Below are 114,164 nucleotides of genomic sequence, written 5' to 3' on the forward strand. Positions count from 1 at the left end.
CCGCTGCCGCCTCGGCTCCCTGGGACTGGTTCTGCGCGGCGGTGGTCATCGGGCTTCACCTCGCCCCGCACGTCCACCCGGTTCCGCCGAGAGTCCTTCGTGTACCGCCCGCGCCAACTCCTGCCCGAGCCGTCGCGAGGTCAGGTTCGCGGGCAGTGGCGGCAGCCCGGACAGCGCGTCCAGCGCACGGTCCGTGGCGGCCAGCGGCACCCCCCGCTCCCGTACGAGACGGGTCAACTCGGTCTGGAAAGCGGCCGATACACGGTCGCCGTCCACCCCGTGACCGAAGCCGTCGAGGACCAGTTCGCCGATGTCGATACGGACGGTGTCGGCAGGGACGGTGGTGGCAGGGGCGGGGTTCCTGTGCTCGGTCAGACCCATCCGCGGACCTCCGACGGCGTCAGGGAGCGTTCCAGCTTCAGGTACTCGGTCTTGGCGGCGGCGAGCATGTGCCGCATCTGGAGGCGGTCGCCCTCCTCGGCGGCGAGGAAGGCGCCGGAGAGGGCGATATTGCGGATCGAGCCGCCCGCGACGGTGAGTTGGGCAAGGAGCGCGGTGTCGATGTCCTTCACGGGGGCCTGTGGCGGGAGCACCCGGCGCCAGATCTCGGCGCGTTCGGGCTCGGCCGGGAAGGGGAAGTCGACGACGAAACGGATCCGGCGCATGAAGGCGGTGTCGAGGGCCTTCTTCATGTTGGTGGTCAGGATGGCCAGACCCCGGTACGCCTCCATGCGCATCAGGAGGTAGCTGACCTCCAGGTTGGCGTACCGGTCGTGGCTGTCCTTGACCTCGCTGCGCTTGCCGAACAGGGCGTCCGCCTCGTCGAACAGGAGCAGCGCGCCGCCCCGTTCGGCCGCGTCGAAGACCTTGCGCAGGTTCTTCTCGGTCTCGCCGATGTACTTCGAGACCACCTGGGAGAGGTCGATGATGAAGAGGTCGAGGCCGAGTTCCTTCGCCATGACCTCTGCGGCCAGAGTCTTTCCGGTACCCGAGCCGCCCGCGAACAGCGCGGTGACACCGAGGCCCCGGCGCAGCGTCCCGGCAAATCCCCACTCCTGGTGGACGGTTGCCCGCTGCCGTACGTGTGCGGTGATCTCCCGGAGTACGCGGACCTGCCGGTCGGCGAGCACCAAGTCGCCCCAGCCCGCGCTCGGTTCGATACGGCGCCCCAGGTCGTCCATGCCGAGCCGGGCCTCCGTCAGGCCCGCGTGCCAGGCGAGTTGGGCGGGGCTTTGGTCCTCGGCCTGCGGCAGATCGCGGCGTACGGAGGCGGCGGCCGAGCGGATCACGTGCGGGGCGAGCTGGAACTGGGCGACCAGGCCCCGGAGTTGGTGCTCGTCCAGGTCCGGTATGCCGCTGAACGCGCCTGCCCACAGATCGAGTTGTTCCTCGTCGTCCAGACGCGGGACGCTCACGCGCTCGCCGCGCGGGCGGTCCGTCTGGCGCGGGTCGTCGCCCGCCACCACCAGCGGCACCCCCGCCCCCGACGCGAAGGACTCCGTCGCCGCCCGCTGGTCGCGGTCGAGTTCGCCGATCTCCAGGAGGAGGGCGGACGGCAGCAGTACCGCCTCGCGCTGCCAGAGACGGGCGAGACGGTCGCGGTCCGCCGGGTCGGTGGGTACGTCGTCCGCCGTCATCGAGTACAGGCCGAGCCCGGAACGGGCCGCCGCCGCGGCCGCGATGTCCGCCCGGGTGCGCAGGTCGCCGCCGACCAACTCCACCATCAGCGGCGCGTCCGGCCGCGAGCCCGCCGCCCAGCCCGAGGCCACCCGGGTCGCCGCCAGGTCGTAGGAGGCGGGGAGTTGGTCCGGTACGGGGCAGCGGCGCAGCATGCCGTGCAGGCGGGCGTCCAGGTACGGCGAGCCGAGCAGGAAGTGCAGGATGCGCTCGTCCAGGCGGAGGCGGGAGGCGGTCAGACGGCTCTCGTCGTCCAACTCGACCAGGCGCCAACGGCGTAGCGGAGCCACCGGTGTCAGCGCGCTCCAGTGCGGCTCGGCGAGAGCGGCCAGGGCGAGCGAGAACGTCGGATACGCACGCTCCGGATCACCACTCGCCGCCGCGCACCGCGCACCCGTCGTCGGGTCCAACTCCGCCGCCGCCGTGAGGAGTACGACCTGCTGCTCGAACTCGCTGAGGCCGAAGCAGGCTGTGAGTGTCGCGAGGGTGGAGAGGGGCGGGAGGGAGGCGAGAGGGGAGGACGAGGACCCGGGGTCGGGAACGACGGCCGGGGCGACGGGAGTTGAGGCCTTCTGCCGGTGCTTCGGGTTGTTCTTCGGGGTGGCCGAGACATCTTGCTCGTGTCCCTGCTCTCCCTGCTGCTTCTGCTGTTCCTCGTGTCCTACGTGCGCCGCTGACGTGCCGGACGCGCCGGAGGTGCCGGACGTCCCGCGCCCCGCCCGCGACGCATGGCCGTCGACGAGCGCGAGGACCTGCTGTATCGCGGCGGTGAGGGCGAGAGTGTCGTCGGGCGCCGTGCCGGAACCCGCACCGGGCCCGGTCCCCGTACCGTTGCCGAATCCCCGCGCCGCCATGTCCTCACCCGCCCCCTCTCGCCGCATCGACTCAGCTCTCCCGGCTCTGGCTGTCGCTCGGGCTGTCGCTCGGGCTGTCGCTCGGGCCGACACTCCGGCTCCGGCCGGTGCCCCGGTCCGTGCCCTCGTCCCCGGTCTTGCCGCCCTGGCCCGTCCCCTGGGACTTGCGTGCCGCCGCCTGCCGGGCGCGCTTGGCCGCCGCCGTCTTCGTCGCGGCCTTCACGGCGGAACGCGAAGTCGCCCTGGAAGCAGCGGACTTGGAGCTCGTCGACTTGGCGGCCGCGGACTTGGAAGCAGCAGATTTCGAGGAAGCCGAGGTGGAAGACGTCGCCTTGGAAGGCGTCGACTTGGAAGACGCAGCCTTGGCCCCGGCCGACTTCCTCGTCGCCGCCGCCGCCGTCGCCTTGGACGCGGACTTGGCGCCCGCCTCAGCCGCCTCCGCCCTCGGAGCGGCGGCACCCGAACCAGCGCCCGCACCCTGCTCCCCAGCCTGCGGACCCTCCCCAGCCTGCGGACCTTCCTCCGCCCCCGCCTCCTCCTCCCCGGGCAACGGATACTCCCCGATGACCGGCGGCACCGGAGCCCCCGGCGCCCCGAACGGCAGCACCCTGACCGTCCTGGTCTCCACGGGCTTCGCCGGGACCGGCTTCTCGCGGCCGTCGATGAGGACGAGGGTGCCGGTGTAGGTGACGGAGAGGGTGTACGGGGTCTGGTGGAGCATGCCCCAGAGCTTGGAGGTCTCGTCGACGTCCATGACCTCGGGCGTGAAGCGCACCCGCTGCGCGGCCTCGGCGAGGTCGCTGCCCTCCAGGTACGGGCGTTCGGCGGCGGCCTCGATGACGTCCTGCGGGAGTACGGGTATCTCGTGCAGGGTGCGGATGACGGAGCCGATCAGGCGCTGGCCGACCAGTTCCGTCTCCTCGCCGTACGCGCTGATCACGTAGTGCAGGTCGAGCGCGGCGGCCGGGCGCTTGAGGAGCGTGCCGTCGGAGGCGCGGGTGGCCAGGTCGTCGTTGCGCCGGGCGGTGTTGGGGGTGACGCGGTAGAGGAAGACGTTGATGGTCGGATCGGTCGGCGGCTCGGCGGGGGGTTTGCGGGTCTCCACCGAGACGGCCATGTCGATCTCGGGCCGCAGATTGTTCTCGATCAGCAGGGCCAGGGCCTGGGTGACATGTGCGATGGCGAGTGCGTTGCTCATGAGGTTGCTCCCTCGGTCCCCGTCGTCGTCCGTGCGGTCGCACCGGCAGGCGCGGTGCTGCTTGCCGCGGTCGCCGTTGTCACCGCGGTGGTGCTGATGCGGGCCGCCGTCCGCGTACCCCAACTGCCGTTCGTCCTAGGCGTGTTCACCCGCGTCCCTCCGTGTCCCGCCGCAGGAACTCGTCCAGGGCGAGCGAGGCCGGGCGGCGCCCCGCCCCCTCGCGTGCTTCCTCGCGCCGCCGGTCCGCGGCACCCGCGGCGCTCACCTCCAGCCGCCCGATCTGTACGTGCACCGTGCGCTCCCCGCCCCGTGGCGCCCGGCGCCCGGACGCCGCGCGCGCTGCCCCGCGTGCCACCGTGGCCGCGTCGCCGGTACTTGGCCGCACCGCGGGCGGGGTGAGCGCGGGAGCGGTGATGCGTTCCCCGACACCCGTGCTGGAAGCGGGAGTTGGGGCCGTCGGCTCTCCGTCCCGTGCGTCCGGGCCCCGCCGCCCCGCCGCCGTGGACCCCGGCACCACACCCGGCCGCACCGACGCGGACGGCCGCAGCAGGGGTTCGCCGGAGGACTCCCGTACGACCTCGCGTACGAGACCCGGGCCGGGCTCGCCGCTCTGTTCCGTCCGTACGACCGTGCGTTCGTGTTCGGTGTGGAGCTGGGCCGCTGAAGGACCCAACCGGCCGCTGGGGTCCGGTACTTGGGGGGTGGTCGGCCACGGCGAACCGGCCCCCGGCTCGCTCGGCGAGGGCTCCTCGAAGCCGTCGCCGCGTACCGCCTCCACGCGCTCGAAGGGGCCCGCCAGACGCGGCCGTACGCGCGCCACGTCCCGTGGCGCGGGCGTCGCCGCGGGGGCGTGCCGGGCGAGCAGACGGTCGAAGAAGTCGGGTGCCGTGCCGCCCTGTCCCGCGGACACCGGGGCGCCCTCGCTCGGCTCAGGCATCAGCACACAGCTCCAGGTAGTAGCGGCGGCGCAGGGGGCTCAGCGCCAGGATCTCGGGCTCGGACCAGCCGTAGGCCCGGGCGAGCAGATGGACGTCCAGGAGCACGTCGCGTGCCCAGGCATCCAGTTCGGTCCACAGATAGGAGGCGATGTCGAGTTCGGCGCGGGTGGCGGCGCCGCACTCGGGGCAGTTGACCGCGAGCGTGATGTCCGCGCCGGGATCGGCCTGTTCGGCGGCCTCGGCGATGGCGCGCTGCACGGTCGGCGGCAGCGCGTCCGGCCGGGCCGGGCGGCCCTCCCGCAGGGCGGAGCGCACACAGCGTTCGAGGAGCACCCGGCGGGCGTCGGGCCCCGCCTGGGCCGCCGCCGTGAGATCGGCGACGGTGGGTGGCCGGAAGGCGACCTCCCAGCCGTCCACCGTCACCCGCAGCGGCTCATCGGCGTCCGCGCCCTCGCCCGGCCTCGCGAACGCCCCGGCGTCGAGGTCGAATTCCATCGCCTCGGCGCAGGACGCGCACTCCAGGCGTACCTGCATACGCTCGCCGAACAGGGCTCGGCGCAGCGCGAGCAGATCCGCCTCGCGGGCGCCCACCGGCAGTGCGGCGAGCGTCTGGTCGTCGGCGTGGGGACGGGCCACCCGGTGGAGCAGGCGGGCGCGGGCGTGCGGCAGCACGGCCACGCCCGCCTCCCAGGCGGCCAGCAGCTCGGCGGGACCCGTAGGCGTCATCGCCACGGCCTCCCTGCTCCTCGGGTCATCCCCTCGGTTCCCCCTCCTCGTCGAGAATGTGCCTGAATCCGCTCAACTGCTTCGCGGTCAGGCCGGGTTGAGGAAGGAGGGCTCCTCGGGCTCGGGCACTTCGTAGTCGCGCTCCCAGCCCTCGCACTCCAGCTTGAGCGACTGGATGGCCACCGCGTTGGCGTTGGCGTCCAGTTCGCCGAGCACCTGGTACTCGCTCGGCCACACCCGGTACAGCTTGTGCGAGACGGCGACCTGCCCGGCCTCGTTGAGCACCTGGATCACGATGTCCTTGCGGAAGTCCGCGAGCGACACCTCGGAGCCGAGCCCCGCGCCGACCTGCCAGACCTTGTTGGCCCAGCGGTCGAACTCGGGGTCGTGGGTGACCCCGCGCTCCAGGGTTATCCCCTCGAACTCCGAGCGCCCCGGCGATTTGCGCGGCGAACTCGGGTCGCCGCCGTGCCGGTGCTTGACGACCTCGGTGGTCCGCTTCAGCGGGGAGATCTTGCTGATGCCCGCCACCGTGCGCCCGTCCCACAGAACCAGGAACTTGAAGTTCTTGTACGGATCAAAACGATGGGCGTTGACGATGAATTCAGCCATCGGTATCCCTTGCGTCTAGAGCTCGAACTGCCCGGCGAGCTGCTGGATCTTCACGATCACGAACTCGGCGGGCCGGACGGGGGCGATGCCGACCAGGACATTGACGACGCCGTTCTCGATGTCCTCGTCGGTGGTGGTGTCGTGGTCGCACTTCACGAAGTACGCCTCGCGCGGCGTGCCGCCCGCGAACGCGCCCTGCCGGAACAGGTTGTGCAGATACGAGGAGGCGTTCAGCCGGATCTGCTGCCACAGCTGTTCGTTGTTCGGCTCGAACACGACCCACTGCAGCCCGCGGTACAGGCTCTCCTCCACATGCAGCGCGAGCCGCCGCACCGGCACGTACTTCCACTCGCTCTCCCGCGCGTCCGCGCCCTCCAGCGTCCGGGCGCCCCAGACCAGCGGGCCGACCATCGGGAAGGTCCGCAGGCAGTTCACGCCGAGCGGGTTGAGCAGGCCGTTCTCCCGGTCGGTGAGCGGCACGGTCAGCGAGTGCACACCCGCGAGCCGCGCCTCGGTCCCGGCCGGCGCCTTCCACACACCGCGCTCGCTGTCCGTGCGCGCGAACACGCCCGCGATCGCGCCGGACGGCGGGAACGCGCGCAGCCGCCCGGTCAGCGGGTCGGTGAGCTGGAGGTGCGGGAAGTACAGGCCCGCGTGGTTGCCGCGCACCGGCTCGAACGCGGCGAGGCCGGAGCGGGCCGTGTCCACGCTGACCCAGGTGGCCGGAGCGTCGGCGATCAGGAAGATCCGCCGCTGCTCGCACAGTCGCTGCGCCGCCGAGAGGACGGTGACGATGTCCTCGCTCGACTCGTACGCGGCGAGCTCCGGCAGTACCAGCAGGTTGACGTCGTCCACCCCGCGCAGGGCCTGGATGCCGGTCTTGCGTGCCTCGCTGCCGATGAGGTCGCGAGGACCGGGCAGTTCGCCGTCCTCGCCGCCGCACAGCGGGAACACCGGCGGATTGACCGAGGCCTCGAGACCCAGGTCGTTGGCGCACTCGCCGAGGAAACGGACCGTGTCCTCGGGGTCGGTGGAGCCCGCGACCGTCTGCAGACGGTTGCCGAAGGCGGTCACCTGTACGCCCGCGAAGGCGTGCTTGCCCGGGGCGTCGGGCTGGGCCCGCAGTTTGCGTTCGAGCAGATGTGCCAGCTCGGTCACGTTCGACGGGGCCTCGCCGTCGGCGTCCGGCTCGTAGAGCGTGAACTCACGCTCGACCTCGCCGATCTTGACGGTGAGCTCGACCTCCAGGTCCGGCAGTTCGTCGCCGAAGGGCTTGGACACGGTGCCCGAGGGGTCGGGCCGGTCCTCGCTGTCGAGCGCCTTCACCCGCACCAGGCCGGAACCCGCGTTGACCACGGTCTCCACGAAACGCCCGTCGGACGGGTCCATCGACACGTTCGTGAACGCCTCGCGCGCGGTGCCCGCCGCGGCAGCGGCGGAGACTCGTAGATCGAAGGTCTCGTCGCAGTTGGGCGTGTCATAGCTGACGGCGACCCGCAGGCCGTTCCCCCAGACACCGGGCTCCTTGGCGTGCACCTCCAGGACCGGGCACTCGCTGCGGCCCTGGGTGGACTCCAGGACCACCTGCGCCGCCTTGCCGCTGCCCGCCTTGGCCACCCGCACGATGACGGCGACGGTGCCGCCGTTGGCGAAGAACTGATGCACCGCGTAGCTGACCGCACTGCGCGAGGCGAGTCCGCCGAAGCGCCGCTCGAAGTCCGTGAAGCTGGTGACCCGGACGGGCTGGTTCAGCGGACCGCGCCGGGTGTGCCCCACGAACGCGGTCACCGAGGTGGTGACGGCCTGGATGGTGCGAACGGTGCTGGGAAGTTCTTCGACGTAGACGCCGGGGTACGACGGATTCGTCGGCATTCCCCCTCCTATCCCGATAGGTACCGGTCAGAGGCACCAAGAGGCGTCAAAGGGGGTGGGCGAAGGCGCCTACAGAGGGAACGGCGTGACACGACCGCCCCCCATGCAGCGCAATCAGTCGGTTCCCCCGTCAGCGCCCCGGCACAGAGCTCGCCGAGGCCAAGCGTTCGCGCTTGTGACTCCTGATGCGTGGCTGCGAACTCAGTCTGTTTGCAGGGCAGTTGAGGGGCAAGGCGGCTTACCGGCCACCTGTTGTGAAGGTGTTGTGGCAGCGTGTGTACGACATGCCCACTAGCGGATTCTGTGACAGGTATCACCGCTCGGGTGTGACCTGTGATTTAGGGAGCCCGCCTTTGCGGCGATAACCTGCCGGACGGACATGCCGCGCACCGGACTCCGCGTGCGCCTCCCTTGTGACATGCGAACAGCTGAGGTCACGTTGCCCGCCGCGGCACGCCCACGCAGACAGCAGCAGAGGCTCAAGACGAGAAGACGCCGACACGCTGAATTGCTGAACGGCACAGCGGCGAGATCACGATAGGGACGGACGCGCGTGGACCTGTTCGAGTACCAGGCGAGGGACCTCTTCGCCAAGCACGGTGTACCGGTGCTGGCCGGTGAAGTCATCGACACGCCTGAGGCGGCGCGCGGAGCGACCGAGCGACTGGGCGGCAAGTCGGTCGTCAAGGCGCAGGTCAAGGTAGGTGGCCGCGGCAAGGCCGGTGGCGTGAAGCTCGCCGCCACCCCGGACGAGGCCGTCGCGCGTGCGACGGACATCCTCGGTATGGACATCAAGGGCCACACGGTCCACAAGGTGATGATCGCGGAGACCGCTCCGGAGATCGTCGAGGAGTACTACGTCTCCTACCTGCTCGACCGCACCAACCGCACCTTCCTCGCCATGGCCTCCGTCGCGGGCGGCATGGACATCGAGGAGGTCGCGGCCACCACCCCCGAGAAGCTGGCCAAGATCCCGGTCGACTCCAACGAGGGTGTCAGCAAGGAGAAGGCCCAGCAGATCGTCGCCGCGGCGAAGTTCCCGGCCGAGGTCGCCGACAAGGTCGCCGACGTCCTGGTGACGCTGTGGAAGACCTTCGTCGCCGAGGACGCGCTCCTGGTCGAGGTCAACCCGCTGGCCAAGGTCGCCTCCGGCGACATCCTGGCCCTGGACGGCAAGGTCTCCCTGGACGCCAACGCCGACTTCCGCCAGCCGGAGCACGAGGCGCTCGAGGACAAGGACGCCGCCAACCCGCTCGAGGCCGCCGCCAAGGCGAAGAACCTCAACTACGTGAAGCTGGACGGCGAGGTCGGCATCATCGGCAACGGCGCCGGTCTGGTCATGTCGACCCTGGACGTCGTCGCGTACGCCGGTGAGAACCACGGTGGCGTGAAGCCCGCCAACTTCCTGGACATCGGTGGCGGCGCCTCCGCCCAGGTCATGGCCAACGGCCTGGAGATCATCCTCGGCGACCCGGACGTCAAGTCCGTCTTCGTCAACGTCTTCGGTGGCATCACCGCCTGCGACGAGGTCGCCAACGGCATCGTCCAGGCCCTCGCCCTGCTCAAGGACAAGGGCGAAGAGGTCACCAAGCCGCTGGTCGTGCGCCTCGACGGCAACAACGCGGAGCTGGGTCGCAAGATCCTCTCGGACGCGAACCACCCGCTGGTGCAGCGCGTGGACACCATGGACGGCGCGGCCGACAAGGCCGCCGAGCTCGCGGCTGCGAAGTAAGGGACGAAGGACCAACCACCATGGCTATCTTCCTCAACAAGGACAGCAAGGTCATCGTCCAGGGCATGACCGGCTCCACCGGCATGAAGCACACCAAGCTCATGCTCGGCGACGGCACCAACATCGTCGGCGGTGTGAACCCGAAGAAGGCCGGTACCGAGGTCGACTTCGACGGCACCAAGGTCCCGGTCTTCGGCTCGGTCGCCGAGGCGATGGAGAAGACCGGCGCCAACGTCTCGGTCCTCTTCGTGCCCCCGGCCTTCTCCAAGGCCGCCGTGGTCGAGGCCATCGACGCCGAGATCCCGCTCGCCGTGGTCATCACCGAGGGCATCGCCGTCCACGACTCCGCCGCCTTCTGGGCCTACGCGAAGTCCAAGGGCAACAAGACTCGCATCATCGGCCCGAACTGCCCCGGCCTGATCACCCCCGGTCAGTCCAACGCCGGCATCATCCCGGGCGACATCACCAAGCCCGGCCGCATCGGCCTGGTCTCGAAGTCCGGCACGCTGACGTACCAGATGATGTACGAGCTGCGTGACATCGGCTTCTCCTCCGCCGTCGGCATCGGCGGTGACCCGGTCATCGGCACCACGCACATCGACGCTCTGGCCGCCTTCCAGGAGGACCCGGAGACCGAGCTGATCGTCATGATCGGCGAGATCGGCGGCGACGCCGAGGAGCGTGCGGCCGACTTCATCAAGGCCAACGTCACCAAGCCGGTCGTCGGTTACGTCGCGGGCTTCACCGCCCCCGAGGGCAAGACCATGGGCCACGCCGGCGCCATCGTCTCCGGCTCCTCCGGCACCGCCGCCGCGAAGAAGGAGGCCCTCGAGGCCGCGGGCGTCAAGGTCGGCAAGACTCCGACCGAGACGGCCAAGCTGGCGCGGGAGATCCTGGAGGGCTGAGGCCCTTTCGGAGGAACGAGGCTCTCTCGGAGGGCCGAGATCCTTCTCGGTGCGAGGCCCTGCTGCCTGCCTGCCTGGTTGGCTGGCGCTTTTGCTCCGGTAGTTGTGAACGGCGAGTCCGCGTCCCCCTCTCGGGGGCGCGGGCTCGCCGCTTTCGTGTACGGGATAGGGGCAGGGCGGGGGCGTGGCTCAGGGGAGCTGTGGGAGGAGGCGTTCGGGGCCGCTGTCCGGGCCGGTCGTGAGCTGGTCGCGCAGTTCGGCGTCCTGGTGCTCCTCCGCCTGCGGGCCCATCTGCGGCGGGGCGCCGCCGACCGGGCGGCCGTCCGGGACCGGCGGCTCGTAGCGGGTGGGCGCGGTGTTCAGGGTGACGACGGTGGCGATCACGACCGCCGCGGTGAGCCCGATCGCGGCGCGCGTCCACTGCCGGGTACGGCGTTCGCTGAGCTGCCGTGTCCGCTCCGGCCCCGGCCCCTCCGCGGAACTCGCCTCGGACAACTGTGCCAGCCGCTCCCGCAGGTTCTCCACGGGCCGCAGTTCCGGCAGACGGTCACCGACGAAGAGCCGCGCCTGGCCGAGTCGTCCCGCCGTGGCGGCCGTACTGGACTCCGTCTCGGCCGCGGTCTGCGGCAGCGCCAGGCCCAGGCAGTCGTGCAGGACGAGGGTCCTGCGGTAGCTGACCGGCAGTTCGGTCAGGACGCCGAGCAGCTCCCTGTCCTGCCGGTGCGGCAGCGGCGCCCCTCTGCGGTTGCGGCTCGGCCGGAACCGGTGCCACGGCGAGGTCGCGTACTCGTGCGCCACCGCCCGCACCCAGGCCGCCGGGTCGGGGTCGGCGGCCACCTCGGGCCAGTGCCGCCACGCGTGCTGAAACGCCTGGGCCACGGCCTCGCAGGCCAGTCGACGGTGCCCGGTCAGCAGGTAGGTCTGGCGTACGAGGCCGGTGGCGGTCAGCTCGTAGAGGGTGTCGAAGTCCGCTGTGGGGTCCGGGAGTTCGGGGGGTGGGGTGGCGTCGGCGGGGTCTTTGGCCTCAGCCGGGCCCGTGGGTGAGGTGGGTGCGGCGGGTCCGTCACTCGTGGGGGGCTCGCCGGGTGCAGGGGTGTCGCGTGAGGGCGGGTCCTCCGGCTGAGTGTCCTTGCTGGGTACGGGAGTTGACGATGTATCACTGTCCGCCGTCTCCGACTCTGTCTGCGGGGTGCGTTCGGCGGGCGTTCGCTCGGCCCGGTGCGGCGGCGCGGAGGTGTCCGGCTCCGTGGTCTCTGTGGCCCGGTCCTCGCCGGGCTCCCCGTCCCGTCCGCTTCCGCCGCCGTCCGTCACGTCCAACGCCCTTACGTACGCGTCGACTTGCTCGCCCTCCGGATCTTCCCGCCCGGACTCCCAACGTCGCAGGCAGGAGCCGGAGACGCCGAGCCGGGCGGCCAGCGCGGCGCGGCTGAGTCCGCTCGACCGGCGCAGCCGACGACGTTCGGCGGGGGAGGGGAGAGGGGCGTGCTCGGGGGTCTGGGTCATGACTCGCTCTCCGTGCCGGGGGCTGTGGCCGCGGGTTCCGTACGCAGGGGGACGGTGCCTCTGAGCCGTCTCCAATTTGTACGAAAATTGCATAAGAGTATTTCTAGCGACACATCCGGCAATCTGCTGTTACGACGCGAAAGCGCGTGTCGTTGGCAGCATGGCCGCGTGAACCCGATGACCGACCGCAGCCCGACCTTGCCGACCCTGCTCGCCAAGCCGTCCCTGGCCTCTCGGCTCCGGCCGTCCCGGCTGCGTGAGAGCACGCCGGGCCTGGGCTCCGCCGTGTTCTCCGGTGTGGTCGCCGCGGGGCTCGGCATCGGCACGCTCGCCGTCGTCGTCCTCGCCCTGTGGATCAGTTCGCCGTACCCGGACAGCGGTCCCGGCGGCGCCCTGCACACGGCCTCCTCGCTCTGGCTGCTCGCCAACGGCGTCGAACTCGTCCGTACGGACACCCTCACCGGCGCCGCCGCCCCGGTCGGCCTGACCCCGCTGCTCCTGACGCTGCTGCCCTGCCTCGCCGTGCACCGCGCCGCCCGCGATGCCGCGGGGGCGGGCGGGCCGGTGCCGCGGATGCCCGCGAACACCGCCTGGTTCGGGGTGACCCTCGGCTATCTGGCCGTCGCCTTCGCCGTGCTCTGCTACGCCTCGGGCGGTGACCTCGAACCGTCCTGGAACAGCGCGTACGTACGGCTGCCGCTGCTCGCCGTGCTGGCCAGCGTGACGGGGGCGTGGACCGCGTCCGGGCGCTGGCAGGTGCCGCTGCCGAGGTTCGTGCGCCGTCGGATGGGGCGCATGCCCGCTCCGATGCGCGGGGCGCTCGCGTGGGTGGCGGGCGGCTGGGCCCCCGCGCCGGGCGTACGCCGTCGCACCGTGCCCGCCGTCATGGGGCGCGCCGGAACCGCGGGAGCCCTCGTCCTGGTGGGCGGCGGCGGACTGCTGGTCGCCCTCTCGCTCGGACTCCACTTCCAGGCCGCCGAGCACTCCTTCCTGGAACTGACCGACGACTGGTCGGGCCGCTTCGCCGTGCTGCTGCTCGCCCTCGCCCTGGTCCCCAACGCCTCGGTGTGGAGCGCCTCGTACACCCTCGGCCCCGGCTTCCTCCTCGGTACGGGACAGTCCGTCGCCCCCTTGACGTCGACGGGCGAACCCCTGGTCCTGCCCTCGTTCCCGCTGCTCGCCGCCGTACCCCGGCACCCCCTGCCGGAGCCCTGGCTGTGGGCGCCGGCCGCGGTGCCGATGGTCGCGGGACTGGTCGTCGGCTGGTTCGTGCTCACCGCGGCCGCGCCGGCCGGCTGCTCGCGGGAGGAGGCGTGGGGGAGAGGGCGCACGGCCCTCGGCGCGCTGCTCGCAGCCCTCTTCTGCGCCGGTCTGATGGCGGCCCTCGCCGCCCTGTCCGGCGGACCGCTCGGCGTCGACGTACTGGCCGGGCTCGGCCCCGTCTGGTGGCGCACCGGCCTCGCCGCCTTCGCCTGGACGGCCGCCGTAGCCCTGCCGTTCGCCGTGCTCGTGCACGCCTGGCGGATCCGCAGGCGCTGGTTCCGCGCCTGGCGCCGGGACCGGGTGGAAGCCCTGCGCGTACGGCGGGTGGAACGCGCCGAACAGCGGGCGGCGGAGCGGGTGCGCGCACAGCAGGAGCGCGTGGAGGCGCGGACCCAGCGCGCCGCGGCCCGCCAGGCCGAACGGGAAGCCGCGGAGGCGGCCCGCCTGGAGGCCACGGCGGCCAGGCTCGCCGAACGCACCTCGGAACGCGAGGCGAGAACAGCGGAGCGCGAGGCCGCCCGGGCCGCGAAGCGCGCCGAACGCCAGGCGGCCAGAGACGCCAAGGCCGCCCGCCGCGAGGCCGACCGGTCGACGAAGACCGCCGCACGCGAGGAGACCGAAGCGGCGCGTACTGCCCACCGCGATGAGCGGGACGCGGCCCGAACTGCCAAGCGGGGGGAGGCTGTTGCGGCGAAGGAGGCCAAGGGGGCCAAGGAGGCGAAGCGTGCGGAGGGGGCGCAGAAGGCCACGGAGGGGAAGGGCGCGGAGGGGAAGCGCGCGGAGGGGGAGGGTGCCGAGGGGAAGAGTGCCGAGGGAAAGCGCAGCGAGAAGGCGCCTGCGGAGAAGGGACGTGCTGAGCGGAAGAACCGGCGTCGGGGGAAGCGGGGCGCGGGGGCGGAGGGGCAGACGCCGGGGGCGGGGTTGCCGAAGGGCGGGGTGAAGGGCGGCTCGGAGAGCCAGGTGGAGAGCCGCGTGACGGTCGCGGGCGGAGGTGCCCCCGTCCTCGCCGGGACGGCGGCGGCAGCAGCTACGGACGGCGGCAAGGGGAAGCGGACGGGGCAGGGCGTGGCGGACGGGCGGAGTGCGGGGAGCGGGAAAGGCGAGGCAGCAGACGGGGAGGGCACGAGGAGCGACGAGGGCGGAGGGAACGGCGAGGGCGGACGGAACGGAGAGGGTGGGCGCCACCGGAAGGGGCGACGGAACGGGCGGGGCGCGGAGGCGGCTGCCGAGAGTGCGAAGGGCAAGTCGATCCCCGAGGACGCGAAGAGCGGCGGCGTCGCTCGCGGTTCCGGCAGCGCCGTCGGCCCGGCGGGAAGCGGGCACGCGGCGCGCGTTGACGGCAAGGACGCGGACGCCGACGAGGCGGGAACCAAGGACGCGGGCACCAAGGGCACAGCTGCCAAGGACGCGGGCACCAAGGCCGAGGGCACAAAGGACCCGGGCACCAAGAACGAGGGCGCCAAGGACCAGGGCACCAAGAACGCGGCCATCAAGAGCGCGAGCCCCAAGACCCCGGACGCGGACTCGCCCCGCGAGGAGAAGCCGGGCCGGAAGGCCGCGCGGCAGGAGGCCCGGCGGGCCAAGCAGGTGGCCAAGGGCGAGGAACGGGCGCGCAAGGCGGACACGACGGCGGCGCGACGGGCCCTGCGGAAGTCGGCGCGCAAGGGCGATCAGTCACGGGTCGCCGAGTTCCCCGCCACCGCGTACGTGCCGGGCACCGCACCGTCGCCCACGTCTCCGCAGACGGCCGGTTCGGCTCCGGCGACCGACTCGACGTCGGCGAGCGACTCCACCCTGGCGACCGACTCCACCCCGGCGACGGGCGGGACCTCGGCGCCCGGCGAGCACTCGTCGCCCCACGCGAACTCGTCCGCCAAGTCGGCGTCCACGACCGACAAGGCACCGCCCTCGGTGCCGACGGCATCCAACCCTCAGCAACCCGGCGGATCCGCCTCCAAGCCGGGAGCCGCTCAGGACGGGCGGTGACGGACTTCGGGACGGGGACGGGTGCTGACCGACTTCGGGCTGGGCGGTGACGGACTTCCGTGGTTCAGGCGACTACGCCCCGCCTCGGCCTCGCCCAGCAGCTATCAACCGCAGTCCTCAACCGCGGTCCTCAACCCGCAGCGCTCAGTCCTCGTTCCCCAACACCGGCCGCAGGTCCTTCGGCAGGTGCCTGTCGCAGTTCTGTTCGGCGGTGAGGGTCAGGGCGTCCGAGGTGCAGGTGTAGAACTCGTCGTAGGCGAGGCGGGCGGCGAAGGCGGAGGCGAGCAGGGTCATCGCCAGTGAGGCGGTGACCAGGCCCGTGATCGCGGCCGTCCGCTGCTGCTTGCGGCCTCCGGGCGCGGAGCCGGGCGGGGTGCCGGGAGCGTTGCCGGGCGGGGGCGTCGGCGCGGACGGGTCCGGCGTACGCGGGCGGGCGCGCAGGGAGCTGATGCCCCAGTACAGGGCGAGCGAGCCGAGCAGCAGGGCCGTACCGCCGAAGAACCAGGACCGGAACGGCCAGTCGAAGAGGGCGAAGAAGAAGCCCCACATACCGGAGAGCAGCGCGTAGCGGGCGCGGCGCTGTGCCGGGTCGGTGGGGTCCCAGCGGTTCTGCGTGCCCTGGCCCTCGGGTCCGCCCTGGCGCCCCGGCCGGTCGCCGAATCCGCCCTGCGAACGCCCGGGCTGCCGGTCGCTCCACTGCCCCCACGGGTTGCGGCCGCCCTGGCCCTGGCCGCCGTCCTGCCCGTCCCGGTCCACCGGCTGACGCGGCTGCCACGGCCGGTCCGGCGTGCCCTCCGGCGGCGGAGCGAACGGATTGTCCTCGACCGGCGCACCGCCACGACCCTCGGAACCGCCACGACCCTGGGAATCATCGCGTCCCTCGGACCCGTTGCCGCTCCCGGATCCGTGGCCGCCTCCCGAGCCCTCGTGCCCGGCCGGGGAACCCTCCGGTGCCCCGGAGCCGCCCGCGCCCGGCGAGCCGTCGGGGGCGCTGCCGCCGCCCTGCTGCTCGCGCTGCGGTGAGGGGCGGTGCTCGCGGAGCAGGACGGCCGGGCCGCGCTCCGCCGCCGCCGTGATGCGCGGCAGGGCAGCCGGGCCCTGCGTCCCCGCGGTGACGGGGACGGGGGTGAGCGAGGCAAGCGTGGGGCGGCTCGGGCTGCGGTCCGGCATCAGGTGTGCGTCTTCCCTGGGGTCGAGTGGGTCGATTCGGTCGAGTGGCGGTCTGGGCGGTCGGTCGGGCTGCGGTCGGCCGAGGGCGACCGGGCGCGCGCCCCGTCGGCCGACGACCGTCCGGGCCGCTGTGACCGGCCCGGACGGGCCGCCGCACGGCGCGAACACGCCCGTCCGAGGGAGAACGAGCCGAGAGCCCACGGCGTTCCCGTGACGAATACCCGGCAGACGCTACCTGGCTCGCGGGCCCCCGTCCCGTGGGGGCCGCCCGGACTGCCGGTATCGTTGCTGGCGGCCGGTCGCTTCGTAGGGTTCCCCGTATGAAGGGGCGCGAAGCCTTTGTGCGACCGCACAAAGACCTCGGGTTCCTGCGTAGACCGTCCGTCCGTCTGTCCGTACACCGTCGTCCGGGCGGATCCCCGCCGCGGTCGAAGGCTCACGTACGTCGAAGCTCGCGTACGTGGGAACGATCGGGCGGGACGGACCGTCCGGGCCGGACCGCCGTGAGCGGGCGGCCCGACCGAGCGGGCACCGGCCGACCGCACAAGAGCAGTTCCCGTGAGAAAGGGCCCCGCTGTGGCCGTCAAGCGCCTCGTCGTGCTGGTCTCCGGATCAGGTACGAACCTGCAGGCACTCCTCGACGCGATCGAGGCGGACGGGGCCGCGGCCTACGGCGCCGAGATCGTCGCGGTGGGCGCCGACCGCGAGGGCATCGCCGGTCTCGACCGCGCCCGTGCCGCCGGTCTGCCCACCTTCGTGTGCCGCGTCAAGGACTTCGAGAGCCGCGAGGCCTGGGACACGGCGCTCGCCGAGGCCACCGCCGCGCACCGGCCGGACCTCGTGGTGTCCGCCGGGTTCATGAAGATCGTGGGGAAGGAGTTCCTCGCGCGCTTCGGGGGACGCTTCGTCAACACCCACCCCGCCCTGCTGCCGAGCTTTCCCGGCGCCCACGGAGTGCGTGACGCGCTCGCCTACGGCGCCAAGGTCACCGGCTGCACCGTCCACTTCGTCGACGACGGTGTCGACACCGGCCCGATCATCGCCCAGGGCGTGGTCGAGGTGGTGGAGGAGGACACCGAGGAGGGTGCGGCGGCCCTCCACGAGCGCATCAAGAGCGTCGAGCGCGCACTGCTCGTCGAGGTCGTGGGGCGCCTGGCCCGCAACGGCTATCGCATTGAGGGACGAAAGGTAAGACTGCACCCATGAGTTCGACTGGCGTGACCGCCGAAGCCACCGAGGACACCCAGCGGCCCATCCGCCGCGCGCTGGTCAGCGTCTACGACAAGACCGGTCTCGAAGAGCTCGCGCGCGGGCTGCACGAGGCGGGCGTCGAACTGGTCTCCACCGGATCCACCGCCGGGCGCATCGCCGCCGCCGGTGTCCCGGTCACCAAGGTCGAGGAGCTGACCGGCTTCCCCGAGTGCCTCGACGGCCGCGTCAAGACCCTGCACCCGCGCGTGCACGCGGGCATCCTCGCCGACCTGCGCCTGGACTCGCACCGCGCGCAGCTCGACGAACTGGGCGTGGCGCCCTTCCAGTTGGTGATCGTCAACCTGTACCCGTTCCGGGAGACGGTGGCCTCCGGCGCCACCCCCGACGAGTGCGTGGAGCAGATCGACATCGGCGGCCCCTCGATGGTCCGCGCCGCCGCCAAGAACCACCCCTCGGTCGCGGTCGTGACCAGCCCCGGCCAGTACGGCGACGTGCTCGCCGCGGTCCGTGACGGCGGCTTCGACCTCACCGCCCGCAAGCGCCTGGCCGCGGCCGCCTTCCGGCACACCGCCTCCTACGACGTCGCCGTCGCCTCCTGGTTCGCCGACGACTACGCCGCCGCCGACGACAGCGGCTTCCCCGAGTTCCTCGGCTCCACCTTCGAGCGCGCCAATGTCCTGCGCTACGGCGAGAACCCGCACCAGGGCGCCGCCCTCTACGTGGACGGCACCGGCACGGGACTCGCCCAGGCCGAGCAGTTGCACGGCAAGGAGATGTCGTACAACAACTACACGGACACCGACGCCGCGCGCCGGGCCGCGTACGACCACGACGAGCCCTGCGTCGCGATCATCAAGCACGCCAACCCCTGCGGGATCGCGGTCGGCGCCGATGTCGCCGAGGCGCACCGCAAGGCGCACGCCTGTGACCCGCTGTCCGCGTTCGGCGGCGTCATCGCCGTGAACCGCCCGGTCAGCCGGGAGATGGCCGAGCAGGTCGCGGAGATCTTCACCGAGGTCATCGTCGCCCCCGACTACGAGGACGGCGCGCTGGAGGCCCTCGCCAAGAAGAAGAACATCCGTGTCCTGCGCGCCCCCGAGGGCCCGTCCAACACGGTCGAGGTGAAGCCCGTCGACGGCGGCGCCCTGCTCCAGGTCGCCGACCGGCTCCAGGCCGAGGGCGACGACCCGGCGTCCTGGACCCTGGCCACCGGCGAGGCCCTGTCCGCCGAGGAGCTCACCGAACTCGCCTTCGCCTGGAAGGCCTGCCGCGCGGTGAAGTCCAACGCGATCCTGCTCGCCAAGGACGGCGCCTCGGTCGGCGTCGGCATGGGCCAGGTCAACCGTGTCGACTCCGCCAAGCTCGCCGTCGAACGCGCCGGTGAGGAGCGCGCCCGCGGTGCCTACGCCGCCTCGGACGCCTTCTTCCCGTTCCCCGACGGCCTGGAGATCCTCACCGCCGCGGGCGTCAAGGCCGTGGTCCAGCCCGGCGGTTCGGTCCGCGACGAGCTGGTGATCGAGGCCGCGAGCAAGGCGGGCGTGACGATGTACTTCACCGGTACGCGGCACTTCTTCCACTGAGTCGTGGGGCGCGCCGACGGCTGAGCCGCCGAGCGTGCCGCCGGTCTGCCAGGTGCACAGACAAGCCGAGAGGGCGCCATCCCGTGAGGCGGGGTGGCGCCCTCTCGGCTCTGTCTCCGTACCGGTTTGCATCCGTACCGGAGCCCGGGCTTCGGTCAGGATTTGCGCAGCACCAGTGTGGTCGCCGCCTTGTCGTGCCAGCCCTGCTTGCGGCCCGAACTGTCGAATGCCGGGGAGATGTACGTGAGCAGCGCTCCGAGGCCGCAGCAGAACGAGCCGATACCGGGCACGAGCACGCGCACAAAGGCACTGCTCGCGCTCGGCCTCAGACCGGTCTGCGCGTTCACCACGAGCAGGCCCAGTGCCTGCTTGCCGAGGGTGCCTCCGGCGTTGCTGACCATCAGCCACTCGTAGAGGAACGCGATCAGTCCGTACGAACCCATGACCCGCCCGAGCGCCTCGGCCTCGTCGCCGCTCGAACCGTCGAAGAAACCGGCCCCGAGCATCACGAGGCAGACGGCGGTCATCAGCGCGCCGTCGATGAGGCGGGCACCGAGCCGCTGTCCCATGCTCGCGACCGGGAGTTGGGGCCCGCCGGGGCCGTATCCGTAGCCATAGCCGCCGTGCGGATGGGGGTACGGGGCGTACGGGGTGGCCGGGTGCGGAGAGGCCCCTGGATGCGGCTGCGGATACGCCTGGGGCTGGGCCTGCGGGTAGGCCTGCGGGGGCGGGTACGCGCCGGGTGCTGCCTGCGGTGGCCCCTGCGGCGCGCCCTGCGGGGGCTGTCCCTGCACTGGCCGGCCGTAGCCGGGCTGCCCCTGCGACGGCTGGCCGTATCCGGGCTGCCCCTGGGACAGTTGGCCGTATCCGGGCTGCCCGTATCCGGACTGGCCGTACCCCGGCTGTCCTTGCTGTCCCTGCTGCCCGTAATCCGGTTGTCCCTGCTGCGGGTTGCCGGGCGCGCCGAAACTCATGGCGGAAGGGTCCTCCGTGACGAGCGCTCCGCGGTGGGAGCGGAGCGCTGTGGGATGAGTGGTGTGGTGGGGCCGTGGTAGTGCGCGCCGTGCGGGGGCCGAGCGCAACAGCGGCGGGCCGCAACCCGGTTGGGGTGGCGGCCCGCCGCTGTGAACGTGCGGTTCTCCGCGGATTACTGCGAGCGGATGACCAGGGTGGAGCACACCTTGTCGGCGAAGGTCTGCTTCTTGTCGTCCCACAGCGGCCACAGCCAGCCCAGGTAGCAGGCGAGGCTGTCCAGGAAGTGGGCGATGCGGCGGACGAAGGCCATGCCGACGCCGACCGGCTGGCCGTCGCTCTCGCGCAGCAAACGGATGCCGACGGCCTTCTTGCCGATGGTCTGGCCGGTGCGACCCTCCTGGACCAGGATCCAGACGATGACGCCGATCATGACGACGATGCCCAGGATGGTGAGCGCGGGGATCTTGGCCGCGATACCGATCCCGGCCACTCCGTAGGCCACGCCGACGACGAGACCGTCGATCAGCGAAGCGCCCACGCGCAGCAGCCAGCCCGCGAGCTCCGGCTGCGCGCCGTAGCCGTAACCGGCCTGCTGCTGGTACGCGTCGTACGGCTGCTGCTGCGGGTAGCCGTAACCGGCCTGCTGCGGGACGCCCGGCTGCTGCTGGGGGTAGCCCTGCTGCTGCGGGTAGCCGTAGCCGGGCTGGCCGCCCTGCTGCGGGTAACCCGGCTGTCCGCCTTGCTGCGGGTAACCGGGCTGGCCGCCCTGAGGGGCGCCATAGGGGTTGTTCGGGTCGCCGAAGCTCATGGCGAAAAATCCTCCGTAGGAAGCGCGGGGACGCGCGGATCGCTGGGGAGGAGCTGCAATTCAGGTGCGGTGCGTCCCCCCGGCACTGCCCGCGGCACTGTGCCGCTCATCGTTCTAAAGGCTTGGCGCATTTGTCCAGTCGCTGCCTACCGACGTTGTGCAAGTGCAACTCACCTGTCACGCCCCTGGCGACCCGCTTCGCCCCAACTGCCCACAAAAGCCGGTGGCCTGGGCGTTCTCGGGAGTTGCACAGCAACCTCTCGGCCGCCGTTCGCGGCCGTCTGTTACCGACCCGGTGATGACCGGAAGCTTGCGGTCCACCTGGAGCTGTATGTGAGCCGTGTCCCGCACCCCGGATTGGAACCTCGGGCCCGTCATCCTGGAGGATGTCTCCATGAGCTCCCAGATTCTCGACGGCAAGGCCACCGCAGCCGCGATCAAGGCGGACCTGAGCGCACGCGTGGCGGCGCTGAAGGAGAAGGGCATCACGCCCGGACTCGGCACCGTCCTGGTCGGCGACGACCCCGGCAGCCAGAAGTACGTGGCGGGCAAGCACCGCGACTGCGCCCAGGTAGGCATCGCCTCGATCCAGCGCGAGCTGCCCGCGACCGCCAGCCAGGAGGATGTGGAGGCCGTCGTCCGGGAACTGAACGAGGACCCGGACTGCACCGGCTACATCGTCCAGCTGCCGCTGCCCCGCGGCCTCGACGAGAACCGGATCCTGGAACTCATGGACCCGGCCAAGGACGCCGACGGCCTGCACCCCACCAACCTCGGCCGCCTCGTCCTCAACGAGCCCGCGCCGCTGCCCTGCACCCCGTACGGCATCATCCGGCTGCTGCGCGAGCACGGTGTGGAGATCAACGGTGCGGAGGTCGTGGTCGTCGGCCGCGGTGTCACCATCGGGCGCCCGATGCCCCTGCTGCTGACCCGGCGGTCCGAGAACGCCACCGTGACCCAGTGCCACACCGGCACCCGTGACCTGGCCGCGCACCTCAAGCGCGCCGACATCGTGGTGGCCGCGGCCGGAGTGCCGCACCTGATCAAGCCGGAGCACATCAAGCCGGGCGCGGCCGTGCTCGACGTCGGTGTCTCCCGGGACGAGAGCGGCAAGATCGTCGGCGACGTCCACCCCGGCGTGGCCGAGGTGGCGGGCTGGCTCTCGCCCAACCCGGGCGGCGTCGGCCCGATGACGCGCGCCCAGCTCCTGGTCAATGTCGTCGAGGCCGCCGAGCGCGCGGCCGAGGGCTGAGCGGTACACAGGGCGCCCGGGGGCCGCTTGCCCGCCGCGACCGTACGCACCGCAGAGCCCGAGGATCGAGTACCCATGAGCACGCACGAGGGTGCGCACGACCACGCACCCCGCGAACGGCAGGACGGCGGGACCCCCGAGGCGCCGGGCCCGGCGGCGGACGAGCCGCCCGGCACCGCCGCCGGACGACGCGGTGAGGGGCCCGGGACGGACGCCGCCCCCGGGCGGGAGGAGACCGAAGTGAGCGGTGGGCCGGTGACGGACAACCGGGAGACCGGGACCGAAACCCTGGCCGAGGGCGGCGAGCCGAGCACGGATACCCGGGCCGAGGGCGCGGGCACTGTGGCCAAGGACGCGGACAGCCCGGCCAAGGGCGCGGACGCCCCGGCCAAGGACACGGACACTCCGGCCGAGAGCACGGACGCCACGGCCGATGACTCCGCGAAGGCACCGGCCGGTGCCACCGTGGTCGTCGACCGGGAGCATCCTTCGGGTGCGACCGTGGCCGCTCCCTCGCGGCGGTTCCCGCGTTTCACCCGGGGAGTGGCCCGGCCGGAGGGCGGTGGCCGGGCGGCCTCCGGGGACGCGCCCGCGCCCGCTCGTCAGTGGCCGATGCTCGCGGTGCTCTGCACGGCCGGTCTCGGGCTCCTCATCACGGCCTTCGACGCCTTCCGGGTGGGCACGATCCTGGTCGGGCTCGCCCTGGTGGGCGGTGCGGTACTGCGCTGGGCGCTGCCCTCGGTCGGCATGCTCGCGGTGCGATCCCGCTTCACGGACATGGTCACGTACGGCGTACTGGGCACCGTGATCGTCCTGCTCGCGATGATGGCGCAGCCCGATCCCTGGCTGGAGATCCCGTTCCTCGGCGACACCTTGCACTTCACCATCAAATGATTCGCTGGACGGGCCACTTGCCGCGACAACCTACCGACGCACTCTGACCTGGCCTCTACGTAGGGGTTAGTTGTCGTTGTCGGTGGTTGTCGCCCCCTCGGACGGCCCACGGACGGCCCGGAAGGGTCGCCGGCGTTACTGACTCGGCCGGTCAGGGTGATTCTCCTCGAAGTCCTCAATGGGGTTGGGGTGATGGGGTTGGGGTGTTGGTTGCGTTCCGGGCACTCAGGCCACCGTTTCACCGGGATCGAGGACGGCCTCGATGTCGACCGTGACATCGACCATGGGGCTGACGACCACTCCGCCGCCGTGGACCACGTCGTTCCAACTCACTCCGAAGTCATGTCGGTTGATACGCGTCGTGGCGATGAAACCCGCGCGTCGCCTGGGCCCGAGGTCCCGCCCCTCCTCCCACCAAGGGGTATCCCACTGGCCCAAGGAAGTGACGTCGAAGGTTACGGGGCGGGTCACGCCACGTACCGTGAGATCTCCGGTGACCTCGAATTCGGTTCCGCTCACCTGATGAATGCGAGACCCGACGAACGTCCACGTCGGGTGGTGCTCGACGTCGAAGAAATCGGCGCTGCGGAGGTGGGCGTCGCGCTGCGGCTGACCGGTGTACACCTGGGTCGCGTCGACCGTCGCCTCGACCCGGGCCTCTTCCGGCCTGTCGGGATCGACCTCCAGCAAGCCGTGCACGTTCTTGAGCTGCCCACGCACGTAGGTGACCATCATGTGCCTGGCGCGGAACTCCGCCGCGGTATGACCGGACTCGAAGAACCATGTGGTCGTGGCCATGTGTGCCCCTGACGAAATTGCCTCTTCAACCAGGGTGGGTCCGATGCCGGGTCACGAAGCCCGTACGGCAGTGGTGGGAGCCGACGTGCTCATGGTGCGTTACCGGCGTTCCACGCCCTTGGCGATGAGAGAGGCGCCGATGCCCAGCAACCAGACGTCCTTGGCCAGCGCGGTTCCCTGCTCGGTCGGGCGCAGGCTGCCCTCCTGCCGCATCCCCGGCGTACGCAGGTAGAGCCCGAGGGTGCCGATGGAGAAGGCGGTCAGTGCAACACCCGCGACAGCGGTAGGGACGACCGGCAACAGCAGCGTGGCGGCAATGGCGAGCTCCCCGGCGGAGAGCAGCCGCACGAATCCCTGGGCATCGCGCTTGCCGAGGAACGGGTAGGTCGCGGCGGCGAACTGCTGCAGCCCCTCGGCGGTGGCTTCGTCCGCACCGCGTTTCTCGAGCCCGGAGTTCAGGAAGAACGCGCCCACCGTGAGCCTCAGCGGAAGTTGCGGCGCTGCGGAACGCCATGCCGAACGGGATGCCATGCCGAACCTCCCTACATTGGCCTTACCTACCACCGTGCCATCCGAGCGATGCATGTCAAATGGCCGTCATCAGCCCACTGGTCACGGAGCCGCGGACCAGGTCAGTGCAGCTGAAGCTGCCAGTCCGCGGGGACCTTGCCCTGTGGCCCGGGGGTCGGCTGCGAGGTCGGGTGTGAGGCGGGCGGTGGCAGTGCCGGACCGTCGTAGTACTCATCGGTCTCGATGTTCCAGAACCAGGACTCGCCTGGCTCGAAGCTCGTCAGGAAGGGGTGCTCAGCCGCCTGAGCATGCTTCGTGCCGTGCTGCGAGGGTGAGGAGTCACAGCATCCGATGTGCCCGCACGCCGCACAGCGCCGCAGGTGGAACCACCACCCGGGTCCATCGCCTGCCAGGCACTCCGCGCACCCGTCCCCACTCGGCCGCGCGGCGGGATCGATACCGGGGATCTCTTCGTGAGCCATACGCTGCGCCTCCCTGGTGAGGCTTCGCTCGGATTCCGTTTCGGACGGTGTTTCGGCTCTTGGAGCCGAAGTCGTAAGGGTCGAACGTCTACCTTCAGCGTAATCAGCGCGGATCTGGCTCGCAGGCCGTGGAAGCAGCTGGGGGCCGGGCTCGGTAACAGCCCTCCGGTGCGGGTGGGCCAAGTGCCCTGCTGCTCACGGATGTTGCTCGCGCGGTGCGGGTGCATGGCACCTCACGCCGGTGGCTCCTCTCTGCGGGCCCGCAGGTCGCCCACCGCGTAGGGCACGCCGGGCAGGATCAGCGCCGCGGCTGCCCAGAGCGGGAGGGTGAACAGCACCGCGTCGCCGAGGAACAGGAAGACGCCTATGGTCGCCAGGCTGAGTACCGAGCCCAGTGTCCAGGTGCGCAGGAATCCCAGGCTGCCCCGTCGAAGCTCCCACAGCGCGATCGCCGTGCTGATGAGGAGGTAGTAGGTCAATCCCTGTGCGGAGATGTCGAGTTGCGTCGTCCGGTGCACAAGGAAGGCGAGCAGGGCCACGCACCCGCACACGAAGCTGGCGAGCGCCGAGGTGCGCAGGGCCCGCAGGTGCAGTGGGGCACGCGCCCGGGCCCAGGAGGCGGCGAAGGCCCTGACGTCCTTGCCGACGATGTCCTGTGCGGTGCGGCCCGCCGCCTCCGCGTCCTCCAGATGCTCGGACAGTTCGGCCATCATCTCCCGCACCGAGGCGTCGTCGAGGCCCCGGTACTCCCAGTTGGCGCGGCAGATCCTCAACACCCGCGCATGTTCCTCCTCTACGGCCTCGGCGTGTTCCGTCTCCGCGGCTTCGGCGGCTTCGGTGGCCTCCGCTCTCTCGGTCATTCCGGCCGTCCCCGTTGTTCCTGCTGTCTCCGTCGGTGTCTTCGCTGTCTTCGGTGTCTTCTCTGTGCTCGTCACGTCCGTGGTTGTCATGCTCCTTGATCCCCCTGTTCTTCGTTCTGTTCTTCGCTCCGTGCGGTGAGGACTTCGCTCACCTGTCCGCTGAATGCCCGCCAGACCGTGCGGCCGCTGGTCAGTTCGGCTCGTCCCGCGTCGGTCAGGCGGTAGTACTTCCGCGGGGCGCCGCCGCTCTGGGACGGGGCGCGGAACGAGGAGATGAGTTCCGCGCGCTCCATCCGCGAGAGCAGTGGATAGATGCTGCCCTCGCTCACGAGGTCGAGTCCGCTCTCGGCGAGAGCCTCCACGAACTCGAAGCCGTACCGCGGGCGTTCGTCGATGAGCGACAGCAGACACAGATCCAGCACGCCTCGCAGGAGCTGACTACGCCGCTGGTCGCCCGGTGCGGGCAGCTCCTTTGTCATGCGGTACAAGATAGTCGGAGATTGTCGTGCGGCGCAAGATACTTGTGGTGCAAGATTTTTCGGCGAGGTCGTGGCGGTCGCGCCCGAGTTCGCTAGAGGGGCGCCTCGACCGGAAACGCCGATCGGAAGCGGCGACCGGAAGCGGCGGCTGAAGCTGCGGCCGGAAGCGACGGCCCGAAACGCGAGAACGGCGGCCCCCGTCCCCTCCCCCGAGTGGGACGGGCGCCGCCCGCGGTGGCGTCCGTTGTCCGGAACCCGGGGAGGGGTGTTCGGAGAACGGTATGTGACCTGGCCGCGAATCCAGGGTCACGGACCGATCAAGGCTGTTCAAGAAAGTGCCCCGCCCTGTGGCACGGAAGTGACCGTTCCGCTACGGTGTGGCCGCCTCGCAACGATCCGCGCGGCCGTGGTGACCAGCTGCTCGCGACCTGCCTTCGCACTGTCGCGACCGGCCCGACGACCCCGCTCTCCTGGGGGTTTGTGGTGGTACGGCCGCGGGAGTGTGAGACTGGACCGCACAAGCGGGCGCGTGCGAACGTGCCCGCCGTACAACGAAGGCATCTCGCACCGGGGTTCGGGGGAACCGGCTCCGGTGCCGAACGCATCCCACGGGATGAGCGCGAACGGGGCCGCAACGGGGCTGCATCCGGGACGCCGGGCCGTCGGAAGTACGCGACCGCAGTGACGCACAGGGGGAAGTGGGGAAAGCAATGCCTCGGTGGAGGGAGCTCTCGGAGGAGCTCGATCCGGAGATCCGGGAGTTCGCGGGCCAGTTGCGCCGCCTCGTCGACCGCAGCGGGCTCAGCCTCGCCTCGCTCTCGGACCGTACCGGCTACAGCAAGACCTCGTGGGAGCGCTATCTCAACGGCCGACTGCTCGCGCCCAAGGGCGCGGTCATCGCGCTCGCCGAGGTCACGCGCACCAATCCAGTCCATCTGACCACCCTGTGGGAGCTGGCCGAACGTGCCTGGAGCCGTTCGGAGATGCGCCACGACATGACGATGCAGGCGATCCGCATATCCCAGGCGCGGGCCGCGCTCGGGGGAGAAGTCGCGGAGGAGGGCGGCAAGTCCGGACGCAAGCAGTCCGGTGCCTCCGAAGGGCGTCGCAAGCCGGGAGGTGCCGCCGCCACGTCGGACCGTCCCGCGCCCACCGTCCCGGAGCAGCGCCGGGCGAAGAAGTCGCGGGGAGCGGCGGATCCGGCCGGTGCCGCGGACGAACAGCCGCCCGCACGGGACGAGTTCCCGCCCCTGGACGGGACCATGGCGCTCGGCCCCCAGGCGCTGCGCGGCAGGCCCGCCGATCCGTATCCGGCCGCGAGCCGGGCGTCCGGCCCCGCCGCCGGCGGACCCGGCGGCCCGCCCGGACCCGGCGCGGACCGCCCCGTCGAGGCCCCGCGGCCGCGACGGCGCCGTCGGCCGGTGCTGATGACGCTCGCGGCGGTGCTGGTCGTGGCCATCGCGGCGGTTCTGACGATGCGGCTCGCGGGCGGCAACGCCGAGGCGGGCAACGACCCGGCGCCGAGCCCGACGGTCCAGCCCACCAAGGTGAAGCTGCCGGAAGGCGTGGAGTGCGCGGGCGCGGACTGCACCGGCCGGGACCCGGAGGAGATGGGCTGCGCGGGCGAGTACGTCGAGACCAGCGACCAGGTCGTGGTGGGCACGGCGGTCGTCGAGATCCGCTGGAGCAAGACCTGCCAGGCGGCGTGGGCGCGCATCAAGTCCGCGGCGGCCGGTGACGGCGTGCGCATCACCAACGCCGACGGCGCCAAGCAGAACTCCACCGTCGGGACCACCACCGACGCGTACACCGCGATGGTCGCGGCCAAGGAACCGGCCGATGTCACCGCCTGCGGCATCCTCGCGACCGGCACCGAAGGGTGCACCGGGGAGTAGTCAGGAGTTCCGGGAAGCAGGGCTTTCGCGCGTCCGGTAGGGGAATCCGGTCCTCCGGCCGGGTGAGAGCGGAGTGCGAATCCGGGCGCGCGCCCTGCCGCTGACCAGGTACGCGGACGGCGGCGGGCCTCGCGCCGAGCCGTCAACGAACCGATCGGTTCAGAGATTTCGAACTCGTACGCATGCTCCGCGCATTGTGGGGCAGGTGCACAGTCCCCCCACGGGAGTGGTCAACCACCCCACCCGGCGACCGTTCCTGCCGCCCCTACGGGCAGGAACGGTCGCCGGTCCGCTTTTGTGTGGCCGGTCCGCGACGCGTGTGGCCCGGGCCACACGGACCCGGCAGTGCGGGAAGCCCGGGGCGCGGTAGCCTGACCGCTGGATCTCTCTTGACGCCAAGAGATCGATCATCGAGGCCGATGGCAGGGATCCCCGCACCCGGGGCAGGGACCCCCACCGCATAGTTGGCATCGGAGAACTCCATGACCCGCACTCCCGTGAACGTCACCGTCACCGGCGCGGCCGGACAGATCGGTTACGCACTGCTCTTCCGCATCGCCTCCGGCCAGTTGCTCGGCGCGGACGTGCCGGTCAAGCTGCGCCTGCTCGAGATCACTCCGGCGCTCAAGGCCGCCGAGGGCACCGCGATGGAGCTCAACGACGGCGCCTTCCCGCTGCTTCAGGGCATCGACATCAGCGACGACCCGAACGTCGCCTTCGACGGTGCCAACGTCGCCCTGCTCGTCGGCGCCCGCCCCCGTGGCAAGGGCATGGAGCGCGGTGACCTCCTGGAGGCCAACGGCGGCATCTTCAAGCCCCAGGGCCAGGCCATCAACGCCCACGCCGCGGACGACATCAAGGTCCTCGTCGTCGGCAACCCGGCCAACACCAACGCCCTGATCGCCCAGGCCGCCGCCCCGGACGTACCGGCCGAGCGCTTCACCGCCATGACGCGCCTGGACCACAACCGCGCCCTGAGCCAGCTCGCCGCGAAGACCGGCGTCGGCGTCGCGGACATCAAGCGCATGACCATCTGGGGCAACCACTCGGCCACCCAGTACCCGGACATCTTCCACGCCGAGGTCGCGGGCAAGAACGCCGCCGAGGTCGTGAACGACGAGGCGTGGCTGGCCGACACCTTCATCCCGACCGTCGCCAAGCGCGGCGCGGCCATCATCGAGGCCCGTGGCGCCTCGTCGGCCGCCTCCGCCGCCTCGGCCGCGATCGACCACGTGCACACCTGGGTCAACGGCACCGCCGCGGGCGACTGGACCTCGATGGGTATCCCCTCGGACGGTTCCTACGGCGTGCCCGAGGGCCTCATCTCCTCCTTCCCGGTCACCACGAAGGACGGCAAGTACGAGATCGTCCAGGGCCTGGAGATCAACGAGTTCTCGCGCGCCCGTATCGACGCCTCCGTCAAGGAGCTGTCGGAGGAGCGCGACGCGGTGCGCGGTCTCGGACTGATCTGAGCCCCCTCGTGACGCCGCCACCCCCGGCCTGACGGGGAGTGATCGGCGTACGCCCCCTGCGCCTCCATGCGCCCCCGGCACACCACCACTCGGTGCCGGGGGCGCCGCGCTGTCCGGCCCCCGCTGCGAGGTGCAGCCGTATGCTGTGACCTTCACCACGCCGACAGCGCTCAACTTCCTTGCCGTACAAGGAAGTGGGGGTTACGGGGGATTCGTGACGGACCAGATGCGACTGCCCCGGCAGCCGGAACCGGCCGGGAACGGCGCGGCGGAGGTGCCGCCGCAGGGAGTCGTTCCGCCCGGTGCGAGCGAGGCCACCAGGCTGCTGTGCGGGGGCTGTTATCTCGACAGCGAGTTCCGTGACGCCGTCATCGACGAGTTGTACGTGCACGAGGAACGGCTGGCCGCGCCCGCGCACGGTTACGACGCGGCCAGGGTGCTGGCCCACGCGCTGCGCTCCCGGCGGCTCGAACTGGGCTGGGCGGCAGGAATCCTCGGACTCTGGGTGGTCGGCGCCGTCCTGACGCAGTATCTGCTGCTCGCCGTACTGCTGCCCTGTCTGTTGCTTGCGCTCGCCGCGCGGCTGCGCGAAGGGCCGGGCGGCGCGGCGGACCGCAACCCGCGCCCGCTGTGGGGCGGGCGCGCGAACGGCACCGGCAAGGACGGCGCGCGGGAGCGGGCGTCCGGCGCGGCCCCGGCCCGTGGCGCGGGTGCGTCCCTGCTTCAGCTCTGGGGCCAGTTGTCCGTGGTCTTCGTGGTGGTGGTCGCGGTCCTGATCGGTGTCGGCAAGGCCGACGGCGAGGTCGCGATGGCACAAGTCATGGTGGTGGCCGCGCTGTTGCCCGGTGGTGCCGACTGGGTCCGCGAGGCCTCCAGCGGGATCGACGCCTTCGAGGCCTGGGCCTCCCTGGTGATGCTGCTCCTGGTGGCCGTCTGCGTCGCCGGGCACCGCGCCCACTTCGCCCGCACCCTGACCCACATACTGCATCCCCGGCGCTTCGCCGACATCACGGGCGACCCGGCCGAGAGCGCGCAGAACGCGCGGTACCAGCGGCTGCGGGTGCGCATCAGGACCGAGCAGTCGGCGCGGCTGGTCATGTACCACTCCGGGCATCCGTTCTGCGGTGCGGGAGTTCCGGTGGACTCCTGGACGCTCGCCGTCGAACTCCGCCCGGACCCGGAGCGCGAGGAGCCGCCCGAGCCGCTGAGCAACCGCAAGATTCTGGACAACGTGCGCGAACTGCTCGCCCGGCTGCGGCTGCCCGCTCCGGCCGCCGCCGCCGTGGTGCGCGACCGGCTGCGCGGCCTGGAGATCGACGAGTGCGTCTTCCTGCCGGTGACCGGTCTGCCGCGCCGCGAGCTCGCCCCCTACGGCGCGGCGGACTTCGCGCGGCACCGGGCCGAGGCCGTGGAGGAGGGCGGCGAGACCCGGCGGCACTTCCTGCGGGTACGGGTCGGCGGCTGGGAGGAGGAGGTCGTCACCACGGTCTTCGTCCGTGTGCACACCCAGGGCGGCATGCTGATGCTGGAGATCGCCCCGCACGTCCTCGCGCCCGTACGCCGGGAGTTCGAGGAGGCCGACCGGATCGCCCACGACTACCGCAACCTCGGGCCGGTGGCCAAGCTCACCTGGGCGCTGGCGCGCGTACCGCAGTCGCTGGCCTTCGCGCTGCGGACCCTGAACCGCGGTGGCGCGACGGGCTCCCGCACCGTCCGGGCGGGCCAGGAGCACGTACTGCCGGACGGGCCCGCCGTCTCGGTGCGCGAACTGGGCAGCGGCACCGAGCTGTCCCTGTTCCAGGAGATGGACGTACAGCGCTACCTCAAGGCCATCCAGGACCGGGTGGCGCACGGCGTACGGCAGGTGCTGCGCGACGCCGGATACCGCACGGACGAGTTCGCGCAGAAGATCGTCAACATCAGCGACGGCGGCGTGCACATCGAGCACGCCCAGGGGGCGTTCGCGATCGGCGACCACAACACGGTCAGCAACCAGGAACAGCCCGCGGCGTCCGCGGAGTCGCCACCGGAGCAGCCGCGGCAGGACGGGACGCCATGACCGCACGGACCGGCCCCGGGAGGCACGGATGAGCACGGCCGACGAGCAGAACCCCACCACGGGAGCGGACGACGGACGGCGCCCGGCCGGCCCGGGACAGACACCGCCGGTGAGCCGGGACGAGGGCCGAACCGAGCGCGGCGGCAGGGCGGTTGGCGGCGGTGGCATCCACATCAGCAATGTGCGGGGTGCGTTCGCGATCGGCGACCACAACGACGTACGCAACCAGACCGGTGGTACGGCGGCCCCGCGCGATCCGGCCCAGGAGGAACTCCTGCGTGCAGTGAAGGAGTTGCGCGAGGACCTGGCCCGACTCGTACCCTCCGGCCTGCGCGACACTCTGGACGCCGAACTCGCCGGTGCCGAGACCGAGATCGAGGAATCGGGGCAGGCGGGGCCCACCCGCCGCGAGCGGCTGGGCCGTGCGCTCGCGGGCGCGGGCGCGGTGACCGGCTTCCTGGCCTCGGCGGCCACCGTGACCCAGGCGCTCGGCGCCTTCTCGGGGGGCTGAGCCGATGGCAGGACGACGCGACCAGGAATCGGGCGAGGCCCGCTGGAACCCCGAGACCCAGAGCTGGGACGACGGCGCCCCGCGCGCCGCGTTCACGCCGCCGCCCCCGCCCCGGCCCGAGTTCGCCCCTCAGGTCCCTCAGGTCCCTCAGGCCCCGGAGACCCAGGAAGCCTGGTGGCAGACGGAGGGGCGAGCGACCGGCGCGCCCGCGGCCGGTGCCCAACCGGTACCGGAACACGGGCACACCACGCCCGAGACGTACGCCCCCGTCCCCCTCGGACCGGTGGCCCTCCCCGAGGCGCCGCCGCCCGCGCCGACGCCCATGCACCGGCGCAGGTCCACCGCCATCGCTCTGGTGCTCGCCGTGGCCCTGGCGGGCGGCGGGTTCACGGGATGGTTCCTCGCCTCGGGCGACGGCGACTCGGAGTCCGAGACCCGGACGGAGCCGACCCGGGAGGTTCGGACGCCCGACGCCAAGGGGTCGGACGGCCCCTCACCCACGACCTCCGCGTCCGCCACCCCCAGCCCCTCGCCGACCCTGCCGCCCTCCGGCTACGACTCCATCACCGAACCGGAGTTCACCCTGTTCGTGCCGGAGGACTGGCAGCGCCGCACCGAGAAGGGCGAGCAAGGCGTCACGCTCTACTACTACGAGGAGCCCGGCGGCGGCCCGCGCCGTGTCCAGGTGTTCAAGGTGACCGAGGAGAACCCGACTCCGCGCGGCACCCTGGAACTCGCCGAGACCTTCCTCGACGGCGCCGGATACGAGCGCAACAGCCTCGCCGACGTCTCCGACCCGCGCGGCCCGGCGGCCGAGCTGGACTACTCGACCGACAGCAAGGAATGGGACACCCGGATGCGCACGGTCGACCGCGTCGTGCACGGCGAGGGCGAGGACCTGTACGTCGTCCTCAGCACCGGCCCCGAGGACGACTGGCCCGCACAGCAGGAGGTGCACCAAGTCGCCCTGGACGGGCTGTGCTTCGGGACCGAGTGCTGAGGCGAGCCTGCGGGGCGCGAGCGGGTCAGGAGAGCGCGAGCGGGTCAGGAGAGCGCGATCTCGCACCAGACCGTCTTGCCGATGTTGTAAGTACGGCGCTCCACACCCCAGTTGGCGGCCAGCATCTCGACCAGGGCGAGGCCGCGCCCGGACTCCGCGTACGGATCGGCGTCGGCGGCGGGCGCCGAGGGCAGGGTGTTGTTCGCGTCCGAGACCTCGATCCGCAGTGCGCCCGGAGTGAGTTCGCAGCGCGCGTGGATCTGCCGCCCGGCGGGCACACGGGCATGCCGGTACGCGTTGGTCACCAGCTCACTGAGGAGCAGTACGGCGGTCTGCGCCGCCTCGTCGGGCACTTGCCACGCCGCCGCCTGCGCCCGCAACAGCCTTCGCGCCCGTCCGACGCTGCTGGGGTGACGTGTCAACTGCCACTCGATGTCCTGTGGTTGGGGGTCGGGGAGGTGCGTGGGGTTCGAGGTGGGGAGTGCCATGTGCGGGTTGTCCTTGGTCTCGGCCTTTGTCATTTGCCGGGCCAACACTGGCTGTTACGAAGTAACCTCAGGAAGTAGCGAGTTGGGTACGCAGAGTTGTGGTACCCGAGCGATACGGCGCGAAGGGGTGCGTGTGGCAGAGAAGCCGGTCAAAGAGCAGCCTGCCGCTTGGCGGTACTGCGGGAGCCAGATCAAGTTGTGGAGGGAGGAGGCGGGGGTCAGCCGACAGGCGCTGGCCGATGAGGCGGCGTACAACGTCGAGTACGTGAAGTCGATGGAGATGGGGCGCCGGAAGGCGACCATGACGTTGCTTCAGGTGGCGGACCAGATGTGCGGCGCGCGCGGGAAGCTGGTCGCTGGGCACGAGTACTTGAAGCCGGAGCCGTTTCCGGCGCGGTCTCAGGAGTACATGGAGATCGAGAAGAAGGCGATCGTCGTACACGACTACGCGTTTGGCCTGATTCCAGGCCTTCTTCAGATCGAAGAGTATGCCTACTCGCAGATCAGTACCAGGTGCCCGCCACTGGACGACGACACGGTAGCGGAGCGAGTGCGTCACCGACTTTCTCGGCAGGAGGCGTTGCGGAAGCGGCCAACAACGATGTTTGGCTTCGTTATTCACGAAGTGGCGCTGCGCAGCAATATTGGAGGGCGCAAGGTGATGAAGCGGCAGCTTGAGCACCTGATCGAGGTGAGTGAGCTGCGCAACGTCACCGTCCAGATTCTGCCCTTCGGCCGGTGCGACAGCTTGGCTCTCAACGGGCCGTTCGTGCTGCTGGAGACGGCGGAGCATGAGCGCTTTGCCTATGTAGAAAGCCCTGAGACCAGCGCCCTGCATGCCGATCCAGACAAGGTGAGCAATCTGGCGCAGGCCCATGGCATGATCCGCATGCAAGCCCTCAGTGTTGAGGAGTCGGCTGCATTCATCAGGAAGGTGGCAGCGGAGCTATGACTGACCGGCTGAACTGGTTCAAGTCCAGCTATAGCGACAATGAGGGCGGCGCATGCCTCGAAGTCGCCCTGGACTGGCGCAAGTCCAGCTACAGCGACTCCCAAGGTGGCGACTGCATAGAGATAGCCCCTTGCCCCCACTCAGTCCACCTCCGCGACTCCAAACTCGGCGAAACCAGCCCGCAGTTCACCGTCCCGGCCGCCGCCTGGACCGCCTTCCTCGCCTACGCCACGTACGCCACCCGGGACTGAACCACCCAACTCCCCACGGGGAGCGGGCAGGCCGCCAAGGGTTCTCAGGCACTCTTCATGCTGCCGTCATGGATCACCGCCGCCCGCTCCCCTAATCTCTTGCGCATGGCAGCAGGCAGATCACTCGCCGCGCGCCGCCACGTCGATCACGGACGGGTGGCCAGCGCACTGTGTCCGGGTGCAAGCGCCCTCTGAGCGCCCCCGGGTCTCCCTAGGATTCCCGCTCCGCTTCTCTTCTCTTCTCTTCTTCCGTTCTTCCCTCGCGCACGACCGGTGTCCACAGCCGTGCGGTGATCGGGTGTGCCCCGCCCTGGCCGTCCCCCTGCGCCCCAGGGTGCCCAGGCGCACCCGTGGCACGGTCCGTACGCACCGGTGAATCCCCTCGCGTAGCCGAGTCCGGCATGAAACCGGACAGCAGGAGGAAATACCCCGATGACTGAGCATGGACAGCGTCCGCACCTCAACAGGCGCGGTTTTCTGGCGGGTTCGGCGGCCGTCGCCGCTACCGCCGCCATCCCGGCGGTGGCCGCCGAGGCGCACGGCGCCGCGACCGGTGGCCAGGGTGTCGCCGCCGCCCGGCCGAACATCCTGCTGATCGTCACCGACGACCAGCCCAAGCACACCGAGTGGGCGCTGCCGAAGACCACCGCCTGGCTGGCCGACCAGGGCGTGAAGTTCACCAACGGCCATGTCACCACCCCGCTGTGCTCCCCGTCCCGCTCCTCGGTCTTCACCGGGAAGTTCGCGCACAACCACGGTGTCCGCAACAACGGCGCCTCGCTGCAGCTCGACCAGTCGACCACGGTGCAGCGGTACCTCAAGCAGGCCGGGTACCGTACCGGCCTGTTCGGCAAGTACCTCAACTCCTGGACGCTGGCGGACAATCCGCCGCACTTCGAGGACTTCGCCCTGCTCCAGCCGGGCTTCGTCGACCGGCAGTGGAACGTCAACGGCACCGTCCAGACGATCAACGGCTACACGACCACCATCATCAAGAACCGCACGCTGAACTTCATCGAGAAGTCGGCGCAGGACAACAGGCCCTGGTTCGCGTACGTGACCCCGTACGCCTCGCACGGGCCGCGCACGCCCGAGGAGAAGTACGCGGGCACGGCGGTGCCGGACTGGAACGGGCGCCCCTCGGTGCCCGAGCCCGACCGCAGCGACAAGCCCGCGTACATCAAGAACGCGACCGGCACCTTGGCCGACGGTAAGCAGATCAGGGCCGAGCAGCTCAGGACCCTGCGCTCGGTGGACGACGCGGTGGGCGCCTTCCGCGACAAGCTGCGCGAGCTCGGGCAGCTCGACAACACCCTGGTCATCTACATCGCCGACAACGGCTTCGGCTGGGCCGACCACGGCTGGACCGCGAAGTCGGTGCCCTACCGGCCCGCGCACGAGGTGCCGTTCTATCTGTCCTGGCCCGCCGGCGGACTGGGCGCGGGCGTCAACGACAACCGCATCGTCGCCAACATCGACATCGCGCCGACGCTCCTCGACGCGGCGGGCATCACGGGCGCGGGGGAGCGGGACGGACGGTCGCTGCTGTCCTCGTACAGCCGTGACCACCTGCTCGTGGAGTGGTGGAAGCAGGGCACCGGTGCCGGTGGCCCGCAGACCTGGTCCTCGTACGTGGCCAAGGACAAGCAGTACACGGAGTACTACGACCTCACCACCGACGCGAACGGAAAGGTCACGGGTACGGGGCAGGTGAAGTTCCGTGAGTACTACGACCTGGCCGGTGACCCGCATCAGCTGACCAACTCGCTGTACCAGGCCACCCCGGCGGACGAGCAGCGGCTCGGCATCCCGGCGCTGGCCCAGCAGTTGGCGGCGGACCGGGTGAGCTAGCGCACCATCGGTCCCTGGTTGAGTCCGGCGGCGGGTGCCCGGCAGATCGGGCCTGGCACCCGCCCGCCCCTCGCCTTCGCGTGCGCCCGAGGGCGATGCTCCAACGCCTCGTATCAGCAAGGGAGTTCACGATGTCCGCCGAGTGCTGCACCCCCGGACAGGGGCATGGCCACGGGCCGGAGCTGCTCACTCTCGCGGCGCCCGGGCCGAAGCAGCCGTCCTCCCACTCGCCGTCGTCCGCGCGCGGCGCGGCCTCGGCGGCCCGGGTCGCCAGGCAGTTGCTCGACCTGCCCGGCGGGCGCTTCCTCATGGGCACCGAGGACCCGGACGGTTTCCCGGCCGACCGTGAGGGACCCGTCCGCGAGGCCGAGGTGGCCGCCTTCCGGATCGCGCCCACCACGGTGACCAACGCCCAGTACGCCACCTTCGTGAAGGCCACCGGGTACGTGACCGAGGCCGAACGCTTCGGTTTCTCCTTCGTCTTCGGCGGCTTCCTCGCCCCCGAGGTCGCCGCCGTGGCCGCGCCGGTGGACCAGGTGCCCTGGTGGCGGGCGGTGGGGGAGGCGAGCTGGCGCAGCCCCGAGGGGCCGGGCTCGGCCGTCGCGGCCCGCCAGAACCACCCGGTGGTGCACGTGTCCCACAACGACGCGCTGGCCTACTGCGCCTGGTCGGGCACCCGGCTGCCCACCGAGACCGAATGGGAGTACGCGGCCCGGGGCGGCCTGGAACAGCGGCGCTACCCCTGGGGCGACGAACTCACCCCGCGCGGACGGCACATGTGCAACATCTGGCAGGGCGAGTTCCCGCACCACAACACCGAGGAGGACGGCTACGCGGGCACCGCCCCGGTGAAGTCCTTCCGCCCCAACGGCTTCGGTCTCTACAACGCGGTGGGCAACGTCTGGGAGTGGTGCGCCGACTGGTTCACCCCCGACAACTCACGCGTGATGCGCGGCGGTTCCTATCTGTGCCACGACTCCTACTGCAACCGCTACCGCGTCGCGGCCCGCAGCTCCAACACGCCCGACAGCTCCACGGGCAACATCGGCTTCCGGGTGGCCGCGGACCGCAGGGCCTGAGGCGCGCGCGGCTCAAGCCTCCAACGCGGCTGCTTCCTTGGCGAGTTGTACGGCCGATCGCAGGCTGAGGCCGGGCTCGGCTCCCCGTAGCGCCTTGATGGCGGCTACGGAGTCGACCGGTCCCGCATACCCCACTTCGCTGAGCGTGCGACGTACCCAGTGGCCGCGCAGTTCCGTCTCGCTGCGGGCGTCCGCCTCTTCGACGAGGCGGAGGGCGAGTTCCAGGCCGGGCCGGTCCTCGGGGTGGGCGTTGGCCAGCGCCTCGCGGAGGGACCGCGCGGCCTCGTCCGCGCCGCGCAGTACCAGGAATATCGTCTCGGTCTTGCCGAACATGCGCTGTTCCCCTGTGAGTTCGTTACGGTCATCGACATGGGCATCGATGTTGTGATCCTGCTCTGGACTGTAGTACTTCTTATACATGAGCGAGCAAGTGCACAACAGGTTGGCGGTGGTGCGCGCCGAACGGAAGGTGTCGCGCCAGAGCCTTGCCGAGGCAGTGGGCGCCCACTACCAGACCATCGGCTACATCGAGCGCGGGCAGTACAACCCGAGCCTCGATCTGGCGCTGCGCCTCGCGAAGTTCTTCGAGCTGCCGGTCGAGGCGCTGTTCGCCCTCGAACCCTTCCGGCCGCTCACCGACGAGGTCTACGGGAGGAGCCGTGATGAGCGGACGGACCGGTGAAGCGACGCGCTACGACCGGCGCATGTACGCACTGATGAACCGGAGGGAGGCCGCCTCCTGGTACGCCACGGCCGCGCGGCGACGGCTGTTCGTGCTCGGTCACATCGCGCTGAGCGCCGCCTCGGTGGCGTGCTGGCTGTACGCGGTGGTGGGCGACCGGGACTGGGCGCTGCTCGTCCTGCTCGCCGCCCTGCTGCCGTGGTGCGTGGCGACCGGAGTCATCAACACCGCCACCAAGGGCCTGCTCGAACTGCGCCGCCACGTCCTCGACGAGCGGCAGCGCGCGGAGAAGGACCAAGTCGTCTCGCGCGCCCACCGGTTGACCACCTGGCTCCTGGCCGCGGCCACCGCTGGTGCGGGCGCACTCGCCTGGTCCGGCACGGCGGAACTGCGCACGCTCGCCTTCCCGGTGCTCTTCACCGTGCTTGTGGCGCACTGGCTGATGCCGCTGTGGGTCGCAGGACTGTCCGCCCGGGACGAGCCCGCCGAGGATCCGGCGGAGGAGTTCGCGGTGGGGTACTGAGGAACGCGCGGGGCGGCCGCACCGGCAGAATCCCGGTGCGGCCGCCCTCGGTTCGGCCGCGGACTACTGCAACTCGCCGTCGTAGTCCGGGAGCTTGAAGGTGCGCTCGGCGTGGCCACCGATCAGGTCGGTGTCACGGTTGCCGATGTTGGCGACGATCGTCAGGCCCTCGTCCTCGATCCCGATGCGGCAGTTGGTCTTCATCTCGTCCTTGGACGAGTCGTCGCCGCTCTGGCGCATGCACAGGCCGTCCACCGGGAAGCCCGCGTTCCTCAGGTCGCGCAGCGTCGACTCGCGGCCCGACTCCTTGCGGTTGGTGACGAACCGGATGCTGGCGCCCTTGTCCTTGGCGAACCGCGCGAGCTCCAGGGTCGCCTCGATGGGCGCGCCCTCGTCGTAGTCCGTGGCCAGCGAGGTGTTGTCGATGTCCAGGACGATGGCGGCGCCGTCGGCGGGCAGCCGCTCCTCGAGGTAGCTGTGGGCGGGGGCCACGGCCTCGGCCACGTCCTGCTTCCACTCGTCCTCGCTGGGGAGGGCGAAGGCGCTGTTCGCCGCGAACAGCGTCGCGGCACCGGCCAGGGCGGTGACGCCGATGCCACGACGGACGTACTTGCTGAACTGCTTGTGCACGGCGGGTTTCCTCTTCTTCGGTGGGGGGTGAACCACCGCCGAGCAGAACCCGCCGAGCTTGCCCGGCCGGAAAGCGCATGTGTCGGGATCGTGAATACTGTTGCGGTAAACAACAGTTGCCACGATACGAGGCCAATGCCCCGCCGCGTGCGGAGAGTTGTGATGCCGCACGACTGCGCCCGCTCACATGCGCTTTCTCCCCCCTCGGGCCCGGCTACTTCAGTCCGGCCGCGATCTCCTGAGCCGCCTTCATCGTCCTGAGTAGCAGACCGGGGCCGAACGTGATCCGTGTGGCGCCGAGTTCGCCCAGCTCCCGCAGGTTGTCCCGGCCCGGCATGGCCGAGGCGTTGATCGGCCCGGGTACCGCCTTGCGCAGCGCCGGGATCTGGGCGGGCGTCGCCAGGATGAAGTAGAGACAGTCGGCACCCGCGGCGGAGTAGCGGCGGCCGCGGTCGATGGACTCCTCGGGGTCCGTGACGCCGCGCAGGAAGGTGTCCACGCGCGCGTTGAGGAACACCCGGCCCGCGGCCGCCTCGGCGAACTCGCCCAGCCAGGTGGCCTGTTCGGCCGGATCGCGCAGCACCTTGTCGGCGCCGCCCGCCGGGTCGGGGACCGAGTCCTCCAGGTTGCAGCCCACCACGCCCGCGTCGAGCAGCCGCTCGGCCAGCTCGGCGGGCGGCAGTCCGTAGCCCGCCTCGATGTCCGCCGACACCGGCACGTCCACGGCCGCCGCGATCCGGGCGACGGCCGCGAACATCTCGTCCGCCGGAGTGTGTCCGTCCTCGTGGCCGAGGGCCGCGGCGACGCCCGCGCTCGGTGTCGCCAGGGCCGGATACCCGGCCTTGACGAAGGCGCGGGCGCTTGGCGGGTCCCAGGGGCCGGGCAGGATCAGCGGATCGCCGGGTGCCCGCTCCTTGTGCAGGGCGTGGAACAGCCCGTACTTGGCGGTCATGACCGCCTGCTCCCGGCTCACTTGTGGTCGCCGGGACGGTAGTTGCCCGGCACCATACGGGCGGTGACACCGAACCGGTTCCAGGCGTTGATCACGACGATCGCCGAGATCAGACCGGTCAGCTCGGCCTCCTCGAAGTGCTTGGCCGCCTGCTCCCAGACCTCGTCGGGCACGAAACCGTCGGTGAGGACGGTGACCGCCTCGGTCAGCTCCAGGGCCGCGATCTCGCGCTCGGTGTAGAAGTGCCGCGACTCCTCCCAGGCGCTGAGCATCACGATCCGCTGCACGCTCTCACCGGCCGCGAGGGCGTCCTTGGTGTGCATGTCCAGGCAGAACGCGCAGTGGTTGAGCTGCGAGGCCCGGATCTTCACGAGCTCCAGCAGGTCGGGTTCGAGTCCCTTGGTCGCGGCGCGGTCCAGGGCGACCATGGCCTTGTAGACGTCCGGGCGGAGCCCGGTCCAGGCGATGCGGGCCGGGTGCTCGGCGGAGAAGCGGGTGTCGGTGGCCTTCGGTCCCCGGTCGTCGCCGGACGTGCTTGTCGTGACGGTGCCGGTAGCAGTGGTGTCGTGCGTCATGCCTCGAATCTAGGACGTCACTGACCCAGGAGTATGGTCCATTTCCATGGCGGAATCCTGGGCCAATCTTGGCATCGATCTGCATCTGGAACCCTCCGGTCCGGGGCTGCGCGCGGGGCTGACCGCCGCCCTCAGGGACGCGGTGCGCGGCGGGCGGCTCGCCCCCGGCACCCGGCTGCCCTCCTCCCGCACGCTCGCCGTCGACCTCGGCGTCGCCCGCAACACGGTCGCCGAGGCCTACGCCGACCTGGTCGCGGAGGGCTGGCTGACGGCCCGGCAGGGGTCCGGCACCCGGGTCGCGGAGCGGGACGTGCCCCGCCCCGAGGCGCCGCCCAGGTCCCGGATCCCGCGCGGCCGTCCCGCCTACGACCTGCGGCCCGGCTTCCCCGACCTCTCCTCGTTCCCGCGCGCCGCGTGGCTGAAGGCGGCCCGGCACGCCCTGACCCACGCCCCGAACGAGGCCTTCGGCTACTCCGACCCGCGCGGCAGGCCCGAACTGCGCGAAGCGCTCGCCGACTACCTCGCGCGCGTCCGCGGCGTGCAGGCCGACCCGGACCGCGTGGTCATCTGCTCCGGCTTCGCCCACGCCCTGGTCCTGCTCGACCAGGTGCTGCGCGGGCGGGGCGTACGCGAAGTGGCGGTGGAGCGGTACGCCGTGGGCCTGCACCGCGACCTCCTGGAACGCGGCGGACTGCGCACCCGGCCACTGCCCTTCGACGAACTGGGCACCGACACCCGCCCGTTGGCCTCCGGGAGCGCCGGGGCGGTCCTGGTGACCTCGGCCCACCAGTTCCCGATGGGCCTGCCGCTGCACCCCGACCGGCGGGCCGAGGCCGTCGCCTGGGCACGGGCGAGCGGCGGACTCATCCTGGAGGACGACTACGACGGCGAGTTCCGCTACGACCGGCAGCCCGTCGGCGCCCTCCAGGGCCTCGATCCGGAACGCGTGGTCTACCTCGGCACCGCCAGCAAGTCCCTGGCCCCCGGACTGCGGCTCGGCTGGATGATCCTGCCCCGCCCGCTCGCCGACGAGGTCACCGCGGCCAAGGGCGTGGACGACTGGACCTGCGGCACCCCCGACCAGCTCACCCTCGCCCGCTTCCTGCGCAGCGGCGACTACGACCGGCACGTACGCGCCATGCGGCAGCGCTACCGCCGCCGCCGCGACCAGCTGGTGACCGCCCTCGCCGCCCACGCGCCCGCCGTCCGCGCCCACGGCATAGCCGCCGGACTGCACGCCGTACTCGAACTCCCGCCCGGCACCGAGCAGTCCGTGATCCGCGCCGCCGCCTGGCAGGGCCTGGCCGTGACCCGCCTGCGCGAACTCCGGCACCCGGCCGCGGACCCCGCGGGCACCCCCGAGGCCCTCGTCGTGGGCTACGGCACGCCTCCCGAACATGCCTGGCCCGGGGCGCTGGAGGCGCTGTGCAGGGCGCTCGGATAGCGCCCGCAGCCCCCAACTGCCGTCAGACCTCCAGCACTTCGGCCAGCTGACCGATGCCCCAGTCCAGGTCGTCCTCGTCGATCACGAGCGGCGGTGCGATGCGCAGCGTCCGGCCGTGGGTCTCCTTGGCCAGCACCCCGCGGGCCATCAGCCGTTCCGCGACGGACCGCCCGCTGCCGCGCGAGGGGTGTACGTCCAATCCGGCCCAGAGCCCGCGCACCCGCAGGCCGTCCACCGCGCCGGACGCGGCCAGCGGTTCGAGCAGCCGCTCGAGCCGGTTGCCCAGCGCCGCGGCCCGCTCCTGGAACTCCCCGGTGCGCAGCATCGCGACGACCTCCAGGGCGACGGCGCAGGCCAGCGGGTTGCCGCCGAAGGTGGAACCGTGTTCGCCGGGCCGCAGCACGCCGAGGATCCGCGACGAGGAGACGACCGCCGAGACGGGCACGATGCCGCCGCCGAGCGCCTTGCCGAGCAGGTACATGTCGGGGACGACGCCCTCGTGCTCGCACGCGAAGGTCCGGCCGGTGCGCCCGAGGCCGGACTGGATCTCGTCGGCGATCAGCAGGACGTCCGCCTCGCGGGTGGCCTCCCGTACACCCCGGAAGTAGCCCTCCGGCGGCAGCCGTACGCCCGCCTCGCCCTGCACCGGTTCGAGCAGGACGGCCACCGTGTGCTTGCTGAGCGCCGCCTGGAGCGCGGTCAGATCCCCGTACGGGACGATCTCGAAGCCCGGCGTGTACGGGCCGAAGTCCTCGCGGGCCTCGCGGTCCGTGGAGAAGCTGATGGCCGTCGTGGTGCGGCCGTGGAAGTTGCCCCCCGCGACGACGATCTTCGCCATGCCCTCCGGCAGCCCCTTGACCCGGTAGCCCCAGGCCCGTGCCACCTTGATCGCGGTCTCCACCGCCTCCACGCCGGTGTTCATCGGCAGCACCCTCTCCATGCCGCACAACTCGGCCAGCCGGGCGCACAGTTCACCGAACAGATCGTGGTGGAAGGCGCGCGAGGTGAGGGTGAGCCGGTCGAGCTGGCGGTGCGCGGCGTCCACCAGACGGGGATGGCGGTGGCCGAAGTTCAGCGCCGAATAGGCGGACAGCAGATCGAGGAAACGGCGGCCCTCGACATCCGTCATCCAGGCGCCCTCGGCGCTCGCGATCACCACCGGCAGCGGGGCGTAGTTGTGGGCTCCGTACTCCTCGCTCCGGGCGATGAACGCCGCCGAGTAGGAGGGCTCGGCGGATGCGGAACTGTTCATCGGGGGCCTCCGTTTGGCCGCATGGCGGCGCGGCGTCAGGTCTGTCGGGTGAGGGTGCGTGTGGGGAATGGGATGTTTTGCCCTTTCTATCCCTGTGTGTAGTGCGGAGGAAGGAACCCGTACCCCGGCGAGCCCACCCACCGGAGGGCGGGGGCGCCGCGCGCACCGGCCGCCTTCCCGGGGTCCCAGGGCGGCCCGCGCAACCAGACCACTCCCGGTATCGCGGTCGCCCTGCACGAAGCGGCGCAGCCGTCCTTCCGTGACTACGCGGACGCCGTCGTCGCCAACGCCCGTGCCCTGGCCGAGGAGTTGCCGGCCCGCGGCTTCGACCTGGTCTCCGGGGGTACCGACAACCACCTGGTCCTCATCGACCTGAGCAACAAGGACGTGCCCGGCAAGACCGCCGCCAAGGCCCTGGACCGCGCCGGAATCGTCGTGAACCACAGCACGGTTCCCTACGACACCCGCACTCCCTTCGACCCGTCCGGCATCCGTATCGGCACCCCGTCCCTCACCTCGCGCGGCCTGGACGCCGGGCACATGGCCCTGGTCGCCGAGTGGTTCGACCGGGCCGTACGGGCGGCGCGCGAGGGCTATGAGGAGACGCTCGTGCGGGTGCGGAGCGAGGTCGGCGCGCTGATGGCCGAGTTCCCCGCGCCGGGGCTCGCGGCGCGCTGACCGGCGCCCGGGCGGGGTGCACGGCGCTCCGCCCGGGGCTGCGCGGGTCCGCGCGCGCCGAGCGGCGCGAGTGGGCGCGTGAGGGGGCGTGGGGCAGCGCCCGGACGCACGCACAGGCGCCCGGGGTGTACGACGGGCGGCCGGGGCGCGCGGAGCATGTGGCCGGGAGCACAGGAGGCGCAGGAGGAACGACCCGTTCCGAAGTGTCGTTGATCCGTTCCCAAGCTGTCGCGGACACCTGAGAGAATGGGGCCATGGCCTCGAACAAGCCCCGCGTGCTCTCCGGAATCCAGCCCACCTCGGGCTCGTTCCACCTCGGCAACTACCTCGGCGCCGTGCGCCAGTGGGTCGCTCTCCAGGAGACCCACGACGCGTTCTACATGGTCGTCGACCTGCACGCGATCACCGTCCCGCAGGACCCGGCCGAGCTGCGGAACAACACCCGGTTCGCCGCGGCCCAGCTGCTCGCCGCCGGCGTCGACCCCGAGCACTGCACCCTGTTCGTGCAGAGCCATGTGCCCGAGCACGCCCAGCTCGGCTGGGTGATGAACTGTCTGACCGGGTTCGGAGAGGCCTCCCGGATGACGCAGTTCAAGGACAAGTCCGCCAAGCAGGGCGCCGACCGCGCCACGGTCGGCCTGTTCACCTACCCGATCCTCCAGGTCGCCGACATCCTGCTCTACCAGGCCAACCAGGTCCCGGTCGGCGAGGACCAGCGCCAGCACATCGAGCTGACCCGTGACCTCGCCGAGCGCTTCAACGGCCGCTTCGGCGAGACCTTCACGGTCCCGGACCCGTACATCCTCAAGGAGACGGCCAAGATCTTCGATCTCCAGGACCCGTCGATCAAGATGAGCAAGTCGGCCTCCACGCCGAAGGGCCTGATCAACCTCCTGGACGAGCCCAAGGCCACCGCCAAGAAGGTCAAGAGCGCGGTGACGGACACCGACACCGTGATCCGCTTCGACGCCGAGAACAAGCCCGGTGTCAGCAACCTGCTCTCCATCTACTCCACCCTCACGGGTGCCGGGATTCCGGAACTCGAGGAGAAGTACGAGGGCAAGGGCTACGGTGCGCTGAAGACGGACCTGGCCGAGGTGATGGTCGAATTCGTCACACCGTTCCGCGAGCGCACTCAGCAGTACATGGACGACCCGGAGACCCTCGACTCCTTGCTGGCCAAGGGCGCCGAGAAGGCACGGGCCGTCGCCGCCGAGACGCTCGCCCAGGCATACGAAAAGGTCGGCCTGCTTCCCGCCAAGCACTGACCCAAAAGCGTCGTACAGTCGTAGGGCCACCCCAGGTGGCACGAATGGCAGCACAACCGACAGCGGTGCGCTCGCCGCCCGTCAGATGAAACGGCCGCCGGAAGGCGGCCGGAACGTCTGCGGCGCGGCACGCCAGCGAGAGTACGGAGCGACCGTCCCGGCGAGCAGCGGGCCCGAGGACGGCACCGGCCCGGGCCGCCCAGGCCCGGCGCACGGAACGAAAGGGCAGTGGCACCGAGCGTCACCGGTGCCACCGTCGGCGCGACAACACAAGAGTCCGGAACGGCGCGGACCGCCGCGCAGGGCCGGGAGGCCTCGGGCGGCACGCCGGACGGCCGGGCACAGCAACCCCATCCCAACCAGACGACGGGAGAAGACGTGGGGACCGTAACGATCGGTGTGTCGATCGCGGTCCCGGAGCCTCACGGCAGCCTGCTCCAGGAGCGGCGCGCGGGCTTCGGGGACCCCGCGGCACACGGCATTCCCACCCACGTCACCCTGCTCCCGCCGACCGAGGTGGACGACTCCTCCCTCAAGGCCATCAGCGCCCATCTCGCCTCGGTCGCCGCCCACGGGCGTCCCTTCCCGATGCGGCTCTCGGGCACCGGCACCTTCCGCCCGCTCTCCCCGGTCGTCTACGTCCAGGTCGTCGAGGGCGGCTCCGCCTGCTGCTGGCTCCAGAAGCGGCTGCGCGACCCCTCCGGTCCGGTCGCCCGTGAACTCCAGTTCCCGTACCACCCGCACGTCACGATCGCCCACGGCATCGACGAGGCGGCCATGGACCGGGCCTACGAGGAACTCGCCGACTACCACGCCGAGTGGTCCTGCACCGGCTTCGCCCTGTACGAACAGGGCCCGGACGCGGTGTGGCGCAAGCTCCGGGAATTCCCCTTCGGCCCGCCCACGGTCCCGCCCCAGGCGGGCGCACCGGCCGAGCAGGAGATGGGGCAGGGGAAGCTTCGGTCGCACTGAGGGTTCGTTCGGTCGCCTTGAGGGTCTGACCGAGGGATTGACCGAGTGCGCGGGGGCTGCGCAACTGTGGCGTGGCCCTCTCCGTGACGGTGATCAAGCGGTGCCTCCGTGGCCGAATTCCGACCTTTCCGTGACGAGCCGACGCGTGCCTCGCGGGGACCGTGACAACTGCTGTCGGGGTACTCCACGGGGCTCGTCCCACGGTTGTACGCTTCCGCTTTCGCCCATGACCGAGGGAGTTCCTGCTCATGCGCAAGGCGGCCCTGCTGTCCTCCCTTGCCCTGCTCACCTGCGCTGCCGCGGGATGCGGTGCGCAGGATGACGACGGTGGCAAGGAGCCCGTACGTTCCGCCACCGGCCCGTCCGGCGAGCACCGGGGGCCGCGGCTGAACTGGGCCTACGAGGAGATCGTCGACGAGCCGGGCGGCCTCACCGACCTCGCGGTGCTGGCCGACGACGACATCTGGGCCGCGGGCAAACAGTCCGGTGGCGGCGCCGATCCGGGCCGCGCCGACCACTACCTGCTGCACTACGACGGTACGGACTGGACCCGGTCCCCGATGCCCGGCCTGCTCGGCGACCATGTGTGGGACGCCCGGCTGGCTTCCCTCGGCAGCGGCGGCCTGTGGCTGTGGGGCGAGTCCCGCGAACGGAACTCCACCGCCTTCGCGCACTGGGACGGCGAGCGCTGGACGAGCCTGCCGACCGGACCGAGCGGCCCGGTGACCGACACCGCCGTCTTCGAGCCCGACGACGTCTGGCTGCTGACCGGCGAACGCCGGGTCTGGCACTGGGACGGCGAGCGCTGGTCCTCCTCCGAGCTGCCCCACCCCGCGGCCGCGCTCGACGGCACCTCCAGCGACGACCTGTGGGCCGTCGGCCACCGCACCGACGGACCTGGCATCGGGGGCGACGGCCAGGAAATGAGCCAGCCCGCCGCCATGCACTACGACGGCAAGTCCTGGACCACGTCGCGCACCCCCGTGTACCGCTTCGCCGACCCGGTACCGCCCGAGCCCGGCGCCTCGCTGACCAGCGTCCTCGCTCTCGCGCCGGACCGCGTCCTGGCTCTTGGCTCGCACTCCTTCAACCACGGCGAGGTGGAGGACGAGCCCGCCGACGAGACGGTACGGCTCCGCTGGGACGGCTCGACCTGGCTCAAACAGGACCCCTGGCCCGCCGACTGCGAGGGCCGCGCCCCCATCGCCCGCGACGCCTCACGGGGCCTGTTCCTCGACGGCAACCGTTACCTGACCACCGAGGGCGCCTGCACCCACATCAAACGGCCCCGGCTGCCCAACACCGGAGGCGTCACCCCGCAGTCCCAGCAATCCCTGTGGCTGGAGCGGGTGGTGCCGGTACCGGGCGGCGACAAGGTCCTGGGCGTCGGTCACGTCCAGGTCAACCAGAGCGGCAATCCGATGAGCAAGGCTGTGGTGGTTTCGCTGCGGCGGTGAGGTCGCGGGGCGGGCGGGCCCGGCGGGGTGGGTTTGGTCCGGCGGGTGGGTGTGGTCTGAGGTGCCGGTGCCGGTGCCGGTGCCGGTCCTGGTGCAGGTGTGGGCGTGGGAGTCGGGTCTTGCCGGGCGCGGGCGGGCGTGTTCGGTGTTCGGTGTTCGGTGGTCAGGGTTCGGCGTTCATGGTTCGGTCTTCATCTGCGTTCGGTTCTCAGAGGGGCAGTCGTCGGAAGAGGGGCCGCGGTACGTGCCGCAGGGCTGACATCACCACGCGCAGGGTGCCGGGCACCCACACCGTTTCCGCCCGGCGGCGCAGCCCGGACTCGATGGCCACGGCCACCTCCTCGGGGCTGGAGGCGAGCGGCGTCTCCTCCCGGCCCTCGGTCATCCGGGAGCGCACAAATCCGGGCCGTACGACCATGACGTGCACACCGGTGCCGTGCAGGGCGTCGCCGAGGCCCTGGGCGAACGCGTCCAGTCCGGCCTTGCTGGAGCCGTAGATGAAGTCGGTACGGCGGATCCGCTCGCCCGCCACGGACGAGAGCACCACGAGCGAGCCGTGCCCCTGCTCCTGCAGCGCCTTCGCACACACAAGGCCCGAGGACACCGCGCCCGTGTAGTTGGTCTGCGCGACCCGCACCGCGGCGACCGGGTCACTCTCGTCGTGTGCCTGGTCGCCGAGCACCCCGAACGCGAGCAGGACCATGTCGACGTCCCCCTCGGCGAAGACCTTGCCCAGGCACTCCGCGTGGGACTCGGTGTCCAGCGCGTCGAACGCCACCGTGTGCACGGTCGCCCCCAGCGCCCTCAGCCAGTCCGCCGCGGACTGCAACTCGGGTGACGGCCGCCCCGCCAGCCACACCGTCCGCGTGCGACGTGCCACCAGCCGCCGCGCCGTGGCCAGCGCGATCTCCGAGGTGCCGCCGAGGACGAGCAGGGACTGCGGGGTACCGAAGGCGTCCTTCATGGGGGCAACTCCTGGTGGGTTCGCGGGTGTTGGTAGTGGGACGGGGGAGTGAGAGGGAGTGATGGGGCGGTGGTGACGACGGTGGCGTTGGTGGGGGAGGGGCGGAGGTGACGTTGGCGGTGGGGCGGCTGTGGGGTGCCGGTGGCGTGCCGGTGCGCCGGTGGGTCAGAGCCCGAGGCGGCGGGAGAGGTCGGAGGCGAAGCTGCCGTGCGGGTCGAGTTCGCCGCGCAGCGCACGGAATTCGGGCAGGCGCGGGTACATCGCGGTGAGCAGGTCGGGGCGCAGCCGCGCGTCCTCGGCGAGCCGCACCCGGCCACCGGCAGCGGCGATCTCCTCGTCCAGGCCGTCGAGGAACGAGCCGAGCCCCGGCAACTCCGCCGGCAGGTCCAGGGACAGGCACCAGCCCGGAGCGGCGAACGACAGCCAGCCGGGGTCGCCCTCCCCGAACCGCTTCAACTGGGCCAGCGGAGAAGGACAACCACGTCGGCCCAGCCTCCGCACCACATGACGCAGCGTTTCGTGCGCCTCGTACGGCACCGCGAACTCGTAGCGCACGAGTGCCCCACGCCCCCGGGTCCACCTCGGCAGACTGTCGTACGGGTGGAAGAACGGCACCAAGTCGCGCAGTTGGCACCCCCGACCACGCGCCGCGCTGTGGAACCGGGCACTGTTCCACGACCGCACCGCCCTCCTCCCGAGCGGACTCCGCGTCAACGGCGCCGACACCATGGGAAGTTGCCCCCGGCGCAGTGCCGCCCCCGCCCGCAGGGGCAGAGCCCGAGTGGGCAATGCCTTGGCGGGGGTGTGGTCGGCCCGCGTCAGCACCGCCCTGCCCGTCGCGCGCCCACGTGACAGCAGGTCGATCCACGCGGACTCGTAGCGCCGGGGGCGTTCTGCCAAGCTCATCCGCTGGAGCAAGTCGTCGAAGTCCGTGGCCCGTTCGGTCTCCACGCTCATCAGCGCGGTCTCCACCGGCAGCAGCCGCAAAGTCGCGGTGAGCACCGCACCGGTCAGCCCCATGCCCCCTGCTGTCGCCTCGAACAGGGGCGTGCCGCACGGCACGGTACGGACCTGCCCGTCGGCCGTGAGGAGTTCGAACGACAGCACATGCCGGGAGAAGGAGCCCGCGGACGGATGACCCAGGCCGTGCACATCCGCCCCGATCGCCCCGCCCACCGTCACCTGCCCCGTCCCGGGACTCACCGGCAGGAACCACCCGTGCGGCAACAGGACTTCGGCCAGCCGCGCCATACTCACCCCGGCATCGGTCAGCAGGGTGCCGGTGGCCACATCGATGACATGCACCCGGTCAAGCCCGGTCATGTCCAGTACCGCACCACCCGCACTCTGCGCGGCATCTCCGTGGGCCCGCCCGAGCCCCCGGGGGATCCCGCCCCGGGCCCCCGGCAGTCCCCACCCCCGCACCGCCCGTGCCGCATCCTCGTACGAACGCGGCCGCACCACCCGCGTGGAACTCGGCGAGGTGCGCCCCCAACCGGTCATGGCGACGGGGCAGACGTCATCGGCGACGGTGTACGCATCGGCTGACATGAAGGCGACGGTATCGCCGCTATTGCGCACTATTGTCAAAGTTGCATCCGATACTCGCCGGAATGGCTGAGAATGGATGAACTTCTCAGGACCCGGCGACTTCACAGCGATTGCCCGGCGACAGCTCGATGTTGAGCCGCACCGGCACTTCCACGCCACGTTTCTCCGGTCCCGAGGCGGTAGATCGCACGTGACACGGGCAGGGGCAGATCATGGACTGGCTGAAACGACTTCCTGTGGTGGGGCCTCATTTCGCACGCCTCATGCGCTCCCACCCGTGGCGTGCCTACGAACGCCTCGACGAGGTCAAGTGGTCCCAACTGGCCGCCGCCATGACGTTCATCAGCTTCCTCGCCCTCTTCCCGCTGCTCACCGTGGCCGCCGCCATCGCCGCCGCGACGTTGACCGAGGGGCGCCGCGAGAATCTCGAGGACAAGCTCGCCGACCAGGTCCCCGGCATCTCCGACCAGCTCGACATCAGCTCCCTGGTCGACAACGCCGGCACCGTCGGTGTCATCGCCGGTGCCCTGCTCCTCTTCACCGGCGTCGGCTGGGTCGGTTCGATGCGCGAGTGCCTACGCACCGTCTGGCGGCTGCCCGACGACGCAGCAGACGGCAACCTGGTGACGCGCAAGATCAAGGACACCGGCATCCTCGCCGGACTCGGCGGTGCAGGTCTGGTTTCGCTGATAGTGTCCGCGCTCGCCTCCACCACCATCGGCTGGACGGCCCGCCAACTCGGCGTAGAGGCGGGCGGCTGGGGCGGCATCCTCCTGCGGATCGCCGGTTTCGCCGTCGCCGTACTCGCCGACTATCTCCTCCTTCTCTACGTCCTCACCCTCCTCCCCGGCGCCCATCCCGAACGCCGTCCCCTCCTCACGGCCGCGCTCATCGGCGCCCTCGGCTTCGAACTCCTCAAACTCCTCCTCGGCGGCTACATCAGCGGTGTCGCAGGCAAGAGCATGTACGGCGCCTTCGGCGTCCCCGTCGCCCTACTGCTGTGGATCAACTTCACCGCCAAACTCCTTCTCTACTGCGCCGCTTGGACTGCGACGGCGTCCACGGGCGACACAGAGAACGACGCCCAGGACGCTGCCGATGACGACCGCGTGCCCGGTGACGCGGGCGACGACGTGGACACAGGCTCCGCACCGCCCCCTGGCGGCGCGGACACGGGCTCTGTTTCGGCCCGGGGCGGCATGAATACGGACTCGGCTTCGACGCCGGGCGACGCGCAAGCCGGGCCGAAAGACGGCGGCGGCGCGACTCGTGTTTGAGGCTGTTGCAGGGCCCCGGCCCCGTCCCCGTCCTCATCCCCGTTCCAGGCCCTCTGCCCTGCGTCGAGTGTCCCTTCGCCTGCCCTTCCCAGATCCCTGACAGCCGCCGATGTCCGAGAGCGCCGATGCCGCTCAGGTCACCCTCGTGGGCGGCTCACCGTCGCGGGCGGCGACGCACCAGCTCCGGGAGAGGCCAGCGGCGCTGCACGAGGAGGACCGCGCCCGCGAGCACCACCAGCACACCGCCGACGATTGCCAGAGCCGTGCCCACCCCGCTGGAGGAGTCCGCCGCCGATGCCTCGGCGTTCTCACCGCCCGAGGTGGAACCGGGCTTGTCCTGATCGCCGCCGCCACTCGTCTCGCCGCCGCCCGCAGCGCCCTGCTCGCCACCGGTCTGTGCGCTCTTGGGCGGCACGAGCTGCCCCACCGGTTCCGCCTTGCCCGCCGCCGCGAATCCCCAGTCGAGCAGCTTCGCCGTCTCCTTGTAGACCGCGTCGTGCTCCTTGGCGGAGGGATTCATCACGGTGACGAGGAGCACCCGCCCGTCGCGTTCGGCGACCCCGGTGAACGTCGCCCCCGCCTTCGTCGTATTGCCGTTCTTCACCCCGGCGATCCCGCGGTAGGGGTTGATGTCGTAGTCACCCGTGAGCAGACGGTTGGTGTTCTGTATTTCGAAGGTCGGGCGCTTCTTGCCTTTCTTCGCCTCGCCCGGGAACTTGGCCCGCACGGTCGCGCAGTACTCCCGGAAATCCTTCTTCTGCATACCCGAGCGTGCGAACAAGGTCAGGTCGTACGCCGACGAGACCTGCCGCGGTTCGTCATAACCGTCGGGGCTCACCACATGGGTGTCCAGGGCCTGGAGCTCCTCGGCATGCCGCTGCATGTCGCGCACCGTCTGGTCCAGGCCCCCGTTCATGGACGCAAGCACCCGCACCGCGTCGTTTCCGGAGCGCAGGAAGACACCGAGCCACAGGTCGTGGACGGAGTACGTCTGGTTCTCCTTCACCCCGACGAGACTTGAGCCGGCGCCGAGGCCTGCCAGGTCGGACGCCACCACCTTGTGCGAGGTGGTCTTCGGGAACTTCGGCAGGACGGTGTCCGCGAACAACATCTTGAGGGTGCTCGCCGGGGGGAGCTTCCAGTGCGCATTGTGCGACGCCAGTACCTCGCCCGACTCCGCGTCGGCCACGATCCACGACTTGCCGGTGAGCCCCTTCGGCAGCACGGGCGCACCGTTGGCGAGTTGCACCTGCGTGCCCACCTTGCCGAGACGCTCCCCGCCCAGTTTCGACATCGGCGCCGTGGGCCGGGGGGCGGGATCCTTCGGCTTCGGCTTGTTGTCCGCGTGCGCGGGCGTACCGAGAGACAGGCACAGAAGGGAGGCTGAAGTGACCAGCAGAGCGGTCTTTTTCGAGGCAAGCACGGTCGAGAAAGTACATGGCCCGAGCCGCGACATGCCCGACGTGGTCCCCTCTTCTGTCGACTTCCGGCCGCCCACCGAGCCAGTGACCCGGGTCCGCACACCGGCACTCTCGGCCAGAGACGACATCCCGGACCGCGCCCCACGTTCGTCACAGCCGGTGTCCCCGCCGCTGCCGCCCGCATCGTCCCCACCCCGAGAAGGGGTGCCGGACGGCGAAGGCGATACTGAACCTATGAAGCTCAGCCGACCCGTCTCCTGGTTCCTGCTCGCCTTCGGGGTGTGGAGCTGGGTCATCTGGATCACTTTCGTCAAGAACCTTGTCAAGGACGGCAGCGGGCTCGCTTTCGACGACGGCGAGCCCACCGCGTACTTCTGGGTGCACCTGACACTCGCCATCGTGTCCTTTGTTCTGGGGACGGCCGTAGGGGCCATCGGGTTGCGCGGAGTACGCGCACTTCGTCGCACGACCTGAGCACTCCTTTCTCTCCCTGACCGACGGAAGGCCGACGCAACGTGGTGGTCGTCTTCGTACTGATCGCTCTCGCCGTCCTCGCGGCCTTCGCTCTTCTGCACTGGTATGTCTGGCGTCGCCTCGTCCGTGACACCACCCGAGCTTCCGGTCCCGTCCGTACCGCGGGAACCGTGCTGCTGATCGCCGGTCCGCTCTGCATGTTCGCCGCGCTGATCACCGAGCGGGCCGGTGCGCCCTTCTGGCTTCAGCGCACCCTCGCTTGGCCGGGTTTCCTCTGGATGGCTCTGTCGCTGTACCTCCTGCTCGCTCTGCTACTGGGTGAGGTGGTGCGCCCCGTCCTGCTGCGACTGCCGGGCGGTGGCCGTGCCAACGGAAAGCGGGGTTCGGCGGAACGCCCTGGCCAGGGCGGGCAACATCCGGTGTGGGAGACCTGGGCGAAGGACCGCGGTACACCGCACTCCGAAGCGGGGACCGAGGAAGCCGGGGGCGACAGCCAGGCACCGGTGACGGTCTCCGACGAGGTGCTACCCGGCGAGGGCGCCTCCGCTGCGGCGGATCCCGAAGCAAGTGACGCCGTCACTGATCCGGCTCCTTCGCCCGGCCCCTCGGGCAGCAGCTCCAGCCGGTCCGTTGCGAGCCCCTCCCGGAGGCTCTTCGTCTCTCGTGTGGTGGGTGGCGCGGCGGTTGCCGCGGCGGCGACCACGGTGGGCATCGGTACATATGGAGTGCTCCGTGGCCCCAAGGTGAAGCGCGTGACGATTCCCCTGGCCAAACTGCCGCGGTCTGCCCATCGGTTCCGTATCGCCGTGGTCAGCGACGTCCACCTCGGTCCGATCCTCGGTCGCGGCTTCTCGCGGCGCGTGGTCGACACGATCAACTCCACCCAGCCCGATCTGATCGCCGTGGTGGGAGATCTGGTCGACGGCAATGTGGAGGACCTCCGCCCTGCCGCCGCTCCGCTGCGCGATCTGAGGGCGCGCCACGGTGCGTACTTCGTCACCGGCAACCACGAGTACTTCTCGGGAGCCGAGCAGTGGGTCGAGCATGTACGTGAACTGGGACTGCATCCCCTGGAGAACGCGCGCGTAGAGATCGACGCGTTCGACCTGGCGGGAGTCAACGACGTCCAGGGCGAGAGCGAGGGCCAGGGCCCGGATTTCGTGAAGGCACTCGGCGACCGGGACCGTTCCCGGGCGGCGGTCCTGCTCGCGCACCAGCCCGTCGTGATCCACGACGCGGTACGCCACGGTGTCGACCTCCAGCTCTCCGGCCACACCCACGGCGGCCAGCTCTTTCCGGGCAACATCATTGCCGGACTCGCCAACCCGACGCTGGCAGGCCTGGAGCGGTATGGCGACACACAGCTGTATGTGTCGCGCGGGGCGGGGGCCTGGGGGCCACCGACCCGGGTGGGAGCTCCCTCGGACATCACGGTCGTGGAGCTGCACTCCCGGCAGGCCTGACCCTGCGCACGAGGACAACTGTCTTCTGCGTCCGGCGGGTTGAATTTCCGGATGGCTTCGCGCTGCCCGGAGCACGGAGGCCGGGACTGCCGGCCGTAGTTCTGTGAGCCCTCGCGCCGACGTGTGGTGTGGGCGGGGGAGCGGTCGTGGGATCGCGTGTTCTGCGTCATGCGACAACCGTGCGGGCCGTCGAGAGACCTCACAAGGGACCTCGTGATCCGTGGATCGGCGCTCCCTGGGACTCGCAATCCCAGGGATCACCAGTCCCATGGACGAAGGCCGCGAGCGGGCGGAGTATTGCCCCGAGAGCAGACCTGCCGACAGGAAGGGAGGCGATCAGCCCACGTCGGCTTGCTCTTGGTCGAATCGTCCGCCGAAGAACACCTGGGTCTCGACGAGCCGACCCTCCCGCACGGTGCTCAGCTCGACGTTGCGGTACCGCCCGCCCGCCTTCAGCTCGTACTCGTACATGACGAAGACCTTGCCGCCCGGCGCCGGCACCAGCTCGACGGTCCGCTGCGAACGGAGCCGGTCCGCGGTGGGAAAGCAGTGGGCGAAGAAGGCGGCCCGATCGATGTGGTCGTCGTGCGGGCTCGTGAAGACGAAGTCCTCGGCGATCAGCGCTTCGGCGGCGGCGCGGTCCTGAGCGAGGTAGCTGTCCAAGCAGGCGCGGACGACATCGACATCGGCCATGGTGGTCACCTTTCTCCGGGGGAGGTCCACTACGCATCCTCCGCCCGAAGTCACCTGCAAGGTGTCGCCACGCTGAGTCCGACGCGAGCACCTCGGTATGGGCGGTGAGCCTGCGGGGCCGGGCCGGGGCAGGCCTGCGTGACTCCGGGCACCGTGTCGAGCACCACGGAAGCCGTGACTCGTTGTAGGGCACGAGCAGGCGGTTCAACTCTCGCTATCTCTCGGTCCGATGACCGAGGGAGTCAGGCACATGCAATGCACAAATCTCGAAGGGGGAAGGGAACGTGACCGCGTTGGCACGGTGGTGTTTCAGACACCGGCTTGTGGTGCTCTTGCTATGGGTGGGGGCGCTCTTGGGACTGGGAACGGGAAGCGGGGTGAGCGGTGCCGACTACTCGAACGTCTTTTCCCTGCCCGGCACCGACTCCACTCGCGCAAGTGAGCTGCTGACCAAGGCCTTTCCCGAGCGAGGCGGCGACACGGACACGATTGTCTGGCGCGCCGAAGGGGGTTCGGTACGCGACCCCGTGGTGCGCGCCGGAATCGAGCCCGCGCTCGCCGAGATCGCTCGGATGCCCGGAGTCGGCGAGCTGAGCAGCCCGTACGAGAAGGGGCCGGCCGCGGCTGCGCAGATCAGCGGCGAGGGACACATCGCCTTTGCACAGCTCACCTTCACCGAGCAGGCGAACGCCGTGCCCAAGAAGCTCGTGGAGGACGTGGTCGACACGGCACGAGCCGCCCAGACCGACGGGCTGAAGGTCGAGCTGGGTGGTCAGGCGATCACCAGGACCCAGGAACCTCCCACCGGAGTCTCCGAGATCGTGGGCATCGTAGCGGCGGCGATCGTGCTGTTCCTCGCCTTTGGCTCCCTGTTCTCGATGTCCCTGCCGATCGTCGTCGCCATCTTCGGAGTGGGCACCGGCCTGTCGGCGACCACCTTGCTGAGCCACGTCACCGATGTACCCGAAGTGGCCCCGTTGCTGGGCTCGTTGATCGGGCTGGGGGTGGGCATCGACTACGCCCTGTTCATCGTCACGCGGCACCGACGCAGTCTCCTGCGGGGCCGTGCTCCGGAGGATTCGGCGGTAACGGCGCTCAACACGTCCGGCCGTGCGGTGCTGTTCGCGGGTGGCACGGTATGCATCGCGCTCGCGGGCATGCTCGTGATGAACATGCGATTCCTCGACGGTGTCGTGCTGGCCACTTCCCTGACCGTGGTGATGAGCGTCCTCGCGGCGATCACCCTGCTGCCCGCGATGCTGGGCCTGCTCGGCCCGCGTGTGCTGAGCAGGCGCCAGCGCCGCCGTCTCGCCGCCGAAGGTCCGGCGCCCGCCGAAACGCGTGGACTCGCGGCCCGTTGGGCGTCGTGTGTCCAACGGCGGCCCCGGTCGCTCGCCCTGCTCGCCGTCACGGTGATGGCCGTACTCGCGGTGCCGGTGCTCTCGCTGCGCCTCGGAGCCACGGACCAGGGCAACCACGGAGAGGACACCACCACACGACAGGCGTACGACCTGCTTGCCGAAGGGTTCGGACCCGGGTTCAACGGACCACTGCAAGTCGTCGTCGAAGGGGCCGAAACCGCCGACCTGGTCCGCCGGTTGGGCGAGACGAAGGGGGTGGCACAAGTGGCCGCAGCCCCTGCCGAGCGCGGTGTCACGGTGATTCAGGTCGTACCGACCACCTCACCCCAGGATGCGGAGACCGACCGGCTCATCGACGCACTGCGCGAGGACGTCATTCCGACCTCTGGTGCCCGGGCCCATGTCGGTGGCGTAACAGCAGTGTTCAAGGACTTCTCGACGGTCACGGGCGAGCGCCTGCCGTACTTTGTGGCAGCCATCATCGGGCTGGGCTTCGTCCTGCTGATGATCGCCTTTCGGTCCCTGCTCGTCCCGTTGACGGCAGCCTTGATGAACCTCGTCGCGGCGGCCGCTTCGTTCGGTGTCCTGGTGGCGGTGTTCCAGTGGGGCTGGGGCGCCGAGGCACTCGGTGTCGGCAAGGAGGGGCCGATCGCCGCCTTCCTGCCGGTGATCATGCTGTCGCTGCTCTTCGGGCTCTCGATGGACTACCAGGTGTTCCTGGTGAGCCGGATGCACGAGGAGTGGGTGCACACAAGGGACAACGCCCGTGCGGTCCGTGTGGGCCTCGCCGAGAGCAGCCGCGTCATCACCTGCGCGGCACTCATCATGATCTGTGTGTTCTCCGCGTTCGTGCTCAGCGGCGACGTGGAAGGCGCGATGGCCGGGGGCAGTCTGGCGGCCGCCGTCGCCTTGGATGCCTTCGTCCTGCGTATGGCCTTGGTCCCGGCCATGATGCATCTGCTCGGCAGGGCCAACTGGTGGCTGCCGGGCCGGCTCGACAAGCGCATGCCGCACCTGGCGGTGGAGCCGGCCGATGTGACGGAAGCAGGCAGCCAACGGCCCTACGCCGATCGGGGATCCGCTCCTCCTGGCCCGCGTTTCGAGGATCTGACCGTTCAGGAAGCGAGCCTCCTGCTCCGGCAAGGAGAAGGCCTGCCGGAGCGGGCTGGAGCAGATGAGGCACCGAACGGAAGCGCGAAGCCGGCGGACGACGAGCTGCTGTTGGCCGATGACTCGGTGTTGAAGAACGCCGGGAGCGGCCCGGGTGGCGAGCCGAGGCGAGGGCGGAACACAGACGCCACGCAGGACCTCAGGCCGGGTCCCCGCGTGGTGCACGGGGCCGTGCGGACGGGGGACGGACGACCGGCCGTCGGCAGCGTGCTCACTCTGATGTCGACGGGAGGGCGTCAACTCGACCGCAGTCTCGCCCTGTCGGACGGTTCGTACCTGATCACCGCTCCAGCGTCCGGCACCTATCTGCTCGCCGTGACCGCACATGGACAGGGATCGGACGCGCGGCACATCACGGTCGGCGACGTGCCGCTGATGTGTGACATCAACCTGGTGCGAGAGGAGGCCGGGGCCATGAGCTGAGCAACTGAAGGGCGACGGTCGGCTCTTGGCGCATCGCGTCCGGCACGGCGCGCGTTCGGCATGGAGCGTGATCCGGTTCCCGTATCCGCCGGAGGCCCCACACCGGGCCGCTCCTCGTGCCTCGGCGGAACGCCCCGCCCCGTACGGCAGTATCACCGCATGCGAGATGAAGCGTCGGTGGTGCCGGTGACGACCTCCCAGTGGTCCGATGTCGAGGAACTCCTCGGCAGAAGGGGCGCGGTGAAGGGCTGTTGGTGCATGTTCTTCCGGCTGACACCGCAGGAGCGCAAGACCCAGTGGGGCGAGGGCAATCGCCAGGCTCTCAGGGAGCTCGTCGCGGCGGGGCGGGAGCCCGGGCTCGTCGCCTACCGGGAGGGCAGCCCGGCGGGCTGGGTGTCCGTCGCTCCCCGGGAGGAGTTCTGCCGTCTCGACCGTTCGCCGGTGAGCAAGCCGGTGGACGACCGGCCGGTGTGGGCGCTGGTGTGTCTGTACGTGGCGCGGGAGCACCGTGGTCGGGGCGTGGCACGGGAGCTGGTACGCGGTGCTGTGGACTTCGCGGCCGCGCGCGGGGCGAAGACAGTGGAGGCCTACCCGGTCGACGACACCCTGGGCACGGTCACCGCGGACGAGGCCTTCCACGGCGTGGTCAGTCTGCTCGCCGACGAGGGGTTCCAGGAGGTGGCACGTCGGACGCCGAAGAGGCCCGTGATGCGACGCGAGATCGGCTGACTGATATGCGCCGGGCGGCTCTCAGGGGCCCGACGGCTCGGCGGAAGGCGGGCTCGTCACCCCGCGGTCCACGCCGCCGCCCTCCCCGGTCATGCCGGGAAGGAAGTCCGTGAACAGCTCGTGGACTTCACGGACGAGCGGCCGGAGTACACGGAAGCGGGCCAGGGCCACACCGCGAGTGGTCAGGCGGGCGCCGCGGTCCGCGAGGCGGCGGCTGCGACGATGCCCCTCGGAACGGTCGAAGACCCAGTAGAGGACGAGGCCCATCTGGGAGAGCCACATCAACTCGGGGAGAATCTCGCGGAGTTCGGCCGGAACCTTGCCCTTGGCCCCGGCCAGTACCTGCCGGTGCACCTCGATGGCGGCCTCGCGGGCATGCTCGGATTCCGGGGAGAAGGGGCTGAGTGGGCTCTCCGGGTCGGCGGCGTTCTTGAAGAACTGCGCCGCGAACTCGTGGTAGGGCTCGGCGATGTCCAGCCAGATGTGCAGGACCCCCGCCAACCGTGACTCGAGGTCGGTCTCCTTCTCCAGGACAGGGACGACACGCCGTTGGTGCTCGTCGGCGATCCGGTCGTAGAAGCCCTGAATGAGGTGCTCTTTACCGGCGAAGTAGTAGTAGGCGTTGCCGACCGAGACTCCGGCTTCCTTGGCGATCGCCCGCATGGTGGTCTTGTCGTAGCCGCGCTCCTGGAAGAGGCGCATCGCGGTTTCCAGGATCAGGGTGCGAGTCTGCTCGCTCTTCTCGGTCTTCGCGGTCCGGCCGACTTCATCGGCGGTCCGGGCGGGTGAGTCCCCGCCCGGCGGAGCTCCGGCTCCGGCCGCTCCGTCGGGTTTCGTCCCGGGATCCGGCGTCGGGGATTCGTTCGCAGCTGGCACAGAGCGAGCCTAACCAGTCCCGCAGCTGTCGTCGGCACAGCCCGTACCGGTGAAGGACCAGCCGCTGCCGGGAGCGTACGACCAGCCGTCCTCACGCCGGTAGACGCCTCCACCCCATCCGGGCCCCGGCGGACTCGTCCGGGCCGGTGCCCCGTAAACGCCGCGGGACTCACGCCACTTGGCCGCGGCGAGCACCGCGCCGCGGGCGAATCTCGCGCCGGTGGGGCTGCTGAGGTAGTGGGAGGTCTCGCGGTATTCCGACAGTGCCCAGAGCACGACGACCCAGGCGGCGGAGTCCGTGTACACCTGGCCCTGGTCGCCGACGACGGTGATCTCCTTCAGCGTGGCCATGTGGTCCAGGGCGGGGAACAGCCGTCGTGCTTCCTCGGAGGCGGCCGGGACCAGGCGCAGCGGTACCAGCTGGCGTTGCCTTCGCAGCCACTTGCCGACATGCGCGCAGAGCGAGCAGTTGGGGTCGTAGAGGACCGTGAGCCCGAGCACCGGGACGCGCGCGGCATCCCGGTCACGGTGTGCGGAGGGCGGGATCATGCCCGTCCCTCCGGCGCCAGCCAGCCCTGCGGCGGGACCGGGGGAAGCTGCTCGCGCTCCAGGACTCCCCGGCGGCGGATCTTGTTGAGAACCCACACATTGGCGAGGTGCAGCACGCCGAGAACCAGGAGGACGACGCCGAGCTTGGTCGACAGTGCCTCGAAGATCCCGCGGGTGTTCGTGATCTCCTCGTCGGCGTTCAGGTAGAGCGCCACGAAGCCGAGGTTCACGAGGTAGAAGCCCACCACCAGAAGGTGGTTGACGGCGTCGGCGAGCTTGTCGTTGCCGTGCAGTACGTCGGAGAGAAAGATCCGTCCGTTACGGCTGAGTGTGCGGGCCACCCAGACGGTCAGACTGATGCTGACCAGCAGGTAGATGATGTAGGCGACCACTGTGAGGTCCATGTTCCACCCCTTCTTGAACGCGTTCAAAACGCTGTACGTGAAGACCATAGAACTGTTTTTGAACACGTTCAAGTGGGGTGGGGCTTCTCAACTGCCTGTGTGACGCGGTGCACTTCGCTCCGGCGTGGAGTGGCTGCGCCGACTTCCTCCGGAGAGAGGGGCAGGGGGTGACGTCGGCGGGGTCGAACGTGGACGGGTGGGTGCGCGAAGCATGCTGCGCGCATCGGGTTTCTGTGGCTTCGTGCCTGAACTCAGAAGGGTTGAGAGTTGGAGAGGGTTGTCGGGAGTCCCCAACTCGCACCTGCGGGTGGGTAGGAGCGAGTGACCGCCGCCGCGAGGGTGCGCGCCACAAGTGCTACCCGCCGCAGCTCGGGTCTCCGGGTGCCCCCGCTCCGCCGACCTCGGTCGAGGCCTCCGTCACCGCGCGGTCGCGATCATCCACATAGGACTGCGGAGACATTCCTATGTGGAATGTCTTGACGCTGCCGGAACCAGCCCTCACTCTGCTGTCCATGACTGACACCGGGACCAGTGACCCACGGCGTAACGTCGTCGTTGAAGTGGACTTGGCGGCGCTTCGTGCCGCGTTGGAGCGGGAGGCTCACCGCGTGCGGGGGCTGGCGCGCACGGCGCGCACGCTCTCCGCGCCGGTCCCCGGGCTGGAGTGGGACACCGGGAAGCTGCTCACGCATCTCGTCATGGTCTACCGGGCCTTCGCCATAGCCGTGCGTGGCGAGGACTTCGAGGCCGCGCTGGAGGAGGCGAAGCAGTCGGCGCTGCTCCGGCTGACCGGGCGCCTCGACAAGGTGATCGGCCAGATCAATGACGTGATGGCCGAGTTGGTGGTCTTCGAGAACGCGGACGAGGCCGCCGACGCGCTGGAGCAGGAAGCCACCGCCCTGTGCACGGCGTTGGCCGCGGAGACGGATCCGCACCGCAGGGTGTCGACACCGTGGTACGGGGAGGGCGCCACCCGCACGGTGGCGACGGCCGCAGCCTTGGCGCTGAACGAGACCCTGCTGCACGGGATCGATCTGGCCCGGGCCGTCGGAGCGGCGGAGACCGTGCCGCACGACGCCGCCGCTCTCGCGGCGCCGCTCGTGATGTCGGAGATGCTGCCCGAACTCCTGGACCTCGATGCCGCCGAGGGGTTCAAGGGGCACTTCGGCGTCGCCCTGCGCGGCTCGCAGCGGTTCGTCGTCAGCGTCGCGGAGGGCAGGGCGTGGAGCAGTCGGTGGGAGGAGCAGCGCCGGGACTGCGTCATGTCGATGCGCCCCGGGACGGCCCTCCTGCTCGGCATGCGCCGCATCCCGTTGTGGCGGGCGATGGCGACGGGCGGGGTCGTCTCGTACGGTCGTATGCCGTGGAAGGCGATGCAGTTCCCGAAGCTCTTCGTCTCGGCCTGAGGTCCGACGGCGGTGGGCCCTGCTTCGGCCGAGACACTGGTGGCCGGAGCGCAGTTGACCGCACGGACATGGGCGCGCCCGACATTGATCGCGTCGTGTTGACTGAACTCCCGTTGACCGAGCAATTATTGACCCACGACCGTCAGGACTGAAGAGACGTGTCCACCGACCCACGCCGGTCCGCACCCGGCCCGGCCGACCCCGGCCCCGACCCCGGCTCAGGCCCCGTCGACCCCGCGGCCGCCGCCCCGGCCTCCCGTCCGCGTGACCCCGGGGCGGCCGAGGTCAACGCAACCGCCGCCTCCCTGCTCGGCTTTCTGCACGACGGGCCGAAGACGGGCTGGGACCTGTGTGCCGCCGCGGAGCAGGTGATCGGGCCGTTCTGGTCGCTCACGCGGAGCCAGGTGTACCGGGAACTGTCCGCCATGGCGGAGCGCGGGCTGGTCGAGGCCGGGCCGTCGGGACGGCGTGACCGGAGGCCGTACGGGCTCACCGAGGCGGGCCGCGCGGCCTTCGCCGCCTGGGCGGAGCAGGGCCCGGGGCAGGCCACGATCCGGCTGCCGCTCCTGTTGTTCGTCACCCTCGGACGGCACATCCCCGCCGAGCAGTTGGCGCGCACGCTCGCTGAGCAACGCCGTATGCAGGCCGGATCGCTCACCGACTACCTCCGGCTGCGCGACGAACTACGCGAGCACCACGCGGATCCGTATCTGCTCGCCACCCTCGACTACGGCATCTCGGTGGCCCGGGCCACCGTCCGCTGGATCGACCGGCTGCCGCCCGAGGTACTCGGCGGAACGGAACCGGCGGAACAGACGGAACAGGCGAGCCGGACGGGCCAGTCGGCCCAAGCGCGGCAGCACGAGGCGGACGAGGCCTGACCCGACCGCGCAGAACCGGCCGAGTAGAACCTGACCTCGCAGAACCCGACCGCGCGGCGGACAAGGCACACGACGATGCCCGACACAGCACGACGCCCCGCTCCCAAGCCGGGAGCGGGGCGTCCGTACTGCTCAACTCCCCCGAAGGGGAAAGCCGTCGACCGGTGCGGTGACCGGCGACCGGGTCAGATGCGGCGCGTGATCAGCGCGCGCTTGACTTCCTGGATGGCCTTGGTGACCTCGATACCGCGCGGGCAGGCGTCCGTGCAGTTGAACGTGGTGCGGCAACGCCACACGCCACTGTTGTCGTTGAGGATCTCCAGGCGCTGCTCGCCCGCCTCGTCACGCGAGTCGAAGATGAAGCGGTGCGCGTTGACGATCGCCGCCGGGCCGAAGTACTGGCCGTCGTTCCAGAACACCGGGCACGAGGACGTGCACGCGGCGCACAGGATGCACTTGGTGGTGTCGTCGAAGCGCTCGCGGTCCTTGGCGGACTGCAGCCGCTCGCGGGTGGGCTCGTTCCCGGTGGTGACCAGGAAGGGCATCACGTCGCGGTAGGCCTGGAAGAAGGGCTCCATGTCCACGATGAGGTCCTTGAGGACCGTCAGGCCCTTGATGGGCTCGACCGTGATGGGCTTCTCGGGGTTGAGGTCCTTGATCAGCGTCTTGCAGGCGAGACGGTTCTTGCCGTTGATCCGCATCGCGTCACTGCCGCAGATGCCGTGCGCGCAGGAACGGCGGAAGGTCAGCGTGCCGTCCAGTTCCCACTTGATCTTGTGCAGACCGTCGAGCACGCGCTCCTTGGGGTCGATCTCCACACGGAAGTCTTCCCAGGTCGCCTCGGCCGCGACCTCCGGATTGTAACGGCGGATCCGGAAGGTGACCGTGATGTACGGGGAGGCGGCCGACTTGGCCTCCACCTCCGCCTTGTCCATGGTCGGGGTAGCCATCAGTACTTACGCTCCATCGGCTGGTAGCGGGTCTGGACGACCGGCTTGTAGTCGAGACGGACGGTCTCGGTGCCGTCGTCGCCGACCTCGCGGTACGCCATGGTGTGGCGCATGAAGTTGATGTCGTCGCGGTTGGGGAAGTCCTCGCGGTAGTGACCGCCGCGGGACTCCTTGCGCGCCAGAGCGGAAATCGCCATCACCTCGGCCAGGTCGAGCAGGTTGCCCAGCTCGATGGCCTCCAAGAGGTCGGTGTTGAAGCGCTTGCCCTTGTCCTGGACGGACACGTTCTTGTAGCGCTCACGCAGCTCGCCGACCTTCTCGACGGCCGTCTTGATGGTCTGCTCGGTGCGGAACACCATGACGTTGGCGTCCATGGTCTCCTGCAGCTCCTTGCGGATCTCCGCGACCCGCTCGGTGCCCGTGGCGGTGAGCAGCCGCTCGACCTGGCTCTGCACCAGCGAGGCGGGGTCCTCCGGCAGCTCGACGAAGTCGTGCTTCGCGGCGTACTCGGCGGCGGCGATGCCCGCCCGGCGGCCGAAGACGTTGATGTCGAGCAGCGAGTTGGTGCCCAGGCGGTTGGCGCCGTGCACCGACACGCAGGCCACCTCACCGGCGGCGTACAGGCCGGGCACCACGGTGACGTTGTCCGAGAGGACCTCACCCTCGACGTTCGTCGGGATGCCGCCCATCGCGTAGTGCGCGGTGGGCTGGATCGGAATCGGGTCCGTGTAGGGCTCGATACCGAGGTAGGTCCGGGCGAACTCGGTGATGTCCGGGAGCTTGGCGTCGAGTTGCTCCGGCGGGAGGTGCGTGAGGTCGAGGTAGACGTGGTCGCCCTCGGGACCGCAGCCGCGGCCCTCACGGATCTCGGTGTAGATGGAGCGCGAGACGACGTCGCGGGAGGCGAGGTCCTTCATGACGGGCGCGTACTTCTCCATGAAGCGCTCACCGTCCTTGTTGCGCAGGATGCCGCCCTCGCCGCGGGCGCCCTCGGTGAGCAGGATGCCCATGCGCCAGATGCCGGTCGGGTGGAACTGGAAGAACTCCATGTCCTCCAGCGGCAGTCCGCGCCGGTAGCAGGCCGCCTGGCCGTCGCCGGTGAGGGTGTGCGCGTTGGAGGACACCTTGAAGAACTTGCCGGTGCCGCCGGAGGCGTAGATGACCGCCTTGGCCTGGAAGATGTGGATCTCGCCGGTGGCCAGCTCGTAGGCGACCACACCGGCCGACTTCTTGACGCCGTCGACCTCGGTGATGAGCTGGTCCAGGACGTAGAACTCGTTGAAGAACTCCACGCCTTCCTTGACGCAGTTCTGGTACAGCGTCTGGAGGATCATGTGGCCGGTGCGGTCCGCGGCGTAGCAGGACCGGCGCACCGGGGCCTCGCCGTGGTTGCGCGAGTGGCCGCCGAAGCGGCGCTGGTCGATGGTGCCGTCCGGGGTCCGGTTGAACGGCAGGCCCATCTTCTCCAGGTCGAGGACGGCGTCGATGGCCTCCTTCGCCAGGATCTCCGCGGCGTCCTGGTCGACCAGGTAGTCACCGCCCTTGACCGTGTCGAAGGTGTGCCACTCCCAGTTGTCCTCCTCCACGTTGGCGAGCGCGGCGGCCATGCCGCCCTGCGCGGCGCCCGTGTGGGAGCGGGTCGGGTACAGCTTCGTCAGGACAGCGGTGCGGCTGCGCTTCGTCGCCTCGATGGCGGCACGCATGCCCGCGCCGCCGGCGCCGACGATGACGGTGTCGTACTTGTGGATCTTCATGATTCGCTACCTCTGTCCCCGGCGCCTAGCGGATGTTCGGGTCGAAGGTGAAGATCACCAGCGTGCCCAGCAGGATCGTCCACACCGTGGCGGTGTAAAGAAGGCCCTTGAGCCACAGGCGGGTGCCCGTGCGCTCGGCGTAGTCGTTGATGATGGTGCGCAGGCCGTTGGAGCCGTGCAGCGTCGCGAGCCACAGCATGGCGAGGTCCCAGGCCTGCCACCACGGCGAGGCCCAGCGGCCGGCCACGAAGGCGAAACCGATCCTGGAGACGCCACCGTCGAGGTAGAGCTGGATCAGCAGGTGCCCGAGGACGAGGACGACCAGGACGATGCCGGACAGGCGCATGAACAGCCAGCCGTACATCTCGAAGTTGCCGCGGGTCGAACGCGGCGTCTTCGCGGTGCGCTTGCGCGGCGCCTCGATGAGCGGAGCCGGGTGCTCGGAGTCGTAGAGCGAGGCGCCCTCGACCGAGCCCACGCCGGACTTCTGGATCGTGGTGTCGGACATGGACCTCAGCTCCCGAACAGTTCGGCGAAGACGTGGCCGAGAACGGGGTACACCGAACCGGCCATCAGCACGACCCAGATACCGACGGCCGTCCACAGCATCTGCTTCTGGTAGCGCGGGCCCTTCGACCAGAAGTCGACGGCGATGATGCGCAGACCGTTCAGAGCGTGGAAGAGAACGGCGGCCACGAGCCCGTATTCCATGAGCCCGACGATCGGCGTCTTGTAGGTGGCGATGACCTCGTCGTACGCCTCAGGGGAGACACGCACGAGCGCGGTGTCCAGTACGTGAACGAACAGGAAGAAGAAGATGAGGACGCCGGTGACTCGATGAGCCACCCAGGACCACATTCCTTCCCGGCCGCGGTACAGCGTTCCAGCCGGCACGGAAGAACCCTCCGGGAGCGGGGATTGGGGCCGCGCCGGCTTCGGGGGTCGGACGGGCCCGGCCGGGTACGGTCCACCGGCCCCGGCCATCGTAGCGACGCCCCGTCCGAAACCTCACCCCGGGCCTGCTCGTGTGATCAAAGTGGCAGCTAAACAGGCACGTACGGGCTATCGGGCCGTCCGGTTTCCGGCGATTCCTGTGCGTCCATGGCCTCTCCCAGTGCGTGCATCAGGCGCGTGATCCGGCCACGGGCGAGCCTGCGCAGCTCCTCCGCGGCCAGCACCCGTTCCTCCTCGGGATCGTTGCTCAGCCGTGACCGGATGCTGTGCAGGACCTGATCCAGTACCTCTTCGGCGGGAAAGTCGTCCGGACAGATGACGAACGCGTGCCCGAAGCGCTGCTCGTACACGTCGTGCGCGGCGGTCAGCGCGGTGTGCGCGGTCAGATGACTTGCGCGAGGCGGCGGGGCGGTGCGCGGTTCGCGGGCCAGTGCGGCCGCGATGTCACGGGGGTTGAGGTCGTACGTCGCTTCGTCGGCCGCGGCGTGCAGGGCGTCGAGATCCGGGTAGGGGCGATGGGAGGCGACCCGGCGCGCCCAGTGCAGGCTCGACAGGCAGGTGAGGAGAGAACTCTCCGCGGCCGCGACCGTCAGGGAGTTGAAGCGATCGAGGCCACGCGGGCGCCGGTTGCCATCGGTCTGCGTGGGTATGGCTGCGTAGCCGCGGAGGCTGGGAAGACGTGGCGTGTGCAGCGCGGGCTCCAGGGCGGACGAAGGAAGCGGATCGGGACAAGCGAAGGAGGCAGCGGGGCGAAGGGCGAAGGGGCGCGAGAGCGGGAACGGGGTGAAAGCTCCGAACCCGGTCTTGACGGGACGGGCGGGGCCGATTCCGTCCCGGCGTCTGCGAGAAGTTGCCCGCAACGCTATCGGCGCTGTGTCACAGCTGTCCGACGGATGCACGAATTTCACCCGGACGGGAGAGTTTCGGCGTGTGTGGTGGACGTTGTCGGTATCCACAGGCCTTAGCTTCGCGGCCTAGGAGGTGTCACGTGACGCGAGAGCAGGGCACTGTTCGAGGGGTTTTCCGCGCGCCCGGGCAGTATGCGCAATCCCCCTCCGTCGGCCGCTCGGCGGCCCCGTCCCGGGTGGGCCCCGTATGAGCCGCTCCGCGGGCCCCGGCGTCGGGCCGCGCCGAGGCGCCGCCCGACGCGGACCGCTGCTCCTGGTGGTCGCCGCTCTGATGGTTCTCGCCGTCGCGGGGTGCTCGGACGACGGTGGGAAGAAGGACGAGGGGAGCACCGGCGGCCGGACCTCGGGACCGGCCACGGCCGAGGCGCGGACTCCTTCGCCGGAGCGCTCCTACCCGTTGTCGAAGCGGCCCCGAGTCATTCCCGCGGTCAGTGAGTTCAAGGCCGCGCGCGGGCCCGGCTGGAAGCCCGGCAAGCAGGGGCGCGTCGTCGTGGGCGACGGGGCGCTCGCGGACGAGGGGCGGCTGATCGCCTCCGAACTCGGCCTGGACTACGCCGGGGACGAGGACGCCCGCTCCGGCGACGTGGAACTCGTCCTCGACGACGGCGTCAAGGGTGGCTCCGAGGCCTACACCATGACCGTCGGGGGCGGGAAGGTACGCATCGCCGGGTCCGCCGACGCGGGAGTCTTCTACGGCACCCGGACCCTCAAGCAGGAGGTGCGCGGCGGGGGCAGCGCTCCCGAGGGCGAGGTGCACGACGTGCCCGCCAAGCCCCAGCGCGGTTTCATGCTGGACATCGCCCGCAAGCACTTCTCCGCGGACTGGATCGAACAGCGGCTGCGCGAGATGGGCGACCTGAAGCTCAATCAGTTCGGTCTGCACTTCTCCGACGACCAGGCCTTCCGGATCGCCTCCGACTCGCACCCTGAAGTCGTCTCCGATCCGCATCTGACCAAGGCGCAGGTGCGCGACATCCTGAAGGTGGCGGCGAGCCGGCACATCACGGTGGTGCCGGAGATCGACTCGCCCGGCCACCTGGGCGCCGTGCTCAAGGCGCATCCGCAGCTCCAGCTCACCAGCGCCTCGGGCAGCCCCGTACAGGGCACGATCGACATCGCGGACCCGGCGGCGGGCAAGCTGGTCGACGAACTCCTCGACGAGTACAAGGGCCTCTTCAAGGGGCGCTACTGGCACCTGGGCGCCGACGAGTACCTCGCCCTGATGTCCGCGAACCCGGAGGCCTCTTACCCCCAACTGGCCGCCGCCGCGCGCGAGAAGTACGGGCCGAACGGACGCGTCCAGGACCTGGCGACCGGCTGGCTCAACGATCGCGCCAAGACGGTGCGCGGCGGCAACCGTCAACTGCGCGCGTGGAACGACGGGTTCTTCACCGGCGGCCAGGTGGCGCCCGCGAAGGATCTGCATGTCGCCTACTGGACCGGCAAGGAGGCCGGAAAGCGCGAACCGGTCTCCTTCCTCGCCGAGGGCCGCAGGCTCGTCAACTACAACGACGAGTACCTGTACTACGTCCTCGGGCAGCCGAATCAGTTCGTGTATCCGACGGGTGAGCGCATCTACAAGGAGTGGACGCCGCGGGTGATCCGGGGTACCAGCCCGGTTCCCGCGAAGTACGACAAGCAGATCCTCGGCGGCAGTTTCGCCGTCTGGTGCGACCTCGCGGGGTCGCAGACCCAGGACCAGGTGGCGGCGGGGATCCGGCTGCCGCTGGCAGCCGTCTCGCAGAAGCTCTGGGACGCGGGTCCACCGCCGCTCACCTGGGGACAGTTCGTCCGGCTCGCCGACCGGGTGGACTGAAACACGCACGCGGAGTCCGGGCGGGCCGCGGCCCGCCCGGACGACGGAGGGCTCACTTTCCCGCGGCGCGGAAGGTGATGCTGTCGCCGTTGTCCTTGCTGAGGGTGAGGTCGCGGCCGTCGGCGGAGAGTTCCGCCCGCAGTTCGCCGTGGAAGACCTCGACGAACCTCTCCTCGAACCGGCCGAGAGCGCCGAGGCAGCCCATCTTGGTCATCGCGATGTCGGAGACGGTGAGCCTGTCACCGGCGAGCGCGACATCGGCCCCGAGTTGGTTGCAGCCCGTGCTGCCGCCCGAATTGCCGCCCGCTCCCGGCGTCTTGCCGGGCTTGAAGCGGACGTACGCGTCGGTCTTCGGCGGCACGGTGTACGCGCGGTCGTCGACGGTCACGGTCCTCGGTGTCCAGCGGGTCTTGGTCACGGCCACGTCGCCGCCCACGGTCCGGCTTCCGGCGCCGCCGTCCGCCTTCTCGCTGCCGCAGGCGCCGAGCGCGGGGAGGGCGAGCAGGGCAGCGAGCGCGTACGGAGCACGCATTCTTCGCTTCATACCGATATGACGTACGAGAAGGTATTTCCGATCCCGTCCGGACGGGTGAAATCCGGTGCGGTGCACGGCGGCAGGCCGCGTCCGCGACGGGTGGGCGGCGACTTCCCGAGCCTGGCGCAAAGCCGTCGGACTGTGGTGTATTCGAGCTTCTGACCAGGACTTCGCGGACCGGGGGGCGACATGGGGTACTGGGGTTACTACGTCGTCGCGCGCGGCGGACGCCCACTCACCGAGTACGAGGCGCTGAAGTCCGTCCGCGAGGAACTGGTCCTGCTGGAGGAGCGGGCCGCCGGGTGGCAGGTGTGGGAGTGCGAGGCGGCGGGGGAAGCGGCGCCCGGCATCGGCAGCATGCGGCAGTTGGCGCAGGAGTCGGGCGCGCCCGCGCTGTTCGGATACGTGATGGACAGCGAGTGCGCGGTGGTCGAGGGGGCGGCGGCGGACAGCGGTACGTGGACCGCCTGCCTGGCGCCCGTCGCGATGGCCACCTTGCTGGGTGTGGGCGAGCGTGACCTGGAGGACTATTTTCTGCCACCCGACAACGCCACCGCGCGCGCCGTGACATGGGCCGCCGAGGCCGGATTCAGTGCCTGTGAACCGCTGCTGCACGAGGCGTTCACCATCGGCGCGGACCCTTCCGCGGAGACCTTGTTCTTCCGACTTCTCGACCTGCTGGGTGTGGCGGAGCGATGATCGGACGCAAGGATTCGGCCAGGGCCAGTGACGTTCGGCGGGGATTGCACGCAGTACGTCACGGTTACGGACCACAGGAAAGGCGTACGCGATGAGTCTGGTGGAACTTCTCGCCCAGGCGGACGAACGCTCGCTGGCGGCGAGCGGTCTCGCCTGCCTCGACCGTTGCGTACCGCTGCTCGGCGAGGACGACGAGGTCCTGCGGCCGCTGTGGGCCGCGCTCGCCGCGGACGAGGACTGGCGAGAACCGCTCGGTCGGGCGCGGGACGTGCTCGGTGGCGCGCCCGAGGAGGGCGACGAGGCGGCAGTGCTCGCCCACCGCATGCTCGGCGCGGTGCCCGAGGAACGTGCGTCGGGGCCGCTGCGGGAATGGGCCGACGCGTGTTCGGTCGCAGCCCTGCAGGTCCACCGCCTGCTCGACGCGGTGGCTGACGGCGGGCGCACCGTATCGGCGCGCCGCGAGGGCCGCACCGACGACATGTCCCCCTTGGTGGCCGCCGAACTCCGCCGCCAGACAACCATTTTGGAAGTGCTGTCCGGCAGGGGCGCGGGCGGGCTGCGACAGGCCCTCGACCTGTCCGCCGAGGGGCGCAGGGTGCTGCGTGCCGTGGTGTCGCGGCGGGCGCGCGTACGGCGCTGAGCCCTTCGGCACGACATGGAGAGCTGCGCGAGGTCCGCCGTGTGCCCGTGTCGGCGGCGGTGCCGGCACGGCCCCAGCACAGCGCGCACGCCACAAGGGCCGTGCCGCGTCCCTGAACAGGAGCACTTCGCGTGCGGCGCGACTTCTCGCTCTCCGGCCGGTCCTGGCTGTTGATACTGCTGCTACTGGCCGTTCTGGCCGCCCTGTTGGTGCCGTGGCCCGACGTGGAGGGGCGCCTGCGGGCCGCCTTGCCCGACGACGATGACGCGACCCGCGGACCGGCGGCCGCCGACCGGCCGTTGCCCGGCGGAGGAACGGCCGTGCTCTCCCGCTGCGGCGAGCGTGGCACGCCCCGCCCCTCGCCGCGCGGTACCGGGGAACGCGAGGAACTGCCCGCCCTGGTGCCCGGCGGGCACGGCTACCGGGATCCCGGGCCGCGAGGCAAGGGCCGCGCGCGCTTCACCCTCGGCCTCTCGCTCGCGCCCGGCTCCTCGCCGCTGGCACTGAGGGCACCCGTCGCCGGGGGCGGTTTCACGGTCGAGGTCTACAGCGCACACGACTTCCGTCTGCTCGCGGCGGTGCGTGGTCTGTCGGCCGATGTGGTCGAGGGGCCCGAGGACAAGCTGGTGCGGGTGCCGCGTTCCGGCCGGTTCACGTTCACCGAGAAACAGCGGCTCGGCCTGCGGCTCGAACTGCCGCGTGCGGCGGTCTGCCCCGGCCACGACTTCGCCGACCTGATGGCTTCGGACCCCGTCCACAGCAATGACACGCAGGACTACCCGGTGTTCGTCGTGACGATGACCGACCCGGCGTTGCGCGAGCACCGGGCACGCGTCCTCGGAACGTCACCGCGCGGTGTCAGCGACCGTCTGGTGTGGGTCTCCTGGGAGCCGGAGGCCGGAGAGGCCGTGTGACGGGGCGGCTTCGCGGCGGGTGTCCGAACGCGGTGGGCGGTTGTCCCCGGTACAGGTCGCCCCGTCCGGTGCGCCGGACCCGAGCCGCGGGCATCCCTTGCCGGGCGCCCATACGGTCGGTCCGGACGGAGTCACCGCGGACAGCGCGAGGGAGCCCGCGAGGGCGACCACGCTCACGACGGCGACTCGCGCAGTGGGGATCACGGGGATCGTGGGGAGCACCTGCGACAGCCCTTCGATAGATCACGGGAACACTGCGCGATCTTGGTCCACAATCCGCTCGGGGCGCCCGCCTTGTCACTCGGACCGGTGAGAAGTCGTATGGTCTGCCTTCCCTGAGTGGGAGGCTGCGCGGAACTCTGAGGGGCAGGGCGGCGAGGGTTGGGCGCGCGTTCGTCGCGGAGGCCAGTCCGTGGCCAACTCGACTGTCAGTCCCGGCCGGTAGCGTGCGTGGGGTGAGGACAGGACCTGGCCGTTCCCTGTGATCCGGCCGCGGCGTTGGAGCGTACTGCCATGAGCGACACCTATTCATCCGTGCCCGAACCGAACGGGCGCGAAGAGGAGTCGCGGCCGCGCGGACGGGGGCGGCCGGATGCCGCCGGGGCCGCTTCGGACGGGGAGCCGAGGTGTCCGGAAGGCGCCACTGCCGCGGACGGTTTTCTGGTGCTGGACGCCGCGGCGGTGACGTCCGACCCCGCGCTGGAGGCCGAGTTCGTTCCGGCCGCGCACCGGATTCTCGCCGAACTCGTCGCGGACGGGGCTCCGCTCGGCTGGGTGGAGCCGCCCTCGCCGGAGGAGATCGCGGAGCTGCTCGGCAAGGTGCTCGCCGCGGCGAGCCGGGGCGATGCCGCCTTGCGTGCGGTGTACCTGGAGGGGCGGCTCGTCGCTCTCGGGTACTGGCTGCGCTATGCCCGCGCGACCAACCTGCCGCACGCCGACATCGAGAAGATCGCGGTGGCCGCGTCCGCGCACGGTCGCGGCCTGGGCCGTGCTCTGACCACGGCCCTGGTCCGGGACGCGGAACGGGCCGGAATCGAGGTGCTCACCCTGGACGCCCGGGGTGACAACCACCGCGCACTGAACCTGTACCGCTCGCTCGGCTTCCGCGAGTACGGCCACCTGCCCGACTTCGTGGCCATCGGCGAGCAGCGCTGGGACAAGGTCTTCTGGATGCTCGATTTCCGTCTTGCCAGGGGAGGGGAAGCGCCCGTCGGAAGGGCACACCAGGGCGCGGCGATCCCATAGAAGTTGAGCGATCCTCAAGTGAGCGAGGAGTGATGTAACGGAAGTCACATCGAGTATGTCGGTTGGTGGTGACGGCCGACGAGGCTCGTGCGGTCGTGTGTGCGCGAGGGTGTGGATCGGTGATCCCGGAGGTGCTCGGGAATCGGGTCGGGGCGCTACGAGGGCCTCGCTCGACCGGGAGGGGGAGCGGTGTCGCCCGCGAGAGAAAGAGGCCGGAAAGCCGGGAAATTCCGGGGCTGCGGCGGTGATTTGAGGGGCTCTGGCCCTTCATGAGGTCGCCGCGGGCCCTGCCAGCGGACGACCGGGGCCGCCACCCCCCACAGGAGAGGCCCCGGTCGCCGCACGGCACGGGCCGCGCGGCGGCCCGTACTTACCTCTGCGCCAGAGCTCGATTTTCTGTCACACCTGCCGCGGTCACGTGTTAGTTGCTCGCTGTATCGAGCGTGGACGTGGGCCGCTCCACGCCGTAGCGTGCTGATCCGCACCGGCCGGCGCTGCGGGATGGGAAGACCGGAATGTACGCCGATCCGCAGCGAATGAATATCGACTGGGGCAGGATGAGGGAGTGCTGGGGGACGACGCGGAACTGACCGCCGCGGTACGAGCGGCACAGGACGGAGACGAGACCGCGTTCCGTACTGTGTACCGCGCTGTGCACCCGCGGTTGCTCGGCTATGTCCGGACGCTGGTCGGCGAGCCCGACGCGGAGGACGTGACCTCCGAGGCGTGGCTGCAGATCGCCCGCGATCTCGACCGGTTCGAGGGTGACGCCGACAGATTCCGCGGCTGGGCGGCACGCATCGCCCGCAACCGCGCTCTCGATCACATACGGATGCGGGGCCGCAGGCCCGCCATCGGCGGCGACGAGACCGAACTCACCGGCAAGCCCGCCGAGTCCGACACCGCCGGCGAGGCGATGGAGTCGCTCAGCACCAGTTCCACCATGTCTCTCATAGCCCAGCTGCCCCAGGACCAGGCGGAGGCCGTGGTGCTGCGGGTGGTGGTCGGCCTCGACGCGAAGAGCGCGGCCGACACTCTCGGCAAACGACCCGGGGCGGTGCGCACGGCCGCGCACCGAGGCCTGAAACGGCTCGCCGAACTGCTCGGTACCGATCCGCAGAAAAACGGAATACTCGATGCCGTACCGCCACCCAGAGAGCCGCACACGAGTGCGGTGACGTCCGCCGGTGTGACGCATTCGCGTACGCGGACGCAGAAGGACATGTGATGGCCGACGAGCACAACAGGTGGCTGAGTCCCGAGGCCGCGGAGCGTCTGCTCGGCGGTGAGGCGCTCGGTGGCGTCGACGATCATGCCCGTGCCCAGGCGGAACGTCTCCGTCGCAGCCTGGCCGCGCTGCGTGAGGTCCCGCAGGACGAGGCCGGCGAACTCCCGGGCGAGGAAGCGGCGCTCGCCGCCTTCCGCAGCGCCCGCAAGGCACCGCTCGTCGCGACCGCGGCGGTTTCCTACCGCGAGAGCGCGACGGCGCGCGAAGCCTCACCCCACGCCCCGCGCACTGGTGCACGAAGGGGCGCATCGGCCGGCGGCGCGCATCATGTCGTCTCGCGCCGGGTGGGTGGTGACACGGGCTCCGTCCGCTGGGGGCGTCCGGTCCGCTGGGGCATGGCAGCCGCCGTCGCCGCCTGCATGATCGGCGGCGTCGCGGTGGCCGGCAGTGCGGGTGTGCTTCCCTCGCCGTTCAAGGACCCGCGCCCCGCACCGGCTTCGTCCGTCTCGCCCGATCCCGACGAAGAGGCACCCCTCTCCTCCGGGTTCCCCGACAGCCCCGACGCCGAGAACGACAGGACTCCCAGGAGCGAGGGCTCCTCGCGGGAGCCCGGCGACAAGCCTTCCTCCGGCGATGCCGAGGCGGGCGGCGGTGGCTCGCCCGTGCCCACCATTCCGGGATTGCCCGACCGGGACCGCGACAAGATCGAACGGCCCGAGAACAACAGCGAGGAGCTGTGGCGCCGGGCTATCGACGCCTGCCGTCAGTACAAGGACGGCACCCTCGCGGCCGAGAAGCGCCGCGCCCTCGAAGAGGCTGCCAAGGGCGCCGAACGCCTGGACCGCTACTGCACCGGCATCCTCGACGAGGCCGACGGCAAGCCCGGGGACTCGGGCAAGGGGGACGGCGACGGCAAGGGCGGCGACGACGGGGACGAGGACGAAGGGTCGGGCGAGGGTGGCAACGGCGGCGGAGGCGGCCGGCCCGAGGACGGTGATCCGGGCGAGGGAACCGGTGAGACTCCCGCGCCGAAACCCAGCAAGGTCTCCACGCTCCCGGCAACTCCCTCCGCGACAACGCTGCCAACAACCACGCCCACTCCGGCGCCGGATCCGACCAGGTCACCTCGGCCCACGGGCGCCTGAGTACCGCGCGGCGTTGCCGCCGGGTGGTGTGAGTGCGGGTGGCGTGAGGACGGCCAGTTGCCGTCGCTTGTCGGGGTGGCTGGGCGCCGGGCTGCCGACTGAGGATCTCTGATCGCCGATGAATACTCGGCCAGGTTCTGTTGGGGGCGACAGGCTCCGGCGGGCTCGCTTCCACGACGCATAGGGCGAGCGCACGATTCGTCGTCCCTGGCGGCGCGCGCAGGAATCCGGAACCAACGCCGGAGCTCTTCCGGTGGCGCTGGTTTGACGCGACGAACCGCCCTTAGTGCACCTGCTTTCTTGCCTGCGGCGCAGCCATGCAGCCACGCATCCACGTAGCCACGCAGCGACGCGACGGGGCGACCTCGGCCGGCAAGCCGCTCCCCTTCTCGTGGCCGAAACCAGTCGGGTCCGGTGCGATGAGCTCCGGGGATGATCGTTCATCCCGTGCATGAAATCGCACAGTGTGTGACGAAATTAGGCCTGACCTGCGTGTTCTCTCGCCACTCTCACCCTGGGTGTGCATTGCCGGGCGCATATTCGATTGAAGGTGTGACGTTTTTCGACGCGGGGGCGCAGTAGGAAGTGAGCCGACTGGTCATCGGCCGCGCACGAGCCGGGGTTCCCCCCGTACCCGCGGCTCAGTGCCAACCGGCGCGGGTGGGACACGTTCCCCCGGTCCCACCCGCGCCGCCAAACTTCTCGGTCGATGCGGGCGCCTACCCCCGGCCACACCCGTTCCGACCTCGCTCCCCTGCTGTGACACTTCCCGGCAGAGGCTGACGCCGCCCGACACCAGAACGACTTTCCGGTACTTCCGGGTGACACCTCGCCCGCTTCCGGCGAAGAACATGCGGAAGGCGGGCGGCATGCGGCCCCGTACCCCGCATGCGCCCGCCTGGCTCCGCACGGCGGTCGCTACTTGTAGACGACCACCTTGTCGCCGGTCTTCACCTGGTCGAAGAGGGCGGCGATCTTCTTCTTGTCGCGCACGTTCACGCAGCCGTGGGAAGCGCCGTTGTATCCCCGAGCCGCGAAATCGGAGGAGTAGTGCACCGCCTGGCCCCCGCTGAAGAACATCGCGTAGGGCATCGGGGTGTCGTAGAGGGTCGACACGTGGTCCTTGTTCTTCCAGAACACGCTGAACTCGCCCTCACGGGTCGGCGTGTACTGCGAGCCGAAGCGCACGTCCATGGCCGCGAGCACCTTGCCGTTGACCATCCACTGCAGCGTCCGGCTCGTCTTGCTGATGCAGAGCACCCGCCCCTTCAGGCAGCGCGAGTCCGGCTTCGCGGGCTGCCTGGTGGTCGGCGGGTAGAGCTCGTCCCGGGTGGGTACGTCGGTGAGGTCCTGCACCTTCAGCCAGGTTTTGAGATCCGCCTTGCCGGTACGGGTGAGACCGTGCGCGCCCTGGAACGCGGACACGGAGTTCGCGGTGATCGAACCGTAGTAGCCGGTGGGGGAGCGGTCGAAGTGCTTCAACTGGCGCAGCCGGGCCTGCAGTTCACGCACCTTGGGGCCTTCGGAGCCGGGGGCCATCACCGGCTTGGGCGCCGCGGGGCGCGCGGCGGCCTGCTGTGCGGTGCCGGGCGCCTGCCCGGCGGGCTTGCTGTCTGCCTGGACTGCCGGTGCCGCGGGTTTGTGCACCGCGGGCTTCTGCGCGGCAGGCTTGTGTGCCGGTGCCTTCTGCGGTTGCGCCGGAGCCTCGCTCGGCGAGGTGCGTATGGGCGTGCTTTCGCCCTTGGAGTCGACTGCCTGTGCCGTGCACCCGGTCACCGTGGCGACGGCGAGCGTCGCCGTGGCCGCGAGTGACCGGCGAATGACGGTTGCACGCATGAATGCCCCCCACTGTCCTGGGCTCTTGCCCTTGTTCTGGCTTGCGGCCGGGTCCGACCTGTCGCGGCGGGGATCCCCCGGCCGCTGCTCGAGCGGGCGGAAGGTACCGGCGCCCGTTGCGTATGTGTGCCAGTGAAGATGCTTCCCGGGCGCCAATGGTTGCGAACTCTTCACAGCCCGCTGGTGTGAGTCTGGCGGGTTTGTGATGTGCCTGTGCCTCTGCGAGCCCTGCCGAGACGGGAGTTGCCCTTCCGTCCGTCCTGGGAAGCCGCGAAAGATTTTCCGAGCGCTCCTGGCGTGGGCCGTTGTGGCACGAGCCGTGTCCCGGTGCGGACCTGGCCGTTCGCACGGTGCCGCGCGAGTAACGTCGGCCGTGCGCCGGGTGAGCGAGGTCGCCAAGGCTCTTCTCGGCGCTGCCGTACCGCGGTCGAGGCGGCGGAGTCCGCGATACGGCCGGGGGCCCGCAGCAGCAGTTTTCAGAAAGGCACAGCATGGCGCGCGAGTCCGAGTCGGGACTGCCCATCCAGCCGGTCTACGGCCCCCCGGACCTCGAGGACTGGGACCCCGCCCCGAAGTTGGGAGAGCCCGGCGCCTACCCGTTCACGCGCGGGGTGTATCCGTCCATGTACACGGGCCGTCCATGGACGATGCGCCAGTACGCAGGCTTCGGTACGGCCGTCGAGTCCAACGCCCGCTACAAGCAGCTCATCGCCCACGGCACGATGGGCCTGTCCGTCGCCTTCGACCTGCCCACACAGATGGGCCACGACTCCGACGCCCCCCTCGCCCACGGCGAAGTCGGCAAGGTGGGAGTGGCGATCGACTCCCTCGAGGACATGCGGGTCCTGTTCGACGGGATTCCCCTGGACAAGGTCTCCACCTCGATGACCATCAACGCCCCCGGCGCCCTCCTGCTGCTCCTCTACCAACTCGTCGGCGAGGAACAGTCAGTACCCGCGGACAAGCTGACCGGCACCATCCAGAACGACGTCCTCAAGGAGTACATCGCCCGCGGAACTTATATCTTTCCTCCCAAACCATCCCTCCGTCTCGTCGCCGACACCTTTCGGTACTGCCAGGCCGAGATCCCGAAGTGGAACACCATCTCGATCTCCGGCTACCACATGGCCGAAGCCGGGGCCTCTCCCATGCAGGAGATCGCGTTCACCCTCGCCAACGGCATCGCGTACGTACGGACCGCCATCGCCGCGGGCATGGACGTCGACGACTTCGCCCCACGCCTCTCCTTCTTCTTCGTCGCCCGTACGACCCTTCTCGAAGAGGTCGCCAAGTTCCGTGCCGCCCGGCGAATCTGGGCCCGGGTGATGCGCGAGGAGTTCGGTGCCGAGAACCCCAAGTCACTGATGCTGCGCTTCCACACCCAGACCGCGGGCGTCCAGCTCACGGCACAGCAGCCCGAAGTGAACCTCGTACGAGTCGCCGTCCAAGGCCTGGCGGCCGTCCTCGGTGGCACCCAGTCGCTGCACACCAACGCCTTCGACGAGGCGATCGCCCTGCCCACGGACAAGTCCGCGCGCCTGGCCCTGCGCACCCAGCAGGTACTCGCCCACGAGACCGACGTCACCGCCACGGTCGACCCCTTCGCGGGCTCCTACGCCGTCGAGAGGATGACCGACGACGTAGAGGCCGCCGCCGTCGAACTCATGACCAGGATCGAGGAACTCGGCGGCGCTGTCGGCGCCATCGAACGCGGCTTCCAGAAGGACGAGATCGAAGACAGCGCCTACCGCATCGCGCAGCAGACCGACTCCGGCGAACGCGTCGTCGTGGGCCTCAACCGCTACTCCCTCGACGTCGAGGAGCCCTACGCACCCCTCCGGGTCGACCCCGCCATCGAGGCCCAGCAGGCACAGCGGCTGGCCGAACTCCGTGCCACACGTGACCAGGCCGTGGTGGAGGCGACCCTCGCCGAGCTGAGGCGAGCAGCCGAAGGCACCGACAACGTCCTCTATCCGATGAAGGAAGCCCTCAGAGCCCACGCCACCGTCGGCGAGGTCTGCAACGCACTGCGCGAAGTGTGGGGGACATACGTGCCGAGCCACGCCTTCTGACCGACCCGGCCTCCGCCCGCCGAAGAGCTGAGCCGCCGGCCCCACGGCCGCGCCCTTCTGCGAAGCCCAGCCGCTGGCCCCACGACCGCACCCATCTGCGTAGCCGAGCCACCGGCCCCACGGTCGAAGCGCCCTTCCTGCGAGCGGTCACCCGGGCTGTGCGGCCGGAGCAGGGCGAGCTGACCGGTGAGTTGATCTCCCGAGTCCTGTCCGCTCATTCCGCCCCTCTGTCCGCTACGCGGACAGTCGTGCGGATCTTCGTACGAACGTGCGAGACTCCGGTTCATGCTGGGTGTCACCGATCTGCCGACCTACCTCGCCGGTCTTGTCCTCATCGTCCTCCTTCCGGGGCCGAACTCCCTCTACGTGCTGTCCGTCGCCGCCCGCCGTGGAGTCCGCGCCGGTTACACCGCATCCGCCGGGGTGTGGTGCGGGGACACCGTGCTCATGACGCTGTCGGCGGCCGGAGTCGCTTCCCTGCTCCAGGCCAACTCCGTGCTCTTCGGCATCGTGAAATACGCGGGTGCCGGTTATCTCAGCTGGCTTGCGATCGGCATGCTGCGAGCCGCCTGGCAGATGTGGCGGTCCCGCAGCCGCCCGGTGACGGCCGACCACGCCGAGGAGGCGGCACCCGCCTCGGGCGAACGGCCCTTCCGCCGGGCCTTCGTGGTCAGTCTGCTCAACCCGAAGGCGATCCTGTTCTTCGTCGCGTTCTTCGTTCAGTTCGTCGATCCCGGATACGCCTACCCGGCGCTCTCCTTCCTCGTCCTTGGCACCTTCGCGCAGATAGCGAGCTTCCTCTACCTCAGTGCGCTGATCTTCAGTGGAACTCGGCTCTCGTCCGCCTTCCGCCGCCGTAAGCGCCTGGCAGCCACGGCCACTTCGGCGGCAGGCGCACTGTTCCTGGGCTTCGCGCTCAAGCTGTCGCTGTCGAGCGCCTGACGTCGACGACCCGCCGCGAAGCCCGGAGCTCTCACCCGGTCAGGACCGCTTCCAGGTAGTCCTTCACCCCCTCCGCGCTCTCGCCCGCCCACCCCACATAGCCGTCGGGTCGCACCAGGAAGACACCGGTTCCGTAGGCCTCGTACGGGGGCAGCCGATGGGTGCGCACGATCCGGTGGTCGAGTTCGGGCAGGGGCACATCGGTCCCGATGGCCAGCAGCGACCAGTGCGTGCCACGGAAGAGGTCGAACAGCCGGTTGCCGCCCGGGCGCCCGTCAGGGGCTCTGTCTCCCACCCGCACTCCACCCGGGCCGGTGTGCTCGCGTGTCTCGACCGAGAGCGACGAGTCTCCGTAGCCGAGGCCCAGTTGCTGCACTTCCGGTCCGCGTTGGACGGTGGTCGCGCCGCCCTTGGCGACCGTGGTGCGGTGGATGCGTGTCGACAGGCCGAGCATCTCCGCGGCGATCGGGAGGCGCTCCTCCTCATAGGTGTCGAGGAGGTTCTCCGGTGCGCCGTCCCGGAGTACCGCGGCCAGCTTCCAACCCAGGTTGTAGACGTCCTGAATGCTGGTGTTGAGGCCTTGGCCGCCTGCCGGTGAGTGGACATGCGCCGCGTCCCCGGCGAGGAAGATCCGCCCCTGGCGGAAGCGTTCGGCCAAGGCGGCCTTGGCCCGGAATTCCGAGGCCCACAGCACCTCGTCGACAGCTGACGCCGAGAGGTGGGTGCGGTGATCCACCAGCTTGAGAACGCCCTCGGCCGAGGCGTCCGGGATGCTGTCCACCTCGGGATACTGCACGAGGATCTGGAAGACATTGCCCGGGCCGGGCAGGGGGCACATGGACATGCCGCCACCGTCCTCGCCCTGCCACACGTGCCAGTGGTCACGGTCCAGTGGTGCTTCCGGCGCCAGTTCGACATCCGCCACCAGCAACGGCCTCGGATCCACGGTCTCTCCGGTCATGCCGATGCCCAGCCCCTGCCGCACCGAGGACCGTCCACCGTCCGCGGCCACCGCATACGAAGCGCGCACCGTCCGCCCGTCGCCGAGCCGAGCCGTCACCCCTGAGTCGTCCTGAGCAAGTATGGTCACCGCGCGTCCGAAGTGAACCCGGCCGCCCAACTCCTTCAGGCGCCTGAACAGCACTTCCTGGGTGCGTGCCTGCGGTATCAGCCAGGCGTTGGCATGGGGCACCTGTTCGGAATCCTGGCTCAACTCGACCATCTGCCAGGTCTTTACGGGTCGGCCGGCCTCCCAGAGCCGCATCGGCGGATAGAGCGAGCCCGAGGCGTGGATCGCGGGCAACACCCCGAAGTCGTACAGGATTTCCTGTGTCCGGGGCTGGATTCCCTTGCCCCGTGAGCCGGGGAACAGTCGCTCCTCGCGTTCGGCGACCAGGCAGCGCACGCCGCGCCTGGTCAGATCGAGCGCGAGCGCCAACCCGGTGGGCCCGGCGCCGACGATCAGCACGTCGGCCGAGATCTCGTCCCTGCCCTCCTCACTCCTGCCCTCCCCTCTTACTCGCTGCTCCGGTCCCTCTCGTTCCGGCGGTCCGTCCGCCGGACTCGTCCTGCTCCTGGCTCCCGTCGTGGAAGTCATCCCTACCTCCGAGTTCTTAGTGCGTTGAGTCGCTGAGGATTACGCAGCGTGCCTTAACGACGTTAAGGTCGCCTGCCGTCAGATTGCCTTAACGGTGTTAAGGTGTCAAGCGTGGAAGAGCGAGAGCGGACCGAAACTTCGACGGATGCCGAAGAGGCGAAGGTGAAGAAGGGGAAGGGGCGGGTGGGCGCGCGGGCGGAGAAGGCCAAGCTCGACAAGTCCCGCGTCGCGTCGACCGCGCTGGATCTGCTGAACGATGTCGGTCTCGAGGGGCTGACCCTGCGAGCGATCGCCAAGGAGCTGAACATCCAGGCGCCCGCGCTCTATTGGCATTTCAAGAACAAGCAGGCCCTGCTGGACGAGATGGCCACGGAGATGTACCGGCGGATGACCGTCGACATCGTCTACGCGCCCGCGGCCGGCTGGCAGGACCATCTGCGCGAGGCGAACCACGGCCTGCGCGACTCCCTGCTCCGGTACCGGGACGGGGCGAAGGTCTTCAGCGGCTCACAGTTCACCGGGAGCGGGCACGGCGAGGGGATGGAGACCGAGCTCGACTATCTGCTCCGGGCCGGATTCAGCCTGCGGCAGGCGGTGCGCGCCAGTACCACGGCGTACCTGTTCACGCTCGGATTCGTCACCGAGGAACAGGGAGTGCGGCCGGTGCCGGGGAAGCCGGGTCAGGGGGTGGACCTCGCGCAACGCTCCGAGAATCTCAGGGAGTACCCGCTCGCGGCCGCGGCGGGCGAGGAGCTGTTCGCGTCCTACGACGAGCGGTTCGACGAGGGCCTGGACATCGTCATCCTGGGCATCGAGACGCGGTACGGGATCCACTGAGTCGTCCGGTCCCCAACTGAAGGCGTTCGGGCCGGAGTTGCCGCTTGTCCCACGATCGAGTGAACTCGGGTGAATTTTCCCCACGGGCGGCCTCGGTGGGGCAGAGTGGACCCGGGCGGAGGTGTCGGGCACATCACCTCGGACCCGGCGACGACTTCGGGCGGCACCCCGAGGGATGCCGCCCGAAGACGCAGCAAAGAAAGACGAAGAAGAACGAGACGAGGGCTCAGCGCCGAGGGGCCAGGGCCGAGCGCAGCTTCGGTGTCATCCAGTCCTCGACGAACCTGTTCAGCAGCCAGGCCAGCACCAGCATCGACGTGATCGTGAGCGCCAACGTCGCGGACGAGGGCAGGTCCAGACGCTGATGCAGGACCTCCACAACGACCCAGCCGAGGTGCTCGTGCACCAGGTAGAAGGGATAGGTGAGTGCACCGGCGACCGTCAGCCAGCGCCAGTTCGCCCAGTTCATGGCGCCGAGCGCAATGGCTCCGACGGCCATGAAGCCGAGGGTGACGACCAGGATGATGCCGACCGAGGAGCGGTTCGAGAAGAACTCGGGGTTCGGCGGGTGCCAGAGCTTGGACACCGCGTAGTGCTGTCCTATCAGCCAGCTGACACCGACGATGCCCCAGCCGATGGCGTCGCGGCGGTCGCGGTGCAGCAGGTACAGCCCTATGCCGCCGATGAAGAACGGTGCGTACTCGGGCATGAGCACGATGTCCAGGAGCGGCTCGTTGGCCGCCTCGGCTATGGCCGCGGCCAGCGTCCAGCCCGCGCAGAAGAGAATCACCCGCTGCCGGGTCGCCCCCGGGAGGACGACGCACAGGGCGAACAGCGCGTAGAAGCGGACCTCGGCCCAGAGCGTCCAGCAGACGCCGAGGACGCGGTCCACGCCCAGCGGTTGCTGCATCATCGTGAGGTTCACGAGTGTGTCGCTCGGCGAGGCGGCCTTGAACGCGATGGTGGGCAGGGCGAAGACCGCGGTCACCAGAATGATGGCCGCCCAGTACGCGGGCAGCAGTCGCGAGGCGCGTGAGGCGAAGAACGACCTCAGCGGTCGGCCCCAGCCGCTCATACAGATCACGAAGCCGCTGATCACGAAGAAGATCTGTACGCCCAGGCAGCCGTAGGCGAAGAACTCGTGCGCCGTGGGGAACTGCACCTTGCTGGAGGTGCCCCAGGACTGGGAGATCTCCCCGTCGCGACCGCCGTAGTGGTAGAAGGCCACCATCAGGGCGGCGACCAGGCGGAGGCCGTCCAGAGCACGGAGCCGGGGCGCGTGCTTGGCGGGTTTCGGCGTGGGCTGCTCGGCCCGGGCCTCGGGGAGCTGTTTTGTCTCGGTTCCGGCGGCCGTCATCCGAGAGCAGCCCGCTTGAAGGAGCGTGCCCGGCGGGCGACGCGACGCACGGTGGCGTTGCGCGGAATGAAGGCGAGCTGCTGCGGCATGGCGCCCGGCAGCGCGAGGGAGGTGAGGCGACGGCGCTTGAAGTAGCGCCAGGTGTGGGCGTTCAGGTGGCGCGCGAGGTAGGTCTCGGCGGCGGGACGCAGGCTCGGGTAGATCTTCGACTGCATCGCGAAGCCGACGGCGAGGATCAGCTGGCTCAGGTCGGCCACGGGCATGCCCGGTGCCTGGGCCTTGACGGCCACCTTGTCGGTGAGCTCGGGCAGCAGCGCGTCGACGATGGTGGCCGGTACCCGGTTGCTGTTCTGGTACGGCGAGAGGCGGTCGAGCAGCTTGCCCGTGTCCAGCCGGGCCACGGGCAGTTGGTAGAACGTCGAGGCCGTGAGCAGGGCCGTGGAGAAGCAGCCGGCGACCAGGGCCGGGCGGATCCGCTGGTACAACACCTCGGCGAGGACCGGGGAGTTGAAGATGGTCAGCTCGACGCCGAGTTCCTCCGCCTCGCGCTCCAGGCTGCGCGACCAGCGCACCGGCGCCGAGGGGTGCGGCTTGAACACGATGCGGGTGTGGCCGAGTTCGGCGGCACCGCGGAGAAGCCGTACGTGGAGGTCTTCCTCTTCCTCGGCGGTGAGGATGTCGAGCGCCGAGAGGTACTGGCCGAGGAGCAGGGCGGGGCCGGTGGTGTCCGGTACGTCGGCCAACGAGGCGCGGTCGTCGCCGAGTTCACCGAGGACCTTGAGGAAGACGTCCGTCGGGATGATCTCGGGTTCGACGTCGAACTCGGTGAGCAACATGGGCTTCAGGCCCGGGACCAGGTCCAGGTGCAGCAGCCTGCGTACCCGCGAACCGACCAGCGGGTCGATCTTGTTGCGGGTCGGGCCGTAGCTCATCAGGCCGTCGGCGTAGACGTCCAGCGGGGCGCCGAAGAAGATCTGGGAGAGGCCGAGGGCCGGGTGGACCTGGATGGACTCGACGGCCAGTTCGATGTCGTCGTCGCCGAGGTTCCAGGCGAGCCGCAGATGACGCTCCCACAGGGGCACGTCGTCGCCGCGCGGGGACCAACCGCCGGGGTGGAACGGGGTGATGGTCTCGTTCCAGGAGATGACGTCGTCGAAGCGGCCGCGCAGCGGGGCGAAGCCGGGCATCTCGTCGACGGACGCGGAGACCTCGGGGTTCGCGGCGTTGTTCGAGACGAGCAGGATGCGCCGGTCGGCCGGGGCGAAGCAGTCCGCGTCGAGGGCCGCGGCGAGGGTGGCCGTGCCGTAGAGGGTCGAGGCGAAGAAGATCTGCGTCGTCACGCCGCGACCCCCGCAGGGGCCGAGCGGCGGCGCAGGCGGCGCAGCCGCGTCGCGCGCTGGGCATCCATGGAGTCGAGCGCCTCGTCCAGGATGTCCTGCGGCATGCGCCGAAGCGCCGCGGAACTCATGGCTTTCAATTTGCGCGCCACGGGGGGTTCGAACCTTTCGATGGAGCCCAGGTGGTGCGAGATGATGGCGCAATAGGTGCGCACGGCTTTCGGCAGCAGCCGGGCCGCGTCACGATCCTTTGCGGTCTCCTCGATCACCTGGTCGAACGCACGGATGAAGTCGAGTTGGCGGACATCACCGATCTGGGTCAGTGAAGACGCCACCCCGCGACGGTAGTACACGCCGAGCAGTCCCACTGCGGCGAAGCTCTCCGCTTCCCGGTGCAATTTCCAGATCCATGGCCGGTCCTCAGCGGTTCGCAGACCGTGCGTGAAATGCAGCACACCGGTGTCGATCAGACGGCGGTGGTAGATGCCTGCCCAGGCGTAGGCGTAGTCCACGGAGGTGGAGCGGTCGGCGGGCAGGATCACGTCACGCGGGTTGAGTGCCTGGTTGCGCTTGCCGACCGGCACACGGTGGATGCTGCGGGCCCGGGCGGTGCACTGCACATGGTCCGTACGGAGGAAGTCGACGTCCAACTTCTCGATGCTGCGCACGAGTTGGTCGTAGTAACCGGGTGCGAGCCAGTCGTCGCCGTCGAGGAAGGTGAGGTACTTACCGTTCGCCGCGTCGATGCCTGTGTTGCGGGCGGTGGCGAGGCCTCCGTTCTGTTCGTGTCTGAGGAGCCTGGCACCCGGAAGTTCGCGCTCGGCTTGCGCGAGGATGTCCGGGGTCTCGTCCCGCGAACAGTCGTCGACGAGAATGAACTCGAAGTCGTCGCGCGCATTGGCACGCAAGGACTTCAGAGTGTCGGGCGCGTATTGCTGCACGTTGTAGAACGGCACGATGACGGAGAGCTTAACCACGTACAGGACGTTAAGCCCCCGCGCCGCGCCTGTCTCGTACCTTGGTGAGATGTCTGGTGAACGACACGTGCCAGGTTGGTGAACCTGGGGATATTTTGAGCCTGATGAGGGCTGATTTTCGGCCCGTTGGTGGACTGTTAACCGTTTGTTGGGCCGAGATTCGGGCACGACTTCATATTGCTTCCTAATGTCTGAGGCGTGCCAGGAAGTACCTCCACCTCCCAGTCCTCTCTGCGGGTCGCCGTGCTCGCGGACTCCGATACCCGGTGGAAATGGGGAGCTCTCACCGCGAACCGGATCGTATCGGACAGTAGGCTCAGCGGCTTTCTTCTGCGCGGGCGGGCCACCCCGACTCCGCGTCAACTCCAGGAAGTTGGTGTCACCGCAGATTCACTCCGCGAGGTAACAGCGGTCGAGTTCCTCAGGGAGATGGAGCGCGAGGTCGAGGAGTACGACGTGATCGTGCTCGCCCTCGTCGGAGGTGCCGTCCAGGCGATGCTGCACGGGCTCGCCCGGGTGTGGCAGGACCGGCCGGAACGTCCGGTGGTCGTGACCGGTTATGTGGGTGTGGTCTACGAGAAGCTGGCCGACGGTCTGCTGCTGCGCCACGGCGCGGACCTCGTCCTGGCCAACTCCCGTCAGGACGCCGAGCGTTTCCGTGCGGTGTACGAGGGAGTGGGTGCCGACGCCTCCGGTGTCACGGAGACCGCGCTGCCCTTCCTCGGCGGGGCCGACTACGTCCCGAACGACCCGTACACCGTGGTCTTCGCGGCGCAGCCGTCCGTGCCCGAGAACCGCAAGGACCGCACCTATCTGCTCGAACGGCTCGTGCAGCACGCGAAGTTGCACCCTGAGCGCGAGGTGCTGCTCAAGCTGCGCAGCAGGCCCGGTGAGCACACGACGCACATCGAGGAACTCCCGTACCAGAAACTCGCACAGCGGATCGAAGGGGGACTTCCGTCCAACTTCCGCCTGGTGTACGGAAATATGGGTGAAGTTCTCGACCGCACCGACCTCCTGGTCACCGTGAGCTCCACCGCGGCGCTCGAGTCGCTGCACCGCCGGATCCCGACCGTGGTGCTGAGCGACCTGGGTGTGCGCGAGGCGCTCGGCAACCACCACTTCATCGGCTCCGGATGCCTGGCGTCGTGGGACGAGCTGGACGAGGGGCACCGGCCCGAGCCCGACACCACCTGGGTGGCCCGGCAGGGAGTGGCCGCCGAGGGCGGCTACGAGCGGGCCTTCGACGAGGCGCGGGCACGCGTCCGCAAGCTGCTCACGGCCGAGTCGCTGGCGCCGATCAGCCCGTATTACACCCTCACCACAGCGCCTGGTTATCTGCCGGGAATCCTCGCCAGGCACCACCTCGACCGGGACGGCTCCCCGCTGCCCGGCGCGCCCGGTGCCGACAAGGAGCCCGGACCTGTGCGGCAGATCGTGCGCCGTGCCGCACGAGGGGCCTATCGCCACGGCGTACAACGTGTGGCTCCCGTCATCCGTCGTATGGGTGAGCTGTGAGCGCACCGGACCACTCGGCCGCGCCGGCGAACCCCGGCCGCGCCGATCGCACCAACTGCCCTGTGAAGGAGCATCCATGACCCACCCGGAAGCGGGTTCGCCGGCGCCAGTACGCCGCGTGCTCGCGGTGATCCCCGCACGCGGCGGCTCCAAGGGCGTACCCGCGAAGAACCTCGCCCCGGTCGGCGGCTCACCCCTGGTCGCCAGGACCGTACGAGAGTGCCGTGCGGCCCGGCTGGTCACGGATGTCGTCGTCTCCACGGACGACCAGGCCATCGCCGCGGCCGCCCGCGAGGCGGGCGCCGAGGTCGTGCTGCGTCCGGCCGCCATCGCCGGTGACACCGCCACCAGCGAGGCCGCGGTGCTGCACGCCATGGACGCGCACGAGGCCCTGCACGGCGCGGCGGTCGATGTGGTGCTGCTCGTGCAGTGCACCAGCCCGTTCATCCTGCGCGAGGACATCGACGGGGTCGTGGGCGCGATCACCAGCAACGGCGCGGACACCGCGCTGACCGTCGCCCCCTTCCACGGCTTCGTCTGGCGGGACGCCGGTGACGAGCCCGAGCCCGCCATCGAGAGCGAGCGCAGCGAGGCGGTCGGCGGCGGGGCCACCGTCGCCAACACCACTGCCATCGGCGGGGGTTATGGTGTCAACCACGACAAGTCCTTCCGGCCCCGTCGTCAGGACCGGCCGCAGGACCTGCTGGAGACCGGCGCCGCGTACGCCATGGACGCGGCCGGATTCCGCAAGCACAACCACCGCTTCTTCGGGCACACCGAACTGGTGCGCACCGACCCCGCGCGGGTCCTCGAGATCGACGACCCGCACGACCTCGCCCGTGCCCGCGCGCTCGCCCCGCTGTTCGACGCGGAGCGGCCCGGCGCCCTGCCGACGCGCGCGGACGTGGACGCGGTCATCCTCGACTTCGACGGCACCCAGACCGACGACAGGGTGCTGATCGACTCCGACGGACGGGAATTCGTCTCCGTGCACCGCGGTGACGGACTTGGCATCGCCGCCCTGCGCAGGGCGGACCTGAAGATGCTCATCCTGTCCACGGAGCAGAACCCGGTAGTCGCCGCACGTGCCCGGAAGCTGCAGATTCCGGTACTGCACGGCATCGACCGGAAAGACCTCGCACTCAAGCAGTGGTGCGAGGAGCAGGGCATCGCGCCGGAGCGCGTGCTCTACGTCGGCAACGACGTCAACGACCTGCCGTGTTTCAGCCTGGTCGGCTGGCCGGTAGCGGTCGCGAGTGCTCACGACGTCGTGCGTGGCGCCGCACGCGCGGTCACCACCCTTCCCGGTGGTGACGGCGCGATCCGAGAGATCGCCGCCTGGATTCTCGGCCCCTCCCTCGACAAGTAAGGAAAATTGTCATGAGCTCCAACCCCCGCCTGCGCAGCTTCGGTTCCCGTACCGCCGGACCGGGCCAGCCCGTTTACGTCTGTGGCGAGATCGGCATCAACCACAACGGTGAGCTCGACAACGCGATCAAGCTGATCGACGTCGCCGCCGACGCCGGTTGTGACGCCGTCAAGTTCCAGAAGCGGACGCCCGAGATCTGCACCCCGCGTGACCAGTGGGACATCGAGCGCGACACCCCCTGGGGCCGGATGACGTACATCGACTACCGGCACCGCGTCGAGTTCGGTGAGGAGGAGTACACCGCGATCGACGAGCACTGCAAGAAGCGCGGTATCGACTGGTTCGCCTCCCCGTGGGACACCGAGGCCGTCGCCTTCCTGGAGAAGTTCGACCTGCCGGCCCACAAGGTGGCCTCCGCCTCCCTGACGGACGACGAGCTGCTGCGCGCCCTGCGTGCCACCGGCCGCACGATCATCCTGTCCACGGGTATGTCCACCCCGAAGCAGATCCGCCACGCGGTGGAGGTGCTCGGCAGCGACAACATCCTGCTCTGCCACGCCACGTCGACCTACCCGGCCAAGGCCGAGGAGCTCAACCTGCGCGTGATCAACACCCTGCAGGACGAGTACCCGAACGTGCCGATCGGCTACTCCGGCCACGAGCCCGGTCTGCAGACCACGCTGGCCGCGGTCGCCCTGGGCGCCACCTTCGTGGAGCGTCACATCACCCTCGACCGCACCATGTGGGGCTCCGACCAGGCCGCCTCCGTGGAGCCGCAGGGTCTGGAGCGTCTGGTCCGCGACATCCGCGTGATCTCGACCGCTCTCGGTGACGGTGTCAAGAAGGTCTACGAGTCCGAGCTCGGCCCGATGAAGAAGCTCCGTCGCGTCCCCGGCGTCATCGCCGAGGCCGAGTCCGGCGCGCAGGCCTGACGGGACAGGTAGCGAACCCACACCGATGAGTTCCCGCGTCGGGCCGCCGGCCGGCCCCACCCTCGCCTTCGTCGAGAGCCCCGTTCAGCTCCTGAACGTCCTGGAGTGGGCGCACACCGTCGCGTCCGCCGCTGTCGACGCGCGTCACGGCGCGACGGCGGACGGGGACGGGGAGGGGACGGTCACCGGCCCGGCCGGGAACCCATCGGTGTACGGCGACTTCACCGTCGTCGTCCTTTCACCCGTCGATCCCATGACCCGTGGCCAGCTGCGCCGGATGACGGAGCTGGCGAGCACCGAGGGGTGCACGGTGCGCTGGGAGGAGGCGCGCGGCGGGGCGGCCGCGCCGTTCCAGACCATCGGCGGACTCGCCTCGCTGCTCAGGAAGGCCGAGCGGATCGTCATCGGCGATCCCTTCTCGCGGTATGTGCAGCTGTTGCTGACCATCTCCCGCGCGCGCGACATCGTCGTCGTGGACGACGGCACCGCGACCATGGAGTTCATCAGCCAGCTCGCGGCCGGTGAGCGACTGGTGCGCTGGCACCGGCGCGGCGGTCGGCCGAGCCCGCGTGACCTGGCCTTCGGGCCGGTCTCGAACGCCGCGCGGCGCCGTCTGACGCCCAGCGACAAGCGGCGCGTCGAGGTCTTCTCCTCGATGCCCATCGAATCCGTGCCGCCGGGCGTCGAGGTGAGCTCCAACGAATTCACCTGGACCAAGGCCCGGTTCGGCCCGCCCCGGATCACCAAGGGCGCGGACCTGGTGGGCACCTCGCTGGTGGAGACCGGCGTGGTCGACCTGGAGCGCTATCTGACGGCGGTCGGTGAGCTGGCCCGCGCCCATGGCGCCACGCGCTACTTCGCCCACCGCCGCGAGGCCACCGACAAGCTGCACCGGCTCTCCGTGGAGACCGGCCTGGAGATCGTCCGCCCCGACCTGCCGCTGGAGCTGATCGCCCGCCGTGGTCCGATCGGCCGTACGATCCTGAGTTTCCCGTCCACCGTCGTACACACCCTCCCGCTGGCGCTGGCCGGTACGGAGGTCAAGGTGGCGGTCTGCGACATCGACCCCGAGTGGCTGACCGCGCACGCCTCGCCGCGCGCCCAGGGATTTCTGTCCGGAGTCACGGGCACCGCGCGGGACGTGCAGCGGCTGGACGCGACGCCCGCGCCCTCCCCGGGAAAGGCCTCCTAGGGCCGTACTTCCCGTGCTTCCCGGCGTACGCGCTCCGAAGCGAAGCGTCCGGCGACAAAACGAGTGGCATACCCGTCACATGTGACGATCATGCGCGTGGCGGGGAAATTTCTTACCCCAATACGGCTGAAGAATCGTTCCTCAGATCTCGGGGGTACCCCGGTGCGCCTTACCCTTCAAAGGGTGAGCCATGTGAAGCCGTACGAGCGCGAAGACGATCTGCCCGGCCTGGAGCCGCTGTCCACGCGGCCCGAGATGTCCACGCTTGTGGGCCTTGCCGAGGTACCCGCCCTCGACGGACTCCTCGGCGAGGAGCTCTACGCGGAGCTGGTCGCCTTCCGCCGGGACCTGCACATGCACCCCGAGCTCGGCAACCAGGAGATCCGCACCACCGCGGCGATCAAGCACCGCCTGGAGAGCGCCGGACTCAAGCCGCGGGTTCTGAACACCGGCACCGGGCTCATCTGTGACATCGGCGACTCGGCCACCCAGTCCCCGGCGGGCATGCCGATCGAGGCCGCCGAGGGGCGCACCGGAGTGGGCGGGGCGCGCCCGATGCTCGCGCTGCGCGCCGACATCGACGCCCTGCCGATCCCGGACACCAAGGCCAGCTGCGCGTACCGGTCGACCGAGCCCGGTCGCGCGCACGCCTGCGGGCACGACGTGCACACGACGGTGGTCCTCGGCGCCGGTCTCGTCCTGGCCGAACTGCACCGCAGGGGCGAACTGCCGCATCCGGTACGGCTGATCTTCCAGCCGGCCGAGGAGGTGCTGCCCGGAGGTGCCACCGACGCGATCGAGTCCGGTGTACTGGAGGGCGTGGGGCGCATTCTGGCCGTGCACTGCGACCCCAAGGTGGACGCGGGGCGCATCGGTCTGCGGCACGGGGCCATCACCTCGGCCTGCGACCGGCTGGAGATCACGCTCGACGGTCCCGGCGGTCACACCGCACGTCCGCACCTCACGACGGACCTGGTGACCGCCGCTGCCAGGGTGGCCACCGAGGTGCCCGGCCTGGTCGGCCGCCGGGTCGACGCGCGCTCGGGGCTTTCGGTGACCTGGGGGCGTATCGAGTCCGGGCACGCCTGCAACGTCATCCCCCAGCACGCCGAACTCTCCGGCACCGTCCGCTGCCTGGACCTGGAGACCTGGCGCCAGGCACCCGACGTGGTGCATGCCGCCGTCGACGAGATCGCGGGCCTGTACCGCGCCAAGAGCCAGATCACCTACGTCCGCGGGGTGCCGCCCGTGGTGAACGAGGAGGGCGCCACCGAGCTGCTGCGCAGTGCCATGACGGCGCGGCGCGGCCCCGACTCGGTGGAGGACACCCCGCAGAGCCTCGGTGGCGAGGACTTCTCCTGGTATCTGGAGCACGTGCCCGGGGCCATGGCCCGGCTCGGTGTGCGCACGCCCGGCGACCGGGTCTCGCGCGATCTGCACCAGGGCGACTTCGACGCCGACGAGTCGGCGATCCGGGTCGGTGTGGAGTTGTTCACGGCGTCGGCGCTGCTCGACGCCGCCCAGCGCTGAGGCCGCGCGCGCGGCCGGAAGCTGTGCGCGTGGACCCGGGCCGGGGCGGGGATTCGGACCGCCCCGGTCAAGGGGATCCGAAGGTTTTCCACAGGCGGTGCCTTTGTCAGGCGGCGGGCGTACTCTGGGCCCCGCCGCCTCTCGGAGGACACGCGTTCGAGGCCCGTTCGCGTCGAATCGATAACGGCTGGGGACGGGCCGTTCATCTGAAATCTACGCGCGTTACGATGCGGCGAAACTTTGCGCCGTTCGTCCGAACGGAGCACCCTCAGAGCGCCAGGTACGGCGCTTAGGTCAGGTCTAAGGAGCCTCCCTTGCGCCGGGTAGTGAAGATCTCTGCTGCGTGTATCGCCAGCGCCGCACTGGCACTCTCCGCCACTGCCTGTGGCAGCACGTCCTCCGAGAAGGAGAAGGACTCCGGCTCGGGCGGCGGCGTCAAGATCGGTCTCGCCTTCGACGTCGGCGGCCGTGGTGACCACTCCTTCAACGACTCCGCCGCGCGTGGTGCGGACAAGGCGAAGGACGAGTTCGACGGCGAGCTCAAGGAGCTCACCGCCAAGACCAGCGACACCGAGGCGGACCGGGTCCAGAAGCTGACCGACCTCGCCGACGCGGGCTACAACCCGGTCATCGGCGTGGGCTTCGCGTACGCGCCCTCCGTCAACAAGGTGGCCGCGAAGTACCCGGACACCACCTTCGGCATCGTCGACTCGGTCGTGGACCAGAAGAACGTCAACAGCGTCGTCTTCACCGAGGAGCAGGGCTCCTACCTGGCCGGTGTGGCCGCGGCCCTGAAGACCAAGAAGAAGCACGTCGGCTTCATCGGCGGCAACGACAACCCGCTGATCAAGAAGTTCGAGGCGGGCTACGTCCAGGGCATCAAGGACACCGACCCGAAGATCGAGATCGAGCGCCAGTACCTGAGCCGCGGCAACGACACCTCCGGCTTCACCAGCCCGGACAAGGGCAAGTCGGCCGCGGAGGGCATGCTCGACAAGGGTGCGGACGTCGTCTACTCGGCGGCGGGCAACTCCAACAGTGGCGCGATCGAGGCCGCCGCCGAAGTCAAGGGCGCCTGGGCGATCGGCACCGACTCCGACCCGTACGAGGTCCCGGCGCTGTCCAAGTTCAAGCACGCGATCCTCTCGTCGATGCTCAAGAACGTCGACCTCGGCGTCTACGAGCTGGTGAAGTCCGTCAAGGACGGCAAGCCGAAGACCGGTATCAGCTCCTACGCCCTGAAGGACAAGGGCGTGCAGCTGTCCACCTCCGGCGGCTACCTGGACGACATCAAGGGCAAGCTGGACGAGGTCGAGAAGAAGATCGTCGCGGGCGACATCAAGGTCAAGACGACCCCGTAAGGCGCGAGTGGGCGGGGTCTTCGCGGCCCCGCCCCGCGTAGTGCATCGCACCGGCTCGGCGCGACGGTGGACGACCGACGCGCCGGGCCATAACAAAGTGTCAACTCTACGCGGGTAGCGCGGAGTTGCCGCGCTAGCGTCGCCGACGCCAGTCTCCCGTAACTCCTCCGCTCCTTCTCCCGAGGAGAGTGCACCATCAAAGCGTCCGTGCCTGACAAAGTGTCCGTGCCCGACGAGAACACTCCCGCCGTCGAACTGCACGGCATCACCAAGCGGTTCCCCGGTGTCGTCGCCAACCGCGACATCGACATCACGGTCCACCGCGGCACCGTGCACGCCCTCTGCGGCGAGAACGGCGCCGGCAAGTCGACCCTGATGAAGATCCTCTACGGCATGCAGAAGCCGGACGAGGGCACCATCACGGTCGACGGGCGGCGGGTCACCTTCCACACCCCGGCCGACGCCATCGCGCGCGGAATCGGCATGGTGCACCAGCACTTCATGCTGGCCGACAACCTGACCGTGCTGGAGAACACCGTGCTCGGCGCGGAGAAGCTGCACGGCATCGGGGCCAAGGCCCGCCGCAGGATCGAGGAGATCTCGCAGGCGTACGGACTGAACATCCGGCCCGACACGTATGTCGAGGAGCTCGGCGTCGCGGACCGGCAGCGGGTGGAGATCCTCAAGGTGCTCTACCGGGGCGCGCGCACGCTGATCCTGGACGAGCCCACCGCGGTCCTGGTGCCGCAGGAGGTGGACGCGCTCTTCGACAACCTGCGGGAGCTCAAGTCCGAGGGCCTGACCGTCATCTTCATCTCGCACAAGCTGGGCGAGGTGCTGTCGGTCGCCGACGAGATCACCGTGATCCGGCGCGGCACCACGGTCGGCACCGCCGATCCGCGCACCACCACCGCCAAGCAGCTCGCCGAGCTGATGGTCGGCTCCGAACTCCCCTCCCCGGAGACCGAGGAGTCCACGGTCACCGACCGCCCGATGCTCACCGTCACGGATCTGAGGCTCACCCAGACCGACCTCGACGGCGTCGAGCGCGTCATCCTCGACGACATCTCCTTCACCATCCACCACGGCGAGGTCCTCGGGATCGCCGGTGTGGAGGGCAACGGCCAGTCCGAACTGGTCGAGGCCGTGATGGGCATGCGCGACCCGGACAGCGGACGCATCCTGCTCGACGCGGACGACATCACGCACCTGCCCACCCGCAAGCGCCGTGAGGAGGGCGTCGGTTACATCCCGGAGGACCGCCACCGCCACGGGCTGCTGCTGGAGGCCACGCTCTGGGAGAACCGCATCCTCGGGCACGTCACCGAGCGCCCCAACAGCAAGCGCGGACTGCTCGACCGGAGCGCGGCGCGCAAGGACACCGCGCGCATCATCCGGGAGTACGACGTCCGCACCCCCGGTATCGAGGTCACCGCGGCCTCGCTGTCCGGCGGCAACCAGCAGAAGCTGATCGTCGGCCGCGAGATGAGCCACGCGCCGAAGCTGCTGATCGCCGCGCATCCCACCCGCGGTGTCGACGTCGGCGCGCAGGCGCAGATCTGGGACCAGATCCGGGAGGCGCGCCGCGAGGGCCTGGCGGTGCTGCTGATCTCCGCCGACCTCGACGAACTCATCGGTCTTTCGGACACCTTGCGGGTGATGTACCGGGGCAGACTCGTCGCCGACGCCGACCCGCAGAGCATCACCCCCGAGGAACTCGGCTCCGCCATGACGGGTGCCGCGGCCGGTCATCTCGAGCACGCGGACGACGGACCCGAGCACACCGCGCAGCCCGGGGAGCCCGGGAAGTTCGACAAGCCCGAGAAAACCGGGACGTTCGACAAGCCGGGGAAGTTCGACAAGCCCGCGAACCCCGAGGACCCCGAAGACGAGGCCCGATGAAGAAGTACACCTCCCGCATCGACAAGGAGCGGCTGTTCCTCGGGATCGCCGCGCCACTGCTCGCGATCGTCGCCGCGCTCGTGGTCACCGCCCTGGTGATCCTCGCGACCGGCAAGGACCCGGGCCCCGCCTTCGACGACATGCTGACCTATGGCACCGCGAGCGACAGCCAGGTCTACATCCTCAACAAGGCGACCACGTACTACCTCGCGGGCGTCGCGGTGGCCATCGGCTTCCGGATGAACCTGTTCAACATCGGTGTGGACGGCCAGTACCGGCTCGCCGCCTTCATCGCCGCGGCGCTCGGCGGCGCGCTGACGCTGCCGGGGTTCATCTCCGTACCGCTGATCATCCTGTGCGCCATGGCGGTCGGCGCGCTGTGGGCCGCCATCGCCGGTGTGCTGAAGGTGACCCGCGGGGTCAGCGAGGTCATCTCGACCATCATGCTGAACGCGATCGCGACCGCGATCATCGCCTATCTGCTGCAGCCGGGCCGCCTCGGCGAGCTGGACAAGGCCGGTACCAAGGTCTCGACCGAACCGCTGCCCGCCGACTCGCACTTCTTCGTCTTCGACACCGGTCCGGCCGGTGAGCTCTGGGGCTTCATCGTGGTCGCGGCGGTGGTCGGCGTCGCGTACTGGTTTGTGCTCGGCCGCACCCGCTTCGGCTTCGACCTGCGCACCGTCGGTCTGTCCGAGTCGGCCGCCTCGGCCAGTGGCGTCGGCGTCAAGAAGATGATCGCGACGAGCATGATCCTCTCGGGCGCGGTCGCGGGTCTGATCGGCATGCCGACGCTGCTCAACGACAGCCACGAGTTCAGCAACGACTTCCCCTCCGGTATCGGGTTCACCGGTATCGCCATCGCGCTCCTCGGCCGCAACCACCCCATCGGCATCGCGCTCGGCGCACTGCTCTGGGGTTTCCTGGAGCGCACCACCAACCATCTCGAATTCCAGGGCTACGACAAGGAGATCCTCGGCGTGATCCAGGGCGTCATCGTCCTGTGCGTCGTCATCGCCTACGAGGTCGTACGCCGATTCGGCATCAAGCGGCAGCAGCAGCGCGTGGGCGCCCAACTCGCTGCCCGGGCCGGCGCCCCCACCAAGAAGCAGGAGGTGGCGTGAGATGACCGCCACGATGCAAGACGCCCCGCCTCCCGCGGCGCCCAAGGTGGCGGGCGGCCGGCGCGTCGGCCCCCGCGACACCTGGGTCCGGGTGCTGATCCTCACCCTGTTCGGACTGCTTCTGCTGTCCCTCGTGCGCGAGATCACCGGCGCCGACCAGCTCACCTCCGCCGGACAGATCGGGGCCGCACTGGCTCTCGCGGTACCGATCGGGCTCGCCGCGCTGGCCGGCATGTGGTCCGAGCGCGCGGGTGTGATCAACATCGGCCTCGAAGGCATGATGATCCTCGGCACCTTCGGTGCGGGCTGGCTCGGCTGGCAGTCCAGCCCCTGGTTCGGCCTGCTGTGCGGAATCGGCTTCGGTGTGCTCGGCGGCCTGATCCACGGCATCGCCACCATCACCTTCGGCGTCGACCACATCGTCTCCGGCGTGGCCGTCAACCTGCTCGCGCTCGGCGCCACCCAGTACCTCGCCAAGATCTTCTTCGCCGAGGGCGACGCCGCCGTCGAGGGCGGCAACCCCAAGCAGTCGCCCGCCTCGGAGGCGCTCCCCGACTTCAGCGTGGGCGGGTTCGACGTGTTCGGCCTCGAGGTGGGCAGCCTCTCCGACGGGCTCAACTCGCTGCAGGAGCGGCACTGGTTCTTCGTCTCCGACGTCGCGGGCATTCTCGGCGGCCTGGTCACCGAACTCTCGGTGGTCACGGTCATCGCGGTCGCGCTCGTCGTCCTGAGCTGGTGGATCCTGTGGCGTACCGCGTTCGGCCTGCGGCTGCGCTCCTGCGGTGAGAACCCGATCGCCGCGGAGTCGCTCGGCGTGCACGTCTACACGTACAAGTACGCGGCTCTCGCCGTCTCCGGCGGCCTCGCCGGGCTCGGCGGTGCCTTCCTCGCCCTGGTCACCTCGCACGTCTACCTGGAGGGCCAGACCGGCGGCCGCGGCTACATCGGCCTCGCCGCGATGATCTTCGGCAACTGGCGGCCGGGCGGACTCGCCATGGGTGCGGGCCTGTTCGGCTTCTCGGACGCGCTGCAACTGCGCAACGGCGGCACGGTCGTGCACGCGCTGCTGCTTCTGCTGTTCATCCTGCTCGTGCTGCTCGCGCTGCGGAAGGCGTACCGCAAGTCCTGGCTCCAGGCGGGCGTTTCGGGGGTCGTCGCCCTCGCGGTCCTGGTCTGGTACCTGGCCACGGACGAGGTGCCCAACGACTTCGTCGGCGCGACCCCGTACTTCGTCACGCTGCTCGTGCTCTCGTTGTCCGCGCAACGGCTGCGCATGCCCAAGGCGAACGGCATGCGCTACCACAAGGGCCAGGGCAAGTGAGCGCGCCGACCGCCGAGGCCGAGGCCGACTGGGAGGCGCTGCGTCAGGCGGCGCGCGAGGCCATGTCCCGTGCCTACGCGCCGTACTCCGGCTTCCCGGTCGGTGCCGCCGCGCGCGTCGACGACGGGCGGATCGTGACGGGCTGCAACGTCGAGAACGCCTCCTACGGTCTCGGGCTGTGCGCGGAGTGCGGGCTCGTCGCGCAGCTTAGGCTCACCGGGGGCGGCCGTCTGACGCACTTCACCTGTGTCGACGGGCGGGGCGAGCTGCTCATGCCGTGCGGGCGCTGCCGTCAGCTGCTCCACGAGTTCGGCGGCCCCGCCCTGCTCCTGGAGACCCCGGCGGGCATCCGCTCACTGGACGCCATGCTGCCCCAGGCCTTCGGCCCCGAACAGCTCAACTGACCCGCGCACCCGAGGAGTTCGCGTGCCGGTCCCCTCGCGGCCCGGCACACTCAGCGGCCCTGCGCGTACGGCCGGCACCGGTCGTACGCACAGGGCCGTCCTCGTACGAACCGTTTCCGCCAACCGCACCTCTATGCGCGTAGAGTTCTGCTTTCGGGTCGCGTACGTGTTCCCGTAGGACCTGCCCGTAGCCCAACTCCCCGAGGACAGACCATGGACGCCATCTCCGTCATCCGTACGAAGCGGGACCGCGGCGAACTCAGCGACGCGCAGATCGACTGGGTGATCGACGCCTACACCAGGGGCGTCGTGGCCGACGAGCAGATGTCCTCGCTGGCGATGGCGATCCTGCTCAACGGCATGAACCGGCGCGAGATCTCGCGCTGGACCGCGGCGATGATCGCCTCCGGGGAGCGGATGGACTTCTCGGCCGCGTCCGGGCTGACCCGCCCCACCGCCGACAAGCACTCCACGGGCGGTGTCGGCGACAAGATCACGCTGCCGCTGGCACCGCTGGTCGCCGCCTGTGGCGCGGCGGTTCCGCAGCTCTCGGGGCGCGGTCTCGGCCACACCGGCGGCACCCTGGACAAGCTGGAGTCCATCCCCGGCTGGCGCGCACTGCTGTCCAACGAGGAGATGCACGCGGTGCTGGGCGATGCCGGTGCCGTCATCTGTGCCGCGGGCGACGGGCTCGCCCCGGCGGACAAGAAGCTGTACGCGCTGCGCGATGTCACCGGCACCGTCGAGTCGATCCCGTTGATCGCCTCGTCGATCATGTCGAAGAAGATCGCCGAAGGCACCGGCGCCCTGGTCCTGGACGTGAAGGTGGGCTCCGGCGCCTTCATGAAGACCCTCGACGACGCCCGCGAACTGGCCGCCACCATGGTCGGCCTCGGTACCGACCACGGCGTACGCACCGTCGCCCTGCTCACCGACATGTCGACCCCGCTCGGCCTGACCGCCGGAAATGCCCTCGAGGTCCGCGAATCCGTGGAGGTCCTCGCGGGCGGGGGGCCCGCCGACGTGGTGGAACTGACCCTGGCGCTGGCCCGCGAGATGCTCGACGCGGCCGGGCTGAAGGACGCCGACCCCGAGCGGGCGCTGGCCGACGGCTCGGCCATGGACGTCTGGCGGCGCATGATCGGCGCCCAGGGCGGCGACCCCGGCGCGCCCCTGCCGGTGGCCCGCGAGCAGCACGTCGTGACGGCCCCGGCCACCGGCGTGCTCACCCGGCTCGACGCGTACGGCGTCGGCGTGGCCGCCTGGCGCCTCGGCGCGGGCCGCGCCCGCAAGGAGGACCCGGTCCAGGCGGGCGCCGGAATCGAACTACACGCCAAGCCGGGCGCCCCGGTCACCGCCGGACAGCCCCTGCTGACCCTGCACACCGATACCCCCGAACGCTTCGACTACGCGCTCCAGGCCCTGGCGGACGCCTACGAGATCACCGACGGGCCGAGCGACGCCCCGGCGCACGGCATCGTCCTCGAACGGGTGGCCTGAACAGCCCCCGAGGGGGTGCGAAGTTCGGGCACCGTGATTGTCGGTCGCCTCAACTAGCCTTGTTTAAAAGGTAGTTGAGGGGCCGAGAGGGTGACGGAGCTGCGCACTCGGCCGCCGCGTCCCTTGCTGCCGTCCGCATTTCCATCCGGACCCAAGACAGCCAGGGGAGTTTTCCGTGACCCTCGTTCTGCCCGACCTGCCCGCCTATTTCACGCACGGCAGGAGTTTCCGGGACACGGGCACCACGATCATCGGTGACCCGTACGACCACATATTGACCGTATCCGTGGAGTCCGTGGGGGAGCTGTGGCTGCCGAGCGGCCGGATCGTGGTCAGTGATCCGGCCTTCCTCGGGGACGCCGAGATGGTGCCGCTGGCCGCGGAGCTGGGCGCGGGCTGCCATCAGGTCTCGGTGTCGCGAGTGACCACCACCTACGTCGCCGACCCGCACATTTCCTGGGACGACGTGGCCGCCGCACGGATCGTCGTACGCGAGGAGCCGACCGTCGCCTGGGAACCCGCGCGGCCCGGCGACCCGGAGGAGGAACACGGCCCGGGCGAGGGCTCGGTGATCTACGGCTACGGCGTGGACAGCGGGCGCTCCTGCTTCGTGGACCCCGAGGTCAACAGGGCCCTGGCCGAGGACGACGCGGCCCGGGAGCGAATGTCCGAGGCGGCCCTGAGCTGGGGCACCGAGCCGTCCGTCCTCGCCGATCCGGACAGCGGCCACCAGGCCGCGGGCTTCCCCTCGGGCGCGGGCGACGGGGTGTACCCGACCTGGCTGGGCCGCGACGCCGAGGGCCGGGTGACCTGTGTGGTGACCACCTTCCGGCACGACATCAGGTGAGGGTGCCCGACTGCCGTCGCGCCAAAGGGAGTTGACGCCCCGGTGCGGCTCAGCCCAGCACGGCGGCGATGACCACCATCACGGGTGCCGAGACCATGGTGGACAGCAGGATCGACTCGCGCGCGAGGCGTTCGGCGACGCCGTAGCGGCAGGCGTAGGTGAACATGTTCTGCGCGGCGGGGAGCGCGGCGACCACCACGACCTGGAGCAGCGCCTCGCCGTGCAGGGCGAAGACCTCGGCGGCCAGGAACCAGGCGAGCAGCGGCTGTCCGAGCGACTTGAGGGCCGTGGACAGGAGCACGGGGGTGCGTTCCGGCCCCGGCCCGCCGGGCAGACTGCTGCCGCACAGCGAGATCCCGAGCGCGAGCAGCACGGCCGGGATCGACATATTGCCGATCAGCGTGATCGGGTCGAGCACCGGCCCGGGCACCTCCCAGCCCGTCGCCGCCACGGTGACCCCGGCCAGCGAACTGAGGGCGAGTGGGTTGCGCAGCGGCGTCGTGAGCTGTTTCCAGAGGGGGTCCTTGCCGCCCGCGCCCGACACGTCGAGCACGGTGAGGGCGATCGGCGTGACCACGATCTGCTGGAAGAGCAGCACCGGAGCGATCAGCGAGGCGTCGCCCAGGACGTAGGCGGCGATCGGGATACCCAGATTGCCCGCGTTGAGGTAACTGGCGCACAGCGCGCCGATGGTGGTCCGGCCCACGCCCCAGCCGCGTACGGCCCCGACCGCGATGAACACCCCCGCGGTGGTGGCCGTGCACAGCGCGGTGATGAGCAGCCGCTCGGAAAGGATCACCGACAGATCGGCCCGCGACAGTGTCGTGAACAGCAGGGCCGGAGTGGCGACATGAAAGGCGAGCTTGGTCAGCACCTCCGGCCCGTTCTCCCCGAGATGCCCCTGACGGCCGATGCCGTACCCGACCGCGATCACCACGACGATCACCGCGAACCCGCTCAGCACCCCTTCCACTGCGCCCCCTCTCCGCGATCACTGCGGCGAGGGGGCGGTGCTATCAGGGGGTGCGGCATGGGCCAAGCCTCTGCGGAGGCGGGGCCCGGGGTCAATGTGATCTCGAACGGGGGCCTGATCCGCCTCTGTTCGCGGCCCGGCGGTCGGCCCCGTTCACGGCCGTGACCGGGGCCGGGCCGGGGTGGGGTCGGTCCCTGTCAGTCCTCTGTCTGCTCGCCGAAGAGTTCTTCGACGGTGGCGGCCGTCAGGACCCGCCCGAACCAGTCGTCGAGTGTGTCCAGGTCACGGCAGGTGGTGATGCGCAGGCGCGCGGGTTCGGGGAGGGTGACGCCGCGCTGTTCGAGTAGGGCGATGATGTCCGCTGCTCGGCCTTCCGCCTTGCCTTCCGCCTTGCCTTCCGCTTTGCCTTCCGCCTTGCCTTCGTCCCGTGCCTCGGTCAGGAACGGCGAACGGAAGTAAGAGAGTTCGACGGCCACCAGGTCCCTCCAGATGTTGATGGCCGGGCTCTTGGCCAGGCCTTGTGCGGTGAAGTTGACGAAGGTGCTCGCGGTGTCTTCGTCGATGGTCTTCAGGGCGACAGCCAGCGCTTTGAGTATGGCATCGACCCGGGGGTCCCGTACGTGGGTGATTGCGGCGAGAACGGCGAGCGGGATGTCCTCGGCCGCCTGCGACTGATCGGTGATGACCGGCATGTTGTGGGGACCGGCGACCAGGGGCTTGAGACGGAGGGTCTGCCACTCGGGCGGGCCGATGTGGAAGGGGCCCTCGGCCCATCTGGCGGTGCGCTCGTCCTGGCAGATGACGAGCAGGAGCGGCGGGCTCTTGTACTTCGCGTGGAGGTGAGCGGCGTAGTAGGCCCAGCTCGATGCCTTCTCCGGGTCGCGGCGGCTCTGGGCCTCGACCAGCAGCAGACGGCTCTGGCCATGGGAACCCTCGAAGTGGATCAGGGTGTCCACGCGCCGTTCCAGCGGCTCGGTCTCGGTGAGGTCGGTGGGGAGCAGGGTCACCTTGACCGGATCGCTGAACGGCATGCCGAAGCGGTCGAAGGTGCGGGCGAAGATTCCCGGATCTCGCTGAAAGATTCGGTGCATCGCCTCATGGGATGAACTGACCATGCCCGCGACGCTACGGAGCGTGAAGCTCGCCCGTCCGGAGTTCTGGTCGAGTATCACCCGAATGGCTCAGTGTTGAATGTTTAACCGCAGGTCAGGGAGGTTTCGTGCGGGGAAGTGCGCAGCCGTGACGTGCGCCTCTCTGGACGTTTAGGTGACTCGCCGGTAACCTCGAAATGAGCAAGCGCTTAGATATAGAGCGCTGTCATTCCGCATCGCAGAGCCGGGCCGGTCGTACCGAGGGCCCGAGGAGCCGCAGCCGAGAGGGAGGCCGTCCGTGCGCCGTACCGTTTTCACCGAGGACCACGAAGCGTTCCGGGAGACCATTCGCGCCTTCATCGAGGCGGAGGTCGTCCCCGTCTACGACGAGTGGTACGCCGCGGGCCAGGCGCCGCGCGACTTCTACTACAAGCTCGGTGAGCTGGGCATCTTCGGTATCGAGGTGCCGGAGGAGTTCGGCGGCGCGGGTGAGGAATCGTTCAAGTACCAGGCGGTCATCTACGAGGAGTGCGCGCGGGCCGGCGTCTCCTTCGGTGGCTCCGGGGTGCACGTGGCGCTGTGTCTGCCGTACCTCCTGGCGTACGCCACCGAGGAGCAGAAGAAGCGCTGGCTGCCGGACTTCGTCTCCGGGCGGAGCATGTACGCCATCGCCATGACCGAGCCGGGCACCGGTTCCGACCTCGCGGGCATGAAGACCACCGCCAAGCTCTCCGAGGACGGCAGCCACTACGTCCTCAACGGCGCCAAGACCTTCATCACCGGTGGTGTGCACGCCGACAAGGTCATCGTCTGCGCCCGCACCGCCGCCCCGACCGCCGAGGACCGCCGCCACGGCATCTCGCTGCTCGTCGTCGACACCAAGGCCGAGGGCTACGCGGTCGGACGCAAGCTCGACAAGCTGGGCCTGAAGACCTCCGACACCGCCGAACTGTCCTTCACGGACGTCAAGGTGCCGGTCGAGGACCTGCTCGGCGAGGAGCACAAGGGCTTCTCCTACCTCGGGCAGAACCTCCCGCAGGAGCGGCTCGGCATCGCGCTTGGCGCGTACTCGCAGGCCGCCGCGGCCGTCCGCTTCGCGCAGAGCTACGTCGAGGAGCGCACCGTCTTCGGCAAGACCGTGGCCTCCTTCCAGAACACCAAGTTCGAACTGGCCGCCTGCAAGGCCGAGGTGGACGCTGCCCAGGCCGTCTGCGACCGGGCCCTGGAGGCCCACGACCTCGGCGAGCTCACCGCCGCCGAGGCCGCGAGCGCCAAGCTGTTCTGCACCGAGGTCGCCCACCGCGTCATCGACAAGTGCCTCCAGTTGCACGGCGGCTACGGCTACATGAACGAGTACCCCATCGCCCGCCTGTACGCGGACAACCGGGTCAACCGCATCTACGGCGGCACCAGCGAGGTCATGAAGATGATCATCGCCAAGGACATGGGTCTGTAACCCGCTCCGCACTGTCTTTAGGACACACTCCCTCTATGCACAAGGCACTGGCATCACTCCTCGACCTGCTCGATCTCGAGCGGGTCGAGGAGAACATGTTCCGTGGGCAGTCCCGTTCGGCGATCGTGCCGCGGGTCTTCGGCGGACAGGTCGCCGCGCAGGCACTGGTGGCCGCCGGGCGCACGGTCCCCGCCGACCGGCACGCCCACTCCCTGCACTCGTACTTCCTGCGGATGGGCGACCCCGGCGCGCCGATCGTGTACACGGTCGACCGCATCCGGGACGGCCGTTCCTTCACCACCCGCCGGGTGGTCGCCATCCAGCACGGCAAGCCGATCTTCCATCTGTCCGCCTCCTTCCAGACGTACGAGGAGGGGATGGACCACCAGGCTCCGATGCCGCCCGCGCCCGACCCCGAGTCGCTGCCGACGGCCGCGCAGACGCTGCCGCGCTACAAGCATCTGTTCGCCGAGCCCACGATGGTCGAGCACATGCTGGAGACCCGGGCGGCCGTCGACCTGCGCTATGTGGACGAGCCGCCGTGGGGCACCGTCGGTACGCCCCGCGAGCCCCGTTCGCAGGTCTGGTTCCGCACCAACGGCAAGCTCGACGGCGCGGTCGACCAGTCGCTGCTGCACGTCTGCCTCGCCACGTACGTCTCCGACATGACGCTCCTCGACTCGGTGCTGCTCGCCCACGGGCGCGGCGGCTGGGTGGTCGGCGACGTGGTCGGCGCCTCGCTGGACCACGCCATGTGGTTCCACCGGCCCTTCCGCGCCGACGAATGGCTGCTCTACGACCAGGAGTCGACCTCCTCCTCCGGCGGGCGGGGCCTGGGCCAGGCCCGGATCTACACCCAGGACGGCAGGCTGGCCATCTCGGTGATCCAGGAGGGCGTCGTACGCGTGCCCCGCTGAGGCCCTCCAAGGCGGTCGCCCTGTCGCCCGCCCCAGGTCACAGCACCGCCGTATCCGGCTCCCCCTTGGGCCCTCCGCCCGTGCCGCCCTGGCCGCCGCTCCCGTCCGTCGGCAGTTCGGCGCGGACCTCGAAGCCGCCGTCGGGGGTCTGCCCGGCGTGGAACCGGCCCCGGCACTCCTGTACCCGTTCCTCCATGCCGATGAGGCCGTGCCCGCTGCTCGGCACGGCGACGGGGGCGGGGGTGTCCGCGCGGGGTGCGGCGTTGCGGACGGTGAGGTGCACGGTGGTGGGGGAGTAGTGCAGCGTCACGTCCGTGGGGACCAGGCCCGCGTGCTTGCGGACGTTGGTCAGCGACTCCTGGGTGATGCGGAAGACGGAGCGTGCGACCTGGCCGGGCAGCGGCCGTTCGGCGCCGGTGGCGCGCAGGGCGACGGGCAGCCCCGCGTCGGCCGACTCCTCGACGAGACCGCGCAGCGCCGACAGGTCCGGCACCCGCTCGGGGGCCTCGGAGTCGGGCACCGTGCCGCGCAGCACGGTGATGACCTCGCGCAGTTCCTGCAGCGCCTGGCGTCCGCTGGCGCCCATCTGGCGGCCGAGCTCGCGAAGCTGCTCGGGGTCGTCGCCCGCGGCGGTGTCCATGACGTTGCTGTAGACGACCACGAGGCCGATCTGGTGGGCGACCACGTCGTGCATCTCGCGGGCGATCCGGGCACGTTCGTCGGCCAGCGCCTGCGCGGCGAGGAGATGGCGCTCGCGTTCCAACTGCTCGGCGCGTTCGCGGAGTTGGTCGACCAGTCGGCGCCGGGTGCGCAGATGGGCGCCGAGCAGGGCCGGTGCGACGCTGAGGGTCACCGTGCCCGCGAGAGTCCACCAGAACTCGTCCGCGTCCGGCGCCTCCAGGTCCGGCAGCGGACCGACCATGAGCACGCCGAACATGAGCAGGGCCAGGACCGCGACGAGTCCGACGACGAGCCGGTCCGGCTTGCGGTAGCGGCCCAGTGCGTACGCGGCGAACGGCATCAGCAGGTCGCCGCCGATCAAGGCCGCGACCAGCGCCCCGAGGCTGAAGAGCACGGGGCGGGTGCGGCGTACCAGCGTGAGCAGTGCGGTGGCGACGCCGATCGCGACGACGAGGACGCGCAGCGGCAGCGCCAGATCCTTGGTGACCGACGACCACAGGTCCGGGAGCGTCGCCAGCGTGAGGCTCAGCCACAGCAGTACGTCGAATACGGCGGAGCGCCAGGTCGACCACCACAACGGACCTCGCTTGCCGGCACCTGCCGGGGCTTCTGGCGTGCTCACCCGCACAGGATAGGTGCGGCCAGGGGCGTGGGCCGGGAGAGGAACGGCGCCGTTCCGGGCGCGGGCACGGGCCGTTCTCAGGCGCGGGGCGCGATCCCGGCGTCGATCGCCGCGATGGCGAGCTGTACCCGGTTCTCGCAGTCCAGCGCGGCGAGCAGGCGGCTGACGCGGCGCTTGACCGTCGGTTCGTTGAGGCCCAGGCGGTCCGCGATCGCCGAGTTGGACAGGCCGCTGCCGACCAGGGCGAGCACCTCCCGCTCGGCCTCGCTGAGCTGGGCGAGCCGGGCGGTGGCGGCCTCGCGGGTGGCCGGGATGGCGGTGTTGGCGAGCTGCATGACGCGGCGGGCCACCGAGGGCGAGAGCATCGCGTCGCCCTGGTGCACCGCCCGTACCGCCGCGAGGAGTTCCGTGTGGTGGGCGTCCTTGAGCAGGAAGCCCGAGGCTCCGGCCTGCACCGCGGCGTGTATGTGTGCGTCGCGGTCGAAGGTGGTGAGGAGGAGGACCGCGGGGGCGTCGGGCAGTGCGGTCAGGTGCCGGGTGGCGGTGAGACCGTCCATGCCGGGCATCTGGATGTCCATGACCACGACATCCGGGCGGTGTTCGCGTACCCCTTCGAGGGCCTCGGAGCCGTTGCGCGCCTCCGCGACGACCGTGATGTCGGCACTGCTGTCCAGGACCAGCCTCAGTCCGGTACGGATCAGGTCCTCGTCCTCGGCGAGCAGTACTCGGATCATGGGGCAACCGTACCGGCCCGGCAGAACTTTCGACCGTCCCCTCCCTCCGGAGGCCGAGCGGGGACCGGAACCACGGGCTGACGGTTTCGGCGGCCCTGGCTGGGAGCGTGGAGTCATCGGTTCGCGACGCGGCGGGTGCCCTCGGCACCAGGTCGGCTCGATGCCCGGGCCGATGTTCCTGTCAGTCGTTCCGGCCGTGTCGGGCCCCTGCCCCCGGCCGTGTGAGAGAAACCGGAATCCCCGTCATGAACTCAGCTCTACGGATAGGTGGCGCGCTCACGGTCACCGCGGCCATGGTCGTCGCGATGACCGCCTGCGAGGACAAGGACTCCAAGGACAAGGACTCCAAGGGCACCGCCGCGGCCAAGGCCGTGCCCGCGTCGCTGACCGGGCAGAGGCTCGACTGGCACACCTGCGCGGCGCCGACCCCGGCGCAGGGCGGCGGCAAGGCGCCCGGCAAGGGCTGGGAGTGCGCCACCATGAAGGCGCCGCGCGACTACGCGAAACCTCAGGACGGCAGCATCGGCGTGCAGTTGATCCGCAAGAAGACCACCGACCCGAAGAAGCGCATCGGTTCGCTGGTCTACAACTTCGGCGGTCCCGGCGGCTCCGGCATCCAGACGATGCCCGCGCTCGGCGAGGCCTACGGGACGCTGAACCAGCGCTACGACCTGGTGAGTTTCGACCCGCGTGGCGTCGGCGAGAGCGAGGGCGTGAAGTGTCTGTCCGACAAGGAGACGGACGCGATGGCCGAGCGGGTCGACTCGACCCCGGACACCCCGGCCGAGGAGAAGGCGGCGCAGGCGGCGAGCAAGAAGTACGTTCAGGCGTGCGCGCGCAACTCCGGCAGGATGCTCCCGCACGTGGACACCGTCAGCACGGCCCGGGACATGGACCTGATGCGGCAGGTCCTCGGTGACAAGAAGCTCAACTACTTCGGTATCTCGTACGGCACCGAGCTGGGCGGTGTGTACGCGCACCTGTTCCCGAAGAGGGTCGGCCGTTCGGTCCTCGACGCGGTGGTCGACCCGACCCAGGACGAGCGGGAGAACGGTCTCGCTCAGGCGAAGGGCTTCCAGCTCGCGCTGAACAACTTCATGAAGGAATGCGCGACGGCGGGCAAGGAGTGCCCGACCGGCAAGGGCGGAGCCGAGGGCAGTCGGAAGCTCACCGACTTCTTCGAGAAGCTGGACAAGAAGCCGCTGCCGACGAAGAGCGGCCGCAAGCTCACCGAGGGCCAGGCGGTCACGGGTGTCGTCTCGTCCCTCTACAGCAAGGAGTCCTGGGTCTACCTGATGCTGGGACTTTCGGAAGCGATGGAGAACGGCACGGGCGACATGCTGCTCGGCCTGGCCGACTCCTACACCGGTCGTGACGGCAAGGGCCGCTACAGCAACTCGGATCCGGCCAACCGCGCCGTCAACTGCGTGGACGACAAGGCCCGTTACACCGAGAAGGACGTCGAGGCGGCGCTGCCCGAGTTCCGCAAGGCTTCGCCCGTCTTCGGCGAGACCGTCGCCTCCTTCCTCACCAGCTGCTCCGGCTGGCCGGTGAAGGGCGAGACGGACGGTCCCGAGGTCTCGGCGAAGGGTGCGGCGCCGATCGTGGTGATCGGCAACACCGGTGACCCGGCGACCCCGTACGAGGGCGCCCGGAAGATGGCCACGGCGCTCGGCAAGGGCGTGGGTATCAACGTGACGCTGAAGGGCGAGGGCCACGGCGGCTACAACACCGGCAACAAGTGCCTGCGGAAGGCCGTGGACGGCTACCTCCTGAACGGCAAGGTCCCGGCCATGGACACCACCTGCTCCTGACCCCCGCACCCCCCGCGTTCCGCGGGCGTCCCCCTCCCCCGGCAGCCCCCGTACCCGGTTCCTCTTCCCGGGTACGGGGCTCGCTCGTGCCAGGTGCCGCGGCCCGGGCGAACTTTCGACCGGCCCCTCCTCCTGGAGGCCGAGCGAAGATCGGAACCGGGGGGTGACGGCCCGGACGGAATACGCCGACAGGCTGGAGTCATCGGTTCCGCGGCGGCTCTTTGGCGGGCTGCCCGGGCCGATACCCCTGCAAGCTGTGCCAGCCGTGGAGTGCTCTGCCCCGGCCGTGCGAGAGAAGACGGAACCCCCCTCATGAACTCAGCCGTACGCATAGGCGGCGCACTTACGGTGACGGCCGCCCTGATCGTCGCGGTGGCGGCCTGCGAGGACGACGACTCCAAGGACTCGAAGGACTCCAAGGGCGCCGCCGCGGCCAAGGCCGTACCCGCGTCGCTGACCGGTCAGAAGCTCGACTGGCAGGCGTGCGAGGCGCCCACTCCGGCGCAGGGCGGCGGCGAGGTGCCCGGCAAGAACTGGGAGTGCGCGACGATGAAGGCGCCGCGCGACTACGCGAAGCCGGACGCGGGCACGATCGACCTCGCCCTCATCCGTGCCAAGGCCACCGACAAGCCGAAGCGCATCGGCTCGCTGGTCTACAACTTCGGTGGCCCCGGCGGCTCCGGCATCCAGACGATGCCCGCGCTCGGCGAGGACTACGGGACGCTGAACCAGCGCTACGACCTGGTGAGTTTCGACCCGCGCGGCGTCGGCGAGAGCGAGGGCGTGAAGTGTCTGTCCGACAAGGAGACGGACGCGATGGCCGAGCGGGTCGACTCCAGCCCGGACAACGCCGCGGAGGAGAAGGCGGCGCAGGCGGCCGACAAGAAGTACATCGAGGCGTGCGCGCGCAACTCCGGCAAGACGCTGCCGCACGTGGACACGGTGAGCGTGGCCCGGGACATGGACCTGATGCGGCAGGTCCTCGGTGACAAGAAGCTCAACTACTTCGGTATCTCGTACGGCACCGAGCTGGGCGGCGTGTACGCGCACCTGTTCCCGAAGAACGTGGGGCGTGCGGTCCTGGACGCGGTGGTCGACCCGACCGAGGACGTCAAGGAAGGCGCCCTCGCCCAGGCGAAGGGCTTCCAGCTCGCGCTGGACAACTTCATGAAGGACTGCGCGAAGCAGGGCGCGAAGTGCCCGACCGGCAAGGGCGGAGCCGAGGGCAGCAACGCGATCAAGGCACTCCTGAAGGAACTGGACGCCAAGCCGCTGCCGACCGACAGCGGCCGCGAACTGACCCAGGGCCAGGCGACGACCGGCATCATCTCGGCGCTGTACAGCAAGGAGCAGTGGCCGTACCTGAGCGCCGGTCTCTCCGAGGCCGCGCAGGGCCGGGGCAATGTGCTCCTCGCGCTGGCCGACAGCTACAACGGCCGTGACGACAAGGGCCGTTACAGCAACATGGGCCCCGCCAACCGTGCCGTCAACTGCGTGGACGACAAGGAGCGTTACACCGACAAGGACGTCGAGGCGGCGCTGCCCGAGTTCCGCGAGGCATCGCCGGTCTTCGGCGAGGACCTGGCGACGTCCCTGGCCACCTGCACCGGCTGGCCGGTCGACGGCGAGACGGACGGTCCGAAGGTCTCCGCGAAGGGCGCGGCGCCGATCGTGGTGATCGGCAACACCGGCGACCCGGCCACCCCGGTCGCGGGCGCCCGGAAGATGGCGGAGGGCCTCGGCAAGGGCGTCGGCATCAACGTGACGCTCAAGGGCGAGGGCCACGGTGGCTACAACACCGGCAACCCCTGCCTGACCGAGCTGGTGGACGGCTACCTCCTGAACGGCAAGGTCCCGGCGATGGACACCACCTGCTCCTGAACCCGTCCCCACCGGCCCGCGCATCGCGCGGCCGCCCCGCGGCCCCCGCATCCGGACCCCCTCCTCGTCCGGGTGCGGGGGCTCGGTGGTGTCCGGGGGCGCGGGGCTCGTGCCGTGCGCGGGGCGCCTACTCCGTACAGACCAGCGGGGGCCGCTCCGGGCGGGCCGGTCCGCGCGCCCGCTGCGAGGGTGGGGGCATCGGCCCCGCCCGGCCACCGGCCCGCGGGTGCTGTCGTACGAGCCGTTGCCGAGTGCCGGCCGCGTCATGCCCGCGCGGTGGCCGAACGCCGGAGATCGGAGCCCCATGTCCAGAGCCGTACGAGTGGGCGCACTCACCCTCGCCGCCGCGCTGATCGTCACCGGGGCCGCCGCTTGCGGTGACGACGACGGCGGCAGTGACGGGGGAGGCGGCGACGGAACCAGGGCCGCGGCCGACGACTCCTCGTCCTCCCCGGCGGGCTCCGGTGATCTGCCCGGCTCGCTGACCGGGCAGAAGCTCGACTGGCAGACCTGCGAGGCGTCCACCCCGGCGCAGGGCAGCGGCCCGCCGCCCGGCGCGCGCTGGCAGTGCGCGACGATGAAGGCGCCGCGCGACTACGCGAAGCCGGACGGCGCGACCGTCGACCTGGCACTGATCCGGTCCAGGGCCACCGACGAGTCCGAGCGCATCGGTTCGCTGCTCTACAACTTCGGCGGCCCCGGCGCCTCCGGCGTGGCCACGCTGCCCAGCCTCGGCCCCAGCTACAAGACCCTCAACAAGCGCTACGACCTGGTGAGTTTCGACCCGCGCGGCATCGGCGAGAGCGAGGGCGTGAAGTGCCTCTCCGACAAGCAGACCGACGCAGCCCTCGCCGCCGAGTCCACCCCGGACGATGCCGCCGAGCGCAAGCGCTACGTCGCCGAGGACAAGAAGGCCCTCGCCGCCTGCGAACGCCGCTCCGGCCCGATCCTCCCGCACGTGGACACGGTCAGCGCGGCCCGCGACATGGACCTGATGCGCGAGGTCCTCGGCGACAAGAAGCTGTACTACTTCGGCATCTCGTACGGCACGGAGCTAGGCGGTGTCTACGCGCACGAGTACCCCGAGAACGTGGGGCGGATGGTGCTCGACGCGGTGGTCGACCCCACGGAGGACGTGAAGGAGGGCTCCCTCGGCCAGGCGAAGGGCTTTCAGCTGGCCCTCGACAACTTCATGAAGGCGTGCGCGAAGCAGGACGGCTGCCCGACCGGCAAGGGCGGCGCCGCGGGCAGTAAGAAGGTCGCGGACCTGCTGAAGAAACTCGACGAGAAACCGCTGCCCACGTCGGACGACCGCGAGCTCACCGAGACCCTC

Annotated in this window: 101 protein-coding genes and 1 pseudogene (2 of these 102 only partly in view); 57 read left to right on the plus strand and 45 right to left on the minus strand. The window is 70.3% G+C overall.

Annotation, left to right across the window (positions count from 1 at the left end):
- From HUT18_RS22410 to HUT18_RS22445, 8 genes are all read right to left on the minus strand, one after another.
- On the minus strand, window positions 1-49 hold the beginning of the coding sequence (locus HUT18_RS22410; protein ID WP_176102358.1) for a DUF4157 domain-containing protein. The gene continues 6,935 nt to the left of window position 1, outside the view; 49 of the gene's 6,984 nt are visible here — the first part of the coding sequence; the start codon lies at window positions 47-49; the stop codon falls past the left edge of the window.
- Window positions 46-381, minus strand: a complete 336-nt coding sequence (locus HUT18_RS22415) for a hypothetical protein (protein WP_176102359.1) — start codon at window positions 379-381, stop codon at window positions 46-48. The genes HUT18_RS22410 and HUT18_RS22415 overlap by 4 nt, the downstream gene beginning before the upstream one ends.
- Window positions 372-2,558, minus strand: a complete 2,187-nt coding sequence (locus tag HUT18_RS22420) for an ATP-binding protein (protein ID WP_254878752.1) — start codon at window positions 2,556-2,558, stop codon at window positions 372-374. Before HUT18_RS22420 ends, HUT18_RS22415 begins: the two co-directional genes overlap by 10 nt.
- Window positions 2,559-2,562: 4 nt before the next feature.
- The gene (locus tag HUT18_RS33920; protein WP_254878753.1) at window positions 2,563-3,729 is read right to left on the minus strand and encodes a DUF4255 domain-containing protein; all 1,167 of its coding nucleotides are present in this window, start codon (window positions 3,727-3,729) and stop codon (window positions 2,563-2,565) included.
- 145 nt (window positions 3,730-3,874) lie between these two features.
- A complete protein-coding gene (locus tag HUT18_RS22430) occupies window positions 3,875-4,666 on the minus strand; it encodes a hypothetical protein (protein ID WP_176102360.1) in 792 nt (263 codons plus the stop codon).
- On the minus strand, window positions 4,659-5,393 hold the full coding sequence (locus HUT18_RS22435; RefSeq protein ID WP_176104730.1) for a hypothetical protein: 735 nt from the start codon (window positions 5,391-5,393) through the stop codon (window positions 4,659-4,661). Before HUT18_RS22435 ends, HUT18_RS22430 begins: the two co-directional genes overlap by 8 nt.
- 87 nt (window positions 5,394-5,480) lie before the next feature.
- Window positions 5,481-6,005: a phage tail protein gene (locus tag HUT18_RS22440; protein ID WP_176102361.1), complete on the minus strand. Its 525-nt coding sequence runs from the start codon at window positions 6,003-6,005 to the stop codon at window positions 5,481-5,483.
- A gap of 15 nt (window positions 6,006-6,020) precedes the next feature.
- A complete protein-coding gene (locus HUT18_RS22445) occupies window positions 6,021-7,877 on the minus strand; it encodes a phage tail sheath C-terminal domain-containing protein (RefSeq protein ID WP_176102362.1) in 1,857 nt (618 codons plus the stop codon).
- Between the two features lie 553 nt (window positions 7,878-8,430).
- On the opposite strand from HUT18_RS22445, the gene sucC reads away from it, so the two are divergent.
- Both sucC and sucD read left to right on the plus strand, forming a co-directional pair.
- The gene (gene sucC, locus HUT18_RS22450; protein ID WP_176102363.1) at window positions 8,431-9,609 is read left to right on the plus strand and encodes an ADP-forming succinate--CoA ligase subunit beta; all 1,179 of its coding nucleotides are present in this window, start codon (window positions 8,431-8,433) and stop codon (window positions 9,607-9,609) included.
- A gap of 20 nt (window positions 9,610-9,629) precedes the next feature.
- Window positions 9,630-10,514 (plus strand): succinate--CoA ligase subunit alpha, encoded by an 885-nt coding sequence (sucD, locus tag HUT18_RS22455; RefSeq protein ID WP_176102364.1) that lies wholly within the window; start codon window positions 9,630-9,632, stop codon window positions 10,512-10,514.
- A 189-nt stretch (window positions 10,515-10,703) separates the two neighbouring features.
- Here the strand turns inward: sucD and HUT18_RS22460 are convergent, their stop codons facing one another.
- Window positions 10,704-12,017, minus strand: a complete 1,314-nt coding sequence (locus HUT18_RS22460) for a transcriptional regulator (protein ID WP_176102365.1) — start codon at window positions 12,015-12,017, stop codon at window positions 10,704-10,706.
- 177 nt (window positions 12,018-12,194) lie between these two features.
- Here HUT18_RS22460 and HUT18_RS22465 point away from each other — a divergent pair, with 177 nt between their 5' ends.
- The gene (locus tag HUT18_RS22465) at window positions 12,195-15,266 is read left to right on the plus strand and encodes a DUF6350 family protein (RefSeq protein ID WP_254879071.1); all 3,072 of its coding nucleotides are present in this window, start codon (window positions 12,195-12,197) and stop codon (window positions 15,264-15,266) included.
- Window positions 15,267-15,410: 144 nt separating this feature from the next.
- On the opposite strand, the gene HUT18_RS22470 is transcribed toward HUT18_RS22465, so the two are convergent.
- On the minus strand, window positions 15,411-16,436 hold the full coding sequence (locus tag HUT18_RS22470) for a hypothetical protein (protein ID WP_254878754.1): 1,026 nt from the start codon (window positions 16,434-16,436) through the stop codon (window positions 15,411-15,413).
- 576 nt (window positions 16,437-17,012) lie between these two features.
- On the opposite strand from HUT18_RS22470, the gene purN reads away from it, so the two are divergent.
- Window positions 17,013-17,642, plus strand: a complete 630-nt coding sequence (gene purN / locus HUT18_RS22475) for a phosphoribosylglycinamide formyltransferase (RefSeq protein ID WP_176102367.1) — start codon at window positions 17,013-17,015, stop codon at window positions 17,640-17,642.
- Window positions 17,639-19,228 carry a bifunctional phosphoribosylaminoimidazolecarboxamide formyltransferase/IMP cyclohydrolase gene (gene purH, locus HUT18_RS22480; RefSeq protein ID WP_176102368.1) on the plus strand — a complete coding sequence of 530 codons (1,590 nt, stop codon included), beginning with the start codon at window positions 17,639-17,641 and terminating at the stop codon, window positions 19,226-19,228. The genes purN and purH overlap by 4 nt, the downstream gene beginning before the upstream one ends.
- Window positions 19,229-19,383: 155 nt before the next feature.
- On the opposite strand, the gene HUT18_RS22485 is transcribed toward purH, so the two are convergent.
- Together HUT18_RS22485 and HUT18_RS22490 are read right to left on the minus strand one after the other, a co-directional pair.
- Window positions 19,384-20,202, minus strand: a complete 819-nt coding sequence (locus tag HUT18_RS22485) for an RDD family protein (protein WP_176102369.1) — start codon at window positions 20,200-20,202, stop codon at window positions 19,384-19,386.
- A 173-nt stretch (window positions 20,203-20,375) separates the two neighbouring features.
- On the minus strand, window positions 20,376-21,011 hold the full coding sequence (locus tag HUT18_RS22490) for an RDD family protein (RefSeq protein WP_176102370.1): 636 nt from the start codon (window positions 21,009-21,011) through the stop codon (window positions 20,376-20,378).
- 394 nt (window positions 21,012-21,405) lie between these two features.
- Between HUT18_RS22490 and HUT18_RS22495 the strand changes: the two genes are divergently transcribed.
- A complete protein-coding gene (locus HUT18_RS22495) occupies window positions 21,406-22,263 on the plus strand; it encodes a bifunctional methylenetetrahydrofolate dehydrogenase/methenyltetrahydrofolate cyclohydrolase (RefSeq protein WP_176102371.1) in 858 nt (285 codons plus the stop codon).
- Between the two features lie 75 nt (window positions 22,264-22,338).
- A complete protein-coding gene (locus HUT18_RS22500; protein ID WP_254878755.1) occupies window positions 22,339-23,157 on the plus strand; it encodes a DUF3017 domain-containing protein in 819 nt (272 codons plus the stop codon).
- Between the two features lie 225 nt (window positions 23,158-23,382).
- Here the strand turns inward: HUT18_RS22500 and HUT18_RS22505 are convergent, their stop codons facing one another.
- From HUT18_RS22505 to HUT18_RS22525, 5 genes are all read right to left on the minus strand, one after another.
- Window positions 23,383-23,955, minus strand: a complete 573-nt coding sequence (locus HUT18_RS22505) for a YceI family protein (RefSeq protein WP_176102372.1) — start codon at window positions 23,953-23,955, stop codon at window positions 23,383-23,385.
- Window positions 23,956-24,054: 99 nt separating this feature from the next.
- Window positions 24,055-24,486, minus strand: a complete 432-nt coding sequence (locus HUT18_RS22510) for a hypothetical protein (protein ID WP_176102373.1) — start codon at window positions 24,484-24,486, stop codon at window positions 24,055-24,057.
- Window positions 24,487-24,587: 101 nt separating this feature from the next.
- A complete protein-coding gene (locus tag HUT18_RS22515; RefSeq protein WP_176102374.1) occupies window positions 24,588-24,947 on the minus strand; it encodes a UBP-type zinc finger domain-containing protein in 360 nt (119 codons plus the stop codon).
- Between the two features lie 233 nt (window positions 24,948-25,180).
- Entirely contained in the window at window positions 25,181-25,807 is a 627-nt protein-coding gene (locus HUT18_RS22520; protein WP_176102375.1) for a hypothetical protein, read from the minus strand.
- An 86-nt stretch (window positions 25,808-25,893) separates the two neighbouring features.
- A complete protein-coding gene (locus tag HUT18_RS22525) occupies window positions 25,894-26,286 on the minus strand; it encodes a PadR family transcriptional regulator (RefSeq protein WP_176102376.1) in 393 nt (130 codons plus the stop codon).
- Window positions 26,287-26,996: 710 nt separating this feature from the next.
- Here HUT18_RS22525 and HUT18_RS22530 point away from each other — a divergent pair.
- The 5 genes from HUT18_RS22530 to HUT18_RS22550 all read left to right on the plus strand — a co-directional run bounded on the left by HUT18_RS22530 (window position 26,997) and on the right by HUT18_RS22550 (window position 33,223).
- Complete coding sequence (locus tag HUT18_RS22530) at window positions 26,997-28,181, plus strand: XRE family transcriptional regulator (RefSeq protein WP_176102377.1); 1,185 nt, start codon at window positions 26,997-26,999, stop codon at window positions 28,179-28,181.
- 482 nt (window positions 28,182-28,663) lie between these two features.
- A complete protein-coding gene (locus HUT18_RS22535; protein ID WP_176102378.1) occupies window positions 28,664-29,653 on the plus strand; it encodes a malate dehydrogenase in 990 nt (329 codons plus the stop codon).
- Between the two features lie 214 nt (window positions 29,654-29,867).
- Window positions 29,868-31,712, plus strand: coding sequence for a hypothetical protein (locus HUT18_RS22540; protein WP_176102379.1), 1,845 nt, complete (start codon window positions 29,868-29,870; stop codon window positions 31,710-31,712).
- Between the two features lie 28 nt (window positions 31,713-31,740).
- Window positions 31,741-32,223, plus strand: coding sequence for a hypothetical protein (locus tag HUT18_RS22545; RefSeq protein WP_254878756.1), 483 nt, complete (start codon window positions 31,741-31,743; stop codon window positions 32,221-32,223).
- 4 nt (window positions 32,224-32,227) lie between these two features.
- Window positions 32,228-33,223: a hypothetical protein gene (locus HUT18_RS22550; RefSeq protein ID WP_176102380.1), complete on the plus strand. Its 996-nt coding sequence runs from the start codon at window positions 32,228-32,230 to the stop codon at window positions 33,221-33,223.
- A gap of 44 nt (window positions 33,224-33,267) precedes the next feature.
- On the opposite strand, the gene HUT18_RS22555 is transcribed toward HUT18_RS22550, so the two are convergent.
- Window positions 33,268-33,711 carry an ATP-binding protein gene (locus HUT18_RS22555; RefSeq protein ID WP_176102381.1) on the minus strand — a complete coding sequence of 148 codons (444 nt, stop codon included), beginning with the start codon at window positions 33,709-33,711 and terminating at the stop codon, window positions 33,268-33,270.
- A gap of 133 nt (window positions 33,712-33,844) precedes the next feature.
- On the opposite strand from HUT18_RS22555, the gene HUT18_RS22560 reads away from it, so the two are divergent.
- The 4 genes from HUT18_RS22560 to HUT18_RS22575 all read left to right on the plus strand — a co-directional run bounded on the left by HUT18_RS22560 (window position 33,845) and on the right by HUT18_RS22575 (window position 37,844).
- A complete protein-coding gene (locus tag HUT18_RS22560; RefSeq protein ID WP_176102382.1) occupies window positions 33,845-34,663 on the plus strand; it encodes a helix-turn-helix transcriptional regulator in 819 nt (272 codons plus the stop codon).
- Window positions 34,660-34,914: a DUF397 domain-containing protein gene (locus HUT18_RS22565; protein WP_176102383.1), complete on the plus strand. Its 255-nt coding sequence runs from the start codon at window positions 34,660-34,662 to the stop codon at window positions 34,912-34,914. The genes HUT18_RS22560 and HUT18_RS22565 overlap by 4 nt, the downstream gene beginning before the upstream one ends.
- Window positions 34,915-35,346: 432 nt before the next feature.
- Window positions 35,347-36,765 (plus strand): sulfatase, encoded by a 1,419-nt coding sequence (locus tag HUT18_RS22570; RefSeq protein WP_176102384.1) that lies wholly within the window; start codon window positions 35,347-35,349, stop codon window positions 36,763-36,765.
- Between the two features lie 131 nt (window positions 36,766-36,896).
- The gene (locus HUT18_RS22575; protein WP_176102385.1) at window positions 36,897-37,844 is read left to right on the plus strand and encodes a formylglycine-generating enzyme family protein; all 948 of its coding nucleotides are present in this window, start codon (window positions 36,897-36,899) and stop codon (window positions 37,842-37,844) included.
- A 12-nt stretch (window positions 37,845-37,856) separates the two neighbouring features.
- Here HUT18_RS22575 and HUT18_RS22580 read toward each other — a convergent pair whose 3' ends face one another.
- Window positions 37,857-38,177: a hypothetical protein gene (locus tag HUT18_RS22580; protein ID WP_176102386.1), complete on the minus strand. Its 321-nt coding sequence runs from the start codon at window positions 38,175-38,177 to the stop codon at window positions 37,857-37,859.
- A gap of 85 nt (window positions 38,178-38,262) precedes the next feature.
- Between HUT18_RS22580 and HUT18_RS22585 the strand changes: the two genes are divergently transcribed.
- Window positions 38,263-38,526: a helix-turn-helix transcriptional regulator gene (locus tag HUT18_RS22585; protein WP_176102387.1), complete on the plus strand. Its 264-nt coding sequence runs from the start codon at window positions 38,263-38,265 to the stop codon at window positions 38,524-38,526.
- Window positions 38,507-39,049 carry a hypothetical protein gene (locus tag HUT18_RS22590; RefSeq protein WP_176102388.1) on the plus strand — a complete coding sequence of 181 codons (543 nt, stop codon included), beginning with the start codon at window positions 38,507-38,509 and terminating at the stop codon, window positions 39,047-39,049. Before HUT18_RS22585 ends, HUT18_RS22590 begins: the two co-directional genes overlap by 20 nt.
- A 63-nt stretch (window positions 39,050-39,112) precedes the next feature.
- Here the strand turns inward: HUT18_RS22590 and HUT18_RS22595 are convergent, their stop codons facing one another.
- From HUT18_RS22595 to HUT18_RS22605, 3 genes are all read right to left on the minus strand, one after another.
- The gene (locus tag HUT18_RS22595) at window positions 39,113-39,679 is read right to left on the minus strand and encodes an HAD family acid phosphatase (RefSeq protein WP_176102389.1); all 567 of its coding nucleotides are present in this window, start codon (window positions 39,677-39,679) and stop codon (window positions 39,113-39,115) included.
- A gap of 214 nt (window positions 39,680-39,893) precedes the next feature.
- On the minus strand, window positions 39,894-40,631 hold the full coding sequence (locus HUT18_RS22600) for an isocitrate lyase/phosphoenolpyruvate mutase family protein (RefSeq protein WP_176102390.1): 738 nt from the start codon (window positions 40,629-40,631) through the stop codon (window positions 39,894-39,896).
- A 17-nt stretch (window positions 40,632-40,648) separates the two neighbouring features.
- Window positions 40,649-41,206, minus strand: a complete 558-nt coding sequence (locus HUT18_RS22605; protein WP_176102391.1) for a carboxymuconolactone decarboxylase family protein — start codon at window positions 41,204-41,206, stop codon at window positions 40,649-40,651.
- A gap of 46 nt (window positions 41,207-41,252) precedes the next feature.
- Here HUT18_RS22605 and HUT18_RS22610 point away from each other — a divergent pair, with 46 nt between their 5' ends.
- The gene (locus HUT18_RS22610; RefSeq protein ID WP_176102392.1) at window positions 41,253-42,650 is read left to right on the plus strand and encodes a PLP-dependent aminotransferase family protein; all 1,398 of its coding nucleotides are present in this window, start codon (window positions 41,253-41,255) and stop codon (window positions 42,648-42,650) included.
- A 22-nt stretch (window positions 42,651-42,672) separates the two neighbouring features.
- Here the strand turns inward: HUT18_RS22610 and rocD are convergent, their stop codons facing one another.
- The gene (rocD, locus tag HUT18_RS22615; RefSeq protein WP_176102393.1) at window positions 42,673-43,902 is read right to left on the minus strand and encodes an ornithine--oxo-acid transaminase; all 1,230 of its coding nucleotides are present in this window, start codon (window positions 43,900-43,902) and stop codon (window positions 42,673-42,675) included.
- A 168-nt stretch (window positions 43,903-44,070) separates the two neighbouring features.
- Between rocD and glyA the strand changes: the two are divergent.
- The 4 genes and pseudogenes from glyA to HUT18_RS22635 all read left to right on the plus strand — a co-directional run.
- Window positions 44,071-44,580: pseudogene (glyA, locus tag HUT18_RS22620) on the plus strand (serine hydroxymethyltransferase); the annotation flags it as partial.
- Window positions 44,581-44,834: 254 nt separating this feature from the next.
- Window positions 44,835-45,848 (plus strand): tryptophan--tRNA ligase, encoded by a 1,014-nt coding sequence (gene trpS / locus HUT18_RS22625; RefSeq protein ID WP_176102394.1) that lies wholly within the window; start codon window positions 44,835-44,837, stop codon window positions 45,846-45,848.
- Window positions 45,849-46,226: 378 nt separating this feature from the next.
- On the plus strand, window positions 46,227-46,820 hold the full coding sequence (locus HUT18_RS22630; RefSeq protein ID WP_176102395.1) for a 2'-5' RNA ligase family protein: 594 nt from the start codon (window positions 46,227-46,229) through the stop codon (window positions 46,818-46,820).
- A gap of 248 nt (window positions 46,821-47,068) precedes the next feature.
- Complete coding sequence (locus HUT18_RS22635; protein WP_176102396.1) at window positions 47,069-48,277, plus strand: hypothetical protein; 1,209 nt, start codon at window positions 47,069-47,071, stop codon at window positions 48,275-48,277.
- 208 nt (window positions 48,278-48,485) lie between these two features.
- On the opposite strand, the gene HUT18_RS22640 is transcribed toward HUT18_RS22635, so the two are convergent.
- On the minus strand, window positions 48,486-49,241 hold the full coding sequence (locus HUT18_RS22640; RefSeq protein ID WP_176102397.1) for a decaprenylphospho-beta-D-erythro-pentofuranosid-2-ulose 2-reductase: 756 nt from the start codon (window positions 49,239-49,241) through the stop codon (window positions 48,486-48,488).
- 165 nt (window positions 49,242-49,406) lie between these two features.
- The gene (locus HUT18_RS22645) at window positions 49,407-50,792 is read right to left on the minus strand and encodes an FAD-binding protein (RefSeq protein WP_176102398.1); all 1,386 of its coding nucleotides are present in this window, start codon (window positions 50,790-50,792) and stop codon (window positions 49,407-49,409) included.
- A gap of 212 nt (window positions 50,793-51,004) precedes the next feature.
- Here HUT18_RS22645 and HUT18_RS22650 point away from each other — a divergent pair, with 212 nt between their 5' ends.
- Window positions 51,005-52,069: a YihY/virulence factor BrkB family protein gene (locus HUT18_RS22650; RefSeq protein WP_176102399.1), complete on the plus strand. Its 1,065-nt coding sequence runs from the start codon at window positions 51,005-51,007 to the stop codon at window positions 52,067-52,069.
- 154 nt (window positions 52,070-52,223) lie between these two features.
- Here the strand turns inward: HUT18_RS22650 and HUT18_RS22655 are convergent, their stop codons facing one another.
- Window positions 52,224-53,492, minus strand: coding sequence for a D-alanyl-D-alanine carboxypeptidase family protein (locus HUT18_RS22655; RefSeq protein ID WP_368661550.1), 1,269 nt, complete (start codon window positions 53,490-53,492; stop codon window positions 52,224-52,226).
- A 232-nt stretch (window positions 53,493-53,724) separates the two neighbouring features.
- On the opposite strand from HUT18_RS22655, the gene HUT18_RS33925 reads away from it, so the two are divergent.
- Window positions 53,725-53,964, plus strand: a complete 240-nt coding sequence (locus HUT18_RS33925; protein ID WP_254878758.1) for an SCO4848 family membrane protein — start codon at window positions 53,725-53,727, stop codon at window positions 53,962-53,964.
- Window positions 53,965-54,005: 41 nt separating this feature from the next.
- The gene (locus HUT18_RS22660; protein ID WP_176102400.1) at window positions 54,006-55,427 is read left to right on the plus strand and encodes a metallophosphoesterase; all 1,422 of its coding nucleotides are present in this window, start codon (window positions 54,006-54,008) and stop codon (window positions 55,425-55,427) included.
- 336 nt (window positions 55,428-55,763) lie between these two features.
- Here HUT18_RS22660 and HUT18_RS22665 read toward each other — a convergent pair whose 3' ends face one another.
- Entirely contained in the window at window positions 55,764-56,120 is a 357-nt protein-coding gene (locus HUT18_RS22665) for a nuclear transport factor 2 family protein (protein WP_176102401.1), read from the minus strand.
- Between the two features lie 293 nt (window positions 56,121-56,413).
- On the opposite strand from HUT18_RS22665, the gene HUT18_RS22670 reads away from it, so the two are divergent.
- On the plus strand, window positions 56,414-59,074 hold the full coding sequence (locus HUT18_RS22670; protein ID WP_176104735.1) for an MMPL family transporter: 2,661 nt from the start codon (window positions 56,414-56,416) through the stop codon (window positions 59,072-59,074).
- Window positions 59,075-59,233: 159 nt separating this feature from the next.
- Complete coding sequence (locus HUT18_RS22675; protein WP_176102402.1) at window positions 59,234-59,803, plus strand: GNAT family N-acetyltransferase; 570 nt, start codon at window positions 59,234-59,236, stop codon at window positions 59,801-59,803.
- A gap of 21 nt (window positions 59,804-59,824) precedes the next feature.
- Here HUT18_RS22675 and HUT18_RS22680 read toward each other — a convergent pair whose 3' ends face one another.
- The 3 genes from HUT18_RS22680 to HUT18_RS22690 all read right to left on the minus strand — a co-directional run bounded on the left by HUT18_RS22680 (window position 59,825) and on the right by HUT18_RS22690 (window position 61,632).
- The gene (locus tag HUT18_RS22680; RefSeq protein WP_254879074.1) at window positions 59,825-60,523 is read right to left on the minus strand and encodes a TetR/AcrR family transcriptional regulator; all 699 of its coding nucleotides are present in this window, start codon (window positions 60,521-60,523) and stop codon (window positions 59,825-59,827) included.
- A 165-nt stretch (window positions 60,524-60,688) separates the two neighbouring features.
- Complete coding sequence (locus HUT18_RS22685) at window positions 60,689-61,228, minus strand: thiol-disulfide oxidoreductase DCC family protein (RefSeq protein ID WP_176102403.1); 540 nt, start codon at window positions 61,226-61,228, stop codon at window positions 60,689-60,691.
- The gene (locus HUT18_RS22690) at window positions 61,225-61,632 is read right to left on the minus strand and encodes a hypothetical protein (RefSeq protein ID WP_176102404.1); all 408 of its coding nucleotides are present in this window, start codon (window positions 61,630-61,632) and stop codon (window positions 61,225-61,227) included. Before HUT18_RS22690 ends, HUT18_RS22685 begins: the two co-directional genes overlap by 4 nt.
- A gap of 512 nt (window positions 61,633-62,144) precedes the next feature.
- On the opposite strand from HUT18_RS22690, the gene HUT18_RS22695 reads away from it, so the two are divergent.
- Entirely contained in the window at window positions 62,145-63,038 is an 894-nt protein-coding gene (locus tag HUT18_RS22695; protein ID WP_176102405.1) for a maleylpyruvate isomerase N-terminal domain-containing protein, read from the plus strand.
- A gap of 158 nt (window positions 63,039-63,196) precedes the next feature.
- Entirely contained in the window at window positions 63,197-63,919 is a 723-nt protein-coding gene (locus HUT18_RS22700; RefSeq protein ID WP_176102406.1) for a PadR family transcriptional regulator, read from the plus strand.
- A gap of 185 nt (window positions 63,920-64,104) precedes the next feature.
- On the opposite strand, the gene HUT18_RS22705 is transcribed toward HUT18_RS22700, so the two are convergent.
- From HUT18_RS22705 to HUT18_RS22725, 5 genes are all read right to left on the minus strand, one after another.
- Window positions 64,105-64,869, minus strand: a complete 765-nt coding sequence (locus HUT18_RS22705) for a succinate dehydrogenase iron-sulfur subunit (RefSeq protein ID WP_176102407.1) — start codon at window positions 64,867-64,869, stop codon at window positions 64,105-64,107.
- Window positions 64,869-66,623 (minus strand): succinate dehydrogenase flavoprotein subunit, encoded by a 1,755-nt coding sequence (gene sdhA, locus HUT18_RS22710; RefSeq protein WP_176102408.1) that lies wholly within the window; start codon window positions 66,621-66,623, stop codon window positions 64,869-64,871. The genes HUT18_RS22705 and sdhA overlap by 1 nt, the downstream gene beginning before the upstream one ends.
- Window positions 66,624-66,648: 25 nt before the next feature.
- Entirely contained in the window at window positions 66,649-67,131 is a 483-nt protein-coding gene (locus tag HUT18_RS22715; RefSeq protein ID WP_176102409.1) for a succinate dehydrogenase hydrophobic membrane anchor subunit, read from the minus strand.
- Window positions 67,132-67,136: 5 nt separating this feature from the next.
- Window positions 67,137-67,517: a succinate dehydrogenase, cytochrome b556 subunit gene (sdhC, locus tag HUT18_RS22720; RefSeq protein WP_176102410.1), complete on the minus strand. Its 381-nt coding sequence runs from the start codon at window positions 67,515-67,517 to the stop codon at window positions 67,137-67,139.
- Window positions 67,518-67,666: 149 nt separating this feature from the next.
- Window positions 67,667-68,227 (minus strand): 2-oxo-4-hydroxy-4-carboxy-5-ureidoimidazoline decarboxylase, encoded by a 561-nt coding sequence (locus HUT18_RS22725; protein WP_303246584.1) that lies wholly within the window; start codon window positions 68,225-68,227, stop codon window positions 67,667-67,669.
- A gap of 445 nt (window positions 68,228-68,672) precedes the next feature.
- Here HUT18_RS22725 and HUT18_RS22730 point away from each other — a divergent pair, with 445 nt between their 5' ends.
- A complete protein-coding gene (locus tag HUT18_RS22730) occupies window positions 68,673-70,301 on the plus strand; it encodes a glycoside hydrolase family 20 protein (protein ID WP_254878759.1) in 1,629 nt (542 codons plus the stop codon).
- Window positions 70,302-70,353: 52 nt separating this feature from the next.
- Here the strand turns inward: HUT18_RS22730 and HUT18_RS22735 are convergent, their stop codons facing one another.
- A complete protein-coding gene (locus HUT18_RS22735; RefSeq protein ID WP_176102411.1) occupies window positions 70,354-70,833 on the minus strand; it encodes an META domain-containing protein in 480 nt (159 codons plus the stop codon).
- Between the two features lie 192 nt (window positions 70,834-71,025).
- Here HUT18_RS22735 and HUT18_RS22740 point away from each other — a divergent pair, with 192 nt between their 5' ends.
- The 6 genes from HUT18_RS22740 (at window position 71,026) to HUT18_RS22765 (ending at window position 76,707) form a co-directional block, all read left to right on the plus strand.
- The gene (locus HUT18_RS22740) at window positions 71,026-71,535 is read left to right on the plus strand and encodes a hypothetical protein (RefSeq protein WP_176102412.1); all 510 of its coding nucleotides are present in this window, start codon (window positions 71,026-71,028) and stop codon (window positions 71,533-71,535) included.
- Window positions 71,536-71,626: 91 nt separating this feature from the next.
- A complete protein-coding gene (locus HUT18_RS22745; RefSeq protein ID WP_176102413.1) occupies window positions 71,627-72,175 on the plus strand; it encodes a hypothetical protein in 549 nt (182 codons plus the stop codon).
- A 131-nt stretch (window positions 72,176-72,306) separates the two neighbouring features.
- Entirely contained in the window at window positions 72,307-73,089 is a 783-nt protein-coding gene (locus HUT18_RS22750; RefSeq protein WP_176102414.1) for a hypothetical protein, read from the plus strand.
- Window positions 73,090-73,602: 513 nt separating this feature from the next.
- On the plus strand, window positions 73,603-74,334 hold the full coding sequence (locus tag HUT18_RS22755) for a GNAT family N-acetyltransferase (RefSeq protein WP_176102415.1): 732 nt from the start codon (window positions 73,603-73,605) through the stop codon (window positions 74,332-74,334).
- A gap of 565 nt (window positions 74,335-74,899) precedes the next feature.
- A complete protein-coding gene (locus tag HUT18_RS22760; protein WP_176102416.1) occupies window positions 74,900-75,562 on the plus strand; it encodes an RNA polymerase sigma factor in 663 nt (220 codons plus the stop codon).
- Window positions 75,562-76,707, plus strand: a complete 1,146-nt coding sequence (locus tag HUT18_RS22765) for a hypothetical protein (RefSeq protein WP_176102417.1) — start codon at window positions 75,562-75,564, stop codon at window positions 76,705-76,707. The genes HUT18_RS22760 and HUT18_RS22765 overlap by 1 nt, the downstream gene beginning before the upstream one ends.
- Window positions 76,708-77,625: 918 nt before the next feature.
- Here the strand turns inward: HUT18_RS22765 and HUT18_RS22770 are convergent.
- Window positions 77,626-78,543 (minus strand): L,D-transpeptidase family protein, encoded by a 918-nt coding sequence (locus tag HUT18_RS22770; RefSeq protein WP_176102418.1) that lies wholly within the window; start codon window positions 78,541-78,543, stop codon window positions 77,626-77,628.
- A gap of 491 nt (window positions 78,544-79,034) precedes the next feature.
- Between HUT18_RS22770 and HUT18_RS22775 the strand changes: the two genes are divergently transcribed.
- Both HUT18_RS22775 and leuE read left to right on the plus strand, forming a co-directional pair.
- A complete protein-coding gene (locus tag HUT18_RS22775) occupies window positions 79,035-80,615 on the plus strand; it encodes a methylmalonyl-CoA mutase (RefSeq protein ID WP_176102419.1) in 1,581 nt (526 codons plus the stop codon).
- A 285-nt stretch (window positions 80,616-80,900) separates the two neighbouring features.
- Window positions 80,901-81,557, plus strand: coding sequence for a leucine efflux protein LeuE (gene leuE / locus HUT18_RS22780; RefSeq protein ID WP_176102420.1), 657 nt, complete (start codon window positions 80,901-80,903; stop codon window positions 81,555-81,557).
- 31 nt (window positions 81,558-81,588) lie between these two features.
- Here leuE and HUT18_RS22785 read toward each other — a convergent pair whose 3' ends face one another.
- Complete coding sequence (locus HUT18_RS22785) at window positions 81,589-83,154, minus strand: FAD-dependent monooxygenase (protein WP_176102421.1); 1,566 nt, start codon at window positions 83,152-83,154, stop codon at window positions 81,589-81,591.
- 183 nt (window positions 83,155-83,337) lie between these two features.
- Here HUT18_RS22785 and HUT18_RS22790 point away from each other — a divergent pair, with 183 nt between their 5' ends.
- Window positions 83,338-83,991: a TetR/AcrR family transcriptional regulator C-terminal domain-containing protein gene (locus HUT18_RS22790; RefSeq protein WP_176104739.1), complete on the plus strand. Its 654-nt coding sequence runs from the start codon at window positions 83,338-83,340 to the stop codon at window positions 83,989-83,991.
- 226 nt (window positions 83,992-84,217) lie between these two features.
- Here HUT18_RS22790 and HUT18_RS22795 read toward each other — a convergent pair whose 3' ends face one another.
- From HUT18_RS22795 to HUT18_RS22805, 3 genes are read right to left on the minus strand one after another with little or no spacing between them, the layout of a single operon-like run.
- The gene (locus HUT18_RS22795) at window positions 84,218-85,348 is read right to left on the minus strand and encodes an acyltransferase (RefSeq protein ID WP_176102422.1); all 1,131 of its coding nucleotides are present in this window, start codon (window positions 85,346-85,348) and stop codon (window positions 84,218-84,220) included.
- Window positions 85,345-86,688 carry a polysialyltransferase family glycosyltransferase gene (locus HUT18_RS22800; protein WP_176102423.1) on the minus strand — a complete coding sequence of 448 codons (1,344 nt, stop codon included), beginning with the start codon at window positions 86,686-86,688 and terminating at the stop codon, window positions 85,345-85,347. The genes HUT18_RS22795 and HUT18_RS22800 overlap by 4 nt, the downstream gene beginning before the upstream one ends.
- Window positions 86,685-87,662, minus strand: a complete 978-nt coding sequence (locus HUT18_RS22805; RefSeq protein WP_176102424.1) for a glycosyltransferase family 2 protein — start codon at window positions 87,660-87,662, stop codon at window positions 86,685-86,687. Before HUT18_RS22805 ends, HUT18_RS22800 begins: the two co-directional genes overlap by 4 nt.
- 231 nt (window positions 87,663-87,893) lie before the next feature.
- On the opposite strand from HUT18_RS22805, the gene HUT18_RS22810 reads away from it, so the two are divergent.
- From HUT18_RS22810 to HUT18_RS22865, 12 genes are all read left to right on the plus strand, one after another.
- A complete protein-coding gene (locus tag HUT18_RS22810; protein WP_176104740.1) occupies window positions 87,894-89,180 on the plus strand; it encodes a DUF6716 putative glycosyltransferase in 1,287 nt (428 codons plus the stop codon).
- 76 nt (window positions 89,181-89,256) lie between these two features.
- Window positions 89,257-90,549: an N-acylneuraminate cytidylyltransferase gene (locus HUT18_RS22815; protein ID WP_176102425.1), complete on the plus strand. Its 1,293-nt coding sequence runs from the start codon at window positions 89,257-89,259 to the stop codon at window positions 90,547-90,549.
- 11 nt (window positions 90,550-90,560) lie between these two features.
- Complete coding sequence (locus HUT18_RS22820) at window positions 90,561-91,481, plus strand: N-acetylneuraminate synthase family protein (protein ID WP_176102426.1); 921 nt, start codon at window positions 90,561-90,563, stop codon at window positions 91,479-91,481.
- A gap of 25 nt (window positions 91,482-91,506) precedes the next feature.
- Window positions 91,507-92,673 (plus strand): hypothetical protein, encoded by a 1,167-nt coding sequence (locus tag HUT18_RS22825; protein WP_176102427.1) that lies wholly within the window; start codon window positions 91,507-91,509, stop codon window positions 92,671-92,673.
- A 255-nt stretch (window positions 92,674-92,928) separates the two neighbouring features.
- Window positions 92,929-94,203, plus strand: a complete 1,275-nt coding sequence (locus HUT18_RS22830; RefSeq protein WP_176104741.1) for an amidohydrolase — start codon at window positions 92,929-92,931, stop codon at window positions 94,201-94,203.
- Window positions 94,204-94,517: 314 nt separating this feature from the next.
- Window positions 94,518-95,564, plus strand: coding sequence for a BMP family protein (locus HUT18_RS22835; protein ID WP_176102428.1), 1,047 nt, complete (start codon window positions 94,518-94,520; stop codon window positions 95,562-95,564).
- Window positions 95,565-95,771: 207 nt separating this feature from the next.
- Window positions 95,772-97,466, plus strand: a complete 1,695-nt coding sequence (locus tag HUT18_RS22840) for an ABC transporter ATP-binding protein (protein WP_217710511.1) — start codon at window positions 95,772-95,774, stop codon at window positions 97,464-97,466.
- Window positions 97,463-98,590, plus strand: a complete 1,128-nt coding sequence (locus HUT18_RS22845; RefSeq protein WP_176102429.1) for an ABC transporter permease — start codon at window positions 97,463-97,465, stop codon at window positions 98,588-98,590. The genes HUT18_RS22840 and HUT18_RS22845 overlap by 4 nt, the downstream gene beginning before the upstream one ends.
- A gap of 1 nt (window position 98,591) precedes the next feature.
- Window positions 98,592-99,911: an ABC transporter permease gene (locus HUT18_RS22850; RefSeq protein WP_176102430.1), complete on the plus strand. Its 1,320-nt coding sequence runs from the start codon at window positions 98,592-98,594 to the stop codon at window positions 99,909-99,911.
- Window positions 99,908-100,315 carry a cytidine deaminase gene (locus HUT18_RS22855; protein WP_176102431.1) on the plus strand — a complete coding sequence of 136 codons (408 nt, stop codon included), beginning with the start codon at window positions 99,908-99,910 and terminating at the stop codon, window positions 100,313-100,315. The genes HUT18_RS22850 and HUT18_RS22855 overlap by 4 nt, the downstream gene beginning before the upstream one ends.
- A 213-nt stretch (window positions 100,316-100,528) precedes the next feature.
- Window positions 100,529-101,815 (plus strand): thymidine phosphorylase, encoded by a 1,287-nt coding sequence (locus HUT18_RS22860; RefSeq protein WP_176102432.1) that lies wholly within the window; start codon window positions 100,529-100,531, stop codon window positions 101,813-101,815.
- A 175-nt stretch (window positions 101,816-101,990) separates the two neighbouring features.
- The gene (locus HUT18_RS22865; RefSeq protein ID WP_176102433.1) at window positions 101,991-102,662 is read left to right on the plus strand and encodes a DUF4241 domain-containing protein; all 672 of its coding nucleotides are present in this window, start codon (window positions 101,991-101,993) and stop codon (window positions 102,660-102,662) included.
- A 49-nt stretch (window positions 102,663-102,711) separates the two neighbouring features.
- Here HUT18_RS22865 and HUT18_RS22870 read toward each other — a convergent pair whose 3' ends face one another.
- Entirely contained in the window at window positions 102,712-103,635 is a 924-nt protein-coding gene (locus tag HUT18_RS22870; RefSeq protein ID WP_176102434.1) for an AEC family transporter, read from the minus strand.
- Window positions 103,636-103,832: 197 nt separating this feature from the next.
- A complete protein-coding gene (locus tag HUT18_RS22875) occupies window positions 103,833-104,726 on the minus strand; it encodes a hypothetical protein (RefSeq protein ID WP_368661551.1) in 894 nt (297 codons plus the stop codon).
- Between the two features lie 298 nt (window positions 104,727-105,024).
- Between HUT18_RS22875 and HUT18_RS22880 the strand changes: the two genes are divergently transcribed.
- Window positions 105,025-106,182: an acyl-CoA dehydrogenase family protein gene (locus HUT18_RS22880; RefSeq protein WP_176102436.1), complete on the plus strand. Its 1,158-nt coding sequence runs from the start codon at window positions 105,025-105,027 to the stop codon at window positions 106,180-106,182.
- A 35-nt stretch (window positions 106,183-106,217) separates the two neighbouring features.
- Entirely contained in the window at window positions 106,218-107,099 is an 882-nt protein-coding gene (tesB, locus tag HUT18_RS22885) for an acyl-CoA thioesterase II (protein ID WP_176102437.1), read from the plus strand.
- 37 nt (window positions 107,100-107,136) lie between these two features.
- On the opposite strand, the gene HUT18_RS22890 is transcribed toward tesB, so the two are convergent.
- Window positions 107,137-108,402, minus strand: coding sequence for a sensor histidine kinase (locus HUT18_RS22890; protein ID WP_176102438.1), 1,266 nt, complete (start codon window positions 108,400-108,402; stop codon window positions 107,137-107,139).
- Window positions 108,403-108,479: 77 nt separating this feature from the next.
- Window positions 108,480-109,136, minus strand: coding sequence for a response regulator transcription factor (locus HUT18_RS22895; RefSeq protein WP_176102439.1), 657 nt, complete (start codon window positions 109,134-109,136; stop codon window positions 108,480-108,482).
- A 245-nt stretch (window positions 109,137-109,381) separates the two neighbouring features.
- Here HUT18_RS22895 and HUT18_RS22900 point away from each other — a divergent pair, with 245 nt between their 5' ends.
- The 3 genes from HUT18_RS22900 to HUT18_RS22910 all read left to right on the plus strand — a co-directional run.
- Window positions 109,382-110,950, plus strand: a complete 1,569-nt coding sequence (locus HUT18_RS22900) for an alpha/beta hydrolase (RefSeq protein ID WP_176102440.1) — start codon at window positions 109,382-109,384, stop codon at window positions 110,948-110,950.
- A gap of 312 nt (window positions 110,951-111,262) precedes the next feature.
- Entirely contained in the window at window positions 111,263-112,831 is a 1,569-nt protein-coding gene (locus tag HUT18_RS22905; protein WP_176102441.1) for an alpha/beta hydrolase, read from the plus strand.
- Between the two features lie 304 nt (window positions 112,832-113,135).
- Window positions 113,136-114,164, plus strand: the 5' portion of a protein-coding gene (locus tag HUT18_RS22910; RefSeq protein WP_176102442.1) for an alpha/beta hydrolase. Its footprint extends 576 nt past the window's final position; 1,029 of the gene's 1,605 nt are visible here — the first part of the coding sequence; its start codon is at window positions 113,136-113,138; its stop codon lies beyond the right edge, outside the window.

The sequence above is a fragment of the Streptomyces sp. NA04227 genome, from assembly GCF_013364195.1.
In the GTDB taxonomy this organism is placed as follows: Bacteria; Actinomycetota; Actinomycetes; order Streptomycetales; family Streptomycetaceae; genus Streptomyces.

Bases quoted from the DNA above. Each gene is read 5' to 3' on its own strand.
- HUT18_RS22895 (WP_176102439.1), bottom strand. From the start codon at position 109,136: ATGATCCGAGTACTGCTCGCCGAGGACGAGGACCTGATCCGTACCGGA.
- HUT18_RS22730 (WP_254878759.1), top strand. From the start codon at position 68,673: ATGAGCCGCTCCGCGGGCCCCGGCGTCGGGCCGCGCCGAGGCGCCGCC.
- tesB (WP_176102437.1), top strand. From the start codon at position 106,218: ATGCACAAGGCACTGGCATCACTCCTCGACCTGCTCGATCTCGAGCGG.
- HUT18_RS22685 (WP_176102403.1), bottom strand. From the start codon at position 61,228: ATGATCCCGCCCTCCGCACACCGTGACCGGGATGCCGCGCGCGTCCCG.
- HUT18_RS22820 (WP_176102426.1), top strand. From the start codon at position 90,561: ATGAGCTCCAACCCCCGCCTGCGCAGCTTCGGTTCCCGTACCGCCGGA.
- HUT18_RS22775 (WP_176102419.1), top strand. From the start codon at position 79,035: ATGGCGCGCGAGTCCGAGTCGGGACTGCCCATCCAGCCGGTCTACGGC.
- HUT18_RS22535 (WP_176102378.1), top strand. From the start codon at position 28,664: ATGACCCGCACTCCCGTGAACGTCACCGTCACCGGCGCGGCCGGACAG.
- HUT18_RS22770 (WP_176102418.1), bottom strand. From the start codon at position 78,543: ATGCGTGCAACCGTCATTCGCCGGTCACTCGCGGCCACGGCGACGCTC.
- HUT18_RS22765 (WP_176102417.1), top strand. From the start codon at position 75,562: ATGGCCGACGAGCACAACAGGTGGCTGAGTCCCGAGGCCGCGGAGCGT.
- HUT18_RS22860 (WP_176102432.1), top strand. From the start codon at position 100,529: ATGGACGCCATCTCCGTCATCCGTACGAAGCGGGACCGCGGCGAACTC.
- HUT18_RS22695 (WP_176102405.1), top strand. From the start codon at position 62,145: ATGACTGACACCGGGACCAGTGACCCACGGCGTAACGTCGTCGTTGAA.
- HUT18_RS22640 (WP_176102397.1), bottom strand. From the start codon at position 49,241: ATGAAGGACGCCTTCGGTACCCCGCAGTCCCTGCTCGTCCTCGGCGGC.
- HUT18_RS22445 (WP_176102362.1), bottom strand. From the start codon at position 7,877: ATGCCGACGAATCCGTCGTACCCCGGCGTCTACGTCGAAGAACTTCCC.
- HUT18_RS33925 (WP_254878758.1), top strand. From the start codon at position 53,725: ATGAAGCTCAGCCGACCCGTCTCCTGGTTCCTGCTCGCCTTCGGGGTG.
- HUT18_RS22905 (WP_176102441.1), top strand. From the start codon at position 111,263: ATGAACTCAGCCGTACGCATAGGCGGCGCACTTACGGTGACGGCCGCC.
- HUT18_RS22490 (WP_176102370.1), bottom strand. From the start codon at position 21,011: ATGAGCTTCGGCGACCCGAACAACCCCTATGGCGCCCCTCAGGGCGGC.
- HUT18_RS22645 (WP_176102398.1), bottom strand. From the start codon at position 50,792: ATGTCAGCCGATGCGTACACCGTCGCCGATGACGTCTGCCCCGTCGCC.
- HUT18_RS22850 (WP_176102430.1), top strand. From the start codon at position 98,592: ATGACCGCCACGATGCAAGACGCCCCGCCTCCCGCGGCGCCCAAGGTG.
- HUT18_RS22585 (WP_176102387.1), top strand. From the start codon at position 38,263: ATGAGCGAGCAAGTGCACAACAGGTTGGCGGTGGTGCGCGCCGAACGG.
- HUT18_RS22430 (WP_176102360.1), bottom strand. From the start codon at position 4,666: ATGCCTGAGCCGAGCGAGGGCGCCCCGGTGTCCGCGGGACAGGGCGGC.
- HUT18_RS22415 (WP_176102359.1), bottom strand. From the start codon at position 381: ATGGGTCTGACCGAGCACAGGAACCCCGCCCCTGCCACCACCGTCCCT.
- HUT18_RS22420 (WP_254878752.1), bottom strand. From the start codon at position 2,558: ATGCGGCGAGAGGGGGCGGGTGAGGACATGGCGGCGCGGGGATTCGGC.
- HUT18_RS22755 (WP_176102415.1), top strand. From the start codon at position 73,603: ATGAGCGACACCTATTCATCCGTGCCCGAACCGAACGGGCGCGAAGAG.
- HUT18_RS22665 (WP_176102401.1), bottom strand. From the start codon at position 56,120: ATGGCCGATGTCGATGTCGTCCGCGCCTGCTTGGACAGCTACCTCGCT.
- HUT18_RS22465 (WP_254879071.1), top strand. From the start codon at position 12,195: ATGACCGACCGCAGCCCGACCTTGCCGACCCTGCTCGCCAAGCCGTCC.
- HUT18_RS22675 (WP_176102402.1), top strand. From the start codon at position 59,234: ATGCGAGATGAAGCGTCGGTGGTGCCGGTGACGACCTCCCAGTGGTCC.
- HUT18_RS22635 (WP_176102396.1), top strand. From the start codon at position 47,069: ATGCGCAAGGCGGCCCTGCTGTCCTCCCTTGCCCTGCTCACCTGCGCT.
- HUT18_RS22515 (WP_176102374.1), bottom strand. From the start codon at position 24,947: ATGGCTCACGAAGAGATCCCCGGTATCGATCCCGCCGCGCGGCCGAGT.
- HUT18_RS22530 (WP_176102377.1), top strand. From the start codon at position 26,997: ATGCCTCGGTGGAGGGAGCTCTCGGAGGAGCTCGATCCGGAGATCCGG.
- HUT18_RS22745 (WP_176102413.1), top strand. From the start codon at position 71,627: ATGAGTCTGGTGGAACTTCTCGCCCAGGCGGACGAACGCTCGCTGGCG.
- purH (WP_176102368.1), top strand. From the start codon at position 17,639: ATGAGTTCGACTGGCGTGACCGCCGAAGCCACCGAGGACACCCAGCGG.
- HUT18_RS22495 (WP_176102371.1), top strand. From the start codon at position 21,406: ATGAGCTCCCAGATTCTCGACGGCAAGGCCACCGCAGCCGCGATCAAG.
- leuE (WP_176102420.1), top strand. From the start codon at position 80,901: ATGCTGGGTGTCACCGATCTGCCGACCTACCTCGCCGGTCTTGTCCTC.
- HUT18_RS22785 (WP_176102421.1), bottom strand. From the start codon at position 83,154: ATGACTTCCACGACGGGAGCCAGGAGCAGGACGAGTCCGGCGGACGGA.
- HUT18_RS22690 (WP_176102404.1), bottom strand. From the start codon at position 61,632: ATGGACCTCACAGTGGTCGCCTACATCATCTACCTGCTGGTCAGCATC.
- HUT18_RS22815 (WP_176102425.1), top strand. From the start codon at position 89,257: ATGACCCACCCGGAAGCGGGTTCGCCGGCGCCAGTACGCCGCGTGCTC.
- HUT18_RS22500 (WP_254878755.1), top strand. From the start codon at position 22,339: ATGAGCACGCACGAGGGTGCGCACGACCACGCACCCCGCGAACGGCAG.
- HUT18_RS22555 (WP_176102381.1), bottom strand. From the start codon at position 33,711: ATGGCACTCCCCACCTCGAACCCCACGCACCTCCCCGACCCCCAACCA.
- HUT18_RS22830 (WP_176104741.1), top strand. From the start codon at position 92,929: ATGTCCACGCTTGTGGGCCTTGCCGAGGTACCCGCCCTCGACGGACTC.
- rocD (WP_176102393.1), bottom strand. From the start codon at position 43,902: ATGAACAGTTCCGCATCCGCCGAGCCCTCCTACTCGGCGGCGTTCATC.
- HUT18_RS22575 (WP_176102385.1), top strand. From the start codon at position 36,897: ATGTCCGCCGAGTGCTGCACCCCCGGACAGGGGCATGGCCACGGGCCG.
- HUT18_RS22650 (WP_176102399.1), top strand. From the start codon at position 51,005: ATGGACTGGCTGAAACGACTTCCTGTGGTGGGGCCTCATTTCGCACGC.
- HUT18_RS22825 (WP_176102427.1), top strand. From the start codon at position 91,507: ATGAGTTCCCGCGTCGGGCCGCCGGCCGGCCCCACCCTCGCCTTCGTC.
- HUT18_RS22460 (WP_176102365.1), bottom strand. From the start codon at position 12,017: ATGACCCAGACCCCCGAGCACGCCCCTCTCCCCTCCCCCGCCGAACGT.
- HUT18_RS22590 (WP_176102388.1), top strand. From the start codon at position 38,507: ATGAGCGGACGGACCGGTGAAGCGACGCGCTACGACCGGCGCATGTAC.
- HUT18_RS22440 (WP_176102361.1), bottom strand. From the start codon at position 6,005: ATGGCTGAATTCATCGTCAACGCCCATCGTTTTGATCCGTACAAGAAC.
- HUT18_RS22610 (WP_176102392.1), top strand. From the start codon at position 41,253: ATGGCGGAATCCTGGGCCAATCTTGGCATCGATCTGCATCTGGAACCC.
- trpS (WP_176102394.1), top strand. From the start codon at position 44,835: ATGGCCTCGAACAAGCCCCGCGTGCTCTCCGGAATCCAGCCCACCTCG.
- HUT18_RS22470 (WP_254878754.1), bottom strand. From the start codon at position 16,436: ATGCCGGACCGCAGCCCGAGCCGCCCCACGCTTGCCTCGCTCACCCCC.
- HUT18_RS22795 (WP_176102422.1), bottom strand. From the start codon at position 85,348: ATGACGGCCGCCGGAACCGAGACAAAACAGCTCCCCGAGGCCCGGGCC.
- HUT18_RS33920 (WP_254878753.1), bottom strand. From the start codon at position 3,729: ATGAGCAACGCACTCGCCATCGCACATGTCACCCAGGCCCTGGCCCTG.
- HUT18_RS22580 (WP_176102386.1), bottom strand. From the start codon at position 38,177: ATGTTCGGCAAGACCGAGACGATATTCCTGGTACTGCGCGGCGCGGAC.
- HUT18_RS22510 (WP_176102373.1), bottom strand. From the start codon at position 24,486: ATGGCATCCCGTTCGGCATGGCGTTCCGCAGCGCCGCAACTTCCGCTG.
- HUT18_RS22570 (WP_176102384.1), top strand. From the start codon at position 35,347: ATGACTGAGCATGGACAGCGTCCGCACCTCAACAGGCGCGGTTTTCTG.
- HUT18_RS22435 (WP_176104730.1), bottom strand. From the start codon at position 5,393: ATGACGCCTACGGGTCCCGCCGAGCTGCTGGCCGCCTGGGAGGCGGGC.
- HUT18_RS22715 (WP_176102409.1), bottom strand. From the start codon at position 67,131: ATGTCCGACACCACGATCCAGAAGTCCGGCGTGGGCTCGGTCGAGGGC.
- HUT18_RS22505 (WP_176102372.1), bottom strand. From the start codon at position 23,955: ATGGCCACGACCACATGGTTCTTCGAGTCCGGTCATACCGCGGCGGAG.
- HUT18_RS22705 (WP_176102407.1), bottom strand. From the start codon at position 64,869: ATGGCTACCCCGACCATGGACAAGGCGGAGGTGGAGGCCAAGTCGGCC.
- HUT18_RS22550 (WP_176102380.1), top strand. From the start codon at position 32,228: ATGGCAGGACGACGCGACCAGGAATCGGGCGAGGCCCGCTGGAACCCC.
- sucD (WP_176102364.1), top strand. From the start codon at position 9,630: ATGGCTATCTTCCTCAACAAGGACAGCAAGGTCATCGTCCAGGGCATG.
- HUT18_RS22525 (WP_176102376.1), bottom strand. From the start codon at position 26,286: ATGACAAAGGAGCTGCCCGCACCGGGCGACCAGCGGCGTAGTCAGCTC.
- HUT18_RS22520 (WP_176102375.1), bottom strand. From the start codon at position 25,807: ATGACCGAGAGAGCGGAGGCCACCGAAGCCGCCGAAGCCGCGGAGACG.
- HUT18_RS22845 (WP_176102429.1), top strand. From the start codon at position 97,463: ATGAAGAAGTACACCTCCCGCATCGACAAGGAGCGGCTGTTCCTCGGG.
- HUT18_RS22485 (WP_176102369.1), bottom strand. From the start codon at position 20,202: ATGAGTTTCGGCGCGCCCGGCAACCCGCAGCAGGGACAACCGGATTAC.
- HUT18_RS22735 (WP_176102411.1), bottom strand. From the start codon at position 70,833: ATGCGTGCTCCGTACGCGCTCGCTGCCCTGCTCGCCCTCCCCGCGCTC.
- HUT18_RS22605 (WP_176102391.1), bottom strand. From the start codon at position 41,206: ATGACGCACGACACCACTGCTACCGGCACCGTCACGACAAGCACGTCC.
- HUT18_RS22600 (WP_176102390.1), bottom strand. From the start codon at position 40,631: ATGACCGCCAAGTACGGGCTGTTCCACGCCCTGCACAAGGAGCGGGCA.
- HUT18_RS22900 (WP_176102440.1), top strand. From the start codon at position 109,382: ATGAACTCAGCTCTACGGATAGGTGGCGCGCTCACGGTCACCGCGGCC.
- HUT18_RS22545 (WP_254878756.1), top strand. From the start codon at position 31,741: ATGAGCACGGCCGACGAGCAGAACCCCACCACGGGAGCGGACGACGGA.
- sdhA (WP_176102408.1), bottom strand. From the start codon at position 66,623: ATGAAGATCCACAAGTACGACACCGTCATCGTCGGCGCCGGCGGCGCG.
- HUT18_RS22875 (WP_368661551.1), bottom strand. From the start codon at position 104,726: ATGCACCGAATCTTTCAGCGAGATCCGGGAATCTTCGCCCGCACCTTC.
- HUT18_RS22740 (WP_176102412.1), top strand. From the start codon at position 71,026: ATGGGGTACTGGGGTTACTACGTCGTCGCGCGCGGCGGACGCCCACTC.
- HUT18_RS22565 (WP_176102383.1), top strand. From the start codon at position 34,660: ATGACTGACCGGCTGAACTGGTTCAAGTCCAGCTATAGCGACAATGAG.